Source organism: Microbacterium sp. MYb45, assembly GCF_002979655.1.
Lineage (GTDB): Bacteria > Actinomycetota > Actinomycetes > Actinomycetales > Microbacteriaceae > Microbacterium.
Genome location: NZ_PCPG01000003.1, coordinates 113613 through 227981, shown reverse-complemented (window position 1 = coordinate 227981; position 114369 = coordinate 113613). Strand labels below are relative to the sequence as shown.

General features: G+C 69.1%; 102 protein-coding genes (2 of these 102 running past the window's edge). 35 read left to right on the top strand and 67 right to left on the bottom strand.

Features of this window, described 5'->3' with window-relative positions; genetic code table 11:
* Positions 1–193: the end of a carbohydrate ABC transporter permease gene (locus tag CQ034_RS08910; protein WP_105710754.1), read on the top strand. 728 nt of this gene lie to the left of the window's left edge; the window shows 193 of its 921 coding nt (coding positions 729–921); its start codon lies beyond the left edge, outside the window; its stop codon occupies positions 191–193.
* A gap of 399 nt (positions 194–592) precedes the next feature.
* Here CQ034_RS08910 and CQ034_RS08905 read toward each other — a convergent pair whose 3' ends face one another.
* Positions 593–5776 carry an endo-alpha-N-acetylgalactosaminidase family protein gene (locus CQ034_RS08905; RefSeq protein WP_105710824.1) on the bottom strand — a complete coding sequence of 1728 codons (5184 nt, stop codon included), beginning with the start codon at positions 5774–5776 and terminating at the stop codon, positions 593–595.
* A gap of 305 nt (positions 5777–6081) precedes the next feature.
* Positions 6082–7902: a beta-galactosidase family protein gene (locus tag CQ034_RS08900; protein ID WP_105710753.1), complete on the bottom strand. Its 1821-nt coding sequence runs from the start codon at positions 7900–7902 to the stop codon at positions 6082–6084.
* A 94-nt stretch (positions 7903–7996) separates the two neighbouring features.
* Between CQ034_RS08900 and CQ034_RS08895 the strand changes: the two genes are divergently transcribed.
* The 3 genes from CQ034_RS08895 to CQ034_RS08885 all read left to right on the top strand — a co-directional run bounded on the left by CQ034_RS08895 (position 7997) and on the right by CQ034_RS08885 (position 10169).
* Positions 7997–9031 carry a LacI family DNA-binding transcriptional regulator gene (locus CQ034_RS08895; RefSeq protein WP_105710752.1) on the top strand — a complete coding sequence of 345 codons (1035 nt, stop codon included), beginning with the start codon at positions 7997–7999 and terminating at the stop codon, positions 9029–9031.
* Between the two features lie 191 nt (positions 9032–9222).
* Positions 9223–9870 carry a hypothetical protein gene (locus tag CQ034_RS08890; RefSeq protein WP_105710751.1) on the top strand — a complete coding sequence of 216 codons (648 nt, stop codon included), beginning with the start codon at positions 9223–9225 and terminating at the stop codon, positions 9868–9870.
* 113 nt (positions 9871–9983) lie between these two features.
* Positions 9984–10169: a hypothetical protein gene (locus CQ034_RS08885; protein WP_146114823.1), complete on the top strand. Its 186-nt coding sequence runs from the start codon at positions 9984–9986 to the stop codon at positions 10167–10169.
* 24 nt (positions 10170–10193) lie between these two features.
* Here CQ034_RS08885 and CQ034_RS08880 read toward each other — a convergent pair whose 3' ends face one another.
* From CQ034_RS08880 to purM, 3 genes are read right to left on the bottom strand one after another with little or no spacing between them, the layout of a single operon-like run.
* Positions 10194–11507 carry a CynX/NimT family MFS transporter gene (locus tag CQ034_RS08880; protein ID WP_105710749.1) on the bottom strand — a complete coding sequence of 438 codons (1314 nt, stop codon included), beginning with the start codon at positions 11505–11507 and terminating at the stop codon, positions 10194–10196.
* Positions 11504–12976, bottom strand: a complete 1473-nt coding sequence (gene purF, locus CQ034_RS08875) for an amidophosphoribosyltransferase (RefSeq protein ID WP_029263719.1) — start codon at positions 12974–12976, stop codon at positions 11504–11506. Before purF ends, CQ034_RS08880 begins: the two co-directional genes overlap by 4 nt.
* Positions 12977–12982: 6 nt before the next feature.
* A complete protein-coding gene (gene purM, locus CQ034_RS08870; protein WP_029263720.1) occupies positions 12983–14098 on the bottom strand; it encodes a phosphoribosylformylglycinamidine cyclo-ligase in 1116 nt (371 codons plus the stop codon).
* Between the two features lie 86 nt (positions 14099–14184).
* Here purM and CQ034_RS08865 point away from each other — a divergent pair, with 86 nt between their 5' ends.
* Positions 14185–14790 carry a zinc-binding alcohol dehydrogenase gene (locus CQ034_RS08865; RefSeq protein WP_105710748.1) on the top strand — a complete coding sequence of 202 codons (606 nt, stop codon included), beginning with the start codon at positions 14185–14187 and terminating at the stop codon, positions 14788–14790.
* A 3-nt stretch (positions 14791–14793) separates the two neighbouring features.
* Here CQ034_RS08865 and CQ034_RS08860 read toward each other — a convergent pair whose 3' ends face one another.
* Entirely contained in the window at positions 14794–15105 is a 312-nt protein-coding gene (locus CQ034_RS08860) for a hypothetical protein (protein ID WP_029263722.1), read from the bottom strand.
* A 173-nt stretch (positions 15106–15278) separates the two neighbouring features.
* Positions 15279–19529, bottom strand: a complete 4251-nt coding sequence (locus CQ034_RS08855; RefSeq protein WP_146114822.1) for an HtaA domain-containing protein — start codon at positions 19527–19529, stop codon at positions 15279–15281.
* A gap of 163 nt (positions 19530–19692) precedes the next feature.
* Between CQ034_RS08855 and CQ034_RS08850 the strand changes: the two genes are divergently transcribed.
* The 3 genes from CQ034_RS08850 to CQ034_RS08840 are packed head-to-tail and all read left to right on the top strand — an operon-like array spanning position 19693 to position 22639.
* On the top strand, positions 19693–20799 hold the full coding sequence (locus tag CQ034_RS08850) for a hemin ABC transporter substrate-binding protein (RefSeq protein ID WP_105710746.1): 1107 nt from the start codon (positions 19693–19695) through the stop codon (positions 20797–20799).
* Complete coding sequence (locus CQ034_RS08845) at positions 20796–21869, top strand: iron ABC transporter permease (protein ID WP_105710745.1); 1074 nt, start codon at positions 20796–20798, stop codon at positions 21867–21869. The genes CQ034_RS08850 and CQ034_RS08845 overlap by 4 nt, the downstream gene beginning before the upstream one ends.
* The gene (locus CQ034_RS08840; RefSeq protein WP_105710744.1) at positions 21866–22639 is read left to right on the top strand and encodes a heme ABC transporter ATP-binding protein; all 774 of its coding nucleotides are present in this window, start codon (positions 21866–21868) and stop codon (positions 22637–22639) included. The genes CQ034_RS08845 and CQ034_RS08840 overlap by 4 nt, the downstream gene beginning before the upstream one ends.
* 7 nt (positions 22640–22646) lie before the next feature.
* Here the strand turns inward: CQ034_RS08840 and CQ034_RS08835 are convergent, their stop codons facing one another.
* Positions 22647–23015 (bottom strand): sterol carrier family protein, encoded by a 369-nt coding sequence (locus tag CQ034_RS08835; RefSeq protein ID WP_105710743.1) that lies wholly within the window; start codon positions 23013–23015, stop codon positions 22647–22649.
* A 3-nt stretch (positions 23016–23018) separates the two neighbouring features.
* The gene (locus CQ034_RS08830; protein WP_105710742.1) at positions 23019–23483 is read right to left on the bottom strand and encodes a hypothetical protein; all 465 of its coding nucleotides are present in this window, start codon (positions 23481–23483) and stop codon (positions 23019–23021) included.
* Positions 23484–23661: 178 nt separating this feature from the next.
* On the opposite strand from CQ034_RS08830, the gene CQ034_RS08825 reads away from it, so the two are divergent.
* Complete coding sequence (locus tag CQ034_RS08825) at positions 23662–24336, top strand: CoA pyrophosphatase (RefSeq protein ID WP_105710741.1); 675 nt, start codon at positions 23662–23664, stop codon at positions 24334–24336.
* Between the two features lie 69 nt (positions 24337–24405).
* Positions 24406–25683 carry a phosphoribosylamine--glycine ligase gene (gene purD / locus CQ034_RS08820; protein ID WP_105710740.1) on the top strand — a complete coding sequence of 426 codons (1278 nt, stop codon included), beginning with the start codon at positions 24406–24408 and terminating at the stop codon, positions 25681–25683.
* 24 nt (positions 25684–25707) lie between these two features.
* Here the strand turns inward: purD and CQ034_RS08815 are convergent, their stop codons facing one another.
* From CQ034_RS08815 to CQ034_RS08775, 9 genes are all read right to left on the bottom strand, one after another.
* A complete protein-coding gene (locus tag CQ034_RS08815) occupies positions 25708–26568 on the bottom strand; it encodes an anti-sigma factor (protein ID WP_105710739.1) in 861 nt (286 codons plus the stop codon).
* Positions 26549–27118, bottom strand: a complete 570-nt coding sequence (locus CQ034_RS08810) for an RNA polymerase sigma factor (protein ID WP_258134151.1) — start codon at positions 27116–27118, stop codon at positions 26549–26551. Before CQ034_RS08810 ends, CQ034_RS08815 begins: the two co-directional genes overlap by 20 nt.
* Positions 27119–27172: 54 nt before the next feature.
* Complete coding sequence (locus CQ034_RS08805) at positions 27173–27835, bottom strand: class F sortase (protein WP_258134150.1); 663 nt, start codon at positions 27833–27835, stop codon at positions 27173–27175.
* The gene (locus tag CQ034_RS08800) at positions 27835–28674 is read right to left on the bottom strand and encodes a DUF4397 domain-containing protein (protein ID WP_105710737.1); all 840 of its coding nucleotides are present in this window, start codon (positions 28672–28674) and stop codon (positions 27835–27837) included. Before CQ034_RS08800 ends, CQ034_RS08805 begins: the two co-directional genes overlap by 1 nt.
* Positions 28675–28789: 115 nt before the next feature.
* Entirely contained in the window at positions 28790–29518 is a 729-nt protein-coding gene (locus CQ034_RS08795; RefSeq protein ID WP_029263084.1) for an amino acid ABC transporter ATP-binding protein, read from the bottom strand.
* The gene (locus CQ034_RS08790; RefSeq protein ID WP_105710736.1) at positions 29515–30993 is read right to left on the bottom strand and encodes an amino acid ABC transporter substrate-binding protein/permease; all 1479 of its coding nucleotides are present in this window, start codon (positions 30991–30993) and stop codon (positions 29515–29517) included. The genes CQ034_RS08795 and CQ034_RS08790 overlap by 4 nt, the downstream gene beginning before the upstream one ends.
* Positions 30994–31118: 125 nt before the next feature.
* Positions 31119–31658, bottom strand: a complete 540-nt coding sequence (locus CQ034_RS08785; RefSeq protein ID WP_029263082.1) for a GNAT family N-acetyltransferase — start codon at positions 31656–31658, stop codon at positions 31119–31121.
* Positions 31659–31724: 66 nt separating this feature from the next.
* Positions 31725–33296: an MFS transporter gene (locus tag CQ034_RS08780; protein WP_258134149.1), complete on the bottom strand. Its 1572-nt coding sequence runs from the start codon at positions 33294–33296 to the stop codon at positions 31725–31727.
* A complete protein-coding gene (locus tag CQ034_RS08775; RefSeq protein ID WP_105710735.1) occupies positions 33293–33904 on the bottom strand; it encodes a PadR family transcriptional regulator in 612 nt (203 codons plus the stop codon). The genes CQ034_RS08780 and CQ034_RS08775 overlap by 4 nt, the downstream gene beginning before the upstream one ends.
* A 146-nt stretch (positions 33905–34050) precedes the next feature.
* Between CQ034_RS08775 and CQ034_RS08770 the strand changes: the two genes are divergently transcribed.
* Positions 34051–34929 (top strand): phosphoribosylaminoimidazolesuccinocarboxamide synthase, encoded by an 879-nt coding sequence (locus CQ034_RS08770; protein ID WP_105710734.1) that lies wholly within the window; start codon positions 34051–34053, stop codon positions 34927–34929.
* A gap of 4 nt (positions 34930–34933) precedes the next feature.
* On the opposite strand, the gene CQ034_RS08765 is transcribed toward CQ034_RS08770, so the two are convergent.
* Both CQ034_RS08765 and CQ034_RS08760 read right to left on the bottom strand, forming a co-directional pair.
* Entirely contained in the window at positions 34934–35329 is a 396-nt protein-coding gene (locus tag CQ034_RS08765; protein ID WP_105710733.1) for a type II toxin-antitoxin system VapC family toxin, read from the bottom strand.
* Positions 35326–35589, bottom strand: coding sequence for a type II toxin-antitoxin system VapB family antitoxin (locus CQ034_RS08760; protein ID WP_105710732.1), 264 nt, complete (start codon positions 35587–35589; stop codon positions 35326–35328). The genes CQ034_RS08765 and CQ034_RS08760 overlap by 4 nt, the downstream gene beginning before the upstream one ends.
* A gap of 111 nt (positions 35590–35700) precedes the next feature.
* Here CQ034_RS08760 and CQ034_RS08755 point away from each other — a divergent pair, with 111 nt between their 5' ends.
* Entirely contained in the window at positions 35701–37029 is a 1329-nt protein-coding gene (locus CQ034_RS08755; RefSeq protein ID WP_105710731.1) for a uracil-xanthine permease family protein, read from the top strand.
* 117 nt (positions 37030–37146) lie between these two features.
* Here the strand turns inward: CQ034_RS08755 and CQ034_RS08750 are convergent, their stop codons facing one another.
* From CQ034_RS08750 to CQ034_RS08715, 8 genes are all read right to left on the bottom strand, one after another.
* Entirely contained in the window at positions 37147–38757 is a 1611-nt protein-coding gene (locus tag CQ034_RS08750) for an urea amidolyase family protein (protein WP_105710730.1), read from the bottom strand.
* Between the two features lie 22 nt (positions 38758–38779).
* Positions 38780–39547, bottom strand: coding sequence for a LamB/YcsF family protein (locus CQ034_RS08745; protein ID WP_105710729.1), 768 nt, complete (start codon positions 39545–39547; stop codon positions 38780–38782).
* 4 nt (positions 39548–39551) lie between these two features.
* Positions 39552–40223 (bottom strand): TetR/AcrR family transcriptional regulator, encoded by a 672-nt coding sequence (locus CQ034_RS08740; protein ID WP_258134148.1) that lies wholly within the window; start codon positions 40221–40223, stop codon positions 39552–39554.
* A gap of 291 nt (positions 40224–40514) precedes the next feature.
* A complete protein-coding gene (locus tag CQ034_RS08735) occupies positions 40515–41510 on the bottom strand; it encodes a LacI family DNA-binding transcriptional regulator (RefSeq protein WP_029263072.1) in 996 nt (331 codons plus the stop codon).
* Between the two features lie 115 nt (positions 41511–41625).
* Positions 41626–43056 carry a GH1 family beta-glucosidase gene (locus tag CQ034_RS08730; protein ID WP_181156261.1) on the bottom strand — a complete coding sequence of 477 codons (1431 nt, stop codon included), beginning with the start codon at positions 43054–43056 and terminating at the stop codon, positions 41626–41628.
* 5 nt (positions 43057–43061) lie between these two features.
* Positions 43062–43949 (bottom strand): carbohydrate ABC transporter permease, encoded by an 888-nt coding sequence (locus CQ034_RS08725; protein WP_091032633.1) that lies wholly within the window; start codon positions 43947–43949, stop codon positions 43062–43064.
* The gene (locus tag CQ034_RS08720; RefSeq protein ID WP_105710727.1) at positions 43946–45037 is read right to left on the bottom strand and encodes a carbohydrate ABC transporter permease; all 1092 of its coding nucleotides are present in this window, start codon (positions 45035–45037) and stop codon (positions 43946–43948) included. The genes CQ034_RS08725 and CQ034_RS08720 overlap by 4 nt, the downstream gene beginning before the upstream one ends.
* 121 nt (positions 45038–45158) lie before the next feature.
* Positions 45159–46469 carry an ABC transporter substrate-binding protein gene (locus CQ034_RS08715; protein WP_105710726.1) on the bottom strand — a complete coding sequence of 437 codons (1311 nt, stop codon included), beginning with the start codon at positions 46467–46469 and terminating at the stop codon, positions 45159–45161.
* A 272-nt stretch (positions 46470–46741) separates the two neighbouring features.
* Here CQ034_RS08715 and CQ034_RS08710 point away from each other — a divergent pair, with 272 nt between their 5' ends.
* The 3 genes from CQ034_RS08710 (at position 46742) to purQ (ending at position 48420) form a co-directional block, all read left to right on the top strand.
* Entirely contained in the window at positions 46742–47275 is a 534-nt protein-coding gene (locus CQ034_RS08710; protein ID WP_029263067.1) for an adenine phosphoribosyltransferase, read from the top strand.
* Positions 47276–47467: 192 nt separating this feature from the next.
* Entirely contained in the window at positions 47468–47716 is a 249-nt protein-coding gene (gene purS, locus CQ034_RS08705; protein ID WP_017204254.1) for a phosphoribosylformylglycinamidine synthase subunit PurS, read from the top strand.
* Complete coding sequence (purQ, locus tag CQ034_RS08700) at positions 47713–48420, top strand: phosphoribosylformylglycinamidine synthase subunit PurQ (protein ID WP_105710725.1); 708 nt, start codon at positions 47713–47715, stop codon at positions 48418–48420. Before purS ends, purQ begins: the two co-directional genes overlap by 4 nt.
* 64 nt (positions 48421–48484) lie before the next feature.
* Here the strand turns inward: purQ and CQ034_RS08695 are convergent, their stop codons facing one another.
* The gene (locus tag CQ034_RS08695; protein WP_258134147.1) at positions 48485–49732 is read right to left on the bottom strand and encodes a hypothetical protein; all 1248 of its coding nucleotides are present in this window, start codon (positions 49730–49732) and stop codon (positions 48485–48487) included.
* A 324-nt stretch (positions 49733–50056) separates the two neighbouring features.
* Between CQ034_RS08695 and CQ034_RS08690 the strand changes: the two genes are divergently transcribed.
* Complete coding sequence (locus tag CQ034_RS08690; protein WP_105710821.1) at positions 50057–50953, top strand: SDR family oxidoreductase; 897 nt, start codon at positions 50057–50059, stop codon at positions 50951–50953.
* 46 nt (positions 50954–50999) lie between these two features.
* Here the strand turns inward: CQ034_RS08690 and CQ034_RS08685 are convergent, their stop codons facing one another.
* The 8 genes from CQ034_RS08685 to CQ034_RS08650 form a co-directional block, all read right to left on the bottom strand.
* Complete coding sequence (locus CQ034_RS08685; RefSeq protein WP_029263063.1) at positions 51000–51428, bottom strand: DUF1761 domain-containing protein; 429 nt, start codon at positions 51426–51428, stop codon at positions 51000–51002.
* Between the two features lie 81 nt (positions 51429–51509).
* Positions 51510–52430, bottom strand: a complete 921-nt coding sequence (locus CQ034_RS08680; RefSeq protein ID WP_105710723.1) for a ribokinase — start codon at positions 52428–52430, stop codon at positions 51510–51512.
* Positions 52427–53563, bottom strand: coding sequence for a Gfo/Idh/MocA family protein (locus CQ034_RS08675; RefSeq protein WP_374956814.1), 1137 nt, complete (start codon positions 53561–53563; stop codon positions 52427–52429). The genes CQ034_RS08680 and CQ034_RS08675 overlap by 4 nt, the downstream gene beginning before the upstream one ends.
* Before the next feature lie 35 nt (positions 53564–53598).
* Positions 53599–54594 (bottom strand): nucleoside hydrolase, encoded by a 996-nt coding sequence (locus CQ034_RS08670; RefSeq protein WP_219860780.1) that lies wholly within the window; start codon positions 54592–54594, stop codon positions 53599–53601.
* Positions 54587–57793, bottom strand: a complete 3207-nt coding sequence (locus CQ034_RS08665) for a hypothetical protein (protein WP_105710720.1) — start codon at positions 57791–57793, stop codon at positions 54587–54589. Before CQ034_RS08665 ends, CQ034_RS08670 begins: the two co-directional genes overlap by 8 nt.
* Positions 57794–57819: 26 nt before the next feature.
* Entirely contained in the window at positions 57820–58671 is an 852-nt protein-coding gene (locus CQ034_RS08660) for a carbohydrate ABC transporter permease (RefSeq protein ID WP_105710719.1), read from the bottom strand.
* Positions 58664–59602 (bottom strand): carbohydrate ABC transporter permease, encoded by a 939-nt coding sequence (locus tag CQ034_RS08655; protein WP_105710718.1) that lies wholly within the window; start codon positions 59600–59602, stop codon positions 58664–58666. Before CQ034_RS08655 ends, CQ034_RS08660 begins: the two co-directional genes overlap by 8 nt.
* Positions 59602–60858 carry a sugar ABC transporter substrate-binding protein gene (locus CQ034_RS08650; RefSeq protein WP_181156259.1) on the bottom strand — a complete coding sequence of 419 codons (1257 nt, stop codon included), beginning with the start codon at positions 60856–60858 and terminating at the stop codon, positions 59602–59604. The genes CQ034_RS08655 and CQ034_RS08650 overlap by 1 nt, the downstream gene beginning before the upstream one ends.
* Positions 60859–61121: 263 nt before the next feature.
* Here CQ034_RS08650 and CQ034_RS08645 point away from each other — a divergent pair, with 263 nt between their 5' ends.
* From CQ034_RS08645 to CQ034_RS08635, 3 genes are all read left to right on the top strand, one after another.
* The gene (locus CQ034_RS08645; RefSeq protein WP_105710716.1) at positions 61122–62297 is read left to right on the top strand and encodes an ROK family transcriptional regulator; all 1176 of its coding nucleotides are present in this window, start codon (positions 61122–61124) and stop codon (positions 62295–62297) included.
* A gap of 81 nt (positions 62298–62378) precedes the next feature.
* A complete protein-coding gene (locus CQ034_RS08640; RefSeq protein ID WP_105710715.1) occupies positions 62379–64040 on the top strand; it encodes a glycoside hydrolase family 13 protein in 1662 nt (553 codons plus the stop codon).
* A gap of 94 nt (positions 64041–64134) precedes the next feature.
* Positions 64135–65142, top strand: coding sequence for a LacI family DNA-binding transcriptional regulator (locus CQ034_RS08635; RefSeq protein WP_029263061.1), 1008 nt, complete (start codon positions 64135–64137; stop codon positions 65140–65142).
* On the opposite strand, the gene CQ034_RS08630 is transcribed toward CQ034_RS08635, so the two are convergent.
* Complete coding sequence (locus tag CQ034_RS08630) at positions 65139–66785, bottom strand: FAD-dependent oxidoreductase (protein WP_105710714.1); 1647 nt, start codon at positions 66783–66785, stop codon at positions 65139–65141. The two genes, CQ034_RS08635 and CQ034_RS08630, sit on opposite strands and share 4 nt — an antisense overlap.
* A 260-nt stretch (positions 66786–67045) precedes the next feature.
* On the opposite strand from CQ034_RS08630, the gene CQ034_RS08625 reads away from it, so the two are divergent.
* Positions 67046–67333 carry a metal-sensitive transcriptional regulator gene (locus CQ034_RS08625; protein ID WP_029263059.1) on the top strand — a complete coding sequence of 96 codons (288 nt, stop codon included), beginning with the start codon at positions 67046–67048 and terminating at the stop codon, positions 67331–67333.
* Between the two features lie 16 nt (positions 67334–67349).
* Here CQ034_RS08625 and CQ034_RS08620 read toward each other — a convergent pair whose 3' ends face one another.
* Genes CQ034_RS08620 through fdxA form a run of 4 tightly spaced genes read right to left on the bottom strand, consistent with a single transcriptional unit; the run spans position 67350 to position 70189 of the window.
* Entirely contained in the window at positions 67350–67979 is a 630-nt protein-coding gene (locus CQ034_RS08620) for a superoxide dismutase (protein WP_105710713.1), read from the bottom strand.
* 22 nt (positions 67980–68001) lie between these two features.
* The gene (locus tag CQ034_RS08615; protein WP_029263057.1) at positions 68002–68511 is read right to left on the bottom strand and encodes a flavin reductase family protein; all 510 of its coding nucleotides are present in this window, start codon (positions 68509–68511) and stop codon (positions 68002–68004) included.
* Positions 68508–69866, bottom strand: coding sequence for an FAD-dependent oxidoreductase (locus CQ034_RS08610; RefSeq protein WP_105710712.1), 1359 nt, complete (start codon positions 69864–69866; stop codon positions 68508–68510). The genes CQ034_RS08615 and CQ034_RS08610 overlap by 4 nt, the downstream gene beginning before the upstream one ends.
* Positions 69863–70189: a ferredoxin gene (gene fdxA, locus CQ034_RS08605; RefSeq protein ID WP_091032694.1), complete on the bottom strand. Its 327-nt coding sequence runs from the start codon at positions 70187–70189 to the stop codon at positions 69863–69865. The genes CQ034_RS08610 and fdxA overlap by 4 nt, the downstream gene beginning before the upstream one ends.
* A 120-nt stretch (positions 70190–70309) precedes the next feature.
* On the opposite strand from fdxA, the gene soxR reads away from it, so the two are divergent.
* The gene (gene soxR / locus CQ034_RS08600; protein WP_029261477.1) at positions 70310–70759 is read left to right on the top strand and encodes a redox-sensitive transcriptional activator SoxR; all 450 of its coding nucleotides are present in this window, start codon (positions 70310–70312) and stop codon (positions 70757–70759) included.
* A gap of 191 nt (positions 70760–70950) precedes the next feature.
* On the opposite strand, the gene CQ034_RS19420 is transcribed toward soxR, so the two are convergent.
* From CQ034_RS19420 to CQ034_RS08560, 8 genes are all read right to left on the bottom strand, one after another.
* Positions 70951–71532: a hypothetical protein gene (locus CQ034_RS19420; RefSeq protein WP_146114821.1), complete on the bottom strand. Its 582-nt coding sequence runs from the start codon at positions 71530–71532 to the stop codon at positions 70951–70953.
* Positions 71533–71538: 6 nt separating this feature from the next.
* Positions 71539–72573 carry a pentapeptide repeat-containing protein gene (locus CQ034_RS08590; protein WP_105710710.1) on the bottom strand — a complete coding sequence of 345 codons (1035 nt, stop codon included), beginning with the start codon at positions 72571–72573 and terminating at the stop codon, positions 71539–71541.
* A gap of 377 nt (positions 72574–72950) precedes the next feature.
* A complete protein-coding gene (locus tag CQ034_RS08585) occupies positions 72951–75197 on the bottom strand; it encodes a glycoside hydrolase family 3 N-terminal domain-containing protein (RefSeq protein WP_181156258.1) in 2247 nt (748 codons plus the stop codon).
* Entirely contained in the window at positions 75197–76324 is a 1128-nt protein-coding gene (locus CQ034_RS08580; RefSeq protein ID WP_105710709.1) for an ABC transporter permease, read from the bottom strand. The genes CQ034_RS08585 and CQ034_RS08580 overlap by 1 nt, the downstream gene beginning before the upstream one ends.
* 1 nt (position 76325) lies before the next feature.
* On the bottom strand, positions 76326–77414 hold the full coding sequence (locus tag CQ034_RS08575; protein WP_105710708.1) for an ABC transporter permease: 1089 nt from the start codon (positions 77412–77414) through the stop codon (positions 76326–76328).
* Entirely contained in the window at positions 77411–78217 is an 807-nt protein-coding gene (locus CQ034_RS08570; RefSeq protein ID WP_105710707.1) for an ABC transporter ATP-binding protein, read from the bottom strand. The genes CQ034_RS08575 and CQ034_RS08570 overlap by 4 nt, the downstream gene beginning before the upstream one ends.
* On the bottom strand, positions 78214–79038 hold the full coding sequence (locus CQ034_RS08565; protein WP_029261471.1) for an ABC transporter ATP-binding protein: 825 nt from the start codon (positions 79036–79038) through the stop codon (positions 78214–78216). Before CQ034_RS08565 ends, CQ034_RS08570 begins: the two co-directional genes overlap by 4 nt.
* 131 nt (positions 79039–79169) lie before the next feature.
* Complete coding sequence (locus CQ034_RS08560; RefSeq protein ID WP_105710706.1) at positions 79170–80834, bottom strand: ABC transporter substrate-binding protein; 1665 nt, start codon at positions 80832–80834, stop codon at positions 79170–79172.
* Between the two features lie 156 nt (positions 80835–80990).
* Between CQ034_RS08560 and CQ034_RS08555 the strand changes: the two genes are divergently transcribed.
* The 3 genes from CQ034_RS08555 to CQ034_RS08545 all read left to right on the top strand — a co-directional run bounded on the left by CQ034_RS08555 (position 80991) and on the right by CQ034_RS08545 (position 84508).
* Entirely contained in the window at positions 80991–81635 is a 645-nt protein-coding gene (locus CQ034_RS08555) for a TetR/AcrR family transcriptional regulator (RefSeq protein ID WP_105710705.1), read from the top strand.
* Between the two features lie 31 nt (positions 81636–81666).
* Complete coding sequence (locus CQ034_RS08550) at positions 81667–82881, top strand: amidohydrolase (RefSeq protein WP_105710704.1); 1215 nt, start codon at positions 81667–81669, stop codon at positions 82879–82881.
* Positions 82882–83209: 328 nt separating this feature from the next.
* A complete protein-coding gene (locus CQ034_RS08545; protein WP_258134146.1) occupies positions 83210–84508 on the top strand; it encodes a D-alanyl-D-alanine carboxypeptidase family protein in 1299 nt (432 codons plus the stop codon).
* Between the two features lie 117 nt (positions 84509–84625).
* Here CQ034_RS08545 and CQ034_RS08540 read toward each other — a convergent pair whose 3' ends face one another.
* Entirely contained in the window at positions 84626–85126 is a 501-nt protein-coding gene (locus tag CQ034_RS08540) for a MarR family winged helix-turn-helix transcriptional regulator (RefSeq protein ID WP_105710702.1), read from the bottom strand.
* Positions 85127–85213: 87 nt separating this feature from the next.
* Here CQ034_RS08540 and CQ034_RS08535 point away from each other — a divergent pair, with 87 nt between their 5' ends.
* Positions 85214–86005, top strand: a complete 792-nt coding sequence (locus CQ034_RS08535) for an SDR family NAD(P)-dependent oxidoreductase (RefSeq protein WP_105710701.1) — start codon at positions 85214–85216, stop codon at positions 86003–86005.
* Between the two features lie 131 nt (positions 86006–86136).
* Here the strand turns inward: CQ034_RS08535 and CQ034_RS08530 are convergent, their stop codons facing one another.
* Both CQ034_RS08530 and CQ034_RS08525 read right to left on the bottom strand, forming a co-directional pair.
* Positions 86137–86871 (bottom strand): GTP pyrophosphokinase family protein, encoded by a 735-nt coding sequence (locus CQ034_RS08530; protein WP_105710700.1) that lies wholly within the window; start codon positions 86869–86871, stop codon positions 86137–86139.
* A 60-nt stretch (positions 86872–86931) separates the two neighbouring features.
* A complete protein-coding gene (locus tag CQ034_RS08525) occupies positions 86932–88017 on the bottom strand; it encodes a VanZ family protein (protein WP_258134145.1) in 1086 nt (361 codons plus the stop codon).
* Between the two features lie 83 nt (positions 88018–88100).
* Here CQ034_RS08525 and CQ034_RS08520 point away from each other — a divergent pair, with 83 nt between their 5' ends.
* Positions 88101–90206: an APC family permease gene (locus tag CQ034_RS08520; RefSeq protein ID WP_258134144.1), complete on the top strand. Its 2106-nt coding sequence runs from the start codon at positions 88101–88103 to the stop codon at positions 90204–90206.
* 15 nt (positions 90207–90221) lie between these two features.
* Here CQ034_RS08520 and CQ034_RS08515 read toward each other — a convergent pair whose 3' ends face one another.
* Positions 90222–91628, bottom strand: a complete 1407-nt coding sequence (locus CQ034_RS08515; RefSeq protein ID WP_105710698.1) for a PLP-dependent aminotransferase family protein — start codon at positions 91626–91628, stop codon at positions 90222–90224.
* Here CQ034_RS08515 and CQ034_RS08510 point away from each other — a divergent pair.
* Positions 91627–92580, top strand: a complete 954-nt coding sequence (locus CQ034_RS08510) for a DMT family transporter (RefSeq protein WP_105710697.1) — start codon at positions 91627–91629, stop codon at positions 92578–92580. The genes CQ034_RS08515 and CQ034_RS08510 overlap by 2 nt on opposite strands.
* Positions 92580–93188, top strand: a complete 609-nt coding sequence (locus CQ034_RS08505) for an FMN-binding negative transcriptional regulator (protein ID WP_105710696.1) — start codon at positions 92580–92582, stop codon at positions 93186–93188. The genes CQ034_RS08510 and CQ034_RS08505 overlap by 1 nt, the downstream gene beginning before the upstream one ends.
* A gap of 7 nt (positions 93189–93195) precedes the next feature.
* On the opposite strand, the gene CQ034_RS08500 is transcribed toward CQ034_RS08505, so the two are convergent.
* The 3 genes from CQ034_RS08500 to CQ034_RS08490 form a co-directional block, all read right to left on the bottom strand.
* Positions 93196–93645, bottom strand: coding sequence for a hypothetical protein (locus CQ034_RS08500; RefSeq protein ID WP_105710695.1), 450 nt, complete (start codon positions 93643–93645; stop codon positions 93196–93198).
* Positions 93646–93998: 353 nt separating this feature from the next.
* On the bottom strand, positions 93999–94748 hold the full coding sequence (locus tag CQ034_RS08495) for a hypothetical protein (protein WP_146114820.1): 750 nt from the start codon (positions 94746–94748) through the stop codon (positions 93999–94001).
* Positions 94745–95074 carry a PadR family transcriptional regulator gene (locus CQ034_RS08490; RefSeq protein WP_181156257.1) on the bottom strand — a complete coding sequence of 110 codons (330 nt, stop codon included), beginning with the start codon at positions 95072–95074 and terminating at the stop codon, positions 94745–94747. Before CQ034_RS08490 ends, CQ034_RS08495 begins: the two co-directional genes overlap by 4 nt.
* A gap of 280 nt (positions 95075–95354) precedes the next feature.
* On the opposite strand from CQ034_RS08490, the gene CQ034_RS08485 reads away from it, so the two are divergent.
* Genes CQ034_RS08485 through CQ034_RS08460 form a run of 6 tightly spaced genes read left to right on the top strand, consistent with a single transcriptional unit; the run spans position 95355 to position 103133 of the window.
* A complete protein-coding gene (locus tag CQ034_RS08485) occupies positions 95355–95444 on the top strand; it encodes a potassium-transporting ATPase subunit F (protein ID WP_036303189.1) in 90 nt (29 codons plus the stop codon).
* Entirely contained in the window at positions 95444–97123 is a 1680-nt protein-coding gene (gene kdpA, locus CQ034_RS08480) for a potassium-transporting ATPase subunit KdpA (RefSeq protein WP_105710692.1), read from the top strand. The genes CQ034_RS08485 and kdpA overlap by 1 nt, the downstream gene beginning before the upstream one ends.
* A gap of 2 nt (positions 97124–97125) precedes the next feature.
* Positions 97126–99279, top strand: coding sequence for a potassium-transporting ATPase subunit KdpB (gene kdpB, locus CQ034_RS08475; RefSeq protein WP_105710691.1), 2154 nt, complete (start codon positions 97126–97128; stop codon positions 99277–99279).
* A 25-nt stretch (positions 99280–99304) separates the two neighbouring features.
* A complete protein-coding gene (kdpC, locus tag CQ034_RS08470) occupies positions 99305–99907 on the top strand; it encodes a potassium-transporting ATPase subunit KdpC (RefSeq protein ID WP_105710690.1) in 603 nt (200 codons plus the stop codon).
* Positions 99904–102465, top strand: a complete 2562-nt coding sequence (locus tag CQ034_RS08465; protein WP_105710689.1) for an ATP-binding protein — start codon at positions 99904–99906, stop codon at positions 102463–102465. Before kdpC ends, CQ034_RS08465 begins: the two co-directional genes overlap by 4 nt.
* On the top strand, positions 102462–103133 hold the full coding sequence (locus tag CQ034_RS08460; protein ID WP_105710688.1) for a response regulator: 672 nt from the start codon (positions 102462–102464) through the stop codon (positions 103131–103133). Before CQ034_RS08465 ends, CQ034_RS08460 begins: the two co-directional genes overlap by 4 nt.
* Here the strand turns inward: CQ034_RS08460 and CQ034_RS08455 are convergent.
* Positions 103115–103918: a TspO/MBR family protein gene (locus tag CQ034_RS08455; RefSeq protein ID WP_105710818.1), complete on the bottom strand. Its 804-nt coding sequence runs from the start codon at positions 103916–103918 to the stop codon at positions 103115–103117. The genes CQ034_RS08460 and CQ034_RS08455 overlap by 19 nt on opposite strands.
* Positions 103919–104157: 239 nt before the next feature.
* Positions 104158–104724, bottom strand: coding sequence for a TetR/AcrR family transcriptional regulator (locus CQ034_RS08450; RefSeq protein ID WP_105710687.1), 567 nt, complete (start codon positions 104722–104724; stop codon positions 104158–104160).
* Positions 104725–104820: 96 nt separating this feature from the next.
* Here CQ034_RS08450 and CQ034_RS08445 point away from each other — a divergent pair, with 96 nt between their 5' ends.
* Positions 104821–105663 (top strand): alpha/beta fold hydrolase, encoded by an 843-nt coding sequence (locus tag CQ034_RS08445; protein ID WP_105710686.1) that lies wholly within the window; start codon positions 104821–104823, stop codon positions 105661–105663.
* Positions 105664–105744: 81 nt separating this feature from the next.
* On the opposite strand, the gene CQ034_RS08440 is transcribed toward CQ034_RS08445, so the two are convergent.
* The 8 genes in view from CQ034_RS08440 to CQ034_RS08405 are tightly spaced (at most 33 nt apart) and all read right to left on the bottom strand, a layout consistent with a single transcriptional unit that may run on beyond the window.
* Positions 105745–107835 (bottom strand): iron ABC transporter permease, encoded by a 2091-nt coding sequence (locus tag CQ034_RS08440; protein WP_105710685.1) that lies wholly within the window; start codon positions 107833–107835, stop codon positions 105745–105747.
* Complete coding sequence (locus tag CQ034_RS08435) at positions 107832–108863, bottom strand: iron-siderophore ABC transporter substrate-binding protein (RefSeq protein WP_105710684.1); 1032 nt, start codon at positions 108861–108863, stop codon at positions 107832–107834. Before CQ034_RS08435 ends, CQ034_RS08440 begins: the two co-directional genes overlap by 4 nt.
* A gap of 31 nt (positions 108864–108894) precedes the next feature.
* A complete protein-coding gene (locus tag CQ034_RS08430; protein WP_105710683.1) occupies positions 108895–109728 on the bottom strand; it encodes an ABC transporter ATP-binding protein in 834 nt (277 codons plus the stop codon).
* 1 nt (position 109729) lies between these two features.
* Entirely contained in the window at positions 109730–110692 is a 963-nt protein-coding gene (locus CQ034_RS08425) for a siderophore-interacting protein (RefSeq protein WP_105710682.1), read from the bottom strand.
* The gene (locus tag CQ034_RS08420; RefSeq protein ID WP_029261439.1) at positions 110682–111482 is read right to left on the bottom strand and encodes an ABC transporter ATP-binding protein; all 801 of its coding nucleotides are present in this window, start codon (positions 111480–111482) and stop codon (positions 110682–110684) included. Before CQ034_RS08420 ends, CQ034_RS08425 begins: the two co-directional genes overlap by 11 nt.
* Positions 111479–112561 (bottom strand): iron chelate uptake ABC transporter family permease subunit, encoded by a 1083-nt coding sequence (locus CQ034_RS08415; protein WP_105710681.1) that lies wholly within the window; start codon positions 112559–112561, stop codon positions 111479–111481. The genes CQ034_RS08420 and CQ034_RS08415 overlap by 4 nt, the downstream gene beginning before the upstream one ends.
* The gene (locus CQ034_RS08410) at positions 112558–113607 is read right to left on the bottom strand and encodes an iron ABC transporter permease (protein WP_105710680.1); all 1050 of its coding nucleotides are present in this window, start codon (positions 113605–113607) and stop codon (positions 112558–112560) included. Before CQ034_RS08410 ends, CQ034_RS08415 begins: the two co-directional genes overlap by 4 nt.
* Positions 113608–113640: 33 nt before the next feature.
* Positions 113641–114369: the 3' portion of an iron-siderophore ABC transporter substrate-binding protein gene (locus CQ034_RS08405; RefSeq protein WP_105710679.1), read on the bottom strand. Its footprint extends 300 nt past the window's final position; only the last 729 of its 1029 coding nucleotides appear in the window; its start codon lies beyond the right edge, outside the window; its stop codon occupies positions 113641–113643.

Sequence of the window (114369 nt, the reverse complement as noted above, 5' to 3'; positions counted from 1 at the left end):
GCTCATGATGATCTCGAGCCAGGATCTGAAGCCGGTGACACTCGGCCTCTACGGGATGGTCAGCTACTTCGCGCCCGACAAGGGAGCGGTCATGCTCGGTGCTCTGCTCGGCGTGATCCCGCTCATCCTGCTGTTCTTCTCCCTGCAGAAGTACTGGCGCTCCGGCCTCGCCGCCGGCGCTGTGAAGGGCTGATCCGCCCCCTCTCTCGTTCGCTCTCCTTCCCGCCTCCCGTCCGCCCTCAGCCCCCCCTGCTGAGGGCGGACTTCTGCGTGTGCACCCGCGGAAGCCTCGCGAGTGCACGGGTTGCTGCCGAGCGCGCGGGCTGCTCACGCGCCTAGGCCGTGCACTCGAGGGCAAGCCGTGCACTCGGCGAGATGACCCGCGGTGCGGTGTCTCTGGCGTCGCGGGTGCGGGTGCAGGGGCGGTTCGCGAGTGCACGGGCGGTTCGCGAGTGCACGGGATCTTCGCGCGTCTACCCCGTGCGCTCGAGCGCACGCCGTGCACTCGAGCGGCACAGGGCGCGGGTGCGGCGCAGGAGCACAGCACGACGGCCCGGAGGAGACTCCTCCGGGCCGTCGTGCGTCAGCGAGGTCAGCTCAGGCGGCGCCTCCGCAGCCAGAGGACCAGGCCGAGAGCGATCGCGGCCAGACCGACCGCAGCCGCCCCGGCCCAGAGGGCTCCGTCGGCGCCGGTCGTCGCGAGGTTTCCCCCACTGCCGGCCGCACCGGCCGTGACCGCGAGGTCCGCCCGCGCCAGCTCGACGCCCTGGGCATCGGTCGCGACGAGAGCGTGCGCCCCCGCCGGTGTCGCCGCGGGAATCGTCACCGTGGCCACGGCGTCGCCCGCAGCCGACGTCGTCACCTCGCCGATGCGCACCGGCTCGGAGTGCAGCCAGAGCTGGACGAGCGCGTCGGGGTCGAAGCCGGTCAGCTGCACGGTCACGCTCGCTCCGGCCGCGACCGAGCCGATGGATGCCGTGATGCGCGCATCCTTCCCCGGCTTGGCCTTCTTGACCTTCAGCGCAGCGCTCGCGAGTTCCGCGCCGGCCGCATCCTGCACGATCACCCGGTGCTTCCCCACCGCGGCATCGGCCGGAATCAGCAGTCGGGTCGTCAAGGCGCCCTCCGCATCGACCTCGGCATCCGTCAGCTTCACGTCATCGAGCCAGACCGAGACCGTCGACCGCGGCGCGAAGCCCGTGAGTGCCATGCCGACCGTCTCGCCGGCCCGCACCGAGTCGGCGTCGAGTCCGAGCTTCGGATCCGTCACCGGGTTGCACTCGCTCAGATCGTCCGTCGGCCGCGTCTCGGGGGTGTGCCCCTCCTGCGCGGCCGAGGTGCCGTACACGGCCATCTCGGCGACGGCGGCGAACTGCGTGCCCGAGATCGACGAGGTGGCGGTGACGCGGATGTAGCGGGCCGTGGTCTCCGCGAAGTCCACGTCCTGCCACTCGGCGACGTTCTTCCACTCCCCGGTCGCGACCGGAGTGTACGCCTGGCCGTCGGTCGACACCGCGACCTCGTAGCCCTTGATCGGACCGTTCTGGTTGGCCCCACGGCGCAGGTACGAGATGCCGTCGACCAGCTCCGCGTCACCGAGGTCGAACGTCAGCACGTGCGGGTACGACGTCGCGGCCGAACTCCACCGGCTGTGCCAGAACGAGCCGGCGTCGCCGTCGAGCATGTTCGCGGCCGCGCCGTCTTCCCCGGATGTCTCCTCGGAGTTCGCCGACGCGGTGATCTGCGCGTTGGGGATACGGGCCCGCGAGGACACCGACACCTCCTGGGTCGTGCTGACCGTGCGCACATCGCAGTCCGCGAGGTACGTCGCGGCGATCCCGATGCCGACGGCCGAACCGGCAGCATCCGCCGGCGCGGTCACGAGCCAGGTGGTCTGCACGCTGTCGCCGGCTGCGACCTCGTCGAACAGGTTCGTCGAGTCATCGGCGACCTCGACCACGTAGCCCTCCGGCACCTCGAGCTGCACGCCGATGTTCTCGACCGCGATGGGCTCGCTGTTGGTGAAGGTGGTGGTGAACGCGGTCTGGGCACCGGGGCTCAGGACGCCGGCTTCGCCGGACACGGTCGCGCAGGGAGTGCCGCCGGTCGTGGGGCCGAGGTCGGTGACCGTGAAGTCGTCGAGCACGAAGTCCACGTCCGGTCCGCCGACGCGCTCGAGTCCCACCCAGGTGTAGTCGCCGCATCCGACGATCACGTCCTGCGAGAACTCGGCCGTCTCCAGCGCCTGCGTGATCCCGGTGCGGCTGAGCGTGGTCGAGGTGATCTTGCCCCCGGCCACGGCATCCGTTCCGGTGAGCCAGCGGTACGCCCCGCTCGCGCCGACCTGGTAGTCGAAGCCGATGCGGTAGGAGTGCCCCGCCTGCAGCGGCACGAGGGTCGGGTCGGTGCGGTAGACGACCCCGTTGTTCTCGGAGTGCGACATGAGCGAGTGGTCGCCGGTGAGCGTCGTGTCCACCGCGAGCCCGGCGAGGGGCCCCGCGTCGAACGGCTTGGCGGTGTTGCGCCAGTCGCTGCTCGCATACGGGTCATGGCGGCGGGAGATGCTCGTGCGCGGATCGTCGATGCCGTTGGCATCGCCCTTCACGAACGGGCCCCATCCGGCTTCGTTGCCCTCGAAGTCGTTCGAGTACACCGTGCCGGCCGCGAACGGCGCCGTGGTGTCGGCCGAGACGCGGGCGTTGTCGATGCGAACCTTCGCGTCACCCGCGACGGCACCGATCGAGACCGTGACCTCACCGGATGCCGGAGCCAGGAACGACGTCGAGCCGCGCTGATAGTACTGGCCTGCCTTGGAATCCGCGCGCATGTAGTTGTAGGTGGGCGAGAGGCTCCAGGAGCGGGTCACCGCACCGGATCCCGTGTCGACCGAGACGCTCACGTCACGGGTCGCGGTCGGGTCGATCTGCACCTGCGCGGAGAACGCGTACCGCTGTCCGGGGGTGAGCCCGGTCACGGTCTGCGAGATCGACGATGCGGATGCTCCGAGCACGGCGATGTTGTCGCCACGGGACTCGTTCTTCGCGTTGCCGAGGTCGGTGCGCTCGATCGTCACATCACCCTGAGGGTTCCAGACGTCGAGCGAACCGGAGTTGAACCCCGGGTCGTCGAGGCCGGCATCGTGATACTCGACGGCCGCCCGCTGCGCACCGCCCTGCGGCACCACGACGTAGGCCGTGCCCTTGTCGCCGCTGAGAGTGAGCTCGCCACCCGTCGCATTGACGGTGCCGACCTTGACGCGTCCCCGGTCGCCGAGCTCGAACACGTCGAAGGCGGTGTTGCCGCGGAAGGCCTCGGTGAGCCCGAACGTCTTGTCTCCCCCGGAGGCCGAGTAGAAGTACATCTTGTCGGCATCGACCGGCGAGCCGGCATCCTCGTTCGACTCCAGCGACTGCCATGGCAGCAGGTACGAGTCGCCGCGCAGCACCGTGGCACCGTCCATGGTGATGACCCTGGTGGTTCCGTCCATGCGCACCGTGACGTCATCCGTGAGGGTCGCCTCGGCGCCCGCGTCGTAGGTGAGCAGGTCGAAGTGCTGCAGGAACTTGGTCGGCAGGCTCTGCTTCCAGATGTTGTCGACGAAGCCGTCCCAGTTGCGGTTGCCGACCCAGCCCTCGGCGTCGATCAGTCGCTGCTGGCCGAGCAGGGCGTCGTCGTTCCAGACGTCGGCCTGACCGTTCTGGATGAAGCGCACCATGGTGGAGTTGATGCCCTTGTTGTCCTTGCCGCCGTACGCGAGGTCGTTCGGCCAGTGTGACCAGACCGTGCTGTCGACGAACTTGTCGCCCCACTCGGTCGCGACCTCGAGGTCCATGCCGTTCAGCTCGTCTGCGAGCTCTTCGGCAACCCAGCCGTTGGAGTAGTACACGTCGATGTAGACGCCGCTGAGGCCGGGGACCTCGTCGCGCAGCTGCTGGAAGCGGTCGAGCACCCGTCCGGTGCCCAGGTCGGTCTGCTGGTTGATGTAGTACGACTGGTCGAGCCAGTTCCAGCCCGGCTTATAGGGAGCGGCGCCGTCGAGGATCGCGGAGTCGAAGGCGTTCGCCTGCGGATAGATCTCGGTGGCGTTCACGTGCACGCTCATGTCGGCGTTGAGCTTCGCGCCTTCATCGACGAGGTTGTTCAGGTCGGAGAGACCACCGGCACGCTCGTTGTAGTTCCCGCCGTAGTCGGTGTTCGCCGAGTCGTGGCCCTCGCTGCCGTAGCCCTTGTTGAGCACCCACTGGCCGAGGCCGTCGGTCTGGTTCGCGATGCGCTTGGTGTTGTCGAGCACCAGGTCGAAGTAGTTCGTCGCGCTGGAGGCGAAGTTGAACGGGATGCGGCTGACGACGCGTTCGGCGACGCGGTCGGCTCCGAGTCGCGGGGTGTCGACCTCGCGGTAGCGGATCGCGGCGTCCTGCCAGTCGACCGCGGAGTCGTCGTTGCGGTCAGCGGTGAAGAGCACGGTCACCCGGGGCAGCGCGAACGTCGTGACCCGATCGTCGACCGCGGTGGTCGGGTAGATCAGCCAGGCGCTGGAGCCGACCTCGGCCGTGCGCCCTGCCGCCTCGGTCACGCGTGTGGTGAGGCGGGTGTTCCAGGAGGCGGTTCCTCCGGAGGCCTGGGTGGTCGCGTTGGTGATCACGCTGCCGACGAGAGCGCCGTTGCCGAGGAACGCGAAGGCCGCGCCCTTCTGGCCGGTCGGCGTCGAGCCGTTCACCGCGATGTGCTCGTCGGCTTTCTTCGTGCTGTCGGGGCTGATCACGGTGCGGTCGAGGACCGATCCGGCATCCGACGCGCTGGCGGAGAGGAAGGCGTTGTCCGGCAGGCCCAGAGTGTTCACAGCGGCCGATCCTTCGACGCCGGTGACCTCGAACTCGACCGTTCCCGCATCGGTGACGCGGATCGTGCTGCGGATCGTGACGTCGATCCCGTCGAGCACCGACACATAGTCGACCCCGGATGCCGTCGCGGTGGCAGTGGTCACTGCGGCGTAGGCGGTGCCGTTGACCGCCCACTTCTCGGATGACGTGCGCTGTCCACCGAACGTCGCGCTGCCGACGCGGTAGCCGGTGATCTGCGGGAAGGCCTTCGCCACGGTCGCGGTCGTCCCGCCCCGGGTGATCTCGACCGTTTCGCCCGCCGAGGGGTTCTCGGGTTCGGTGACGATCGGCGGAAGCTCCTCGTCCGAGAGGATCTCGATCTCGCCCGCACCCCCGCCCGTGGTTCCCTGTGCGTCGATCACGAGCAGGGCCACGTAGCGGCCGTCCTTCGCGGCATCGAGCGCGATGCGCTGCTTCTCGTCGTTCGCGGTCGGGGCGTGCAGGGTCGCGGTTGCGGCGGCAGACCCCCACCCGCCCTCCGCCGGCGAGGTCAGCGCGACGGCGGCATCGTCCGTCACGTAGACCTCGACCGTCTTCGCGGCGACGCTCTGCCCCCGCTTCACCGAGTAGTCGAGCGCCTTCACCGAGAGCGAACGCTGCAGGTCGACGGAGATCCAGTGCGGGAACGGCGCGTTGACGGAGTACCGGGACGTCCACTGCGTGCCGAAGTCACCGTCGAACGCGCCGAGCGCGGTGCCGTCGAGTGACGGCGGCGCCGGATACGGATCGGATTCGCTCGACACCGCGTGCAGGCGATAGTCGGACTTGGGCACGGGGATGAGGTCGGCGGCCTGTGCGGAGGGCGCCTGGGCGAACACACCGCCGAATGCGAGCGCCGTCGCCAGCAGCGAGCTGACGGCAACGGCGGTGCGGGGCGGTCGGGAAGGTTTCGACACGTCTTGCCTCTCGAGCGGAGCGACACTCGGGAGAACAGACGCCCCGATGCGTCGCAGATGGATGCCATCGATTCGCATCGATGTTTGCGCTATCACTCTAGAGGCGTGAATCCCGCCGAATCAAGCATTAGGCGTGAGCGAGCGCAAACATTGGCCGAAAGTCACCCACGCTCCCACTCCCGCCCCCACTCCCGACTTACCCGCGAGTGCACGGGTTGCTCGCGAGCGCACGGGTTACGCGCGGCAACAAGCCGTGCACTCGACAACAAGCCGTGCACTCGGCACTACGAGCGCGCGAGCGAGGCTCAGGAGCCGATGAACTCCTCGGTCTCGCCGAAGGAGGGCTCCTCGCGGATCTCGACCGTCGCACCGAGGCCGTCGGTGTCGAGCACCACGATCTCGTTGCGTCCGACGCGCCACAGGGGCGCGGGCGCATAGAGCGTCTCCTGCGGACCCACCTTCCAATACCGGCCGAGGAGGAATCCGTTCACCCAGACCATCCCCTTCGATCCGCCGGGGAAGGCCAGCCACGCGTCGAGAGGCTCGGCGATGTCGAAGGAGGCCACGGCCACACCGTCGGACGCACCGGCATCCGTCTGCGCGACAGAGGCCGGAGCCTCCTGCGGGACGAGGCGATGAGTCCAGCCGTTGACCAGGCGGCGACCGATCATCACGCCGCGCATGATGCCCTTGCCCTCGCCGGTGTACGGCCCGTAGTTGATGCGTCCGAGACTCTCGACGACGATCGTCAGGCTTCCCGACCCCCCGACGCCGGGAAGCGCCAGCGTCGTCTCGCCGTCACGCTCGAGGACCCCGAGCGGTCGACGGTCGAGGAAGACCACGGCACGGTCGTGGAGCCCGTCGATCGTGAGCGTCGCATCGGCGGGGTACGACACTTCGGCCTCGTAGGCGACGAGACCGTCCTCGGCGCCGAGCTCCTCGAACGTGCGCGGTCGCGGCGCGACGCCCCCGGTCGCCGGAAGGCTCGCGACGAGGTCGAGCAGCGACGCACGCGGATGCAGGGCGGCAGACGCCGCAGCCTGTCGACGCGGCGGCGCGGGAATCGGAGGCAGCTCGCCCGCATGGAACGGCGCGAACAGGGCGCGCAGGGCGTGGAACTTCTCGTTGAGAGTGCCGTCCTCGCCGATCGGCGCATCCGAGTCGTAGCTCGTCACGGTCGGCTGCAGCACCCGGTCGTGATTCGCACCGTTCCAGAGCCCGAAGTTCGTGCCGCCGTGAGCCATGTAGAGACTGACCGATCCGCCGGCGGCCAGGAGCTCGTCGACGGTCCCACCGGCGCTGGCGGCGGATCGCACATGGTGCCGCTCGCCCCAGTGGTCGAACCATCCGCCCCACAGCTCGCTGCACATGAGCGCGTCGCCACCGCGTCGCAGCTCCACGGCCGTGGCGACACCCGTGCCGAAGGTGAAGGTCGCCATCGCTCCCGGCACGCTGCCGTGCTCGATCATGTCGCCCGTGATGCCGTCGGCCGTCGTGAGCATCTCGATCAGTCCGCGACGGCGGAGCCCGTCACGCAGGTGGGCGAGGTAGGCGGCATCGCTACCGAAGGACCCGTACTCGTTCTCGACCTGGATGGCGACGATCGGTCCGCCCTGTGAGGCCTGGAGGGGGACGAGCCGCGGGATGAGCTCGTCGTACCAGGCGTCGACCGCGGCGAGGAACTCGGGGTCGCTGGTGCGCAACGCCGCGACGCGCCCCGACAGCCAGAACGGGATGCCGCCGTTGGACCACTCCGCACAGATGTATGGGCTGGGCCGCAGGAACACGTCGAGACCGACCTCGCCCGCGAGGCGGATGAAGCGCTCGATGTCCCGCCAGCCGTCGAAGCGGATGTCGCCCTCTGCACGCTCGTGGAAGTTCCAGGCGACGTACGTGTCGACGGTGTTCGCGCCCATCGCCGCCAGTCGCCGGAGCCGGTCCTCCCACTGGTCCGGATGCACGCGGAAGTAGTGGATCGAACCGGCGAGGATGCGGTGCGAGACGCCCGCGCGGAGAATCTCCCCGTCTCGCCAGGTCAGGGTGGGCGCGTCGATCGGCGACGCGGCGTCCGGGGCGTCGACGGCAGCGGAAGAGCCGTCGAGAGCCGAGGCGAGAAGGTCAGGCATAGCGCTCCAAGCACGAGTGTTTGCGTTCACATTATCGCATCACCACGGCCACCGCCTCCTGATATTCCGCCGATTGATCGCTACCATTGGTCACATGTCACCACGCCGCCCCAAAGACGACCGCGCGCCCAGCCAGGTCGATGTCGCCCAGCTGGCCGGCGTCTCGACGCAGACCGTCTCGCGCGTCATGTCCGGACAGGACACCGTCCGCCCCGACACCGCCCGGCGAGTGATGGCCGCGGTCGAAGAGCTCGGATACCGTGTGCACGCCGCCGCCGCTTCCCTCGCCTCCGGCCGCACACGCGTGCTCGGCGTGATCGTCGTCTCGACCGACCGCTACTCGTCCGCAGCTCTCGGTGTCGGCATCCAGCAGGCGGCCGCGGCGAACGGATACACCGTGACCACGGCGGCGGTCGCCGATCATGCCTCTGCCGAGTCCTTCCTGGAGGCCTTCGATCGGCTCGAACGTCAGGGCGCCGAAGGCATCATCCTCGGCGTGCCGGTCGAACTCGACAGCCCCGCGATGCGGGCCCGCACCGAGCGCACCCCCGCCACCCGCAGTGAGCGCACCTCACTCGACGAGGATGCCCCGCTCGCCGTGGACCAGCGCGCGATCGCCCGTCTCGCCGTGGAGCATCTCCTCGACCTCGGACACTCGACCGTCTGGCACGTGTCGGGCGACGACTACTGGACCGAGACTCAGCAGCGCAGCGAGGCCTGGGAGCAGACACTGCGCGATCGCGGCATCGCACCACCCCCCGTCATCCCCGCCGACTGGACGCCCGAGTCCGGCTACCGCGCCGGCCGCACGATCGCGGCGATCCCCGAGGTCACCGCGGTGTTCGTCAGCAGCGACGAGATGGCATTCGGTCTGATCCGCGCTTTACACGAGGCCGGCCGCAGCGTGCCCGACGACGTCTCCGTGGTGAGCGTCGACGACATCGCCTTGGCGGCGTACGCCTCGCCCGCGCTCACGACCGTCCGCCAGCCGTTCGAGGCGATGGGGCGGGCGGCCGCTCTCCGGGTCATCGCCCAGATCGAGGGGCACGAGGCGGTCGGCGAGGTTCCGTCCACCGATCCTCAGCTCATCGTGCGCTCGTCCACCGCACCTCCGCGCTCGGCGCCGTAGGGCGAACAACCAGGCTGTCGACGACCGCGGCCGCTTGAAGCGCACAGTCAGCCTCGGGGATCGCCCCCACGCTACGGAACTTCATTCCTGCACTCGAAGCGTTCGCGCCGAGAGCCACCACGAACCGTCCTAGAGCCAGTAACATGTTACATTTATTGTGACGCGGGTTTCGTTCACAAATGGAGGTAACGATGCTTTCTCGAAAGAACCTTGGTATCTGGTCGGCTGCTGCAGCTGCTCTGCTGGGGCTGCTCGGGGCTGCTACGCCCGCGCAGGCGGATGAGCTGCCAAAGGATTCGTTCGCCGATTTCACGGAGTCTTTGGGCGTCTCTACCGCCACGGCACTTGCCCTCGAAGCGAAGTTCGACTCTCTAGGCGCGGTTGATCAGCACGCGCTTCTTTCCTCACTGGCGACTGAGCCAGACTCAGTCTTCGATCTGCGTGCGGAATCTGAGGCCATCACAGCGGTTCCTGCGACCCCTGCCGTCAAGGGGGACGCGCTGACGGCTACTACGACGAGGGGCTACATGGCCAAAGACTCTCAGACCGCGTACATGCTCGGGATTCCGGTCCAGACGTTTACTAATGAGTTCAAGTACGAAGCGACGTCGACCAGCGTGACGCGGGTTCTGAGCTGCGACGGGTGGCATTCTGGGGTCGGTGTCTCCGACTCGGTCAACCGCTCGAGCTACATCAGTAGCGGTCGGGGAACGTGCAGCGTGATCCATCACATGAGCTTTGTCGTCAAGGGCTCACCGATCACCTTCAACAAGCAGCACCTCATCACGACCAACGGCGGCAAGCCCTCGGCTTATGTCGCAACCGTTCGAACGGTATGAGAGTCGAGCGCACGACATCTGCTCAACTTGGGCAAGGCTCCTCCCGATGGTGGATCCTCACCCTCGCCGTGTGCGGAGGCGTTCTCGCACTGTTCACCCCGTGGGCGTTTCTCGTGGAAGCCGCTCTGCTCGCCTTCGTGATCTTCCGGTTGACGCGACGGCCGCCCCGCACGGAAGCGATCGTCCTCGTGGTGTCCATGGTTATCCTCACGGTCGTGCTCGTGGCGCTCGTCGCGGCAGGCATCGCAGTTGTCAACCTTGAAGGCACTTACGACGGGAACTCCATCCCGCTCCCCTGAGCTTCGGCGGGATAGGGCGGCAGGTCACCAGCGTCCGTGGCGGCGCTCCCACTCGTCCTCGACCGTGCGGCGCCGCCCGGCGACGATGCCCGCGGGGATCGCGACGATCAGCACACCGGCGATCACGAGCAACGGGATCTGCCAGCCGGCGGTCGTCTCGTGGAGCAGCCCGATCAGCAGCGGGAAGGTGGCGGCGATCGCGTAGCCGATGCTCTGCACGAAACCGCTCAGCGCGACGGCACTCTCCGAGGTGCGGGCACGGATGCTCAGCAGCACGAGGCTCAGCGGGAACATGATGGCCGTGAGCCCGAAGATGCTCACCCACAGCGGCAGCGCGACCGTCGGGAACAGCAGGAGACCGGTGAGCCCCACCAGACCGCCGATGACGGCGACGAAGAAGAGTGGGCGCGTGGCCTGGAAGCGGACGACGAGGATCGGCACCAGCAGGGAGCAGGGCAGGCCGATCAGCGCGAACAGGGACAGCAGGAACCCGGCGGTCGCCGGGGTCACCCCGCCGATGTCGACCAGCATGGTCGGCATCCAGGCGAACGAGACATAGGCCATGGTCGACGAGGCGCCGAAGACGACCGCGAGCGCCCAGGCGAGCGGCAGTCGCCACAGGCGAGCGAAGTGACGCCGGTTCGCCGGCTGGGAGGAGATCGGGCCGGTCGCGGTCGCCACCGCATCCTGGAAGTCGTCGACTCCGTCGGTGGGGTCGGGGACGAGAAGCTCGGTCTTCACCGGCTCGTCGCGGCGCGACCCGTTCTTGAGCAGCAGCGCGACCCACGGCACGAGCGCGATCCCCGCGACGATGCCCCACATCCCCAGCGACACCCGCCAGCCGAGGGTGTCGGCAACCGGAACGGCCGCCAGCGGGGGCAGGAACGTCGACACCGCCAACGTGGTCGAGTAGATCGTCATCACAATCCCGAGCCGATCCGGGAAGTACTTCTTCACCAGCGGCGGCAGGAGCACATTGCCCGAACCGACGCCCGCGAACACGACCACCGTCGCTGCGAGCAGGCTCGTCGAATCCACCGCGAACCCGCGCAGCAGCATGCCCAGCGCCATCAGCGTGATCGCGGCGACCGCCATCCGCTCCAGACCGAATCGCCGCTCGAGCAGCGGGGTCAGCAGCCCGAAGAGCGCGAAGCACACGGGCGGGGCGGCGCCGATCAGACCGACGACCGCAGTCGGCACCGGGAAGTCGGCGGCGACATGATCGATCACCGGCGACAGGGAGGCGACCGCCGACCGCAGCGAGAACGCCACGAGGACGATCCCCACCAGAGCGAGAGCCCGACCGTGCCACAACGGTCGTGCACTCGGCATCGTCATGAGGTCTGTGACCCCTCCACCCACGCGAGGTATTCGTCCGAGACCGTGCCCGTCACATAGCGGCCGTCGAAGCAGCTCATGTCGAGGTCGGTGAGGACGGAGCCCTCGATGATCGCGGCCTTGAGGTCTTCGACCTCCTGGTAGACGAGGTGATCGCAGCCGAGTTCGGTGGCGATCTCGGGGATCGTGCGCCCGTGGGCGATGAGCTCGTGACGCGAGGGCATGTTGATGCCGTAGACATGCGGATGCCGCACCGGCGGAGCCGCGGAGGCGAAGGTCACCGAGGCGGCGCCGGCATCCCGCGCCATCTGGATGATCTCCTTGGAGGTCGTCCCCCGCACGATCGAGTCGTCGATCAGCAGCACGTTCTTGCCCTGGAACTCGGTCGACATCGCGTTGAGCTTCTGGCGCACGCTCTTCTTGCGCACCGCCTGCCCCGGCATGATGAAGGTGCGACCGACGTAGCGGTTCTTGTAGAAGCCCTCGCGGTACTCGATGCCGAGCTTGCGCGCGACCTCCATCGCGGCGGGCCGCGAGGAGTCGGGGATCGGCATGACGACGTCGATCTTGTCCATCGGCACGTGCTTGGCGATCGTGTCGGCGAGACGGTCGCCCATGCGCAGACGCGACTCGTACACCGAGATGCCGTTCATGACCGAGTCGGGACGCGCGAGGTAGACGTACTCGAAGGCGCAGGGCGCGAGCGTCGCGGCCGTGGCGCACTGCTGGGAGAACAGCTCGCCGTCGTTGGTGATGAAGACAGCCTCGCCGGGCTCGACCTCGCGGACGACCTCGTAGTCGCCGTTCTCGAGCACGAGCGACTCGCTGGCGACGACCCACTCGTCCTTGCCCTCCGCACCGGGGACCGTCGAGGGACGACGCCCCAGGATCAGCGGACGGATGCCGAACGGGTCACGGAATGCGAGCAGCCCGTATCCGGCGATCACGGCGATCACGGCGTAGGCGCCTTCGATGCGCTCGTGCGTGCGGGCGACGGCCTCGAACACCCGCTCGGCGTCGAGGTCGACCGTCGACGTCGTGTTCTGCAGCTCGCCGGCGAGCACGTTGAGCAACAGCTCGGTGTCGCTCGACGAGTTGAGGTGACGGCGGTCGCGCTTGGCCATGTCGGCCGTGAGCTCACGCGTGTTCGTGAGGTTGCCGTTGTGGATGAGGATGATGCCGTACGGCGCGTTCACGTAGAACGGCTGCATCTCCTCTTCGTTCGATGCCGTGCCCTTGGTCGCGTAGCGCACGTGGCCGAGGCCGACGTTGCCGAGCAGCGCCCGCATGTCACGGGTGCGGAACGCCTCGCGGACCATGCCCTGCGCCTTGGCGTTGTGCATCACGCCGTTCGCCTCGGCGGTGGCGATGCCCGTCGCATCCTGGCCGCGGTGCTGCAGCAGCAGGAGTGCGTCGTAGATGTCCTGATTGACCGGGGCAGAGCCCACCATTCCGACGATGCCGCACATGGGCTCTTACTTCGCTCCGTCCGCGTAGGCGCCGACCAGGCGCACTGCTCCACCGTCGACGCCCTTGGCGCCCTGCTCGAATTCGCCGGCCGGACGCGGGCCGAAGCCGACGGTCCCGACCTGCCACGAGGGCATGCCCTCGGCGTTCAGCGCCGCGATCGCGGCATCTTTCTTGTCTGCGGCCACCACGGCGAGGAAGCCGATGCCGAGGTTCCAGGTGCCCTCCGCGGACTCGAGCGTGGAGCCGGCGATGTCGCTGAGCACCCGGAAGACGGGGCTCGGTGACCAGCTACTGCGGTCGACCTCGGCCCAGCTGCCCTGCGGGAGCACGCGCGCGAGGTTCGCCGCGATGCCGCCGCCGGTGACGTGACTGAGCGAGTGCACACCGCCACCGAGCTGCTCGATGAGACGCAGCAGGGGAAGAGTGTAGAGGCGGGTCGGCTCGAGGAGGGCCTCCCCCCAGGTGGTGCCGAAGTCGGCGGCGTTGTCGCCGTAGCCGATGCCGGCACGCGTGACGATGTGGCGGACGAGCGAGTAGCCGTTGGAGTGCAGTCCGCTGGAGGCGACCGCGATCACGGCGTCACCGTCCTGCACACGATCCGCGCCGAGGATGGCATCCGCCTCGACCACGCCGGTGGCCGCACCCGCGACGTCGTAGTCGCGCGGGCCGAGCAGTCCGGGGTGCTCCGCGGTCTCGCCGCCGACCAGCGCGGTGCCGGTGGCCGAGCACGCTTCGGCGATGCCGCGCACGATGTCGGCGATGCGCTCGGGAACGACCTTGCCGCAGGCGATGTAGTCGGTCATGAAGAGCGGCTTCGCGCCCACCACGACGATGTCGTCGACCACCATGCCGACCAGGTCTTGCCCGATCGTGTCGTGCTTGTCGATGGCCTGCGCGATCGCGACCTTCGTGCCGACGCCGTCGGTGCTGGTCGCGAGCAGCGGGCGACGGAAGTCGCGCAGCGCGCTGGCGTCGAACAGGCCGGCGAACCCGCCGACACCGCCGAGCACTTCGGGGCCGTGCGTCGCGCGCACGGAAGACTTCATCAGCTCGACGGCGAGATCACCTGCAGCGGTGTCGACGCCGGCTTCGGAATAGGGATTGGTGGGGGAGGCAGCCACGCCCCCAGCCTACCGCCCACAGGCAGTCCGACTCTCCGCGAGAGACGACCTCGGATCCGGACGCTCTCCCCGCCTACGATGGGGCCATGGCCGACAAGCCGCAGTGGCTCATCCGCGAAGACGCGAGCGTTCCGGTGCTCGTCGCGCTCGCGCTGCGCCAACAGCTCGGGATCCGGGCGCCGGAGGACCTTCCCGCCCTCCGCGATCTCGCCGTGCGCGCGCCGGACGCGACCGATGCCTCGCCCGCGGTGGAGGAGCAGTGGCGGCGCTACTGGGACATGACGGTCGAACCACGCGCACATCCCTCGGACGTGCCGCTCGAACTCATCGACGGGTTCGACACCCTCGTGGCCCTGCCCGCCACCGGCGCGGAGGAGCTCGCCACGGCCATCGCCCCGCAGGCGACATCCGCTCTCCTCTACGCGCACGCCGCGCACGACCGGTATGTGAGCTCGATGAAGAGCCACACCGGGGGCGACGCCTACCGCGCCTATGCGAGCGCGATCGCGGAGTTCGAGCGCGAGGTCGGCCGTCGCGCGCACTCGTTCGAGCTGAACGTGCAGGTGCTGCCGCTGTCGCAGCGCGGCATCTGGTGGATCGGAGACCTCACGGTCGCGGTGACCGACGGTCTGCGCCGCGACGTGGTGGCCTTCGACACCGCCATCCGCCCCGTGATCGCCGAGCTGGCGTAGCTCTCAGTCCTCGACGACGGTCTCGCGGTCGACCTGCACGACGCGGTCGTGCCGACGGGCGATGCGCTCCATCACGAGGCCCGTGACGCCACCCAGAGCGATGCCGATCGGCACGGTCCACAGCAGCAGGAAGCCGAAGACCTGCCCCGGCGGGTAGACGATGTCGAGGGCCTGCGACTCATCGAAGCTGCCCGTCCAGGTGAGGATGCCGGCGGCGATGATGCCCAGCACGACGCCGATGCCCATGAGCACGCCGTACCGCGGCACACGGCGCACGGTCGCTTCGACGGTCTGGTGGGAGTCGGTGGGGGCCATACGTCCATTGTCCCACCGTCGGCGGATGGCGGGAACCGGTTCAGCGGGCGTCGCGCCGGTCCCGGCCCTGCGAGGCGAGCATTTGTCGGGAGGAAGTACGGATGCCGGAGCGATCAGGCCGATTGCTCCCTGCATCCGTACTTCCTCCCGACATCCGTACCGGGGCTCTCGACTCAGACCTCGGTCGTCGTCTCGGCCGTCTCGTCCTTGCGGTTGCGCCGGGCGATCAGCACACCGCCGGTCGCCGCGAGCGCCACGACCACCAGGCCGCCGACGATCCACGGCCACACCGGGGCGCCGTCTTCGTCTGCGGGCTCGGTCACGGCGGTGACGGCGGTGGTGGCTTCGGAGTCGACCTCGGCCTCCTCCTCCACCGCGACGCCGCACTCGGCGTCGACCGGGATGACCGCGGTCACCGGGTCGAGCGCCTCGCCGGCGGCGTAGGTGCCGAACGCGGCCGCCCCCGCCTCGGTGAGTGTCGTCGGGATGGCGTCGAACGAGAGCTTCCCGTCGACGACCGCGGCATCACCGAGGGCGAACTCTGCGAGGCGGACGGCCTTCTGGTCGACGCTCTCGCCACCCTGCGTGGTGCCGCTCACGTCGAAGACGAGGTAGCCCTTGTCGCCGGCGAGTTCGAGCCGCGCGTTCGCGAGCGTCGTGTTCAGCGCGCCGTCGTGGCCGGTGAAGGTGATGCTGCCGCCATAGGTGATGACACCGGCGAGCGTCTTGTCGTCGAACGACCCGGTGCCGCTCTCCCACACGTAGTCCGGGTAGCGGTACTCGACGTCGGTCAGGGTCCAGCCGCCCTTGGCGATGCCCTCGATGTACGTGCGGAACGACTCCTTGTAGCCCCACTGAAGCGTGGCGCCCTCGACCGTGCACGCACCGATCACCGTCTTCGCGCGGGTGAGCGTGAATGCCAGACCACGGTCGACCGAGCCCTGCAGGGTGAGCGTGTGCGCGCCGTCTTCGAGGCTGGCGGGCAGCGTGCCCGACCAAGTCGCGACGCCCGCGGCATCCGCGGTCACCGTGTCGAGAAGCACCGGGGTCGAGTACACGACCACCTTGATGCCCTCTTCGTTCGGCTGGAATCCGGATGCGGTGATCGTGGCCGACTGCCCGGACTCGAGCGCAGCGAGGTTCTCCGCGTCGACGTCGATGCCGTCCGATGCCGGCGGCGCCGCGGGCAGGGTCGTCTTCGCCTTCACGGCGGCCGCAGCCACGGTGCCCGTGTTCCCGGCAGGCGCCGCGGCGACGGAGCCGATCGTGAACGTGACCGGGTTCAGGTCGGTCGAGTACCCCGACAGCACCCGATCGCGTCCGGCCGCGGTGAGCGATGCCGGAGCCGCGGTGTAGGTGACGGCACCGTTCGCCGAGACGCGCGCGGCCCGCGAGAGGTCGAGCGTCGCGAACGGCACCTGGGCACCGCCACTCGTCACGGACAGTGTCGCCGCGCCCGCCGAGGTGATGCGGATCTGCGGGTTCGACACGGTCACGTCGAGCACACCGTGGTGTCCCGTGAAGCGCACCGATCCCCGGTAGACGACGCTGCCGAGCCCGGTCTTCACGTCGAAGTCTCCCCCGACGGTCTGCCCGAACTGGAACTGGCTGCCCGAGCGCGTCGCGCCGTCGGAGACCGAGATCGCCCCCTGCGCGATGCCGCCCGTGACGTACTTGGCGAAGTCCGAGGAGATCGCCCACCGGAGCGATCCACCGGGCACGCTGGCCGGCGGAGTCGTCGGCGTCGTCGGCGGCTTCGGGTCGGTGGGCTTCTCGCCGAACAGCGTGCGCCACTGGGCTTCCGTGATCGTCACATCGCCACGCACGTAGATCGTGTCGGCGGTCGGCATCGTGTGCTGCTTCCACACGATCACCTCGTACGACTTCGTGCGGTCGAGGTTCTTCGCCGCCGTCGTGAGATCGACCGCGAACGCGCCGAACGTGATCTTCGTCACGTACTGCATCGCGAGGAATCCGCCGCCGGCCGTCACATCCGCCTCGGTGCCCTTCTCGATCAGCGCGGCATACGCGCCGGCAATGTCGCCCAGCTTCGAGGCCGCGGCCGTGACGGTCAGGCCGTCCTTCGCCGTCGCCGTCTTCACGGTCGCGCCGAGGGCGGGGCCCTCCGGGAAGATCGCGTTCCACTGCTCATCACTGACCGGCGCGGTGGCACGGGCGTAGATGGTGTCGGCGTTCGGCATCGTGTGCTGTTTCCAGACGATGACCTCGTAGGACTTGGTGCGGTCCAGCGTGTCGGCGGCCGCCGTCAGATCGACGCTGAACGCGCCGCCGATGATGCCCCGCACGTACTGCATCGCGAGGAATCCGCCGCCGGCCGTCACATCCGCCTCGGTGCCCTTCTCGATCAGCGCGACATATGCACCCGTGATGTCACCGAGCTTCGAGGCCGCCGCCGTGACGGTCAGGCCGTCCTTCGCCGTCGCCGCCTTCACCGTGGCGGTGAGGCCCGCAGTGTCGCCGTAGTTGAGCGCGACGCTCTGCTCCTGGTCGGCGTTGACCACGCCACCCGCTGCGTACGTGTAGATGCCGTACGCACCCGGGGTCGCTGCCGCGTCCTTCAGAGTCAGGGTCGCCTCGAACGTGCCGTCATCCGCGATGTCGACCCACTGTGCGCGGATCGCCCCCTGATACTGCGAAGGAACCTGGTTCAGCACACCCTCGGAGAGCGCCCAGACCTGCGCTCCGACCGAGCGCGTCGACGACGCTGCACCGGTGGACGGCTGCCACGCGGAAGCGAAGTTGCCGAACACCACGTAGGTACCCTGCGGCAGGTCCTTCGGAATCGGGACCCCGCGACCGCCGACATTGGCCGCCGGGTCGTAGCCGGAGCCCTTCACCACGACCTTGTCGCCCGCCTTGAGAGCAGCGGTGCCGGCCGGCGTGGTGCCATCGGCCAGGAACACCTCGATCGCCGGGGAGAAGGTGGGGTCGACGAGCGCGTCCCACTCGGCATCGCTGATCGTGACGGCGCCGCGCGCATAGATGGTGTCGGCGTTCGGCATCGTGTGCTGTTTCCAGACGATGACCTCGTAGGACTTGGTGCGGTCCAGCGTGTCGGCGGCCGCCGTCAGATCGACGGTGAACGCGCCGCCCGTGATTCCCCGCACGTACTGCATCGCAAGGAACCCGCCGCCCGAGGTGACCTCCGCCTCAGTTCCGGCCTCGATCAGTGCGGCGTACGCACCGGTGATCGCGCCCAGCTTCGAACCGGATGCGGTGACGGTCAGCCCGTCCTTCGCGGTCGCGGTCTTCACGGTCGCGGAAGCGACAGCGGTCTCGGAGTAGGTCAGGGCGATGCTCTGCTCCTGTGCGGCGTTGGTAACTCCGCCGGCACCGTAGGTGTAGACGCCGTACGAGCCGGGGGTCGCTGCCGCGTCCTTCAGCGTCAGGGTCGCCTGGAACGTGCCGTCATCCGCGATGTCGACCCACTGTGCGCGGATCGCACCCTGATACTGCTGCGGCACCTGGTTCAGCACACCCTCCGACAGCGCCCAGGCCTGCGCTCCGACCGAGCGCGTCGACGATGCTGCGCCGGTGGACGGCTGCCACGCCGAGGCGAAGTTGCCGAACACGACGTACGTGCCCTGCGGCAGGTCCTTCGGGATCGGAACCCCGCGCCCGCCGACGTTCGCCGCCGGGTCGTAACCCGAGCCCTTCACGACGACCTTGTCGCCGGCCTTGAGGACCGTGCCGGTCGCCGGGGTCGCGCCGTCGGCGAGGAACACCTCGATCGCCGGGGAGAACGGTGTCTCACCCGGATCGGTACCCGGATCGGTACCGGGATCGGTGCCCGGGTCAGTCCCGGGATCGGTGCCCGGGTCAGTCCCGGGATCGGTGCCCGGATCGGTACCGGGATCGGTGCCCGGGTCAGTACCGGGATCGGTTCCCGGGTCGGTTCCGGGGTCCGTCCCCGGATCGGTACCGGGATCGGTGGGCACGGGACCGAACACGGCGTCCCACTGCCCCGCGGAGATCGCGACGTCGCCGCGGCCGTAGATCGTCGTCTCGTTCGGGTTCGAGTGCTTCTGCCACACGAGCACCTCGTAGGACTTCGTCCGATCGAGCGAGCCGGCCGGCGCATCGAGCGTGAACGTGCTCGCCCCTCCGGCGACGGTCGGCATCACAAACGCCGCGTATCCGCCACCGCCGCTGAGGCCGGATTCCGTGCCCTTGACGATGAGGGCCGCGTAGGCGCCTTCGACCTCGGGCAGGCCGCTCGCCTGCACTTGCACGCTCACGCCGGACGTGGCCGCGGAGGCGACCGTCGCCGTGACCGTGGCGCCGGCAGCATGCGCGGGCGGGACGATCACCGCACCGGCCGCGACGAGGAGGAAGGAGACGAAAGCGGCGAGCAGCACGCGTATGCGGGTGCTCGCTGAGGATGCTGTGGCTGTGGCGTTCACGGTTCTCCACGGCTCCGGGCACGCAGAAGAGCGCGCGCCGGCGGTGCCGCAATGCAGTCGGGACGAAGGGTCGAATGTTGGTTAGGCTTGGCTAAGCAAGCCGCCGTTCCTGAGCGTAGAGGTGTGAATCAGCGCGCGTCAAGTTTTAGGATAGCCTTGCCTAATGCGTCGCGTCTTTGCCGTCTTCCTCGTCGCCGCTCTCGCCATGGGTCTCACCGCGTGCGCCGAGCCCGGAGCGACCGCCGCACCACCCGCCACCGCCGAAGACACCTGCCCGCAGGCATCCGTCCCGCTCTCCTCGCTCGACGTGATCGACGACGTGCGCGGACATGAGGGCCCTTCCACCGCGTGCCTCTCCAGCCGCGCGATCGAGGCCGTCGACGACGACACCGCGCCGAAGCTCCCGGTCACGGTGACCGACAGCGAAGGCCGCGAGATCGAGATCACCGACGTCGACCGCATCCTCCCGATCGACATCTCGGGCACGATCGCGTCGACCGTCTTCGCCCTCGGACTCGGCGATCAGGTCGTCGGCCGCGACGCATCCACCGTCTTCGCCGGCACGGAAGACCTCCCGGTCGTCACGAAGACCGGACACACACTGAACGCCGAGGCGATCCTCGAGCTCGCGCCGACCGTCGTCCTCACCGACACCACGATCGGTCCCAAGGAGGTCCGTCAACAGCTGCGCGACGCGGGCATCGCGGTCGTGGTGATCTCCAGCGATCGGCGACTCGACACCACCGACGAGCTGGTCACCGAGATCGCCACCGCCCTCGGGGTGCCCAGCCGGGGAGAGGCGCTCATCGCGCGGCTCGACGCCTCGGTCGACGAGACACTCGCCGAGATCGCCGAGGTCGTGCCCGCCGACGAGTCCGATCGCGCGCGCATGCTCTTCCTCTATGTGCGCGGCAGCGCGAACGTGTACTACATCTTCGGGGAGGACTCCGGCGCCGACTCCCTCATCGACGCGGTGGGCGGGGTCGACGTCGCGGCCGAGATCGGCTGGGAGGGCATGAAGCCGATGACCGCCGAGGCCCTCGTCGCCGCGCAGCCCGACGTGCTGGTGATGATGACCGACGGACTCGAATCGGTCGGCGGCATCGACGGGCTCATCGAGCGGATCCCGGCCGTCGCCGAGACACCGGCCGGAGCGCACCGTCGGGTGATCGACATGGCCGACAGCGAGATCCTCAGCTTCGGCCCGCGCACCGCCGATGTGATCGGCGCCCTGGCCCGCGCCCTGTACGCCCCCGAGCCCGCGAAGTGACCGGCGAGGTCGTCACTCCGACGCCGACCAGGCACCGGGGGCTCCGGTTCGCCCTGGTGACGGTCGGCCTGGTCGTCGCACTCGCGATCACCTGCGTCGTCTCGATCACGAGCGGGCAGTACGACCTGTCCCCCACCTCGCTGGTCGGCGTGCTGCTGCGCGGCATCGGCATCGACACCGCTTGGGCCCCCTCGGCATCCACCGACTACGGCGTGATCTTCAACCTGCGGATGCCGCGCATCGTGCTCGGGCTCCTCGTCGGCGCCGCGCTCGCCGTCTCGGGCGTGCTCATGCAGGCGATCTTCGGCAACCCCCTCGCGGATGCCGGTGTCGTCGGTGTCTCCTCGGGCGCGGCGCTCGGAGCGGCGGCGAGCATCACGTTCGGACTCGCGACGTTCGGCATGTGGACCACGCCCGCCTTCGCGTTCCTCGGCGGACTGATCGCGGTGTTCTCGGTGTACTTCATCAGTCGCTCCGGAGGCCGCACCGAGGTCGTGACGCTGCTGCTCACCGGCATCGCGATCAACGCCATCGCGGGCGCCGGCATGGCCTTCTTCACCTTCCTCGGCACCACGTCGACCCGCGAGCAGATCGTGTTCTGGCAGCTGGGTTCGCTGAACGGCGCCCTGTGGTCGAACATCCAGCTGGTGGCCCCACTCGTGCTGATCGGCGTGGTCGTCGCACTGATCGTGGCACCCAGCCTCGATCTCTTCGCCCTCGGCGAGCGCACCGCGCGTCACCTCGGTGTCAACGTCGAGCTGCTGCGGATCGTGGTCATCGTGACGGTCGCCCTGTTGGTGTGCGCGGCCGTCGCCTTCGCCGGGATCATCGGCTTCGCCGGGCTCGTCGTACCGCACCTGATGCGCATGCTGATCGGCCCCGCCCACCTGCCGCTCGTGATCGCCTCGGCGCTCGGCGGCGCACTGCTCATCGCCGTCGCCGACCTCGTCGCTCGCACCGCCGTGCCGCTCGCCGACCTGCCGATCGGCATGATCACTTCGCTCGTGGGCGGCCCGTTCTTCCTGTGGCTGCTCGTGCGCACGCGCCGCCGTTCGGGAGGCTGGGCATGACCGCGCGGCTCCGCGGTGCGGGGCTGACGGTGCGTGTCGGCGAGGGGCGGACGATCCTCGACGATGCCTCCATCGAGATCCACAGCGGCGAGATCCATGCGCTCGTCGGGCCCAACGGCGCCGGCAAGTCCACCCTGTTCGGAGTGCTCGCCGGCGATGTCACCGCGCAGGCCGGCACGGTCGAGATCGACGATCAGCCCATCGAGCAGATCAAGCCGCGCCTGCTCGCCCGCGAACGCGCCGTGCTGCTGCAGGAGAACACGGTCACCTTCCCGTTCAGCGCCGAGCAGGTCGTGCGCATGGGTCGAGCGCCGTGGGCACGCACGCCGGCCGCGGACGACGACGACAAGCGGGTGGCGGCCGCCATGGCGCAGACCGAGGTGACGGCACTCAAGGCTCGCGCGGTGCCCTCGCTCTCCGGCGGCGAGCACGCACGCGTCGCTCTCGCCCGGGTGATCGCTCAGAGCACCGGCATCCTGTTGCTCGACGAGCCGACCGCCGCCCTCGACCTCAAGCATCATGAGGATGTCATGCGGCTGATCCGCGAGCGGGCGGATGACGGCATCGCCGTGGCGATCGTGCTGCACGACCTCAATGCCGCACTCGCCCACGCCGACCGCGTCACGCTGCTCTCCGACGGCCGGGTCTCGGCGACGGGCACGGCCGCCGAGGTGCTGACGGCCGCGCGGATCGAGCAGGTCTACGGCCAGGCGGTCGACGTGTTCCCGCATCCGGCCACCGGGGTGCCTTTGGTGGTCGCTCAGCGCTGAGCGGGAGCTACGGACGAACCGGAAGCACGTCGCTGAGATCCGCACGCGTGCCGGAGGCATGGATGCGGCCGCCGGCCGCGGCATCCGTCCACGCCTCCGTGCCCGTGGCCACCGCGATCCAGGTCGCGGCATCCATCTCGACGACGTTCGGCGGTGTGCCGCGCGTGTGGCGGGGGCCCTGGATCACCTGCACCGCGCCGAACGGAGGCACTCGGACCTCGACGCTGTTGCCCGGGGCCTTCTCGTCGAGCAGCTGCAGGAGGTAGCGCACGGCGGTGGCGAGGTCGGTCCGCTGCGGCTTCGCGCCGGCGGCATCCGCGTCGCGAACGGCATCCAGTGCCGAACGTCCGTCGATGATGTCGATCTTCCTGGCCATCGCTCAGCTCTCCCCCACGACGACGACCGACCAGGCCCCGACCGCGTCCCGACCCAGCCCGTTCGCCGTGACCTCGGTCGCGGCATCCAAGCCCATATCGATCCGCTGCGGCTCGCCGTCGCAGACCAGATCGTCGGTGCGGATCGTCTGCGACGTCACGGAGCCGCCGGCATCCGATCCGCTGAGGGCGATGTCGGCACTCATCGTCTCGGGGCCGAAGCACGCGAACAGCACCGAGACGATCGCCGTCGGCTCATCGAACGCGGCCGTGACCCCGCCTTCGCCGACGACATCGGAGAGCGGGGACGCCAACCCGGCAAGCGTCGCGAGAGACCCGGTGACCTCACGGGAGTCCTGCGTCGCCATCCAGTCCTGCACGGCGTCGGGGTCGACCTCGGGCGTCGCGGAACACCCGGTGAGCACCGCCATCAGCACCGCGCCCAGCGCGAGTCCCCGCCATCGCCTCATCCCGCGAGCCTACCTCCGGCGCGGGTCCGCGTCGGCGACGCGGACCCCACCCGCCCCCGCTTCGTCACTGTCGCTCACGATGGCGTGAACCACGCCGCTCGGCGGCATCGCTCGCGCACGCTCCGCGGCGCCAGGACACGCCGGCCACGGGCACCGGACGCGTTCTAAGCTCGGACGCATGAGCATGCATCCGCAGGGCGCCCGCGCCGAGCTGCTCGCCGCCGTCGCCGACCACTCGTGGGGCGTGCGGATCCCGCCGCTCGCCGACCCGCACAACGCGCACGACGCCGCAGTGCTCATCCTGTTCGGGGTGTTGGACCGTGTGCCCGCGCCGACGGCCGACGCTGCCGTCGCGCGCGACCTCGACGTGCTGCTGCAGCGGCGAGCGCCCACCCTTTCCTCCCACCCCGGACAGGTCTCGTTCCCCGGCGGCCGCGTGGAGCCCGATGACGCCGATCTGGTCGCCACCGCGCTGCGTGAAGCCGAAGAGGAGACCGGTCTCGATCCGGACGGAGTCGAGATCCTCGCCACGCTGCCCGTGATCCCGCTCGCCGCGAGCAATCACCTCGTCACGCCGGTGCTCGCCTGGTGGCAGTCGCCGTCGAGGGTCGTGGCCGTCGACCATGCCGAGACGGTCGAGGTGTTCCGGGTGCCCGTCGCTCAGCTGCTCGACCCTGCGTCCCGGTTCACCTCGACGCTCACGCGGATGGGTCACACCTTCCGCGGACCGGCGTTCGACGTCGACGGGACGATCGTGTGGGGTTTCACCGCGATGGTGCTCGACGCCCTCTTCGATGCCACCGGCTGGACGGTGCCCTGGGACGCCTCCGTCGAACGGACCGTCGAGGTCTGAGCCATCTGAGGAGCCGGGTTCTGCCCGCGACGCCGAAACCCGACGCGCGAGCCTCGGTAGTCTGGACGGGTGAAGATTCTCGTCCTCGGTTCCGGTGCCCGTGAGCACGCGATCATCCTCGCCCTGCGGGCCGAGCAGACGGAGCACGAGATCTTCGTCGCTCCCGGCAACGCCGGCATCGCGCAGGATGCGACCCCCGTCTCGGTCGACCCTCTCGACGGCGGAGCGGTCACCGCGTTCGCCCACGAGCACGCGATCGACCTGGTCGTCGTCGGGCCGGAGGCCCCGCTCGTCGCCGGAGTCGCCGACGCCCTGCGCGTCCGTGGGATCCCGGTGTTCGGACCGGGCAAGGCTGCGGCCCAGCTCGAGGGCTCGAAGTCGTTCGCGAAGCGGGTGATGGATGCCGCCGGAGTGCCCACCGGACGTGCCGTCCGTGCCGCCAGCACCACCGAGGTCGAGGCCGCGTTCGACGATCTCGGCGCTCCGTACGTGGTCAAGGCCGACGGCCTCGCAGCAGGCAAGGGCGTCATCGTCACGTCCGACCGCGCCGAGGCTCTCGCCCACGCCCAGCAGTACCTCCCTGCAGGCCCGGTGCTCATCGAGGAGTTCCTCTCCGGCCCCGAGGTCTCCCTGTTCTTCCTGAGCGACGGCGACACCGTGCGTGCGCTCAGCCCCGCGCAGGACTTCAAGCGCGCACTCGACGGCGACGCCGGACCCAACACGGGCGGCATGGGTGCGTACTCCCCGCTGCCGTGGCTCGCCGAGCAGTTCGGCAGCGAGCAGGCCTTCGTCGAAGAGGTCACGCGTGACGTGGCCCTTCCCGTGGTGCGGCAGCTCGATGCGGAGGGCACGCCCTTCATCGGGCTTCTCTACGCGGGTCTCATCCTGACCCCGGCGGGTGTGCGCGTGATCGAGTTCAATGCGCGCTTCGGCGACCCCGAGACGCAGATCGTGCTGCCCCGACTGGTCACTCCCCTGTCGCAGCTGCTGTTCGCCGCGGCATCCGGCACCCTCGAGGACCAGCCGGAGCCCGAGTTCAGCGACGACGTGGCGATCACGGTCGTGCTGGCGAGCGAAGGCTACCCCGAGGCACCGCAGACCGGACGCCCGATCGAGGGCCTCGCGGATGCCGCGGCCGTCGAGGGCGTGCGCCTCGTGCACGCCGCGACCGCGAGCCCGGATGCTCCCGGCGGATCGCTGATCGCGACCGGCGGCCGAGTGCTGAACGTGGTGGCCGTGGCCTCCGACTTCCGCACCGCGCGCGACCGTGCGTACGAGGCCATCGCCCGTATCCGTCTCGACGGCTCGCACTACCGCACCGACATCGCCGCCCGCGTCGCGGACTAGCCGGCGGGACGGCCGTTCCGCCGGTCAACTTCTCTCGAGCTGACCGCGGACGATCGAGTCGCCGGAGTGCGCGGGGTCGCCGTCCACCGGCTCGAACGAGATGTCGACGAGGTCGTACTCCGCGAGGTCGACGCCGGCCGGGATCGCGAACGTGCCCGACGACGACTCGAGCACACCCAGGCTGATCAGTGCGGCTCCGTCGTTGCGGATGAGCCACACCTCGCGATACTCGTCCGCGCGCGCTTCTCCGTCGAGCGTCACCGTGAGCGCACGCCCGCCCTCGTCGTCCTCGCTGACCTCTGCCGAGCCGGCCGCACCGGGATGATCGGGGAAGGGGTCGAGCTCGGCCGTGGCCACCGGCACGGGCGTGAGGTTCGAGGAGACGAGGGCCCACGTGACGGACCCGCCAGCCACCACGAGCGCGAGCGACGCCGCGAGGATCCAGAGCCGGGCCGATGAACGGCGTCGGCGCACCCGGGATGATGCGGGGACGCGACCGGCCGCGCTGACGTCACGCGCCTCAGGAGCCGGGGCCGGGTCCTCGGGGACAGCGAAGACAGCTGCCGGAGCAGTGTCCGGGCCGGCGGTGGACGAATCGGTGTAGACGGCGGTGGTGTCCGCCCGATCCTGAGAAGCGGCGAGCGGGTCGGCCGCGACGGCTGCGCTCAGCGAGAGCTCGTCGTGGATACGATCCCAGACGTCGGCTCCGGGCTGCTCGAGCTCGCCCTCGGCCATGGTGGTCCTGGCCACCATCGCGGCGTGGGCCATCTGCTCCAGTTCGGCCGCGCACGCCGCACAGGCGGCGATGTGGGCGCTTTCCTCCGCCGACGCGACCGGCTCGCCGAGCGCGAGAAGGGCAAGCTGCTCAGGGTCGAGGTGCGACATGGCTGACCTCCAATCGGTCGCGCAAACGAGTGAGGCTTCGGCGGATGTGGCTCTTCACCGTACCGAGCGGCATGTCGAGTCTCTGGGAGATCTCCTCGTGCGTCAGATCGTCGTAGAACGCGAGGCGCATCACATTCCGCGCATCCGGCTGGAGCTGTTGCATCTCGTTGGCCAGCAGCAGCGTCTCGGAGAGGTCGACCGGGGCGCTCACCATGTCGTCCGGCGAGGTCAGGCGCTTCATCTCCTCGTGCAGTCGCCTGATCCGTGCGCGCGATTCGTGCATGTCGGCGATCCGTCGGCGGGCGATCACGACCAGCCATGTCGATAGTTTCGCCTTCGCCGAGTCGTAGCTCGCCCGCGAGGTCCACGCGGAGACGAACGTGCGCTGAGTGACGTCCTCCGCATCGCGGCGGTCGCCGAGCGAACGGAGCGCGAGCGTGAAGATCACGGGAGACCACCGGCGGTAGATCTCGGCCAGCGCGGCTTCGTCCCCCGCGACGAATCGGACGCCCCACTGCGCGTCGGCGTCGGCATCCGCGTCATGCTCCACGGTCGCCTCCTTCCTCACGCAGCACCCACCGCGTTCGTGGATGCTCCGAGGGTCTCATGCCGGCCTCGCGACCGCGACGACATTGTCGCGATAGTGACCGGAAGCGGCATCGAACGGACCGCCGCAGGTGATGATCACGAGCGCCGGTGCCCCCTCTCGCGCAAAGAGTTCGGCAGTCGGGAGGGCGGCTTTCTCGTAGAACGTCAGCGATTCGACGACGTAGGTCCTGGTCGAGCCGTCTGCGGCCTGCACCTCGACGGTCTCGCCGCCCGCGAGGCTGCGCAGCTGGGCGAGGGGGCCGATCGGGTAGCCGACGGCATCGACGTGCGCAGCGAGCATCACGTTGCCCTGCGTGCTGTCGGCGTCGGGGCCGTAGCGGTACCAGCCCGCGGTGGCGGGGTCGACCGGCAGTTCCATCTGACCGGAGGGTTCGATGCCGACATCCGTCACGGTCATGTCGACGCCGAGCGCCGGAATGCGCAGCCTTTGGGGCGCCAGGGCCGGCGCCGCCGTGGGGAGGGCGCCGGACCTGACCTCGGGGCGGAGGGTGGACGTGGGAGCGGGAGACGGTCGCTCGGACGCGACGAAGGGAGACGGCGCCGAGGAGGGGCCTCCCGCCCCCACCGGAGCGCAGGCGACGAGGCACGCCATCCCCACCAGGAAGGCGAGCGCGGGGGCCGCCCACCGTCCGGTGCGGGATGACGTGCCCCGACCCATCAGCGGCGCACCTCCTGCGAGACCCGACGGCGACGTGCCGACAGGCCGATGCCGATCGCGAAGAGGATGGCGAGGCCGCCCACCGCCGCGATTCCGGTCGTCGTCGCCGCGGTGTCGCTCGCAGCGAGGTATCCGGCGGTGCCGGACGGAACGCCGCCCGGGTTCGAGTGCAGTCCTTCGATCGTCTGCGCGGCGATCGCGAGGTTGCCGTCTTCGGCGCTGCCCCACGCGTACAGGATCGTCAGCACGCCGTCCTGCACGGCCACGTCTGTCGGTCCGATGACCGGGTCGGTGGTCCCGGCCAGCGCGACCGATGCCGAGACAGTGCCGGCCGCGAGGTCGAGGGACGCCTCGTCCGGGTTGCTCAGACCATCGATCACCGGCGATCCGCCCGCGAGCACATCGACTGCCGGTGCCGCGGCGACGTGGCGAACGGTCAACCGACCCTGACCCGCGGCCGTGGGCGACGTGTCGTTCTCGAACAGGTTGAGTCCGGGCTCTCCCGCCTCGGTGAGGTGCGCGACCGCGGTGTAGTTCATCCCGGCCGCGAGGGTGAGGGTGGCCGGTCCGAGCACGGGGGCGCTGGCATCGGCCGCGTCCGTGGCGGTGAGCGCGACCTCGTAGTCGCCCGCGGGGAGCGAGAGCGGGCCGGCGAGATCGCCGGGCTGGAAGTCATCGAGCGTGAGCTCGCCGTTCACATAGACGTCCACCGGCGTATCGGGGATGCCGTGGAGAACCGAGAGCTGAGCGGAGTCGTCGGTGGCCGCTCCGGCGGGCATCGCCATCCCGAGGGCGGCGATCATTCCGACGGCGAGGCCGGCGGCTGCTGTCTTGCGCACTGTATTCCTCCTTGAACGGGGGTGGCCCTGTGCCACCCTTCAGGGAGTGATTCCGTGCGAGACGCCGTTTCGGATGCAGCAGCGCGAGAATTTCTCTCCGCGACGACGATGCAGGTCAGAGCACCTTCGAGAGGAAGTCCTTCAGTCGCTCGTTCTTCGGGGCGCCGAACAACTCGGCGGGCGCGGCCTCTTCGACCACGACGCCGCCGTCCATGAAGACCGTGCGGCCGGAGACCTCGCGGGCGAAGCCCATCTCGTGCGTCACCAGCACCATGGTCATGCCGCCCGAGGCCAGGTCGCGGATCACCTGGAGCACCTCACCGACCATCTCGGGGTCGAGGGCGCTCGTCGCCTCGTCGAACAGCATGATCTCGGGGTCCATCGCGAGCGCGCGGGCGATCGCCACGCGCTGCTTCTGCCCACCGGAGAGGGATGCCGGCTTCGCGTCGGCCTTCTCCGACAGGCCGACCCGCTCCAGAAGAGCCAGCGCCCGCTCACGCGCCTGAGCCTTCGTCATCTTGCCGCACTCGACCGGCGCGAGGGTGATGTTCTCGAGCACGGTCATGTGGGGGAACAGGTTGAAGTGCTGGAACACCATGCCGATGCGCTGACGCACCTCATCGAGCTTCACACTCTTGTCCGTCAGGTCGACGCCGTCGATGATGACGTGTCCCGAGGTCGGCTCCTCGAGCTTGTTGAGGCAGCGCAGCAGGGTGGACTTGCCCGAACCCGACGGGCCGATGACGGCGACGACCTCGCCGTCTTCCACCGCCAGGTTGATGCCCTTGAGCACCTCGTTGTCGCCGAACGACTTGTGCAGGTCCTGCACCACGATCTTGCTCATGCGTTGAACGTCCTCTCCAGGCGGTTCGCGAGCAACGTCAGCAGCGTGATCACGATGAAGTAGATGATGGCGACGATCGTCAGCACCTGCGCTGACAGGTACGTCGACGCGATGATCTGGCGGGACACGAACGTCAGCTCCGCGAGGCCGATGACGCTGATCAGCGACGTGTCCTTGAGGGTGATGATGCCCTGGTTCACGAACGACGGGATCATGATGCGGAACGCCTGCGGGAGCACGACCTTCTGCATCGTCTTCCAGTGGCTGAGCCCCAACGAACGTGAGGCCTCGTTCTGACCGGGATCGACCGCCTGGATGCCGCCGCGGATGATCTCGGTCATGTACGCGCCCGTGTTGAGCGAGAGCGTGATCGCACCGGCGACGAAGGGATCGAACTTCAGATCGGGGATCAGCTGCGGGATCGCGAAGAACACGAAGAACGCCTGGATGAGGATCGGGGTGCCACGGAAGACGTAGACGTACGCGGTGGAGATCCACCGCAGGGGAGCGAACTTCGCGAGACGTCCGAAGCCGAAGATGATGCCGAGGATGAAGGCGGCCACGACCGCGACGAGAGTCGCGAGGATGGTGAGCCAGAGCCCCTGCATGAGCGCAGGCCAATATTCGACGGCCACCGAGATGATGTCCGTCGGCTGCGCGGACTCCTCACCACCGGAGAGGTAGGTGTCGACGATCTCGTCGTACTCGCCCGAGGACTGGAGGTTCGCGAGTCCCGCGTTGAACATCTCGATCAGTTCGGGGTTCTCGCCCTTGTTGACCGCGAAGCCGTACTCGCCGCCCAGCTCGGGCTTGCCGATCAGACGGAAGCCGGACCCCTGCTGGATGCCGTAGGCCAGCACCGGGAAGTCCTCGAAGTAGCCGACCGCCTGGCCGGCCTTCACGGCATCCACCATGTCGGTCGTGTCCTGGTACGGGGTGACCGTGAAGCCGTACTCATCCTTGTTCTCGTCGGCGAAGGTCTGACCCTGCGTACCGGTCTTGACGGCGACGGCCTTGCCGTCGAGGTCGTCGAGCGACTGGATGTCACTCGCCTCGAGTACGCCGAGCTGGATGCCGCTGGTGAAGTACGGCTCGCTGAAGTCGAACGTCTCCTGGCGCGCCTCGGTGATCGACATGCCGGCCATGACGGCGTCGACCTGGTTCGACTGCAGCGCCTGCACGGCGGCGTCGAATCCGAGCTGGCGGATCTCGACCTCGAAGCCCTGGTCTTTCGCGATCGCACGGAGCAGGTCCATGTCGATGCCGACGAGGTCGCCGTCCGCGTTCGTGAACTCGAACGGCGCGAACGTCGTGTCGGTTCCGATGACGTACTTCTCACCGTCGTCCGCGGCGGTGGCGGGGGCGGCTCCGGCCAGGAGGGCTCCGACGGCGACGAAGGCGACGAGCGCTGCCGCGCCGACAGTGCGAACGGACCGGCGCAGTCGCGCGATCGCGGGGGTGGAATTTCGGACCACGACGGGTGCTCCTCGGGATCGGATGAGGCGAGCGGACGGCCGCCGAGGATCCACCTTAGCCGCCGCCTCGGCGTACCCCCGCCTCGACCGGTCTGCTCGAACCGTGAGGAAGGGCTGATCCGCGCTCAGGACGGCGACAGCTCGATCCAGTACCGCCGCACGCGCGGCTGTCCCGGCTCCGAAGCATCGACCACGTCTTCGAGCTCTCCACCGGCGCCCTCGATCGTGCGGATGGAGCCGACGTTGTCGTCGTCACAGGTGAGCATCACGCGGTCATATCCGTCGGACTTCGCGAAGCGGAGCACGAGCCGGAGGGCCTCGCGGACGATTCCCTCCCGGCGCCGGGAGGGAACGGTCGCGTAGCCGATGTGGCCGCCGAAGCGACGCAGCCAGTCGTTGAGCTCACGACGGAACGCGATGAACCCCACGACGCGGTCACCCTCGGTGATCCAGAAGAAGTCGCACGGCACGAGCCCCGCAGGAAGCACTGCACCCGGGGTGGCGTACAGCTCGGCCTTCGCGACGAACGCCTCGCACGCCGCCCGGTCGGGCACGATCCCCTGCTCGTAACCGCCTCCGTCGATGTGTCCGCCGTCGAACTCGGCCACAGCAGCGGCCCAGGAGTCGAAGAGGTCGATGGTCGGTCGAACGAGAGCGATCGTCATCGCCCGATGCCATCACAAAGGCGCCGTATCCGCAAACTGCCGGACACGGCACCCTCCCGACCTCGACTACTCGGGACGCGCGGCTGCGGGAGCCGCGGCATCCGCCTTGTCGTAGCGACCGAGGAACAGCGAGGCGACGAGCGCGATCACCATGACGCACGCCGGCAGCAGGATCGCCTGCGACATGCCCGCGGCGAACCCGTCGGCCACCTGCGACGGCAGCGTTCCCCCGGTCGAGATGCCGGCCGGCGCATCGGCGAGACCGGGCAGGTTCGCCTCGAGGCGGGACTGCATGAACGCAGCGATGGATGCCGAGCCGATGACCGACCCGATGGTCCGGGTGGTGTTGTAGATGCCGGCGCCGGCACCCGCCTGGCGCGGCGGCAGCTTGCGCGTCGCGGTTGTGGCGAGAGGGCCCCACATGCCCGCGTTGCCGATGCCCATCAGCGCCGACGGGAGCAGGAACATCCAGATCGGGGTGTCCATGTTGATCAGGGCCGAATACCAGATGAGCGCGCCGGCGACGCAGAGCAGACCCGGGATGAGGATGATGCGCGGATCCACCCGGTCGAGCAGCTTGCCCGCCGCCGGGGCGAGCGCACCCGAGAGCACCGCCATCGGGATCAGCAGCAGCGCCGCCTCCGTGGGGGTGAGCCCGCGCGCGGTCTGCAGGAAGAACATCATCGGCAGCGACATGCTCGTCACCGTGAAGCCGACAGCGGCGATGGCGACGTTCGCTCCCGAGAAGTTGCGGTCGCGGAACAGCTCGAGCGGTACCAGCGGTTCGCTGCGTGTCTTGGCCTGCTGCAGGATGAACAGCCCGAGAACGATGAGTCCGACGATGATCAGACCCCACACCGAGATGGGACCCCAGATCACACCCCAGTCGAACTTCTCGCCCTCCTGGAGGCCGAAGACGATGAGGAAGAGCGCCACGGCGCTCAACACGACGCCGACGATGTCGAAACGGTGGGGATGGGTCGCGAGCTTCGGCACCAGGCGCCAGGCGAGCACGAACGCGACGATGCCGACCGGGATGTTCACGAAGAAGATCCACTCCCAGCCGAAACCGTCGACGAGCAGGCCGCCGACGAGCGGACCGACGAGCGTCGCGACACCGGCCGTCGCACCCCAGAGGCCCATGGCGGCACCGCGGCGCTCCGGCGGGAAGGTGCGCGTGATCACGGCCATGGTCTGCGGCGTCATGAACGCCGCGCCCAGCCCCTGCACGGCACGCGCGACGATCAGGCCCTCGAGCGAGTTCGACAGTCCGCACCACAGCGAGGCGAGGGTGAAGATCGCGAGGCCGATCAGATAGATGTTCTTCGGCCCGAAGCGGTCGCCGAGGCGTCCGGTGATCAGCAGCGGCACCGCATAGGCGAGCAGGTACGCGCTCGTGACCCACACGACGTTGTCGAGGTTGTTCGTGTTCGGGTCGAGCGCCGCCTTGATCGCCGGGTTCGCGACCGACACGATCGTGGTGTCGACGAGGATCATGAAGAAGCCGATGACCAGTGCCCAGAGGGCGGGCCAGGGGCTGGTGGGCTTGTGCCCCACGGAGTACGTTCCGGTCGAGGGACCGGAGGTGGAGGGCACGGACACCGGCGGGCGGTCTCCGTCGCGGGGAGTGTCTGTCATTGCTGTGCAGCCTTTCGCTGAGCGCGGTAGCGTTCTGAGTTCGGGAATGCCGCGGGTCCCCACGGCAGGTCTTCGGCTTCGAGGCGGGCGATCAGGGCATCGAGCCAGCGCAACTCGGCCTCGAGCAGCGCCTCCTGCCGTTCGTATTCCACGAGCACCTGCTCGGGCACGCCATCGCGTCTCGCGTCGATCAGTCCATCGCGATACGCGATGTGCTCTTCGTCGAGGGCGACGCGACGCGAGCGCAGGCTCTGGAGCACATCTCCGCGTTCGAGGTTGTGGGCCTCGGCGAGCGCGATCCGGAACTCGGCGGGACGATCGATCGTCGACAGCTCGCGCCGCAGCCAGGCGATGAGGATGTCTCGACCGGCGTCCGTCAGGGAGTACGTCGTGCGCTCGGGGCGGTTCCCCTCGCGGTCGCTGCCGACCTCGTCGATGAGCCCGGCCCGCTGGAGCCGGGCGACCGTGTGATAGAGCGTGCCGTTCGTGAGGGTCAGCAGCCGATCGTCGCGGCGAACCCGCATGAGACGCACCATCTCGTAGGGGTGCATGTCGCCCTCGCGCAGCAGGGAGAGGATCATCGCCCCCATCGGGGTCAGTCGTTGCATGGCCCCTCCCCGGGTGTCGCGCTCAAATAGTCCATGTGGACTATACGCCGGACCGCCGACAGCGACAAGACCGGTGACCGGGGCGGATCAGCCGAGTGCGGCCGCGAGCTGCGGTCGCGGTCGGACGGAACCGGGATAATGGGCGGGTGAGCACTCCTTCAGAAGGCACGGCACAGAGCATCCCCGGCTGGCGGCACATCTACTCGGGCAAGGTCCGCGACCTCTACGCCTCCGAGGATCCGGCAGACACGCGCATCCTCGTCGTGGCCTCCGACCGCGTGAGCGCCTTCGACTTCGTTCTCTCCCCCGGCGTCACCGACAAGGGCGCTCTGCTGACGCGACTGAGCCGCTGGTGGTTCGCTCAGCTCTCCGACTTCCCCAACCACATCGCCGAGGGCGAGCTGCCCGAGGAAGTCGCCGACCGCGCCATGCTCGCGCAGTCGCTGGAGATGCTGCCGATCGAGTGCGTCGTGCGCGGCTACATCACCGGTTCCGGCTGGGCCGAGTACCAGGAGAGCGGCACCGTGTGCGGCATCCCGCTGCCCGCCGGCCTGCAGAACGGCGACCGGCTGCCGGAGCCCCTGTTCACCCCGGCCTACAAGGCGCCGATGGGCGAGCACGACGAGAACATCACGTTCGAGCGCACCGTCGAACTGGTCGGGACGGAGCGCGCGGCCGAGCTGCGCGACACCTCGCTCGCGATCTACGCCCGTGCCGCCGAGATCGCCGAGGCGAAGGGCCTGATCCTCGCCGACACCAAGTTCGAGTTCGGGACGGATGCCGACGGCACCCTGCGCCTGGCCGACGAGGTGCTCACGAGCGACTCCTCGCGCTATTGGGACGCCGAGGCCTGGCGCACCGGCAGCACCCCGAGCGCACGCATGGCGAGCTTCGACAAGCAGATCGTGCGCGACTGGATGGCCGCGAATTGGGACAAGCAGGGCGAGCCGCCGGCGCTTCCCGCCGATGTCGTCGAGCGCACCGCCGACCGCTACCGCGAGCTGATCGACCGCCTCGGCGCCTGACCCGTCAGACCGGTTCGACGAGCCGCACGTCTGTGTGGACGAAGTCGTCTCCCTTGAAGAGCAGCGGCTCGTCGCGGGTGATCGCGAGCGCATAGGAGAAGCAGTCGCCGTAGTTGAGGCGAGCGCGGCTCCCTGACCCTCGGCCGTAGCGGGCGTGTGCCCTGCTCGCCAGGCGCGCCTGCACCTCATCGACGGGAACGACCTCCGATCGCGTCACCTCCAGAAGCTCGTCGAGCGCAAGCGCCTTCGCTTCGCCGCCCCTGCTGCGGAGGACGATCGTGCACTCCGTGAGCGTGGCCGCGGACAAGGCGAAGGGCCGCGACTCCAACAGGTCGCTCATCTCTTCGGCTTCCGGCTCAGCCATCAGCACCGCGACCAACGCCGAGGAGTCGACGATCATCGCGGCATCCCCGTCTCGTCGTAGAGCTCATCCATGATCTCCTCGGTCGTGCGCCCGGTGGAGGGAAGCTGCTGCGCCCGGCGGATCACCGCACGGATGCGGCGACGACGCTCCTCTTCGTCGGCCGATTGCTGCTGCTCCAACTCGGCGAGACGGCGCCGCACCGCATCCTCGACGGCACTCGTCTGACTCTGACCGGTCAACGCCGCGAGCCGACGCACGAGCTCATGCGTGGTCTCATTCTTGATATTGAGGCTCATGTCTACCATTCTACCTCTGCGTCTACCATGGTAGAAGCGCTCAGGGAAAACTCAGGAATCGATAGTGTTGCTCCGGCACTCCAGCCATCCCCCGAACCTTGAGGAGCCCGCATGGCCCTGTGGAAGCTGCACGGAAACGGCCGCACGGTCGAGCCCGGCGCCGTCGTCCGTCCCGACGAGCGCCTGAACTGGCCTGCGACGATCGCGATCGGACTCCAGCACGTCGTCGCGATGTTCGGCGCGACGTTCCTCGTGCCGATCATCACCGGCTTCCCGGTCGCGACGACCCTGCTGTTCAGCGGCGTCGGCACGATCCTGTTCCTGCTGGTCACGCGCAACAAGCTGCCCAGCTACCTGGGCTCGTCGTTCGCGTTCATCGCGCCGGTCACGGCGGCCACCGCCTCCGCGAACATGGGCACCGCCCTGGCCGGCATCGTCGCCGTCGGCGTGCTGCTCGCGATCATCGGCGTCGTGGTGCACACGGTCGGCGTCAAGTGGGTCGACCGCTTCCTGCCGCCGGTGCTCGCCGGAACGATCGTCGCCCTCATCGGATTCAACCTCGCCGGCGCCGCTCACAACAATTACGCTGCAGCACCCGTGACCGCGACGTTCACGCTCGCCATCACGATCCTCTTCGCCGTCGTGTTCCGCGGATTCCTCGGCCGCATCTCGATCTTCCTCGGCGTCATCGCGGGCTACATCTTCGCGGCGTTCCGCGGCGAGCTCGACTTCTCGGCCGTGGAGAAGGCCGACTGGGTCGGCCTCCCCACCTTCACCTTCCCGAACTTCACCGAGCCCGGCACCCTCACCGCCCTCGCCATGTTCCTCCCGGTCGTGCTCGTGCTGATCGCCGAGAACGTCGGACACGTGCGCGGCGTCGCGACCATGACGGGCGACGCGAGCGTGAACCAGCAGACCGGCAAGGCGCTGATCGCCGACGGCGTCTCGACCACCCTCGCCGGCTTCTTCGGCGGTTCGGGCACCACGACCTACGGCGAGAACATCGGCGTGATGGCCTCCACCCGCGTGTACTCCACGGCCGCCTACTGGGTCGCCGGCATCGCCGCGATCCTGCTCAGCCTCTCGCCCAAGTTCGGCGAGGTCATCAACTCGGTGCCCGCCGGAGTGCTCGGCGGCGTGACCACGGCGCTGTACGGCCTCATCGGCGTCATCGGCATCAAGATCTGGGTCGACAACCGCGTCGACTTCTCGCGCCCGGTCAACCAGTACACGGCAGCCGTCGCCCTGATCATGGCCGTCGGCGGGTTCATGATCAAGGACGAGGGATCCGGCTTCGAACTCGGCGGCATCGTCATCGCCACGGTCGCGGCGATCCTCATCTACCACCTGGGCAACCTGATCGCCCGTCTGCGCAAGACCGGCGCCGACGACCCGAAGCCGCTCGAGGCGGTCGGCCCGCTCGGCGGCGACCCCGCCTAGCGGGACGCGCATCGCGTTCACAACTCCTCAGAAACCCGGCCCGAACACCTCCGTACGGCCGTACCACTCCGGATCGACACAGTTTCTGCGGAGTTGTGAACCGATCGGCGGCGGCACTCAGCCGGCCGAGCGCGGCTGCAGGACGAATCGAAGGCGCGCGCCCGGCGGCAGTTGACCCGCGAGGTCGAGGCTGCGGTCTGTGAGGGCCCCGATGATCGGGTACCCGCCGGTGAGCGGGTGGTCGGGGAGGAAGAGCACCGGCTGCCCGTCGGGCGGCACCTGGATCGCGCCGGTGACCGCTCCCTCGCTGGGAAGCTCGCCGCCGACGGAACGCTCCAGCGCCACCTCGCCCCGAAGACGGATGCCGACGCGGTCGGAGCGCGGCGTGACCGTCCACTCCTGGGTCGTGAGCACCTGGAGTGCCTCCGCCGTGAACCAGTCGTCACGAGGCCCGAGCGTGATCTCGAGCTCGACGAGGTCACCGGAGGCCGGGAGGTCGCGCGGCACGGCACCAGGCTCGACGGGGTGCGACGCGGCATCACCGATCGGGAGCACGACTCCGGCCGAGAGCGGCTCCGGGCCGAGTCCTGCGAGGGTGTCGGTCGCACGGCTGCCCAGTGCGGGTGCTGCATCGAATCCGCCGCGGACCCCGATGACGTAGCGCAGACCGCGGTCCGGATACCCGAGGGGGAGCTCGTCGCCGTCGAACGTGGCGAAGGGCTCACCGTGGAGAATCGGGCGGGCGATGCCCTCGGCTCCGGTCAGGGCGAGCGCGCCGATCGCACCCGTGACGACCGCGACACCCGCCCCGTGGAACCGGAGCACCGCTCCCCCGACGCTCTCGAGCACCGCGGCTGCGGCGGCGTTCCCCACGGCGCGGTTCGCATCCCGCATCGCGCGCCGGTCGGCGGCCCCGGATGCCGACACCCCGAGTGCCGCGAAGCCCGGGCGCCCAGCATCCTGCACCAGCAGCTGCAGCGAGGGCCGGACGACCTCGACCGCGGATGCCGTGCCGAAACCCGGAGCATCCGCGTCCGCTGGGGCGTGTTGTTCCGCGACGCGCCGGGCGCGGGCCGGACCGTCTCCGTCTCGGCCCACGTGAGCCGCGCCCAGTCGAGCCGCGTCCCGCACCCGTTCGAACCGCACCAGGGTCCCCGGAGCCAGCAGGGCTGGCGGATCGCGGTCGATGTCCCACATCACGGCATCCGTGCGGCCGATCAGCTGCCAGCCACCGGGGCTCTCTCGTGGATAGACGCCGGTGAACGCTCCGGCGAGTGCGACCGAACCGGCGGGCACACGTGTGCGCGGAGACGAGCGGCGCGGCACGTCGAAGAGCGGATCGCTGCTCACGACGTATCCGAATCCGGGAGCGAACCCCGAGAACGCGACCCGCCAGTCCGCGGCGAGGTGCCGGTTCACGAGCTCCTCCGCCGAGACGCCGAGCGCGGATGCCGCTTCGTCGAGGTCTTCACCGTCGTACTGCACGGGGATCGTGACCTCCCCGGTGCCGGACGGATGCGCAGCGTCGACCTCCGTCGCCGCCAGCGTGCGCGCGAGCTCAGCGGCCGAAACACGCAGGGGGTCGAAGCGGACGAGTACGGTCCGGGCACCGGGGATGCGCTCGACGACGCCGGGCAGCCCCTCCCACACGAGGTTCAGGCGCATCGCCTCATCGAGGTCGGCCGCCTCGACGAGCAGAGCCCGATCGGATGCCGTGAGGATGCGCATCAGCCGACCTGCGCCGGTCGCCTCATCGGGAGCCCGCGAACGGTGCGATCGTGATGCCCGCGTCCTGCAGCATCCGCTTGGTCTCGGTGGCCATCGCCACTGAGCCGGGGCTGTCGCCGTGCACGCAGATCGAATGCGCCACCACGGGCACGTCCGTGCCGTCGATCGCCCGGATCACACCGTCGGCGGCGAGGCGAACCATCCGCTCCGCCACCGCGGCCGGGTCGTGCAGCACGGCACCCGCCTCGGTGCGCGACACGAGCTGCCCGTCAGGCTGATAGGCCCGATCGGCGAAGGCCTCGGCGGCGACGGCGAGCCCGGCCCGCTCGGCGACGTCGAGCACGACACCCCCGGAGAGTCCCAGCAGCACCAGGCTCGGGTCGATCGCGCGGATCGCCGCCACCACATCCTTCGACTGCCTCTCGTCGCGGGCGATGGCGTTGTAGAGCGCGCCATGCGGCTTGACGTAGGAGACCGTCCCGCCCACCGCGGCGGCGAGCCCCATGAGAGCTCCGAGCTGGTACTCGACGTGCGCCTGGAGCGTGGCCGAGTCGAGGTCGAGGCGGGTGCGACCGAAGTTCTCGTAGTCGCGATAGCCGGGATGCGCCCCGATCACGACGCCGCCCTCCACGGCGGCGGCGAGCGTCTGTCGGATGCCCTCCGGGCTACCGGCATGGAACCCGCACGACACGTTCGCGCTCGTGACGAGGCGGAGCATGCTCGCGTCATCGCTGACGATCCGGTCGGCGACGTTCTCGCCGAGGTCCGAGTTCAGGTCGATCGACGTCATGCGATCACCCCTGCGGCTCCGCCCGCAGAGCCGCCGTCGCACGCGGGCGTGGTTCGCCGTCGCGAAGCGGAACCGGCGCAGCGATGGGCGTCGCCGGCTCGGGCAGCCCGTAGCGGCGGTGCACCCAGCGCCGGGCATCCTCGAGCGGGTAGGTGTCGCCGAACACGGCGAACTTCACGAAGACACCCTCGAGGGTGCTGCGGAGCATGACCTCTTCGAGTGCGGGATCCTCGGCGCCGCGCGCGCGGAACAGCTGTCGCACGGCATCCTCCGCCGCGGTTGCGCGCACTTCGTGCCGAGCCTCGGACTCAGCGAACAGTCGATGCGTGGCCGGCTGCTGCTGCATCGCCAGCACCGCTCGCTGCAGAGGGATCGCGTAGGCGGTGGCCGTGAGGGCGCCGTCGATCACGGCGGCGAGCATCTCGTCCGGGGTGCCCTCCACGCGGGCGAAGCCGAGCACCGTCTCGAACCATCGGTCGATGACGGCGGCGACGAGCTGCTCCTTGCCGCCGAAGTGGTAGTTCACGAGGCCCTGGGCGACCCCCGCCCGCGTCGTGATCGCGGCGATGCTCGCGCCCGCGACGCCTCGTTCACTGAAGACCTCGATGGCGGCCTCCAGGATGGCCTCCCTGGCGCGTTCTCGGGCCAGCCGGTTCTGCTCGTCGGAGCGTGCCACGCGGCATCCACCTCCTGAGTTCAGCCGGCCTGTTTTTCCCGAATGCTCCCCCTGCCGTATAGATTAATCACTGAATGTCCGTTCAACCTATGAATGGATTCGATCTTCGGCTGGCTCGCTCAGCCGAGCACGACTTCGGAGATCCGAGGCGCCACGCCGCGGCATCCATCCTTCGGGGGGCGATTCGCCGCCGATCACGACGTCGTGCAACACAAACGCACGGGTGCGTCCCTGGCCAGGAGGGGGCGTCAGGGGCGCGCCCGTGTCTCACCGGATGGCCGAAGACCGACCTCAGGCCGAGGCGCGGACCACGAGCTCGGTCGGCAGGATCGTCGTCTGCGGCGGATCCTGCCCGGCGAGACGGGACAGCAGCACGCGGGCCATGGTCTCGCCCTGCGCGTACATCGGCTGACGCATCGTCGTGAGCTGCGGATCGGTCGTGATCGCGACGGACGAGTCGTCGAACCCGACCAGGGCGATGTCCTCGGGGACGCGCACACCGGCGGCGCGCAGCACCGTCAGCGCGCCGCGCGCCATCAGATCGCTGGCGACGAAGATCGCGTCCGGTCGACCTGTTTCGAGGATGCGCCGTGCGGCATCGGCGCCGCTGGCCTCGCTGTAGTCGCCCTGCTCCTCGGCGAACGGCGTCAGCCCGGCCTCGGCGAGGGCGGCCCGGAAACCCTGGATGCGGTCGCCGGAGGAGACCATGGTCAGCGGGCCCGAGATCGTCGCGATCCGCGTGCGTCCGATGTCGATCAGTCGACGGGTCGCGGTGCGGGCACCCGCGACGTTGTCGACGTCGACGACGTAGTCGCCCTCGAGCCGGCGCACGGGCCGACCGCCGTAGACGACAGGCACGGCGTCCGCGACCCGGTCGATGAACGCGTCGCTGGTGTGATGCGAGACGATCAGTGCGCCGTCGACGCCGCCGTTGCGCACGAAGCCGGTCATCTTGTCGCCCGGGTCGTCACTCGCGATGAGCAGGTTGAGCAGGTAGTCGGATCCGCCGAGGGCACCCGTGATGCCGGCGACGATCGCGGCGAAGAACGGGTCGCCGAAGAAGCGGTTCGTGTCTTCCGGCACGATCAGGGCGATCGCGTGCGTCTGCCGCGAGGCGAGGGAGCGCGCCGCGCGGTTGGGCACGTAGTTCAGCTCGTCGATCGCGGCGCGCACCGCGGCCAGCGCCTCCGGGCTCACCGCCGTCGACCCGTTCACGACCCGCGACACGGTCGACCGGGAGACACCGGCTGCCGCGGCCACCTCTTCGATGGTCGCTCGTGGCGACATCAACGTACGCACTCTTCCATCGCCCTATTCTCACCGACGTTCGCGCTTCGAATCGCGCACACGGTCCCATCCGGGCCCCGGATGGGACCATTCACCCGATCCGAACGCCCTGCGGCTAGAGCGAGCGGGCCGCGATGATGCGCGCGTACTCCCGGCCGGAGTCCTTGAGGCTCCGCTCCTGGGTGTCGTAATCGACGCGCACGATGCCGAAGCGCTTGTCGTAACCCCAGGCCCATTCGTAGTTGTCGAACATCGACCAGTAGAAGTAGCCCCGCACGTCGACACCCGACTCCGCGGCATCGAGCACCGCACCCAGGTGCAGGCGCAGGAACTCCGTGCGGTCGGCATCGTGCACGCGCGTCTCGCCGTCTTCGACCACCACGACGTCGTCGTAGGCGGCGCCGTTCTCGGTCATGTACAGCACGGTGCCCGCGGGCTCGGCGTATTCACTCCAGACCCGCTGCAGCACCCGGGTGAGGCCCTCGGGCTGCACCTCCCAGTTCTGCGCCGTGCGCGGCAGCCCGCGCTCGACCGAGTGGATGCCGTCGCTCGACGGGTAGGGGCTGCGGCCGGCGCGCTCGGTGGCGGGCCCTCCGGAGACCGGCGCCTGAGCCGGAGCCGTGCCCGACAGGAAGTCGCCGTGGTAGTAGTTCACACCCTGCGTGTCGATGGGCTGGGAGATGGTGTCGAGGTCGCCGTCGTGGACCGCGGCCTCGAACTGCGCGACGGCGTCGGCATCCACCGCGCGGATGTCCTCGACGATGTCGGCCGGATAGCTGCCGCGGTAGATCGGGTCGAGGAACCAGCGGTTGAACTGCCCGTCCACGCGGCGGGCGGCATCGACGTCCGCGGGGTTCTGCGGATCGGCGGGATCGGCGACCGTGTGGTTCAGGGTGATGCCGAGGTTGAGCGAGGCGTCGCGTCCCCGCAGCTCCTGCACGGTCTTGCCGTGCGCGAGCAGCAGGTGATGCGAGGCGAGCAGCCCCTCGGCGACGCTGGTGTGCCCCGGAGCGTGCTCCCCTCCGGTGTAAGAGAGGAAGGACGAGCACCAGGGCTCGTTGAGCGTCGTCCACACGTTCACCCGATCGCCGAGCGCGTCGTGCATGGTGCCGGCGTACTCGAGGAACCGGTCGACCGTGTCGCGGTTCGTCCAGCCACCGGCATCCTGCAGCGCCTGCGGCATGTCCCAGTGGTACAGCGTCAGCCAGGGCAGGATGTCGGCGGCGAGCAGCTCATCGACCAGGCGCTCGTAGAAGTCGACGCCCGCCGGGTTCACGGCACCGCCGTCCGGCCGCACCCGTGACCACGACGTCGAGAAGCGGTAGGTCTGCAGCCCGAGCTCGGTCATGAGGGCGACGTCGTCGCGGTAGCGGTGATAGTGGTCGCAGGCCACGTCGCCGTTGTCGCCGCCGATCACGGCGCCGGGCACGCGGGCGAACGCGTCCCAGATCGATGCCGTGCGCCCATCCTCGAACGCCGCCCCTTCGATCTGGTACGCCGCGGTCGCAGCGCCGAAGAGGAAGTTCTCGGGGAAGGAGCGGGTCATACGGGTCATCCTTTCACCGCGCCCGCCATGATGCCACTGACCAGCTGCCGACCCGCGACCACGAAGAGCACGAGCAGCGGGAGGGTCGCGAGCACCGCACCGGCGAGCACGATCGAATAGTCGATGTAGTAGCCCGACTGCAGCTGGCTGAGCGCCGTCTGCAGGGTCGGGTTCTGCGGGGAGAGCACGATCAGCGGCCACAGGTAGTCGGTCCACGCCGTCATGAAGGTGAAGAGTCCGAGGATCGCCATCGCCGGTCGGGCCGCGGGGAGTCCGACCGTCAGGAACGTGCGGAACTGGTTCGCGCCGTCCATGCGGGCGGCTTCGATCAGCTCGTCCGGGATGACGTCCACGAGGTACTGCCGCATGAAGAAGACGCCGAACGCGGTGACGAGGGTCGGGACGATGACCGCGCCGATCGAGCCGGTCCACCCGAGCTCCCGCATGAGCATGAACAGCGGGATGATCCCCAGCTGCGTCGGGATCGCCATCGTGGCGATCACGAAGATCATCATCCCGTCGCGGCCCTTGAACTTCAGCTTCGCGAAGGCGTAGCCGGCGAGGGTGGAGAACGTGACGACCGAGATCGTGATGATGCCCGAGATCAGGAACGAGTTGCCCAGCGCGAGCCAGAACGGGATCGCATCGAAGACCTTGGCGGCGTTCGCCAGGAAGTTCCCGCCGGGGATCAGCGGCAGGGTCTCGCCGCGGGTGGCGTTCGTGCCACTGGCGACCACGACCGACCACCACAGCGGGTAGACGCTGCCGATGATGAACGCGGCGAGGAGCCCGTAGGTCAGGAATCCGGGGCGGCTGCCGATGCCGGCGTTTCCTCCGACGGCACGACGCCGGCGGATCTTCTCGGGGACGCTCAGCGCCTGGGTGGCGGTCATCGCGCGTTCTCCTCGGTGGTGGTGGCGATCGTCGTGGACGCGGCTGCGGTGGCCGCCGCCGCAGCGGCAGTGCGGGCTCGGCGTCGGGCCGCACGGTTCTTCGGCCCGTCCCCCGTGGAGATGCGCCGGGAGATGAGGAAGTTGATCACTCCGATGCCGACGATCAGCAGGAACAGCAGGATGGCGACGGCAGACGCCTCGCCGAGGTCGCGGCGGAAGAACGCCAGCTCCCAGAGGAAGAGCACCGTGGTCTGGAACTGCCGGTCGCTGCCGCCGATGCCGCCCGCGGTCGAGACGTCGAACAGGCGGGGCTCGGCGAAGATCTGCAGGCCGCCGATCGTCGCGGTGATGATCACGAAGATCAGGGTCGGACGGATAGTGGGGATCGTGATCGAGAAGAAGCGGCGGGCGGCGCCTGCACCGTCGAGGGCGGCCGACTCGTACAGGTCGCGCGGCACCGCCTGCATGGCGGCGAGGAGGATCAGGGCGTTGTACCCGGTCCAGCGGAAGTTCACCATCACGGCGATCGCGATGTGCGACAGGGCGGTGTTGTGCTTCCACTCCTGGTCGGCGATGCCGATGAGGTTGAGCAGGTTGTTGGCCAGGCCGTCGGCTTCGTTGAAGATGCTCGAGAAGATGATGGCGACCGCGACCGGGGTGACGACGAACGGGATCAGCACGCTCATCCGCCAGAACGTCGGGGCGCGGAGTCCGCGGTCGAGGAGGTAGGCGATCACGAGCGCGACGGACAGCTGCGGGATCGCGGAGAGCAGGAAGATGCTCAGGGTGTTGCCGATCGAGTTCCAGAACATGGCGTCGCCGAGGATCTCGACGAAGTTGCCGACGCCGACGAAGTCGCCCTCACCCTTGAGCAGGTCCCACTCGTGCACGGCCACCCACACGGTGTAGAGCAGCGGGAACAGGCCGACCAGCCCGAACAGCAGGAAGAACGGCGAGATGTAGAAGTACGGGGAGGCGTTCTGGTCGAACCGCGAGACGCGGTGGCGCCAGGGGCGCTTCGGCGGATTGGTCGGTGCCGAACCGGATGCCGTGCGCTGCTGCTCCGCAGGCGGGGCGGTGAGAGTCATGGGGTGTCCTTTTGAGGTGCAGGGAGACGTTTCGTCTCGCTGCGCTCGCTCAACGACCGGATGAAGACTGGTCGTTGAGCGAGCACGGCGGAGCCGAGCGAGACGAAACGTCCGCTGGGTATCAGTCGACGAGCTCGTTCAGGAGCTTGATCGCCTGGTCCCAGGAACCCTGCGTGTCGGTCTCACCACGGTCGAGGCTGCTGAGGGCCGGGCCGAACACGTTCTCCTGGATCACCGAGTCATCGGCGCCCTTGAACTGGGCGACGACTCCCTTGGCGCGCTCCGCGAGGATGGCACCCGTCGGAGCATCGTTGAAGAACTCGTTCGGCGTCGCGTCGGCGGCGAGGGTCTCCTGCGCCTTGATCGTCGAGGGGAAGTTACCTGCGGCGGCGGACTGCTTCACCTGCTGCTCGGGCTGCGTCAGCCAGTCGGCGAGCTCAGCGGCCGCCTCCTTGTGCTGCGAGGACTCCGGGATCGACAGGAAGGCGCCACCCCAGTTGGCCGCACCGCCGGGGAACACGTCGGCGAAGTCCCAGCCGGTGGAGGCGTCGCCGCCGCCGGCCTCGACCTGACCCTGCACGACACCGAGCATCCAGCCCGGGCACACGAAGGTCGCGAAGGTGCCGTCGACGAACGACTTGCCGCCGTTCCAGTCCCAGGCCGTCTGTGCAGCCGACTGGCCGCCCTCGGTGGCCGCACCCAGCAGCTCGAAACGCTCCTTGAGTTCGGCGTTGTCCTCGACGTTCAGCTTGCCGTCGGTCGTGTAGTAGCCCTCGTCGAGCTGGTTGACCATGGCGTTCCAGACGAAGCCGGAGTGGTCGTACCAGGCCTTGCCGGTCTTGGCCGTGTAGTCGGCGCCGACCTTGAAGTAGTTCTCCCAGTCGCCGTTGAGCAGCTCGGCGACGGACTCGCGGTCGCTCGGCAGGCCGGCAGCCTCGAACGCGGCACCGTTGTAGCAGATGCCGCTCGGGCCGATGTCGGTGCCATAGCCGATGACGCGGCCTTCGGCATCCGTCGCCTGACCGTACTTCCAGTCGACCCAGTCGGCCTTGCGGTCTTCGATGTCGTAGTCGCGGAGGTCGACGAACGTGTCGGAGACGTCCATGATGGCGCCGAGCCAGCCCTCTTCGATCGCGACGACGTCGCTGAGGCCGGAGCCGGCGGCGATCTTGGTGAAGGCATCGGTGCGGGCGTTGCCGCCGGTGTCGATGTTGGTCGCCTCGATCTTCACGTTCGGGTGCGCCTTCTCGTACTCCTTGTAGAGGTCGTCGTAGCCGAAGGTGCCGAAGGTGGTGACGGTCAGCGTGACATCCTCGTCGGCGCTGCCTTCGGGGGCGCCGTCGGCGTTGCCGGCACAGCCGGCGAGGGCGAGGGCGGAGACGGATGCCACGGCGGCAATCGCGAGGATCCGGTGGCGGGCACGTGTGTTCACGGTTCACTCCTTTGTGGTGGGGGTCGTGCGGTCTTGCTGCTTTCGGGACGCCGTGGGAGCGCTCCCACGAACTGAGCAGTCACTCTATGGGAGCGCTCCCACGGTGTCAAGCCGCGCCTGTGGCCGGGGAGGTTCGCCAGACCGGCCGACGATCCGCCGAGGCTCTGACGATTCCCCGAGGTTCGACCGTCGAGAGGTCGGCGGAACGCCGTCGCGTCCGTGAATCGTCGAGTGAATCGTCAAGCCGAGGTCGAGAGGCGTAACCTTGCTCGGTGCCCGAAGCCGCCCTGTCTCCTGCCCTCGTCCGCGCCGAAACCCTGATCCGCAACGTGCCGGACTACCCGCAGCCGGGCATCATATTCCGCGACATCACGCCGCTCCTCGCCGATGCCGAGGCGCTGCGGGTCACGACCGAGGCGATCATCGAGCCCTTCGCCGGCCAGTTCGACGTGATCGCCGGCATCGAGGCGCGCGGCTTCATCCTCGCCAGCGCCGCCGCGATCGCCGCGGGTGTCGGCCTCATCCCGATCCGCAAGGCCGGCAAGCTGCCTCGCCCCGCGGCATCCGTCGACTACGCCCTCGAGTACGGCACCGCAACGATCGAGATGCACGACGACCTGCCCGCCGGTTCCCGGGTGCTGCTCATCGATGATGTGCTGGCCACGGGCGGCACCCTCGCCGCCGGACGGGAACTCGTCGAGCGCCTCGGCAGCCACGTCGTCGGCATCTCGGTGCTGTTCGAGATCGACGGCCTCGGCGGTCGCGAGGCCGTCGGTGACCTGCACACCGTCTTCCACTCCGCGTAGGCAGCTCCCCCGCTCCGCCTACTCCGCCTACTCCGCCCCATCGCCGAGTGCACGGCTTCTCGCCGAGCGCACGGCCTCCTCACGCGAACAAGCCGCGCACTCGGCAGCAAGCCGTGCACTCGGCGGAGGAGAGTCGACGGGCGGGGACGGTAGACTGGGTGCGCCCGTCCGCCCGCGACTCTTGGAGCCGTCATGCCCACCATCGTCGTCGACGTCATGCCCAAGCCCGAACTGCTCGACCCGCAGGGCAAGGCCGTCTCCGGCGCCTTCGCCCGTCTCGGCGTCGAGGGCTTCACCGACGTCCGCATCGGCAAGCGCTTCGAGCTCACCGTCGAGGGCGAGGTCACCGACGAGGTCCTCGCCGAGGCCCGTCGGATCGCCGACGAGGTGCTCTCCAACTCCGTGATCGAAGACGTCGTCGGTATCGAGGTCGCCGAGTGACCATCCGCATCGGGGTCATCACCTTCCCCGGCTCGCTCGACGACCGCGACGCGCAGCGCGCCGTCCGCATCGCCGGCGCCGAGCCCGTCGCCCTGTGGCACGGTTCGCACGACCTCGAGGGCGTCGACGCGCTCGTCCTCCCCGGCGGCTTCAGCTACGGCGACTACCTGCGCGCCGGCGCGATCGCCGCGCTCTCGCCGATCATGTCCGAAGTGAAGGATGCCGCCGCCAAGGGCATGCCCGTGCTCGGCATCTGCAACGGCTTCCAGATGCTCGTCGAGGCGCACCTGCTGCCCGGCGGACTGATCCGCAACAACCACCAGCACTTCGTGCGCCGCGACCAGCGCCTCACGGTCGAGAACTCCGACACCGCCTGGACGAACGCGTTCCGCAACGGCCAGGAGATCGTGATCCCGCTCAAGAACGCCGACGGCGGCTACATCGCCGACGAGCAGACCCTCGACCGCATCGAGGGTGAGGGTCTCGTGGCGTTCCGCTACGCCGGCGTGAACCCGAACGGGTCGCTGCGCGACATCGCCGGTGTCACGAACGAAGCGGGCAACGTGGTCGGCCTCATGCCGCACCCCGAGCACGCCACCGAAGCCGGCTTCGGCCCCGACACCGCAGCCGCCATGCGCAGCGGAGTCGACGGACTCGACTTCTTCACCAGCGCCATCGCCGCCGTCGCCCGCGTCGCCGCGTAACCCGACCCACCCCCTTCGGTTCGAACCAGCCCCTTGCGTCTGCACGCACGGGGGCGGCTCGTCCTCAAGAGGCCGGGTCGACCGGCAGCACGAACGGGTTGTCCTCCGCCGACGCGAGCAGATACCACGCCGTCGCGCCGGTGTGCAGGCTCGAATAGTAGAGGTCGCCGAAGCCCGAATCGAGGCCGTCGTTCGAGGTCGCGACGATCCCCTTGCCGTCGCCGTTCGGGGCATCGCGCTGGGCCAGACGGATGCTGTGCAGCAGCTTCTCCGCAGTCTCGGCATCACCCGCACCGTCCCGCAGCCGGAGTGCCAGCGCCAGGTGTCCGCTGCCCTCGAACCACGCCTTCGACACGTCGACCTCGCTGATCGACGGCCCGGTGTACGGGCCGTCGGTGGCGATCAGGTTCTCCAGGGTCCAATCCAGTGCTGACCCGTAACGCGGGTCGCCGGTGGCGAGCGAACTCCAGGTCTGCGCGTCGAGAGGGATGGGCCGGGTGTTGATCGTCGAGCCGTCGAGGCCGGTGCCGGTGTTCACGTGGCCGTCGGCGCTCTGCATCGCCGCGACGAATCCCGCGGCGACGGCCGCCCGATCCGCCCACACCGCATCGCCGGTCAGCTGCGCCAGTTGAGTGAAGAACCCGGCCACATCGCTGTTGTGCTCCGTCGACTTCCAGGTCAGTGACGTGCCGTCCTCGAGCTGCCCGCCGGTGTAGCCGTGCGGTGCCCGGGCCATGTCGGCCGTGTTGTCCTGAATCCATTGACCGACACGCAGCGCCCCCTCGAGGTACCGCGGGTCCCCGGTCGCGTGCGCGAGCCGCGTGAACGCCATCCCGACCCAGGCCTGGTTGCCGGTGAAGCTTCCTGGACCGGTGATCTCCACTCGCCCCTGCCGGATGCCGTGCGGCTCGTACGATGCGCGGGTGCGCCCGTCACCGATCGGGTCGTTCTGCTGCACGAAGAGGAGGGCGTCGCCGATCGTCCGCGCTCGGCGGATGTCGTCCGGCAGGCCGCGGGCGGTGTAAGCCATGATCACCACGGCGTCGTCATAGACGAACGACGGCGTGAAGTCCCAGCTCGGCGTGGTGAAGAACCCGCCCTCATAGCTGCGCGGCAGGCACCGGCCTGCGCCGTCGCAGAACTGATCCACGCGCGCGTCGAGGAACTCGTAGGCCAGGGCGACCGAGCGCGAAGGGTCGGGCGCGCCGTCCCCCGACGTGGAGCCGTCGGCAGCGGCGAAGGCCCCCGAGACGGCGGGCACGGCGGCCGCGAGAACCGCGGCGACGAGCGCGGCGGTGAGGACCGACGGCATCCTTCGACGCGACGAACCGGGCATCGGAACCCCTCTGGCAGGAACACGGTCCGCGCGCGGTCCGTGGGCGGCCGGACGGCCACGATAGGAACATTCGCACATCGAACATCCCCGCAGAAGTGGCGAAGGTCTAGTTCTCCGCCCGGCGGAGACGCCTCGCGACGGCGGCCGCATAGCAACCGGGGCCGAGGTGCGCAAGGCTTTTGCCCCGAGGGGGAGGTCGCCCGCACTCTGGGAGTCCACGCGCCGCCCGGACCCGTGCCCGCGTCGCACACGCAGCTCACGGGTGGCGGAGACGATCAGCCGCTGTCGAAAGGACGCATCATGCCCCGCGACCAGTACACCTTCACCAACCCTGCCGAGCTCTACGCGGACATCGAACCCGAGAAGCAGCACATGCCGGAGCCCGGCCTCGACGCCGACCTGGCCCCGAAGGCCGACCTCGGCGAGGAGAGCTACCGCGGCACCGGACGGCTCACCGGCCGCAAGGCGCTGATCACCGGCGGCGACTCGGGCATCGGCGCGGCCACGGCCATCGCGTTCGCGCGGGAGGGCGCCGACGTCGCCCTCTCGTACCTGCCCGAAGAGGAGGAGGATGCGAGCCGCATCGCCGGGATCCTCCGCGAGGCCGGGGTGAAGGTCGCCGCTCTGCCGGGCGACCTCCGCGACCCCGAGTACTGCCGGACACTCGTCGCCGATGCGGTGGCCGCCCTGGGCGGGCTCGACATCCTCGTCAACAACGGCGGGAAGCAGGTCTACCAGGAGTCGCTGATCGACATCACGGACGAGCAGTTCGACGACACGTTCAAGACCAACGTGTACGCGATGTTCTGGATCACGAAGGCGGCGCTGCCGCACCTCCCCGCCGGTTCGACGATCATCAACACCACGTCGATCCAGGCGTACTCGCCCTCCGGCATCCTCGTCGACTACGCCTCGACCAAGGCGACCATCAACGCGTTCACGAAGGGGCTTGCCGAGCAGCTCGCCCCGAAGGGCATCCGTGTGAACGCGGTGGCCCCCGGCCCGATCTGGACGCCGCTGCAGCCGAGCGACGGTCAGCCGCAGGAGAAGCTGGACAGCTTCGGCGAGGACACCCCGCTCGGCCGGATGGGACAGCCCGCCGAGCTCGCCCCGGCATACGTGTTCCTGGCGTCGGCGGAGTCGAGCTATGTCGCCGGCGAGACGCTGAACGTCAACGGCGGCATGCCGACGCCGTGACCGCGCGGGGTCGTCGACGGGCTCCCCGCCGACGCCCCCGTACGACCTAGCCGAGTGCCGGCGGCCAGACGCCGATGATCACGGCCATCACCACGACCGTGACCAGCTCGTGCGCGATGTTCAGCGTGGTCAGCCTCGTCGAGCGGCCCTCGAACGCATCGTGGGTGATGAAACGTGCGGCCGTGAAGCCGGCCCACAGCGTGACCGCCGTGACGATGGTGCCCCAGAAGAACGCGCCGCCGTAGAAATGCCAGGCGATGGCGGATGCCCCGGCGAGCACCCATGCCGTGATGAAGCTGACGATGACCGTGGTGATGATGGGCCACATCGCCGTGGCCGCCGGACGATCCATGTCGACGTTCGCCAGCTTCGACCAGCGGGTGCCGAACACCTTCGGGGCGTACCAGATCGAGCCGACGATCATGCTCGACGCGGTGGCCAGCAGCACCGCCCAGTAGTTGATCTCGGGAACCATGACAGCCTCCACTCATCGGATGCCGTCAGGCTACTCCTGCGGTGCGGCAGCGCGGGGAGGAGGTCGACTCGACTTCCCGCGTCACGACTGTGCGAGCAGCTCCTCCACCTGCGACCGCGTCGGGATCGAGGCGACCGCTCCCCGTCGCCCGACGGAGAGCGCCGCCGCGGCCGACGCGTATCGGCAGGCCTCTTCCAGGGCGCTGCCGCGGGCGACCTCGGCCGCGAGCGCGCCGCAGAACGTGTCGCCGGCCCCCGTCGTGTCGACGACCTCGACCCGATGCGCGGGCACGGCGATGACCTCGTCGCCCCGGCCGAGCATGAGCCCAGCGGCTCCCCTCGTCACCACGACCGCCGGCACCCGCTCCGCGAGGGCGCGGACCTGACCTTCGATGCTCCCGCCCGCAGCGGCCTGGCCGAGATCGCGGAGGATCGTCGCGGCCTCGCCTTCGTTGACGATGAGCACATCGACAAGCGCCAGCAGCTTCTCGGGCAGACCCTGAGCGGGAGCCGCATTGAGGATCACGGTGCGGCCGGCAGCCCGCGCCGCCTCGGCCGCGTCGAACGCGGATCCGGCCGGGCACTCCCGCTGCAGCGCCACGACGTCCGCCCCGGCGATCGCGTGACGTTCGAGCTCGCTCACGCCACGAAGCGTCGAGTTCGCCCCGCCGTCGATCACGATGCTGTTCTCACCCCGAGAGTCGACGACGACGTACGCGCTGCCCGTCCGCTCCGCGACGACGCGCACTCCGCGGGCGTCGACACCCGCCTCCTCGGCCTCGGCGCGGAGGAACCGCCCGTGCTCGTCGTCCCCGACCGCCGCGAGGAGTCTCGTCCGTGCCCCGGAGCGCGCCGCCGCGACCGCCTGGTTCAACCCCTTCCCCCCGGCGTGCACCTCCGAGCCACGCGCGCTGACGGTCTCGCCCGGGACCGGGATGGCATCGACGCGGAGCACCAGGTCGACGTTCGCCGCTCCGAGCACGACCACAGATCCCGTGCTCATCGACGCGCCTCGCGGGCGCTCACCTGTCCGCCGTCGAAGTACGCCTTCACCTGCGGATCGAGCTCCGGAACCCGCTGCGGCATCGCCCCCGCGCGCAACGACGCGGTTGCCGCGATGCCCGCGGCGACGCTGTCCCTGGCCTCGGAGGGAGACGTCTCGAGCTGGCGCTCTCCACGGAGGAACCCCAGGAACTCCTCGACGATCGCGACATCCGCCCCACCATGGGTGCCCTCGCCGAGAGGGATCTCGTAGTCCCTGTCCCCGGCGCCGTTGTATTCGGATCGCCTGTTCCACAACCGCACCACGCCGCCGTCGGAGTCGCCGAGGTTCTCCAGGCGTCCCTCCGTGCCGATCACCGTGTAGTTGCGCCAGTAGTCGGGCGAGAACGCGCACTGCTCGTAGCTGGCGAGTACCCCGTTGCCGAGACGCATCGTCATGATCGACACGTCCTCGATGTCGATCACCGGGTTGAGCTCGGTCTGCGCGAGCGGCGGCCAGTTGTCGAGGCTCGCGAGGGTGCCCATCATCCGGTCGGAGTTGTCGCGCCGATCCTCGACGTCGCCGTAGACCATGAGGTCGCCCATCGCGACCACGTCACGGCTCGGGGCTCCCGCCAGCCAGTGGATCACGTCGATGTCGTGCGCGCCCTTCTGCAGCAGCAGCCCGGTCGTCTTCGCCCGCTCGGCGTGCCAGTCCTTGAAGTAGAAGTCACCGCCGTGGCCGACGAAGTGCCGGCACCACACGGTCTTCACCTCGCCGATCGTCCCCTCGTCGATCAGCCGCTTCAACAGTCGCACCATCGGCATGTGGCGCATGTTGTGACCGACGGCGAGGCGAGTGCGCGTGCGGAAGGCGGTCTCGAGGATGCGATCGGCATCGTCGAGCCGCGTCGCGATCGGCTTCTCGAGGTACACGGCGATTCCGGCCTGGAGAAGATCGACGGCGACCTCGGCGTGCGTATGGTCGGGAGTCAGCACGAAGACGGCATCGAGGTCGAGGTCGAGGAGCGCCCGATGGTCATCGACGACCAGGACGTCGTGCCCGAACAGCGAGCCCGCGCGTTCCCGGCCTCGCGCGGCAGGGTCGGCGACCGCCACGATCTCCGCTCCGAACCGGGGAAGGAAGGTGGCCAATTCCGCGCGGGATCCTGCGCCCGCGACTGCGATCCTCAGCGCCATACGTCGAGCTCCGTTTCCTGTCTGATGGATCCCCAGGCACCCGCGAGGGGCGGGCGTCCCAAGTGGTCGTCGATGAGTCCGGACAGTTCCTCCGGACCGACGACGGTGACCGCGTACCGGTGGCGTCCGCTCGCAGAGGGGGCCCACAGGGTGCCCGCCGCTTCGTCGAGCGACACGGTGCCGGGTCCGCTCAAGGCGACGCGTCCGTCGAGCTCACCGGCGGCGAGCATCACCGCGAGCAGGTCCCAGCTCGGGCGTCCGTTCCCCTTGCCGCTGTGCAGGGAGTACGCGATCGCCACCGGGCTGTCGTCACCCTGGGTGGCCGAGAGCGTACGACCGGTGATGACGTCGGCCGCGGTCTCCCATCCCACGAAGTCCACCGGGCTCGGCCACTCCGCGAGGAACCGTGCGGTGTGTCCCGGTTCGTGCGCGAAGTTGGTCTCCGCGAGCGGCTCCGCACCGAGATGGGGCCGGGCGCGCGTACCGAAGACACCGCCCATCACGACGGCACGCGCGACCTTCGTGGCCACGAGCTCCCGCCCGCTCAGAGCACTGAGAGCATCGGCGGGGGTGTCCAGCAGCGCGACCAGGTTTCCGAAGTAGCCGATCGAGACGACCGTGACCGTGCCGTCATCGGCTCCGGCGAGGGCTTCCCTGAGCACCGCGACCGCGTCCGGCATCACGTCCGGTGTCGCGGCATGCGGATGCATCCTGCTGATCGCCCGCGCGTAGTCCTCCGGCCCGATCCCGTCGGTGATCGGATGCCGGATCCCGACGGGGATCTCGGCCCTGCCGTAGTAGTCGTTGAGCACGCGGGCGGCACTGTGGCTCCAGTGACCGGAGGTGTTGATCCCGATGCCGAGGATCTCGACGAGCCCGCGGTCGGCGAGGGCGTGCGCGACCGCGATCGCCCCGGCATCGTCCACGTCGTCGCAGAGATCGGTCTCGATAAGGATCGGCATCGGACGATGCCCGCGGTCAGTCATTGCGTGAGATGAGGATGTCATCGACAGAGAGCGCCCCTCCGTTGTGCAGGCCCCAGATGAGGCGGTAGTCGGTGTGGTTGCCGGTCGTGAACGTGACGGATCTCTTGTGCACGGTCGCGACCGGATCGGTCCAGCTCGTCACGCCCCGGTCGCTCGGCGCTCCTGCCGCCTGCGATCGCGCGAGGAAGTAGAAGTGACCGCCGCTCCCGGGGAGCGTGCCGGTCTTGGTGACGAACTCCACGGTGTACGAGGTATCCGGGCTGAGCGCGATCGTCGCGGGATTCGAGTAGAGGAACTCGTACCAGTCGGTCGTTGCAGGCGCCGCCCCGTAGGCGGAGTGGCTGCCCGAGACGACCTGCGACGGGGTGCTGGTGATGGTGCCGTACGATCCGCCGAACCCTCCCGTGAAGTGGCTGGTGGCGAAGGACCCCGTCTCGAAGCCGAAGACGACTCCACCGGTGACCAGCGGGTTGCTCCGGGTGAGGAGCACCGTGTCACCCTTCGCCATCGTGAAGGTTGCCGTGGACGTGGACAGACCGAGGAGCGTTTCGCTCCCCGTGTCGTAGAGCGGGCCCGGGGTCGGGAGAGTGACGGTCTTCGTCCCCGCGGTCTTCGCATGCAGGCTGATCCAGGCGGCGTTGGCCTCGAGGTTGTCGTCGCCTCCGGTGTACACGTGCACCCCCGCGTCGCTGTACAGCTTGCGCAGCACGGGAGACGGGATCGGCGGAGTGCTGGCGAGCACCGAGGTCCACCCGGTCAGCGTCTTCCTCGCGATCACGGGCCGCGGTGTGCTCTCGGTCGAGCGGGCGAGCGTGGTGAATCCGCTTCCGCTCGGGAGGAACAGCGGTTCGAGGGCGATCTCGCCTCCGAAGGTCTCCGTGACGCCGGGGAACGCGGCCGAGTCCAGGTGGTAGCTCATCGGGGGAAGCCCCGCGTTCTTGACCTTCGTGATCGTGATGTCGTCGACGGTGATCGCGCCCCCGTCGTGGATGCCCCAGATCAGGTAGTAGTCGCTGTAGTTCTTGAGCGTGAACTCGAACTCCTTCGTGTAGACCGACCCGGGAGCATCGCTCCACTGATTCGAACCGACATCCTGCGGCACGCCGCCGGTGCCGGTGCGGGCGACGAAATAGAAGTATGCGCCGGCACCCGGGGCAGTGATCGTGCGACCTCGGAACTTCACCCGATAGGTCGCGTTGGCTTCGAGCGGGATCGACGCGGCCTTCGTGTAGAGGTACTCGTGCCAGTCGGTGCTGGCCGGTGCGCTGCCTTTGACCGATCGCGTCCCGCCGATCACCTCGCCCGCCGTCGCGATGATCGTCCCCGCCGCCCCGCCCGCCCCGGCCGAGTACCCCGTGCCCGCGAAGCTGCCGGACTCGAAGTCCTCGCTGTCCAGCGGTGTGCTCGGGTCGGGTGGTGACGACGTAGGAGCGTTGACCTGCGTGAGGCTGAACCCGGTGAGCGCCTCGACGTCGGCCTTCGAGAGGCCGGAGTCTCCCGCGTACCCGGGTGCCCAGCCCCAGACGAGCGTGCGGCCACCGGACTTGAGCGCGGTGATCGCTACCCGCTGGGCGGCGTTCAGGCGGAAGGCGTCGGGGAACACGTAGACCTTGTAGTGCGTGGGGACCAGCCCGTCGACCAGGTCGTCGATCGTGAAGCGGTCGAAGGGCGCTCCCGCGCGGCTCAGCTCGCCGATGCCCTGGCGGCTGCCGAGAGACGGCCCTTCGTAGAGCTTGGCCGTCGTGTCGGTCTCGCCGCCGAGCACGAGCTCGGCGGTCGGCACGCTGATCACGGCGACCTCCGAGGACCGGGCGCGCGAGACGTTCATCGAGTAGTCGCCCCAGTGCTTGAGCTTCGCGAACTCCGCACCGAATGCAGGATCGGCGTACCAGAGTCCCGAGGAGTGATCCATGTACCACATGCCCGTAGCGTGGGTCACAGCCTGACCGAAAGCCCGACGGATGATGCCGAGGGATTCGGCCATGGTGGTCGCGTAGATGAACAGGATGGGGCTCGTCGCGAGGTGCGTGCGGTCGTCTGCCTCGTCGATGAAGAGCTTGCCGTGCAGCGCGAGGCTCTCGGTATAGGTGCGGTAGGCGCCGTCGTCACCGGGAGCACGCCGATAGTAGGAGTGCGGCGAGGTGACCAGATCGACGGAGTCGAGCCGGTGCAGTGCGGCCACGGCGCGGTGGTGCTGCTCCTGCGGCATGTACCCCTGGTCCGGGGTGTAGCCGTAGAGGACGGACGTGAGAAGCGTGCCGTCGCTCTCGTCCTTGACGATCGAGGCGAAGTGATCGATAGCCTCCACGACGACACGGTGATGACTCTCGTAGTAGTCCAGCACGCGGCGCGACGCGGCAGGATCGCGGAACAGCCCGTTCGCCGTCTCCCGCCGCTCCCCTGTGCCCGGGATCACCACGGTGTGAAAGGTGACGGCCGGGTCACCCCACGCGGCACGGAGCTGCGCGACGCTGTTCGCGTACTTCGTCTTGAGATGCCCTATCCAGGCGGTGCGCATGGCCTCGCTCGTGTCGGGCAGGTACTCCGCGTTGTAGCAGAGCCACTCGCCGTAGAGTCCGCCGGCGAGCGTGATGCCCATGGTCCGGTCGCCTTGCGGTCCGTCCAGGATGTGCCGCACCATCGTGCGGAGCTTGGCACCCGCCTCCGTGCGCCAGGTCGCAGAGGCGAAGGAGGCGTCGCGGGGGATGTCGGCCGTTCCGGGGTCGATCGCATAGTCGACCAGGTCGTCGGGGTGGGCGTCGAGCCACCAGTCAGGCGCCCACAGGTGCACCCGCGGCATGGCATAGCCGGTCGGCACATGATCCTCGAACGTCTGCATGACGCGATCTATCACCGAGAAGTCCTGCCAGCTCGCGCCCTTCCATCCGAGATCGAGGTAAGAGTCCTTCTCGATGAAGGAGTAGAACTCCACGCCGGCGTCGCTGAAGGTCTGCCCGTCGGCGACGGACACCTCCTGCTCGAACAGATACATCGGGAAGCGCGGGGCGTCGTCGACGAAGAGGCAGGGAGCGCCGCGATGGGTCCCCACCCGGAACGTCGACCGCCCCGCCGTCGTCGTGAGCGGATGCGCCGACGCGGCCCCGGTGCCCGCGAAGGCGGATGCCGGACGGGAAGTGCCGTCCACGAGGGCGATCAGCATGGGTGCGGCCATGACGCCGAGGAACGTACGTCTCTTCATCGAGCTGTCCTTTCGGAAGGTCGGTCTCAGCCTTTGAGACCGGAGAAGGCGATGCCCTCGATGACGCGGCGCTGCATCACGAGGAACAGGATCATGATCGGCAGCATCGCCATGAGCGCCGCGGCGAGCATCGACGGGTACTCGGAGCCGTGCTCTCCCGTGAACGATGCGAGCCCGACGGCGAGCGGCATCATGTCCTGGCTGTTCACGATGACGAGCGGCCAGAGCAGGGAGGACCAGGATGCGAGGGCGGTGAGGATCGCGAGCGCGCTCAGGCCCGGCTTCGCCAGCGGGAGCATGACCTGCCAGAACACCTGGCCGGGGTTCGCGCCGTCGAGTCGCGCCGCCTCTTCGAGCTCCTTGGGCAGTCCGAGGAAGAACTGTCTCATCATGAAGATCCCGAAGGCGTTCACCAATCCGGGGACGACGATGCCCGCGAAGGAGTTGAGCCAGCCGAAGCTCTGCACGGTCTGATACTGCGGAATGAGCAGAAGCGTTCCGGGCACCATCAGCATGGAGAGCACGATCGCGAACAGCGGGCCCTTGGCGAAGAACCGCATCCGCGCGAACGCGTATCCCCCGAGCGCACAGAGGATGAGCGTCGCGACCGTGGTCAGCACGGTGATGATGATGGTGTTCAGCATCTGGCGGAGGAAGGGGACCTGAGCGAAGACACCGACGTAGTTGTCGAGATTCCACTGCGTCGGCCAGAGCGTCGGCGGCACCGACGTGATCTGCCCGTTCGTCATGAAGGTCGCCAGCACCTGATAGATGAACGGCGAGACCATGACCACGCCGCCGATCAGGAGCACGGCATGTGCACCGAGCTGTCGACCGGAACGCCGACCCTTGCGGCTCTGCGCGAGACGGTCACTCATAGTGCACCCACTTCTTCTGCAGACGGAACTGGATGGCGGTGAGGATCGCGATCATGACGATGATCACGACGCCGATCGCGGTGGCGTACCCCTTGTCGTTCTGCAGGAAGCCCTCGTTGTAGAAGAAGTACACGAGGGTCTGCGATCGGGCGGCGTTGGGACCGGTGCCCAGCATCACGAAGATCAGATCGAAGACCTGGAAGCCGCCGATCAGGGTCAGCACACTGATGAAGAAGATCGTCGGGGTGAGCAGTGGCAGAGTGATGCTGCGGAACTGCCGCGCGGGACTCGCCCCGTCGATCGAGGCGGCCTCGTACAGGTCCGGAGGGATGCTGGACAACCCGGCGCTGAAGACGATGATGTTGAACCCGAGCGAGAGCCAGATGCCGACGATGGCGACCGCGACGAGGGAGAGCCCCGGCGTCGAGAGCCAGTACGGCCCCTGGATTCCGAAGAGTCCGAGGAAGGCGTTGATGAGGCCGAAGTCCCCGCTGTAGAGCATCCGCCAGACGATGGCGACCGCGACCGGCATCGTGACCACCGGCAGGAAGTACAGCGTGCGGTAGAGACCTTTGAACCGCAGACCCGGCCGGTTGATGAGCGCTGCGAGGTACACGGCGATCGGCACGTTGAGCATCACGATCGCGGTGTAGATGGCGGTGTTGCCGAGCGCGAGCGCGAAGTCGGGATCGTTGAACAGCCGGACGTAGTTGTCGATTCCCGCCCAGCTGACGTCGCCGAAGAAGCCCCAGGTCGTGAAGCTGTAGTAGAACGTCCGCAGCAGCGGCCAGATGAAGAAGATGGCCAACGGCACGAGGATCGGCACGAGGAAGATCCACGGCCAGACGCCGTCGTACTTCGGGGAGCGCCGCACGGGGCGGGTGGCGGCCGGAGCCGCCACCCGCCCGCGACTCACCGTGGTGGTGGTCATCACTTCCGCTCAGCGGCGAGCACGTCGTTCATCGCCGCCGCCAGCTGTGTGCACGCTTCCTCGACGGTGAGCTCGCCACTCCACGCCTTGGTGAGGTACTCGTTCTCGAGCGTGTTCCACGCCGCGGTGTTCAGCGACACCGGGTACGGGGCGGCGTGCGCGGCCTGGTCGCTGAACAGCGAGAGGTCCCACTGCGGGAACGCGTCGGTGAAGCTCGAGGCGACACCGTTGAAGGCGGGGATGCCGAGGCCCGCGGCACCGTAGAGCTCCTGGGCCTCCTTCGAGCCGAGGAACGCCTGGAAGGTCTGCGCGGCCTCCTTGTTCTCCGAGTAGGCCGACACGGCGTCGGCGCCGCCCTGGATCGTGGTGACGAGGTCGGACTCTCCGGTCGGGAGCGGAGCTACCGCCACGGTGTCTGCGATCTCGCTGTCCTTCAGGGAGTTCGCGTTCCACGGGCCGGACCACATCATGGCCAGCTTGCCCGAGGTGAAGTACTGCGGGATGGGAGTGTCAGTGATCTGGGCGACGGACGGGGAGACTCCCGCCTGAGCGAGGTCGACCCAGAGCTTGACGCCCGCGATCGTGCCGGGGTCGTCGTAGCCCGAGGTGGTGCCGTCTTCGGAGATGACTTCACCTCCGGACTGGTAGATGGTGTTGTACGAGGTCTCCTGACCGGTCCACGGGGCGGCGGCAGCACCGAACACGCCTTCGGAACCGAGCGCGGTGCTGATGGCCGTCGCTGCGGCGACGAAGTCCTCCTGCGTCCACCCGTCGGCCGGGTATGCGACGCCCGCCTGATCGAAGAGAGCGGTGTTGTACCAGACGCCCATCGTCGCGTAGCCGGTCGGAGCGGCGTATAGCTCGCCGTCGAAGGTGTAACTCTGGATCGACGCGTCAGGGAAGTTCGCGGGGTCGATCCCGTTTGCGGTGTCGACGGCGGCGAGTGCGCCGTTGGTGGCGTACAGGCCGGCGTTGGGCTCGTTGATCCAGAAGACGTCCGGCAGCGTCTTGCTCGAGGCCTGGGTCTGCAGCTTGGTCCAGTACTGGTCCCAGGGGAGGGCCTGGATGTTGACCGTGATCTCGGGGTGCTCTTCATTGAAGGCGGCGATCACGTCCTTGTACGGCTCGAGGGCGTTGGCATCCCAGATCACATAGTCGATGCTCGCCTCACCGCCGTCAGCGGGTCCTGCGCCGGATGCGCATGCGGTGAGGCTGAGGGAGAGAACGGCGACGGCGGCGACGGCGCTCGCGGTCATTCGCTGACGATTCATTGTCTGCTTGGTCCTTTGCTCGGGTGCGAGGGGGTGGAGCATCGTGCTCGAGCGGTGACGGCCTCGGCACTCCTGGATCACGACTTCCATATAATAATCCAAGTTGGCATTAAAATTAGAGGATGCCGATCACGCCTGTCAAGAGCCGGGTTCACCTCGGTCGCGCCGATCCGATCCTGCGGCTCGCAGCGCGCTACGATGACTAACCAAACTTGACGTGAGAATCCGCTCCTCGAGTACGGGAGACCATGACGACGACACCACGCTCCGGCGACCGCTCGCTGCTGAGACGCATGAACACCCATGCGGCACTCCTCGGCGTCCGCGACGGACAGCACACCGTGACCGGCCTCGCCGACCAGCTGGGCATCTCACGCACGGCGGCCGAAGACGTGGTCCGCGACCTCGTCGAGCTCGGCTGGGTGACCCCCGCCGACGCCCCGGCCAGCGCTCGCCCCGGTCGCCCCGCACGCAGCTACCGCTTCGCCGCCGAAGCGGGACACGTCGTCGGATTGGACATCGGCGTGCACAAGATCCTCGGCATCGTCGCCGACCTCGAAGGCCGGCCGCGCGCCTCGCACAAAGTGTCGATCGACGAGGATGCCAGCGCCGCCGACCGGCTCGCGCTCGCCACGACCGTCGTGGAGGCCTGCCTCGCCGAAGCCGGTCTCGACACGGAGGCGGTCTGGTGCGCCGGCGTGGGCTCGCCCGGCGTCATCGACGCCTCGGGCACCGTCACCCGGTACGGAGGCAACGGCCTGCCCGGCTGGCTCGGCCTCGACCTCGCCGACACGCTCTCGACGCGCTGGGGCGTGCCCGTGCGGGTCGAGAGCGACAACAACCTCGGCACGATCGCCGAGCACTGGCGTGGCAGCGCACAGGACGCGCGCGACGTCGTCTACGTCCTCTCCGGGAACCGGACCAGTGCGGGGATCCTCATCGGCGGATCCCTCTACCGCGGTCACAGCGGCGGATCCGGCCTGGTCGGCGCCCTGCCCCAGCTCGGGTGGGCGGAAGCACCGCGACACGTCGACTCGCTCGCGGGCACCGGAGTCGCACCGACCCGGGAAGCCATGTTCCTCGCCGCGCGCGACGGCATCCCGCACGCACTCGCAGCGCTGGACGGATTCGCCGCCAGCATCGCGACCGGGGTCGTGGCGATGTCACTGGCCGTCGACCCGGAGCTGATCGTGCTCGGCGGCGGCATCTCCCGCGGCGGCGAGATCATCCTCGACGCGATCCGCTCGCACATCGACGAGCTCCAGCCGCACGCCCCGCGGGTCGCGCTCTCCACGCTGGGCGACGAGTCGGTGGCGATGGGTGCCGTCCGGATCGCGCTCGACGCCATCGACGCCCAGCTCCTCGCCTCGGTGCAGGCCGAGGCCCGCTTCCCCTCCCCGTCGCGCGGGATCCTCACCCTTTGAGTCGGGGCGGCACACCCCCGGATCGAACCGATTCGATACCCGCTCTGGCACGACTGTAAGCGTTTGCAGTAGCCTGTTCGCATGGCACAGCTTGAGCAGATCGCAGCCCCCGGTTCCGAGTGGTGGCGCAGCGCCGTCATCTACCAGATCTATCCCCGATCCTTCGCGGACGCCTCCGGCGACGGCATCGGCGACCTCCCGGGCATCACCAGCCGCCTCGACTCGCTGCAGGAACTCGGCGTCGACGCGATCTGGCTCAGCCCCTTCATGACCAGCCCGCAGCGCGATGCCGGCTACGACGTGGCGGACTACCGCGACGTCGACCCCCTGTTCGGTACGCTCGCCGACTTCGACGAGATGCTCACCCAGGCCCATGACCGCGGCATCCGTGTGATCGTCGACCTGGTCCCGAACCACTCGTCCGACCAGCACGTGTGGTTCCAGGAAGCACTCAAGGCGGCGCCGGGCAGCCCGGAGCGCGCGCGGTACATCTTCCGCGACGGCAAGGGCGAGAACGGCGAGCTCCCGCCGAACAACTGGGAGTCGGTGTTCGGCGGCGGCATGTGGCAGCGCGTGACCGAGGCCGACGGCACCCCCGGCCAGTGGTACCTGCACATCTTCGACGCCACGCAGCCCGACTTCGACTGGAACAACGAAGAGGTGCAAGAGGAGTTCCGCTCCATCCTCCGCTTCTGGCTCGACCGCGGGGTCGACGGCTTCCGGGTGGACGTCGCCCACGGCATGATCAAGACCGAGGGCCTCCCCGACTACACGCCGCCGAGCGACGCCGACTCCATGGGCGGCGGCGAATCGAACGTGCCGTACTGGGGCCAGGACGGCGTGCACGAGATCTACCGCGACTGGCACAAGGTGCTCGCCGAGTACGACGGCGACCGCGCGCTGTGCGGCGAGGCCTGGATGCCGACGCTCAAGCAGACGGCTCTCTGGGTGCGTCCGGACGAGATGCACCAGACCTTCAACTTCCCGTACCTCATGACGCCGTGGGACGCGAAGTCGTTGGGGGATGTCATCCGCGAGTCGCTCGACGAGTTCGGCGGCGTCGGAGCGCCCAGCACCTGGGTGCTCTCGAACCACGACGTCGTGCGGCACGCGTCGCGCCTCGCGCTCACGGCCGACAACCCCCAGGGTGAGGGCATCGGACCGAACACCCCGAACAAGCCCGACACCGCGATCGGCCTGGCTCGCGCCCGCGCGGCGACCACCCTCATGCTCGCGCTCCCCGGCTCGGCCTACCTGTACCAGGGCGAAGAGCTCGGGCTCCCCGAGGCGATGGAGATCCCCGACGAGTTCCGTCAGGACCCGACCTGGTTCCGCACCGAGGGCAAGCGCTACGGACGCGACGGATGCCGCGTGCCGCTGCCCTGGGAGGCGGAGGCTCCGGCCTTCGGCTTCAACGAGACCGGACTGTCGTGGCTCCCGCAACCGACCGAGTGGGCGACGTACGCCCGCGACGTCGAAGAGGTCGACCCCGGCTCGACGCTCGCCCTGTACAAGCGTCTGCTCGCGGCTCGTCGCGAGCACGGCTTCGGCGCCGGTTCCCTGGTCTGGGAGGATGCCGGCGCTGACACGGTGGCCTTCCGCCGCGGCGACGTGCACGTGGTCGCGAACCTCGGCACCGCGCCGATCGAGCTGCCGGCCGACGCGAGCGTGATGCTGAAGAGCCAGCCGTTCGACGGCTCGTCGATCCCGGTCGACACCGCCGTCTGGTACACCACGGTCTGACCCGCCCCACACCCCGTTCCGGTCGCGGATCCCGTCGCTCGCCACGTCGTGAGAAAACGGGAGCCGCGACCGGAACGATTTCTCAGAGGAACACATGGCCAGCATCGATGAGGTCGCCCGGCTCGCCGGGGTCTCCACCGCGACCGTCTCGCGCGCGCTCAGCGGCCGCGGCCACGTGTCCGAGTCCGCCAGGGAGCGGGTGCAGGCCGCGGCGCAGTCGCTCGGCTACGTCGTCTCCTCGCGCGCATCGAGCCTCGCATCGGGGCGCACCCGCAACATCGGGGTGGTCGTCCCGTTCCTCGACCGGTGGTTCTTCAGCACGGTGCTGTCGGGCGTCTCGGCCGCGCTGATGCGCGCCGGCTACGACATCACGCTCTACAACATCACCGCCGACAAGGACGTACGTCGGCACGTGTTCGACACGTTCCTGCGGCGGCAGCGTGTGGATGCCGTGATCGCGGTGTCGATCGAACTCGACGCCGACGAGACACAGCATCTGCTCGACCTCGGCCTGCCGGTCATCGCGATCGGCGGCCCGAACCCGAAGCTCGACACCCTCACGGTCGACGACGTGGCGGTCGCCCAGCTCGCCACCGAGCACCTGATCGGCCTCGGCCACACCGACATCGCGCACATCGGCGCCAACCCCGAGTTCGACATCGACTTCCACATCCCCACCAACCGACGCCTCGGGTTCGAGAAGGCCCTGGCGAAGGCCGGGATCCCTCTGAACCACGCCTTCCTCGAGCCGGCGGACTTCACGGTCGAGGGCGGCTACCGCGCGGCGAAGCAGCTGCTCGGACGGCCGGGCCCCCGACCGACCGCGGTGTTCGCGGCATCCGATGAGATGGCGATCGGGGCGCTGCTCGCGGCCCGCGACCTGGGTTTCAGCGTGCCGGATGAACTCTCGATCGTCGGCATCGACGGACATGAGCTCGGCGAGTTCTTCCGCCTGACCACCGTCGACCAGTTCCCGCTCGGGCAGGGTGAGCGCGCCGCGGATGCGGTGCTGGCGAAGCTCACCACGCCCGACGAGGTGCACATCCCGTCGGCACTGCCGTACGAGCTGAACGTGCGCGGGACGACCGCCCGCCTGGTCTAGTCGCGACCCTGCACAGCATCGCTCCAGGTCCGGTAACCTCCATCGAGGTTGCGCGCGTCGACCCCGCGCTGCCGGAGCAGTCTGGTGGCGATGTGCCCGCGCAGGCCCACCTGGCAGTGGACCACGATCGGACCGCCGGGGAGTTCGCCGAGCCGGTCACGGATCTCATCCAGCGGCATGTTGATCGCACCGGGGATCGCGCCGGCAGCGAACTCCGACGGCGCGCGGACATCGATCAGCGTCGCTCCCGCCCTCCGCGCGGCTTCGAGTTCATGCCATTGGACCGTCGGAGTCGTTCCGGTGCGAGTGTTCTCCGCGACGTAGCCGAGGATGTTCACCGCATCCTTCGCCGAGCCGAACTGCGGCGCGTAGGCGAGTTCGAGATGCGCGAGCTCGGCGGCCGGTATGCCGGCCTGCATGGCGGTCGCCACCACGTCGATGCGCTTGTCGACACCGTCGCGTCCCACGATCTGCACACCGAGGATGGCATCGGAGTCCGGGTCGGCGAGCATCTTCATCGACAGGGTCTCGGCTCCGGGGTAGTAGCCGGCGTGGGATCCCGGGTGCACGTGCACGACGTAGAACTCGCGTCCCGCCGATCGAAGCTGCCGTTCGCTCCACCCCGTCTTCGCTGCGACGATCCCGAACACGCGGACGATCCCGGTGCCGAGTGCGGGTCGCGCCGACTCCGCGCGCCCCGCGATGAGGTCTGCCACCATTCGCCCGTGCCGGTTCGCGAGACCGGCCATGGTGATCAGTGCCGCGTCCCCGCCGACGAGGTCGAACTTCTCGACTCCGTCTCCCACGGCGTAGACGTCGGGAGCGCTGGTGCGGCAGGAAGCATCGACCCGGATACCTCCGGTCTCGCCGAGCAGGATTCCGGCGTCGGCCGCGAGCGAGGTCTCCGGCACCACCCCGGAGGCGTCGACGACGAGCTCTGCGGGGACGATGGCGCCGTCGCTCAGCGTGACACTTCCGGAACCGGCTCGAACGACCTCCACGCCGAGACGCACGTCGACGCCGTGCGCACGGATCTCGGCCGCGATGGGGGCGGCCATCTCCGTGTCGAGAGGGGCGAGCAGCTGAGGGCCGCGCTGCACGAGGGTCACGGATGCGCCCCGCGCGACGAGGTTCTCGACCGCCTCGAGGCCCGTGTATCCGCCGCCGACGACCACGACGGGAACGCCCGCGCGGGAGAGCGCGGCGTCGATCGCATCCGCGTCCTCGACCGTCCGCAGGCTGCGTGTCGGGATGTCCGAGGCGGGCTCGTCCCGCCGGGGCCTCGCCCCGGTGGCGAGGACCAATGCGTCGTAGCGCTGCACGAGGTGGTGTCCCGTCTCGAGATCGACCACCTCGACGAGCTTCTGCGCGGTGTCGATCCGCACGACATCATGCCGCACGCGCACATCGAGTCCGAACCGGCTGCGCAGGGATGCGGGTGTCTGCAGCAGCAGCGATTCGCGATCGGCGATCACACCTCCGACGTAGTAGGGCAGGCCGCAGTTCGCGTACGAGACCTCGGGCCCACGTTCGAAGATCACGATCTGCGCGTGCTCGTCGAGCCGGCGCAGGCGTGCGGCGGCGGACATCCCCCCGGCGACCCCGCCGACGATGACGACGGTACGCGGTTCGGGCGACGTCATCGCTGGAACATCCTCGAGAAGAATCCGCCCTGCGCCGGCCCCTTCGGGTGCCCGGAACACCACTGCGCCGCGGGAACCGTGCGGCGCACGGCGCCGACGTGCTGACCGCACCCCGCCCAGGTCGTCTTGCCACAGGTCTTGCAACGGACTGCTCGACACATCGTTTCTCGGCTCCTCACCGATACCCCCATGGGTATACGAGAGATCACTATACCCCGGGGGGTATAGTGATCAGTTCAGTCGACACTCAGGGAGCGAACATGTCATCCGCAGACGCCGAGACCCAGCGCAAGATCGCCAACCGCCTCAAGCGCGCGCAAGGTCAGCTCGGGGCTGTGATCGCGGCGGTCGAGAACGGAGGTGACTGTCGAGCCGTCGTCACGCAGCTCGCCGCCGTCACCTCGGCGCTCGACAAAGCCGGATTCCAGATCATCGCCTCGGCCATGAAGGACTGCCTGACGGACCCCGGGTCGGAGACCGAGACGGCCACCGACACGGACGGTGTGTCGATGGCCGAACTCGAGAAACTCTTCCTCACTCTCGCGTGAACCGCGCCGTCGCCGGTCAGCCGGCGACGATGAGCCCCTTCGTCGCGGTGCGCGCTGCCTCGAAGCGGCGCTGCACGTCGGGCCAGTTCACGAGGTTCCAGAACGCCTTGACGTAGTCGGCGCGCACGTTGAGGTAGTCGAGGTAGTAGGCGTGCTCCCAGACGTCGAGCTGCAGCAGCGGCGTGACACCGAGGGGTGCGTTGCCCTGCTGGTCGAACAGCTGGAAGATGACGGGGCGAGCGCCCACGCTGTCCCAGGCGAGCACGGCCCAGCCCGACCCCTGCACACCGAGTGCCGTCGCGGTGAAGTGCGCGCGGAAGGCGTCGATCGATCCGAACGCGTCGACGAGCGCGGCCTCGAGCTCACCCTCGGGAGCGCCGCCACCCTCGGGCGAGAGGTTCTGCCAGAACACCGAGTGGTTGATGTGGCCGCCGAGGTTGAACGCGAGGTCCTTCTCGAGCTTGTTGACGTTCGCGAGGTCGCCCGCGCTGCGCGCCGTGGCGAGCTGCTCGAGTGCGGTGTTCGCGCCGGTCACATAGGCCTGGTGGTGCTTGGAGTGGTGCAGCTCCATGATCTTGCCGGAGATGTGCGGCTCGAGGGCCGAGTAGTCGTAGGGCAGCTCGGGGAGTGTGTAGAGAGTGGACATGGCGTCTTCCTTTCGATGATGGTCAGTGGTGGGGGTCGTGCGGGAGGGCGTGGAAGCGGCGGTCGAGGTAGACGAGCGGACGGCCCTGCGGCCCGGCGAGCACCTCGAGGACCTCGGCGATCACGACCGTCGACGAACCGACGGCCACGGTCTGCAGGGTGCGGCAGCGCAGCGCGGCCCGTGCCGCGGCGAGGTGCGGCTCACCGGTCTCGAGCGCCGACCAGCCCTGCTCAGGCGTGAAGCGCTCGGAGCCGCTGACGGCGAAGCTCTGCGCCAGGTCGGAGTGCTCATCGTCGATGAGGTGGACGACGAACGTGTCAGCGCCCAGGATCGCACCGGCCGAGCCGGTGGCCCTCGTGACCGAGAACACGATCGCGGCGGGGTCGACCGCCACGGACGCCACGCTCGACGCCGTGAGCCCGACCGGACCCTCCGGAGTGGATGCCGTGATGATCGCGACGCCGGCCGGGTGCGTGCGGAACGCGGCCTTGAGCCCTTCGCCGACCGGGGTGGGTACGGGTGTCGCGGTCATCGGACGGCCTCCGTCATCTGCTCCAGTTTCGCGTGCGCGAGCATCTCCGCGCGGTCGACGAGCTTCGTCCGCTCCCGTCCGCGTTCCGCACCGGCACCGCGCTCGGCGGCATCGATGCGCAGCCAGCCGTCCAGGTCGACGGCGTGGTCCACGTGGGCGAGCGGGTCCGCCCCGGATGCCGTCGGCTCGGCGTCGGCGAGGTCGTCGACGAGGTGACGCACGGTCTGCGCCGCATCCGACTTGGTCGAGCCGATGAGCCCGACCGGCCCGCGCTTGATCCAGCCGGTCGCGTACAGCCGCGGGATCGGTGCGCCCGCCGCATCCACGACGCGTCCCTCGGCGTGCGGAACCACTCCGAGATCGGCGTCGAACGGCATCCCGGGAACGGGCGTCGAACGATAGCCCACGGCCCGGTACACGGCTCCGACGTCGTAGCGCAGCAGCTCACCGGTACCGACCATCCGGCCCAGCTCGTCGGATGCGGTGCGCTCCATCTCGATACCGGTCACGCGATCCGTGCCGAGGAGGCGCACGGGACGCTGCCGCAGGTGCAGGTGGATGCGGCGTGAAGCCGTGCGGCTTGCCGGGTCGAGCGCAGCCCACTCGGTCATGGTGCGCACGATGATGCGGCGCTGGGAGAACTGCGCGACCATCCGCTCAGCGTGCTCGTCCAGGGCGAGCCCATCCGGGTCGACGATCACGTCGACGTCGTCCTGCTCAGCCAGCTCGCGCAGCTCCATCGCCGAGAACCGCACGTCAGCAGGACCGCGCCGGGCGAACAGGTGCACGTCGCGCAGCGGGCTGGCGGCGAGCTGATCGAGCACGGTGTCCGGAGTGTCGGTGTGGGTCAGCGCGGAGGCGTGCTTCGCGAGGATGCGCGTCACGTCGAGGGCGACGTTGCCCGCTCCGAGGACGGCGACCGACTCCGCCTCCAGGGGCCAGGTGCGCGGAGCATCCGGATGCCCGTCGTACCAGAACACGAAATCGGCCGCGCCGAAGGAGCCGGGCAGGTGGATGCCGGGAATGTCGAGGTGCACATCGAGGTCGGCGCCCGTCGCCACGATCACCCCGTCGTAGGCCGCGCGGAGGTCTTCGATCTCGACGTCGACGCCGATCTCGATGTTGCACAGCAGCCGGATGCGCGGGTTCACGAGCACGTCGTGCAGGGCATCGGTGATCTTGCGGATGCGCGGATGATCCGGGGCGACGCCGTAACGGACCAGACCGTAGGGCGCGGGAAGCTTCTCGAACAGGTCGATCGACGCGGTCGGTGCGAGTCCGAGGAGGATGTCGGCGGCGTAGATGCCGGCCGGCCCTGCTCCGACGATGGCGATGCGCGGTTCGGCGACGGTCATGCGTGTTCCCCCTGGGGTGCGAGCGCGGCGATGATCGGGTGGTCGAAGGCGAGCATCCCCGTCTTGGCGGCACCTCCGGGCGAGCCGATCTCGTCGAAGAACTCGACGTTCGCCTTGTAGTAGTCCTGCCACTCATCGGGCAGGTCGTCTTCGTAGTAGATGGCCTCGACCGGGCACACCGGTTCGCAGGCGCCGCAGTCCACGCACTCGTCGGGGTGGATGTACAACGACCGTTCCCCCTCGTAGATGCAGTCGACGGGGCACTCGTCGATGCAGGCCTTGTCCTTCACATCGACGCACGGCAGAGCGATCACATAGGTCATCGCGGGGTCTTCGTTCGGGTCACGCTGTCCTCGTTCGGGTAGATCGGCCCATTTCGGGGCCACAGGACAACCGTAAAACCTCAAGTACACTTGAGGTCAAATCGAGGAAGAGGTCTCCGGATGAGCCCGCACGCACCCGACGAGCCGCTGACGATCGGCGAGATGACCCGACGCACCGGGGTCGCCGCCTCCGCCCTGCACTTCTACGAGTCGCTCGGCCTCATCGCCTCGACGCGCACGCCCGGCAATCAGCGCCGCTACGCCCGGCACATGCTGCGGCGGGTCTCGCTCATCACGGTCGCCAAGCGCCTCGGCATCCCGCTGTCCGACGTGCAGACGGCCTTCGCCGACGTGCCGCTCACCGAGACCCCGAGCCACGCCGACTGGCAACGGGCCTCACGACGCTGGAAGCGCGAACTCGAGAAGCGCCGCGAGGGCATCGAGCGCCTCGAACGCGAACTCACCGGATGCATCGGCTGCGGCTGCCTGTCGATGAAGGCGTGCGGACTGCTCAACCCCGACGACGCCCTCGCGACGCAGGGCGTGGGCCCGCAGCGACTGCAGGACTGACCCGGCCGCCACCGGGTCAGCGCACCTCGCGCTCACCGATCCCCCGCACTCCTCGAGTGAACAGGATTGGCGGAATCGAGGAGCACTACCTCTTTAAAGGACGTAGAATGGTTCCAGCCCGCCCCCGCTGGGGGTAGGGAAGTAGAAGCCGGGACCCCCGCCCCTTTGGACGGGACCCGGCTTTCGCGTATCTAGAGCTGGATCTGTTCGATGGTCGCCGACGAGCTCACTGCATCGAACCAGTCGCTCCGGCCGCCGGACATCTTCTCCCCCAACGCTCCAAGTACCTGATCGGCAATCCAAACCATCGGTTCCTCGCTGGGCTGCGCGTGATCGATTCGAAGCCCAGCGGGGAGAGCATGCTTGCCACGCAGCGCGTCGATCGTCCTGAAATCTCGTTGCATCAGCTGGAGTGGACGCGCTTCGAGAGTGAGCAATTGCACACCATGTCCGTCGAGTTGCCACGCGAGCCTCTCAAGGCAAAGTGCACGAGCGCGTTCTTGTCGGCGATAATCGACCGGCGCCGCAATGACGACGACGTGATACACGTCGAAATCCGTGATTGTAGCTATCGATGCATCCCTGGCCAGCCTGTCCTGTTCTCGCCAGTGGAGCTTCGGCCCGCGGCGCGGAAGACGCTGCAGCTCGGCGCGCATGTCTTCGCTGCGCGAGACATCTGCAACCGCGGCACCCAGGAGGTAGGAAGGCCGCTCCACGCCGGCTGTTCGGTAGGACTCGTCTCCCCAGGCATTCAGCACGAGTGAGTTAATCATTCAAGGTTAGATTTCGCTCGGGCCATTGATCGCTTCGCTTAGATCGGCACCCGAGAAGTCGACTCCCGGTCTGGCGACCTGCAGGAGATTCGCCTTCGAAAGATCCGCGCCGGTCAGGTCTGCACCAACGAGATTCGCGTCCGTCATCTCCGCCTCCGCCAGCACCGCGCCCTTGAGCTTCGCACCGCGCAACTGCGTTCCTATGAGACGCGCTCCGTCGAGCCTTGCATCCTCAAGGATTGCGTAGTCAAAGTACGCATCTTGCGCGAGGACACCGTACAGCTCGGCGCCCTCCAGATTGGCGTCGGTCAGGTTTACATCCGAGAGATTCGCTTTGGAGAGACGGGCCCCCCGGAGGTTGGCTCCCGTCATCGTCGCGTACAGCAGGACCGAATCATTCAGATTCGCGCCCTCGAGGTTTGCACCCGCGAGTTCGGCGTACCCCAAGTAGGTACTGGACAGATTCACGGGCCAAGTCGAACTGTGAAGTTGAGAGAGCCGTCCGATCACGGTCACAGCAGCCGCCAGATCCTGCCGTAACTTCACCTGCGGTGTCGTGCCGGCCGGCGACCCCTCGCGAACGTATGCGGCGAGGACTTCGAGAATGGTCGGGTGGTCCCGCGGGGAGTCAGTAGCGATTCGCTCAAGCGCGTAGATTCCTCCCAACCGGATTGACGGCTCTTCCGACCCCAGTTGCGCGATCGCTTCCGTGTAGCGCGTCGTGAAGTTTGCGTCTCGATCGAGCCTCGCCCCGAATCTGGCGATCTGGTCCCTGCGCCACGTGAAGATGAGGGTGATGATTGCGATGAGTCCACCGGCGGCCCAGAGCATATGCTGCCGCACGGCGGAGATCGCACCTAGACGTTCCGCTTCGGTAAGGGCCACAGCGCCCGGAGGTGCGGGCGAGGGGATGTCTGCGCTCACGATGATAGGTGGCAGCCACATGATGGCTGCCACAGCCGACGCGACCGCGACCGCCAACACGAGTATCAGTAGCGCGCCACCCCATGGTCGGATCGGTATCACGTCATTGGCCTCCATGCTGGAACGTTACCGGCTCTGGAGGACACTCAGTTCACACCCTGATCGAGCTTGACTGCGCGTTCTATGGTCGTCGCACAGCCGAAGGCAGTGATGCTCGGCCTTCCGTAGCGAGAGCGCCCAAAAAGGTGGGTTGAACGATGTGGCTGCTGGTGTCCTCACCGAGGCCGTCGTTCATCCGGCTCGTCGAGAGCCTCTCAAGCGCGAGGAGTGATGTGAGCTAGTCCCGTCGCAAGACCCCGGCTGCCTCCGACTGACTGTTGTAGTTGATGAGGGTTCATGTTCCGCCTTCTGCTCTTCGGCCCTCAGTATGCGGGCCTGCATAGTTCTTGAAGCCGTGCGCTTTCGAGCGAGTCCCGGCGAGGAGCGCCGCCGGGTCAGCGCACCTCGAAGTCGGCGGAGAGGAGCACCTCGTCGCGCGAGCTCGGACCCACCAGCAGCTCGAACGCGCCCTCCTCGACGATGCGGTTGCCGGCAGCGTCCACGATCGAGCAGTCGGCGACCGGAAGCTCCACGCGCACGCGGGCGGACTCCCCCGGAGCGATGTCGATCTGGCGGTAGGTCTTCAGCTCCTTGTCGGTCCAGCTGACACTCGTGACGGAGTCGCGCACGTACACCTGCAACGTCTCGCGCACCGGCCGCGTGCCGGTGTTCGACACCGTGACATGGCCGACGATCGTGTCGGACTCCCCCAGGGAGGTCGCCTCCAGCTCCAGGTCGGAGTACTCCACCGTGGTGTACGACAGCCCCTCGCCGAACGCCCAGGCGGGCGACTGCGTGAGATCGGCGTAGCGGTCGCCGTGCTGTCCGCGGATCTGGTTGTAGTACGTCGGCTGCTGGCCGACGTGCCGGGCGAACGAGATCGGCAGCCGGCCCGACGGCTCGACGGCCCCTGAGATGATCTCGGCGAGCGCACGGCCACCCTGCATGCCCGGGTTGGCCGCCCAGATCACGGCGGCAGCCCGGGACGCGGATGCCGGCAGCACGAGCGGCTTCGAGGCGAGCAGCACGATGACGACGGGCTTCCCGGTCGCGATGAGGGCGTCGATCAGCGCGTTCTGTCCGCCAATCAGCTCGAGCGTCGCGGTCGAGCGGCCTTCGCCGACGAGCTCGATCCGGTCACCCACGACCGCCACGACCACGTCGGAGACGGATGCCGCCGCCACGGCTTCCGCGATCAGCTCCGCATCCGGCTCGCAGGCCTTGACCACCGGCGGCCGCGGCTGCTTGTCGGGGAAGAACGGGCCCTTGGGGTCTTCCTCGAGCGTGAGGATGTCGGCACCGCGAGCGTGGGTGACGGTCCAGCCGTCGATCGCCTGCAGACCGTCGAGCACCGTCGCGATCATCTCCCGCGGCTGTCCGTCGAGCCACCCGGCCTGACCCGAGCCGCCGGCCCAGTCGCCGAGCTGCGTCTGCGCGTCGTCGGCGAGCGGCCCGGTGACCGCGACCTTCAGCGGCGCCACGGGGTCGAGCGGCAGCACCCCGTCGTTCTCGAGCAGCACGAGCGAGCGGCGAGCCGTCTCGAGGTTCAGCTCGGCATGCGCGGCGCTGCCCACCACGGCATCCAGCTCGGTCCCCGGCAACCGGGGGTTCTCGAAGAGTCCGAGCTCGAACTTGAGCGTGAGGATGCGGGCGGCTGCGGCGTCGAAGGCGTCCTCGGCGAGCATGCCCTTCGCGACGGCATCCAACGCTCCCTCAAAGAAGGCGGGCGTCGTCATGATCATGTCATTGCCCGCCCGCACAGCTGCCGCGGCCGCGTGCGTGATGTCGGGCTGGATCCGCTGCTCCCACACCATGCGTCCGACATTGTCCCAGTCGGTGATGAGCGTGCCGGTGTACCCCCACTCGCCACGCAGCACGTCGCTGAGCAGCCAGTCGTTCGTCGTGATCGGCACGCCGTCGGTGGTCTGGTAGCCGAGCATGAACGTGCGGCATCCCTCGCGGGCGACGCGCTCGAACGGCGGCAGGAACCACGAGCGCAGCTTGCGGCGCGAGATGTCGGCCTCGCTCGCATCGCGCCCGCCCTGGGTCTCGGAGTATCCGGCGAAGTGCTTGGCGGTCGCGAGGATCGCGGTGGGGTCGTCGAGGCCGTCGCCCTGGTAACCGCGCACCATCGCCGATGCCAGCTCGCCGATCAGGAACGGGTCTTCGCCGAAGGTCTCACTGATGCGACCCCAGCGCAGGTCGCGGGCGATGCACAGCACGGGCGAGAAGGTCCAGTGGATGCCGGTGATCGCCACCTCCTCGGCCGTCGCGCGGGCGACGCGCTCGAGCAGGTCGGCATCCCACGACGCGGCCATGCCCAGCTGGGTCGGGTAGATCGTGGCTCCCGGCCAGAACGAGTGCCCGTGAATGCAGTCCTCCGCCACGAGCAGCGGGATGCGGAGCCGGGTCTGCGCCGTCAGCTCGTTGGCCTGCAGGATGCGCTCGGGCGAGGTGTGCAGGATCGAGCCGGCGTGACGCCGGGCGATGTGGTCGTCGAGGTCGTCGCGCGCGTCGAGCTGCAGCATCTGCCCGACCTTCTCCTCGAGCGTCATCCGGCTGAGGAGGTCGGCCACGCGCTCGGGGATCGAGAGCGCGGGGTCCTGGTAGGGAAGAACGGTGGTCAGGGTCTGAGAGGTCATCACTTCGTGTTCTGGGTCGAGGTCTTCGAGGAGTCGGAGGTGTCGGGCGAGGCCGCCGACGTTACGGGATCGGCGCTCTTCTGCGGCAGGGGCACGCTGCGGACGGCCGTGACGGCGTCGTTCACGTTCAACCCCTTCTTCTTCATCGCCCTGGCGCGCTCTCCGGCCGAGCGCAGCCGCGGGTTGACGTACTCGTCGATGCCGAAGTTGATCAGCGAGAGCGCGACGCCGATGATGGCGATGCACAGCCCGGCGGGCACGTACCACCACCACAGCCGCGGGAACGCGCCGTTCTGCTGCGCCCAGAACAGGATGGTGCCCCAGTTGAGGTTGCTCACCGGGATCACGCCGATGAAGGCCAGGGTCGTGAGACCGAGGATGGCCGCCGTCACGGTGCCGACGAAGCTCGAGGCGATGAGCGCCATGAGGTTCGGCAGCATCTCGACGGTGATGATCCGGCGCAGCGGCTCTCCGTTGGCCCGGGCAGCTTGGATGAAGTCGCGGTTGCGCAGCGACATCGTCTGGGCACGCAGCACGCGCGCACCCCACGCCCACCCGGTGAGCCCGAGCACCGCGGCGATCACGATCAGCGGCGGGTTCTCGAACTGCGACGCGATGATGATGATGAGCGGGATGCCGGGGATCACCAGGAACACGTTGGTCAGCGCCGAGAGCGACTCGCTCTTCCATCCGCGCACGTAGCCGGCGATCACACCGATCGTGATGGCGATGATCGTGGCGATGAAGGCGGCGAGGAAGCCGACGACGATCACGCCGCGGGTGCCGTAGATGATCTGGCTCAGCACGTCCTCTCCCATGTGCGTCGTGCCCAGCCAGTGCTCCCAGGAGGGCGGCTGGCGGAGCGCCGTGCGGTCCTTCTGGGTCGGCCCGTAGGGGGCGATCCAGGGCGCGAGGATCGCGACGAGCACGAACACCCCGAGGATGATGAGCCCGGCGATCGACTTGGGATTGCGGAACATCGCGAACGCCTGGGCGAGCTGCGACCAGAACGTCTTGCGCGGCGGCGCATCGCTCGGCGGGGTGCGCAGAGTGGCGGTCTCGGGCATGCCGGAGACGACGGCCGATCCGTCGGGCGCGGTGCTCGCTGCGGTGGTGGGAACGGTCATGTCAGGACTCCATCTGGCGCGTGCGCGGGTCGAGGTAGGCGTAGACGACATCCGCGAGGATGTTGGCCACGAGCACCGACAGCGTGATCACGAGGAACACGCCCTGCATGAGGGCGAAGTCCTTGGCGTTGGTCGCATCGAGCAGCAGCTTGCCGACACCCGGATAGCTGAACACCATCTCCATCACGATCGTGCCGCCGACGATGAAGCCGATCGACAGCGCGAAGCTCTGGATCTGCGGCAGCACCGCGTTGCGGGCGGCATAACCCCAGAGCACCCGCTTGTTGGGCATGCCCTTCGCCTGCGCGACCGTGATGTAGTCGTCGTCGAGCACGGTCAGCATCATGTTGCGCATGCCGAGCACCCAGCCGCCGAGCGACGCGACCACGATGGTCAGCGCCGGCAGAGTGCCGTGCATGATCACCTGGCCGATGAAGTCGAAGCTCCACTCCGGGGACTGCCCCTTGTCGTAGGCGTGCGAGGAGGGGAACCACTTCAGGGTCGACGAGAAGATCGCGATCGCGATGAGCCCGAGCCAGAAGTACGGGATGGTGTTGAAGAACGTCGTGACGGGGATGATCGCGTCGAGCCTGCTGCCGCGCTTCCACCCCACGATCGCACCCGCGACCGTGCCGATCGTGAACGAGATGATCGTCGCGATGCCGACGAGTCCCAGCGTCCACGGCAGGGCCGCGGCGAGCACCTCGGCGACCGGGCGCAGGCCGTGCAGCGTCGAGATGCCGAGGTCGCCGCGCAGCAGCATCCCCCAGTACTCGATGTACTGCTGCCAGATCGACTTGTCGGTGTCGATGCCGAGCAGGATGCGCAGCGCTTCCTCGGCCTCGGGGCTCACGCTGCGGTTGCGCGCGAGGTAGGAGCTGACCGCGTCGCCCTTCATGAGGCGCGGCAGGAAGAAGTTGATCGTGATGGCCGCCCACAGGGTGAAGAGGTAGAAGCCCGCGCGTCCGGCGAAGAAGCGCCACGGGACCTTGCGGCTTCCGCGCTCGGCCGTGGTCGCGGTGGTGCCGACCTCGAGGGCGTCGCGCGCGACGAGGTCGCCGTCGTCGAGCTGGGGGAACGCGGTGCTCACAGTGCGCCTCCGGTCGATGCTGCCTGTGCGAAGAACTTGTCCGGGTCGGGGGAAGCCGATCGCAGTTCGCGCGTGTACGGGTCCTGCGGGTTGAGGATCACGTCGTCGGCGGCGCCGTACTCCACGACGCGGCCCTGGTTGAGGACCATGATCTCGTCGCTGAAGTGGCGGGCGGTCGCCAGGTCGTGCGTGATGTAGAGCACGCCGAGCCCCTCCTCGCGCTGCAGGTCGGCGAGCAGGTTCAGCACACCGAGCCGGATGGAGACGTCGAGCATCGAGACGGGCTCGTCGGCGACCAGGAGCGAGGGGCGCGAAGCGAGTGCGCGGGCGATCGCCACGCGCTGCCGCTGCCCGCCGGAGAGCTCGTGCGGGCGGCGGTCGATCACGGCATCCGCATCCAGCCGCACGCGGTCGAGGAGCCGGCGCACCTCGTTCTCGGTCTCCTTCTTCGGCACCACGTCGTCAAGCCGGATCGGGCGCTCCAGGTGATACCGGATCGAGTGGTACGGGTTGAGCGAGGCGAACGGGTCCTGGAACACCATGCGCAGCTGCTGCCGGTACTTCCGCAGCCCTTTGCCGCGACGGGGAATCGGCGTGCCGTCGAGCAGCACCTCGCCGCTGGTCGGGGTCTCGAGCTGGGTGAGGATCTTCGCGATCGTGGACTTGCCGCTGCCGGATTGCCCGACCAGGCCGATCGTCTGGCCCGAGGTGAGGGTGAAGCTCACGTCATCGAGCGCCTTGATCTGGCCGGCGCCGCGGACGTTGTACGCCTTGGTCACCTGTCGGAATTCGAGGGTGGTCATCGCACCAGCACCCCTCTCTCCCCGGTCAACCGGGGGAACGACGACAGCAGCGTCTTCGTGTACTCGTGCTCGGGCTGGGTCCAGATGCGCTCGGCGGTCGCGAGCTCGATGATCTCGCCCTCGCGCATGATCGCGATCCGGTCGCTGATCTCCAGGAGGAGCGGGAGGTCGTGGGTGATGAAGATCACCGAGAAGCCGAACTCGTGCCGCAGCTGCGAGATCTGCTTCAGTATCTCCCGCTGCACCAGCACGTCGAGCGCGGTGGTCGGCTCGTCCATCACCATGAGCTGGGGCCGCAGGGCGAGGGCCATCGCGATCATCACGCGCTGACGCATGCCGCCGGACAGCTCGTGGGGGAAGGAGCGGATGCGCTGGCGGCCGACCTTCACGATCTCGAGCAGCTCCTCGGCCTCGGCCCGGCGCTGCTTGCGGTTCATGTCGGGGCGGTGGATCTCGAACACGTCCTCCAGCTGCGAGCCGATGGTCGCGACCGGGTTCAGCGCGTTCATCGCCCCCTGGAACACCATCGACACCTTGTCCCAGCGGAACCGCTGCATGGCATCGACGTCGAGCGCATTGATGTCGATGTCGACGCCGGTCGCATCGTGGAAGGTGACGCTGCCGCTGGTGATGACGGCGGGCGCGCGCAGCAGGCGCTGCACTCCGTAGGCGAGCGTGGTCTTGCCGCATCCGCTCTCGCCGGCGAGTCCGAGGATCTCGCCGCGCTGCAGTTCGAGGGTGACGTTCTTCACTGCCTCGACGGGCGGATCGACGTCGTACACGACCGAGAAGTCGCGCACGCTGAGCAGGGGGTCTGGCATGGGGGGTGTCCTTCGGGTGGGGCGTCCCCGCGGCGCGTTTCGTCTCGTCGCTCCGCTCCTCGCTCAACGACCGATGGGGTGTCCGGTCGTTGAGCGAGCGAAGCGAGACGAAACGCGCCGCAGGATGGTGCTTACTCGGCGGGCTTGAGCTTCGTGAGGATCTGCACGATGTTCTGCTGCGTCGGGTCGGCAGAGGCGTAGGGGTCCTCCTCCGACGGCCAGCCCACGTAGTTGCGGGTGTTGAACTCGCCCAGCAGCGGGTGCGCGCCCAGCGGGATGGCCGGCACCTGCTCGGCGAAGATCGTCTGCAGCGTGTCGAGTGCCGCGGTGCGCTCCTCGTCGGACGAGGCGTTGGCGTACGAGTTCAGCGCGGCCGTCGCCTCGGGGTCGTCGAAGCGGCCGAAGTTGAAGCCGGCCTTGCCGTCCGAGATCCAGCGCGGGTCCATGGTCGAGGTGTAGAGGCCGTAGGCCGTGCCGCTGTCCTCGAGCCAGTGGATGATCGCGGAGAAGGTGCCGTTGTCGCGCGGGTCCGCCCAGCCGCCCCAGTCGGGCATGTCGATCTTGACCTCGGCGCCGATGGCATCGGTCACGTCTTCGGCGATGAGCTCCTGCGCGGTGTTCCAGTCGCTCCACCCCGAGGGGACCGAGAGCGTGAACGAGACGGGCGCACCGTCGGGGTCGATCAGCGCGTCGTCCTTCCAGGTGTAGCCGGCGGTCTCGAGCAGGTCGCGGGCCTTCTCGGCATCGACCGAGTAGTCCACATCCTTGAATTCGGGCTGGATCTCGTCTTCGAGGATCGACGACAGTCCGGTCACCGACCAGACGGCCTCGCTGGCACCCTCGCGGGCGATGTCGACGTAGGCGTCGCGGTCGATCACCCAGGCGAGCGCCTGGCGGAAGGCCGGGTCGTCGAACGGCTTCTGCTGCAGGTTCATGAACAGCGTCGCCGAGCCGGTGGTGGGAGCTGCCCAGAACTTGTTGTGCTCGGGGTCGACCGACAGGAACTGCTCCTCGATCTGTGGGATGAACGCCTGCGCCCAGTCGGCGTCACCGTTTGCGAGAGCGGTGGTCAGCGCGGTGTTGTCGCCGTACGAGACGTAGTGCAGCTGGGGCACCGAGAGGTCGCCGCCCCAGTAGTCGTCGCGGGCGTCGAGGGTGACCGACTCGGTCGACCAGTTCGACAGCACGTAGGGACCGGTGCCGACCAGGTCGTCGCCCTTGACGGGGTTCGTGGCCGGGTCGTCGAGGTTCTCCCAGATGTGCTTCGGGACGATCGGCACGTGCAGGGCGCGGGCCTGGTTGACGTACTTCGACGCGGCGAAGGTCAGCACGACGTTGTCACCCTCGACGACGGCGCTGTCGAGCTGGAGGCCGGCCGTGTCGAGCGCGGGCGTGGAGGCGAGCTCGTACGAGTAGACGATGTCGTCGGCGGTGAACGGCTCGCCGTCGCTCCAGGTGACATCCTTGCGCGGCACGACCGTGAGGACGGTGTAGTCGTCGTTCCACTCGATGCTCTCGGCGAGCCAGGGGGTGACTCCGCGGTCGCCGGTCTGGTTCACGAGGGCGAGGGTCTCGAAGATCACCTTGCCGTAGCCGTACTTCGAGGCGGACGAGTCGCCGACGAACGGGTTGTTGGATTCAGTGGTGATCGCGCCGTCGGGCTTCGCGATCGTGAGGGCGGCGCCGCCGGCAGCACTGCCGGAGTCGTCGTTCCCTCCGGCGGAGCATCCGGCGAGGGCCGAGATTCCGAGGGCGGTGATCGCGGTCGCCGCGATCAGAGACTTTCTGAGCTTCATTGCTTCTCCTTGGGCACGGTCGTTGTGCTGTGTCGCCGGTGGATGGGGGTCCGCCGGCCGTCGTGATTTGCTTACTGTCGAGAAAGTAAGCTTCCGTGAGGTTACCGAGGAGTAAGTTGGATCGCAAGCACGGCTTGCGAGAGAGAGGAGGCCGCGATGGCAGACAGTGACCAGACCGTCCGCGTGCGCCCGGCGACCCTCGCGAAACGCGAGCAGATCCTCAAGGCGGCGGTCGAGATCTTCGGCAACAAGGGCTCGACCAACGGCACCCTCGCCGACGTCGCCGACCAGGTCGGGATCACCCATGCCGGGGTGCTCCATCACTTCGGGTCGAAGCAGAAGCTGCTGCTCGAGGTGCTCTCGTACCGCGACCAGACAGACGTCGCCGAACTCGCCGAGAAGCACATCCCCGGCGGCCCCGAGCTCTTCCTGCACCTGGTGCGCACGGCGTATGCGAACGAGCGGCGCCCCGGCATCGTGCAGGCGTACACCGTGCTCTCGTCGGAATCCGTGACCGACGACCACCCCGGACGCGAGTACTTCGAGGACCGGTACACGACACTTCGGCGCGAGGTCACCGCCGCCTTCCACGAGCTGTGCGCTCAGGAGGGCGTGCGCGATCCCGACACGATCGCCGACGCGGCGGCCGCGATCCTCGCCGTGATGGACGGGCTGCAGCTGCAGTGGCTCCTCCACCCCGGGACCGTCGAGCTGGGCGGGGCGAGCGAGTTCGCGATCCGGGCGATCGTGAACGCGGTGCTGCATCCCGGGCCCGAGCTGTCGACGTACAGCCACCCCTGATCCCACCGGGCGCCACCGCTAGGCTCGGGCCATGACGATCGACCTCGAAGCGCTGTACATCGACCTGCATCAGCATCCGGAGCTCTCGTTCCAGGAGACGCGCACCGCCGGCATCGCCGCCCAGCACCTGCGCGATCTCGGTCTCGAGGTCGAAGAAGGTGTGGGCGTCACCGGCGTCATCGGCGTGCTGCGCAACGGCGACGGGCCAGTCGTGTGGGCGCGCGCCGACATGGACGCGCTGCCGGTCGAGGAGCAGACCGGGCTCGCGTACGCCAGCACCGCACACGGCGTCGACCCTGCGGGGACGACGGTTCCGGTCATGCACGCCTGTGGCCACGACATGCACGTCACCGCCATGATCGGCGCCGTCGAGAAGCTCGTCGCCGAACGCGACCAGTGGTCGGGCACCCTCGTCGTGGCGATCCAACCGGCCGAGGAGTACGGCGCTGGCGCGCGGGCGATGCTCGACGCCGGCATCCTCGACCGCTACCCGAAGCCCGACATCGTGCTCGGGCAGCACGTGACCCCGCTGCCCGCCGGCATCATCGGCGTGCGCAGCGGCACCCAGATGGCGGCATCCGACGGACTGACCGTGACACTGCACGGACGCGGCGGACACGGTTCCCGCCCGCACGCCACGATCGACCCGGTGGTCATGGCCGCGGCGACCGTCATGCGCCTGCAGACCATCACCTCGCGCGAGATCGACCCGCAGGGCGTAGCCGTCGTGACGGTCGGCTCGATCCACGCCGGGCTCAAGAACAACATCATCCCCGCGGAGGCGAAGCTCGAACTCAGTCTGCGCTACCCGAACGAGGAGGCGCGCGAGAAGGTGCTCGCGAGCGTCGAGCGCATCGTGCGCGCCGAAGCCGCGGCCTCCGGTGCCGAGCGCGAGCCCGAGATCCGCACCGACCACACCCTCCCCGCCACGATCAACGACGAGGATGCCACGGCGCGGGTCACCGCGGCTCTGCAGCGTGCCCTCGGCGAAGCATCCGTCATCGACCCCGGCATGTTCACCGGCAGCGAGGACGTCTCGTGGTTCGCGCGGGATGCCGGAGCGCCGCTGGTGTTCTGGTTCTGGGGCGGCATCGACCCGGTCCGTTTCGCGGAGGCGAGCGCGGTCGGGCGCCTGGAGAAGGACATCCCGACCAACCACTCCCCCTTCTTCGCCCCGGAGATCCACCCGACGATCGAGGTCGGCGTGACGGCGCTGTCGGCCGCAGCGCGGGAGTTCCTCGGCTAGACCGCGGGCTCGGCTCGGCTGCGGGGGTCGCGCTCCCGTCGGAGAAATGCGCTTCCGTCGCACTTTCGGGCGGGAAATGGCCGACGGCAGTGCGGATCTCCGTGGCCGGCGCGGCGCGCGTGAGCGGATGTCCCCCGAATGGCCGATGGCGGGGGTGTCGGATGTCGGCCATGATGACCTTATGGTTCCTCGGAAGGGCTCTGCCTCGAGGTCGGAGCGGACTTTCCTGGAGGTACCTCGTGCTCATGCCGTACGCCATCGGTGACGGGCCCTGTCGTTGACTGCGCCGAATCAACCCACGGACGATCTCTCCGACTTCGCAGATTTGATGACCCGCGAGCAGGAGTTCGCCTCCCCTCGTGATCTCGATCCGGAGGCCCACAGGCGACGCCGACGCCGGGGACTTCTCATCACCGCCGCCTGCGTGGTGCTGCTGCTGGCTGCGACCGGAGGGTACGTCGCGTGGGCTCTCACCGCGCCGGTGAACCCGCCGGCCGTGACCACACAGGTCCCGCCGGTCCCGGTCGGCGGCGCTGCGGCCCTCGCCGCGGTTCCCGCGTCCGCCTCGGCGATCAGCATCTCCGGCGCGGACGAATACCTGGGTGAGGGGGCGAGCGGAATCTGGTCGTCGAGCGGGACCGGCGATCCGCTTCCCATCGCGAGCATCACCAAACTCATCACCGCACTGGTGATCCTCGACGCCGTCCCACTCGCCTCCGCCGACGACCCCGGGCCCACGATCACCTTCAGCAAGGCCGACCACGACCTCTACGACAGGTACTACGTGCAGGGCGCGACCATCGCCCCCATGCCCACGGGCACGTCGATGTCGCTGCATGATGCCCTCGCGACCATGCTGATCCCGTCGGCGAGCAACTACGCCGAGGCACTGTCCTCCCGGATCTTCGGATCACAGAACGCGTTCCTCGGCGCGACTCGCGATTGGCTCTCCGCCCACGGCTTGACGGGCACCACGATCACCGAGCCCACCGGCATCAGCCCGCGCAATACGAGCACGACTGCCGACCTCCTGGCCATCGGGAAGCTGGCCGCGGCGAATCCGACCATCGCTCAGATCGTCGCGACCTCATCGATCTCCCTCCCCGGCGCCGGCCAGCTGCACAACACCAACGGCCTGCTCGGAACGAGCGGGATCACGGGGCTGAAGACGGGCACCCTGGGCCACGGCACGTACAGCCTGCTGTACACCGCGACTCTCGTCGTGGGCACCGCCGAACCGCTCGCGGTGACCGGCGTCATCCTCGGAGGACCGACGCGCGAGTCCGTGAACGGCAGCGTGCTCGCCACCCTGGACAGCATCCGTACCGGCTTCCATGAGGTGCCGGTCGCGACAACCGGACACGAGGTCGGCACGATCTCGACGCCTTGGGGCTCCACCGCGCAGCTGGTCATCGGCGAGGATGCGGCGATCTTCACCTGGTCGGACACCCCGATCATCGCGACGATGGACATCGAGACCCCGCCGACCTACCGCGACGGCTCGGTCGTCGGCAGCGTCACCTGGACCGCCGGACCGCACACCGTCACCGCCCCGGTCGCGATCAAGGGGAGTGTCGACGCACCGTCCGAGTGGTGGCGGCTCACCCACCCGTCCGAGCTCGGCTGAGCGGCGCACCCGGGCGTCGCGCTTCGGTCGGTGAATCGCGCTTCCCTCGGCCTTTCTGGGGCGAAACGGCCGCGGGAAGTGCGCCTGGCCGCGGCCAGCGCGCCGGGACCGCAGGCCTCAGGCCGCGTCGGGAGAGGGCGGGCGCCATCCACCCTCGTCTCGGAGGCCGCCGGCGATGCGGCGGGAGATCTCCTGTAGTTGCCGACGCTGAGCTGCTGTGAGCCGGTCGAGGACCAGATCGCGCACGAGCTCCGCGTGACCGGGCGCCGCCTCGTCGACCTTGGCGCGCCCACTGTCGGTGATGTGCGCGAGTGTGAATCGGCCGTCGCTCGGGTCGGGGGTGCGCCGCATCCATCCCTTACCCTCCAGACGCGTGGCCGCACGGGACAGCCGTGACAGCGTGCTGTTCGCGTACGAGGACAGCACGCTCATCCGCAGCCGGCCCTCCTCGGCATGGGCGAGTGCAAAGAGCACGCCGTACTCGAAATGCGTGACCTGCGCATCGCGCTGGAGCTGGGCGTCGAGCACCGCCGGTAGCCACTCGAGCACCGTCGCCACCGCCGACCAGGTCTCGAGTTCTTCGCCCGTCAGCGGCGGGATCGCGCCGTTCGTCGTCATCCTCACAGCGTATCGCTTCACGCGATTTGACTTGACCGGGAAAGTGATTTTGACTTGCTCAGGAAAGTCACTACACGGAGGAGACACATGGAACTCGAACTCACCGGCAAGCGCGCGTTCGTCAGCGGATCGACCGAGGGAATCGGATACGCGATCGCGGCCGGGCTCGTCCGCGCCGGCGCCGCCGTGGTCATCAACGGGCGGGATGAGCAGCGCCTGCGCACCGCAGTCGATGCCCTGCGCGCCCTTCTCCCCGGCGCGGACGTCACCGGGATCGCCGCAGACTTCGCCGACGCCGAGCAGGTGCGGCACCTCATCGGTCGGCTCGGCGAGATCGACATCCTCGTCAACAACGTCGGCATCTTCGACGTGCGGCCGTTCACCGACATCTCGGACGACGAATGGCAGCGGTACTTCGACGTGAACGTCATGAGCGGGGTCCGCCTCTCCCGTCACGTGCTCGACGGGATGCTCGCCCGCGGCTGGGGGCGGATCCTCTTCGTGTCGAGCGAGTCGGGGATCGACGTCCCCGCCGACATGACGCACTACGGCGCGACCAAGGCGGCCATGCTCGCCCTCGCGAACGGCCTGGCCAAGTCGACGCGCGGCACGAGCGTGACCGTCAACAGCATCGTCGGCGGCCCCACCTACTCGCAGGGTGTCGCGCGCGCCGTGGAGCAGATCGCCCGCGCACAGGGCATGGATCCGGCCGACCTCAAGCAGGCCATCGCCGCGCGCAACACCACGTCCCTGCTGGAGCGGTTCATCGAGCCGGAGGAGATCGCGCACCTGGCGTCGTACCTGGCGAGCCCACGCTCCTCGGCGACGAACGGGGCCGCGCTGCGCGCCGACGGCGGGACGCTCACGACGATCCTCTGAGTCGCCCGGCGCGGGTCCCACTCCCGTCGGTGAATCGCACTCCCGTCGGCCGTCGTGCCACGAAACGTACGAGGGAAGTGCGATTGGCCGCAGCAGACGCGAGCAGTGACGACGCGAGCCGGCGCCGTCGGCTAGACCCCGACGACCCGCGGGTCGATAGGCGCGGGCGGAGCAGAGCGCGGCGCCGGGGGCGGCGGCGGGGCGAGCTGGCGCTGAGGCACGCCGTGCGCCTCACGATGCAGGCGCTCCATGCGGCTGTCGAGCTCGGAGGCGGCATCCGCGGCGTCGGACAGGCTGTCGACGAGGTGCGAGGGCACCTGGTTCGAGAACTTGTAGTAGATCTTGTGCTCGAGGCTGGCCCAGAAGTCCATCGCGATCGTGCGGAACTGCACCTCGACCGGCACCGACAGCGCGCCGGTCGACAGGAACACGGGCACCTCGATGATCGCGTGCAGGCTCTTGTAGCCGTTGGCCTTCGGGTGCGCGATGTAGTCCTTGACGGTGCGCACCGTGACGTCGTCCTGCGCGGTGAGCAGGTCGAACAGGCGGTAGACGTCGGCGACGAAGCTGCAGGTCACGCGCACGCCGGCGATGTCGGTGATCTCGGCGCGGATGCGGTCGAAGTCGGGCTCGTCGATTCCCTTGCGGGCGATCTTCTCGACGATGCTGTCCGGCGACTTCAGTCGGCTCTTCACATGCTCGATCGGGTTGTACGCGTGGTCGTGCGTGAACTCGTCGCGGAGGATCGAGATCTTCGTCTCGACCTCGCGCATCCCGAACTCGTACTCGCGCAGGAACCGCTGCAGCTCGTCACGCAGCACGCGGGCCTGGTTGATCGTGTCCTCGGTGACGTGAACGGTCGACATGGCATCGACGTTACGCGTTCGTGATCGGAAACCGCTGTGGATGCGCGATGTCCTCACGACTCACATGCGGCGGGCTCCGGGGCGCGGGGCTGCGACGTCCGCCCGCGCATCGACCAGCTGTTGCCCGGAGAGGACGCCGGGCAGGCCGCGCCCGGAGCGGGTCGTGAACAGCAGGACGACCGCGACGAGGAACAGCACGGCCGCCGCGAATCCGAAGATCCCGCCGGGCAGCTGAAGAGCGCTGATCCCTCCGATGCCGCCCGCCCAGCGCAGGAGGCGCGCGAACGGTGCCGGCAGACGCGATCCCGTGTAGCGGAGCTGCACGGCGACGTCGCCGATCGAACGCCCGCCGATCAGGATCAGCACCAGGAACAGTGCGGACGGGACGATCGTGGCCGCCGCGGAAGAGAGAGTGCCGTCGAGCACCGCCGCACGGTCCTTCACGACGAACTCGAGCCAGACCTGCACGGTCACGCCGGCGCCCACGCTCAGGAATCCGTAGGCGAGGAAGTCGCACAGCATCGCGAGGGCGCGGCGACCGCGGGTGACAGGACGGGGAAGGTCGGCGTCAGGGCGCGCCTCCGCGCCGCGCAGCGACCGCGGGACGACGAGAGCGAGGGTGCAGCCGACGACTGCACCGAGGGTGTTCGTCATCAGATCACCCACGTCGAAGAAGCGATACGCGCAGGGGTAGACACCCCACACCCCGGTCAGCTGCGTCGTCTCGATCAGCAGCGACAGTCCGAATCCGGCGGCGAGCGCCACCAGGATGCCGCGACCGGCGAGGACCCGCACGAAGAAGCCGAGTGGGAGGAACAGCAGCACGTTGAACACCAGCTGCAGCAGGGCCGGCTGCCGCAGCGGGTTGCCCGGCGCCGCGAATGCCTTCTGCACGTCGCGCACGACCGACATCGGATCGGTGATCGCCCCGACGCAGCGGATCGTATCCGGGTCGGGCAGGGGAAGCAGGGTGTACGTCCAGATCGCCCAGAAGTAGATCAGGGCCGACAACCAGAGCAGCGTGCGCCCGAGGCCGAGCCGACCGCGCCGCCGGTAACTGATCGCCACGAACGGCACGAACAGGAGGATGCCGAAAGCCACTCCGATCGCGATGGCGATGAACCCGAGCAGCACCTGATCTTCCACAGCGTGCCAGTGTAGCTTCGCCCGTAAGGATTCCGTGAGGGACCCGCATCCGACCGTAGGGATTCCGTGAGGATCGCGTGAGGATGCCGTCAGCAGGCGTAGTGTCGCCGGACGTGTCCAACGAAAACAGGGAGAGCGCGGACGCGCCCCCGCGCGCGAAGCGCATCATCATCGGGGAACCGCTGACGAGCCAGCAGGTCGACGACCAGCTGCTCCCCAAGCGCATGGCACTGCCGATCTTCGCGTCGGACGCGCTGAGCTCCGTGGCCTACGCGCCGCAGGAACTCGTGATGATCCTGCTGATCGGCGGGCTCACCTTCCTCTCCTTCACGCCGCTCGTCGCGATCTCGGTCGTGGTGCTGCTCATCGTCGTCGTGCTCAGCTACCGGCAGCTCATCAAGGCCTACCCCTCGGGCGGCGGCGACTACGAGGTCGCGTCGAAGAACCTCGGCGAGATCCCCGGCGTGATCGTCGCCGCGGCGCTCCTGGTCGACTACGTGCTGACCGTGGCCGTGTCGGTCGCATCCGGCGTCGACAACATCATCTCGGCGGTGCCCGGCCTCGACCCGTTCCGCGTGGAACTCGCGGTCGGCTTCGTGATCCTCATCATCGTCGTGAACCTGCGCGGGGTTCGCGAGGCGTCTCTCGTCTTCGCGATCCCGACGTATGTCTTCATCGCCTCGGTCGGCATCATGATCGTCACCGGCCTGATCCGCACGTTCCTGGGCGACGCCCCCGTCGCCTCGAGTGCGGACTTCTCCGTGCAGGCCGAGAGTCTCGGCCAGGCGGCCGTGATCCTGCTGATCCTGCGCGCGTTCTCGAGCGGTTGCTCCGCCCTCACCGGCGTCGAGGCCGTGTCGAACGGGGTGCCCGCCTTCCGGGCGCCCAAGGTGCGCAACGCCCAGTCGACCCTCGTGCTGATGGGGTCGATCGCCGCCTGCTTGTTCGCCGGGCTCACCGCGCTCGCCCTCATCACCGGCGTGCACTACGCCGAGAACCCGTGCGACCTGATCGGGTTCGACTGCACGAACCCGCAGCCGAGCCTGATGGCGCAGATCGCCTCGGCGACGTTCGGCGGCGGCAGCATCGCCTTCTTCATCGTGCAGGCCGCGACCGCATGTGTGCTGCTGCTCGCCGCGAACACCGCCTTCAACGGATTCCCCCTGCTGGGCGCCGTGCTCGCCCGCGACGGCTACGCCCCGAAGTCGCTCAACACCCGCGGCGACCGCCTGGTGTTCTCGAACGGCATGATCCTGCTCGGCATCGCGGCGATCGCGGTGCTCGTGGTGTTCCAGGCGAAGCTGACCACCCTGATCCAGCTGTACATCATCGGTGTGTTCGTGTCGTTCTCACTCGGCCAGATCGGCATGGTGCGGCACTGGCGACGAGTGCTGCGCGGGCCGGTGGAGGACAAGGCAGGATCCGGTATCGACGGAGCATCGGCATCCGACCGCCGCTCGGCGAAGATCGGCCTCATCATCAACTCCGCCGGTGCTGTGATGACCGTGCTCGTGCTGCTCATCGTGACGATCACCAAGTTCACGCACGGCGCCTACCTGGTGTTCTTCGCGATCCCGATCCTCGCGTTCCTCATGCTGGGCGTGAAGAGGTACTACCGCGACGTCGAACACGAGATCGCGATCGACGACACCACCAAGTTCGGAGCGACCGGCGACCTCGCCATCGTGCTCGTCAACCGACTGCAGAAGCCCGTCGTGAAGGCCATCGACTATGCGATCGCGGCCAAGCACGGCAAGACGCTCGCGGTGCACGTGGCCGTCGCCTCCGACGACGCCGCCGCGCTGCAGCAGGAGTGGGCCGACCACCTCGTGCCCATCCCGCTCGTGATCGTCGAGTCGCCGTACCGCTCGTTCGCGCAGCCGGTCACCCAGTTCATCAAGCAGTACCGCGAGAAGCACGGCTCGTCCGTCGTGACCGTCTACCTGCCGCAGTACATCGTGGGGCACTGGTGGGAGTCGTTCCTGCACAACCGTCGCGCCCGCCGCCTCGCCAACCAGCTGATGCTCGTGCACGGGGTGTCGATCACCCTCGTGCCCTGGCTGCTCGACTCGTCGGAGCTCATCTACGGCCGCCGTTCCCGTCCGCTGCCGGGCCAGGAGCGCGCCGGGCGGCCCGTGGTCGTGAACGGACGCCGCGCGCACCGACCAGCCGGTCCGCCGCAGGAGTAGTCGCCGCGGCTTTCGTCACGCCCCGGCGAGCACCGAACCGAGGATGCCGGCGGCCTCGGCGAAGCGGCCGGGGTCGGCATTCGCGTAGTTGAGCCGCACGTACGAGCCCGAGGGCTCCGCCGGGAACCACTCGGACCCGGGGGCGATGATCACGCCCTGCACCTCGCAGTCGCGGACGACCTGCACGACATCCGTCCCCTCTGGGAGCCGCACCCACAGGTTCAGGCCGCCTGCCGGGATGCCCTCGACCTGCGCCGACGGGGCGTGCTCGGCCAGGCTCGAGACCAGCAGGTCGCGGCGCGCGCGCAGGTGCTCGCGGAACCCGCGCAGGTGCGTGCGCCAGGCGGGCTGCGTGACCACGTCGAGCGCGGCGGCCTGCAGCAGCCCGCTCACGTACATGGACTCCGCCGCGCGGTCGGCCAGGATCCGCTCTCGCGCAGGTCCCCGGGCGATCACGGCCGCGACGCGCAGGGCGGGCGAGGCGCTCTTGGTGAGGGAGCGCAGGTACACGACATGACCGTCATCGTCGGAGGCGGCGACCGGCCGCGGCTCGGCATCGATCCCCAGGTCGTGCGCCCAGTCGTCCTCGATCAGGAAGGCCCCATGCCGGCGAACGGTCTCGAGCACGGCATCCCCCGTCGCGGTCGGCCACTGCGCGCCGGTCGGGTTGGCGAACGTCGGCTGCGCGTAGAACGCTCGGGCCCCCGTCTGCGCGAACGCCCGTTCCACGTCATCCGGATCGGGGCCCTGGGGGCCGGAGGGGATCGGCACCAGCACGACACCCGCCTGCGCGGCGGCGAGCAGCGCGCCCCAGTAGGTGGGCGACTCGACGAGCAGCGGCTGCCCAGGGCCCACGACCGCACGGAAGATCGAGCTCAGCCCGCTCTGACTGCCCGAGATGACGAGAGCATCGCGCGCCGATGCGGGTGTGACGCCGGCGGGGGCGGTGGCGGCGAGCTCTCCGGCGAACCAGGCCTGCAGCTCCGGCAGCCCCGCGGCGGGCGAGCGGGTCAGCGCCGCATCGGTGCGTGCGGCACGCACGAGCGCCTGCCGTACGAGCCGCTCCGGCAGCAGCTCGACCGCGGGGTAGCCGGAGTGGAGCCCGATCGCCTCCGGGGACACTGTGCGCTGCGTGGACGACAGGCCCGCGAGTCCGGCGGGCGCGGTGCCGAGCGCTGCGGTCTGCCAGCCGTAGTCGGCTGAGCGGGCGGGGCGGATCGCGCGGACGAACGTGCCGGCGCCCGGACGCGACTCCACCAGCCCGAGCCGGACGAGCTGCTGCATCGCCTTCTGCACGGTCACCGGGCTCGCCCCGTACTCCGCCATGAGCGCCCGGTTCGACGGCACGCGCGCCCCCGGAGATGCCGAGGCGACCCATGCGCGGACACCGGCGACGATCCGGTCACTGCTATCCTGACTCATGAAATTAGAGAGTAGCGTTATCGCTCCGCGATCGACAGTGCTATCGACGCACGCCGGCCTCTGGTGGGGGCTACTCGGCGTCACCGCCTTCTCGTTCACCCTCCCGTTCACACGGATCGCCGTCGACGGCCTCTCCCCGCTGTTCATCGGCGCAGGGCGCGCGGTCGTCGCCGCCCTCCTCGCCGGAATCGCCCTGGCCGCGACACGGCAGCGCATCCCGACGCGAGTGCAGTGGTGGCGATTGGCCATCGTCGCCGGCGGAGTCGTGGCCGGATTCCCGCTGCTCACCTCCTTCGCGATGACCACGACCCCCGCCAGCCACGGCGCCGTCGTGGTCGGCCTGCTGCCCGCCGCGACTGCCGTCGCCGTGGTGGTCCGCACCGGCGAGCGCCCGAACCGCTCCTTCTGGGTCTTCGCGATCGTCGGCGCGGTCGCCGCCGTCGTGTTCGCCGCCCTGCAGAACGGCGGACTCGGCTCCCTCACCGCTGCCGACCTGCTGCTGTTCGGTGCCGTGCTGGCCGCAGCGATCGGCTATGCGGAGGGCGGTCTGCTCGCCCGCGAGCTCGGCTCCTGGCAGACGGTGTCATGGGCGCTCATCGTCGCCGCTCCCCTCATGGGGGTCCTGACCGTGGTGTCGACGATCCAGCAGCCGCCCGCAGCGAGCCCCGTGCAGTGGCTCGCATTCGGCTACCTCGCCGCCGTGAGCATGTTCCTCGGATTCTTCGCCTGGTACCGCGGACTCGCGATCGGACCGATGGCGCAGGTGAGCCAGATCCAGCTCGTCCAGCCCGTGATGAGCATCGCGTGGGCCGCCCTCCTGCTGCACGAGCCGATCGGCTGGGCCACCGCCGTCGGAGGTCTCGCCGTCATCGCCTGCGCCGCGCTCGCGGTGCGCACCCGCCTGAAAGACCGCCCCCGAACCGACCGGCCGCCCCGAGAAGAGGAGTCCTGATGCGCCACACACCCCGCTACCTGATGACCGACCCCGACGAGGTCAAGCGCCTCATCCGCGGCAACCCGTGGGCGACGTTCGTCTCCCCGGCGAGCACCGGACTCGTCGCCTCGCACTACCCTGCGCTGCTCATCGAGGACGAGGAGGGCATCGTGATCGCCAGCCACTTCGGACGGCCCGACGACCAGCTCCACGAACTCGGTCGGCACGAGGTGCTCGTCATCATCCAGGGTCCGCACGACTACGTCTCACCGAGCCTGTATGCGCCGGGCGACCTGTTGCCCACGTGGAACCACGTGACCGCGCACCTCTACGGCACCCCCGAGCTCCTCAGCGAGGAGGAGAACTACGCCATGCTCACGCAGTTGACCGACCACTTCGAGAACGGACGGGAGCACGGCCGGCATCTGTCGGAGGACGAGCCGGGCACTCGCCGAGCGGCGAAGGGCACGGTCGGCCTGCGGATGCGCGTCGCCCGCTTCGATGCGCGCGCCAAGCTCAGCCAGAACAAGCCGCCCGAGGTGCGCGAGAACATCACCGCGCGGTTCGCCGAGACGAACAGCGCGCTCGCGTCGGAGATGCGGCGGGTCGACGGGGGGCGACCGTGATCGGCCTCTAGATGCAGGCCCAGCAGTACATGTGGTGGCCGGATGCGGCGGCACGGCGCGCGAGAGCGGCGAGGTCGCGCGCGAACGCAGCCAACTGCGCCGGATCCGCACCCGCGAGCTCTTCGGTCTGCGACCACGGCTCGGCCACCTCGGCCAGGCGCGCGTCGTCGGCTGCGGCGAGCGCAGATGTCAGAGCATCCGTCACCGTGATGATGATCCGGTCGTAGTCTTCGCTCATCGCGAGGTTGTGTCCGGCACGCGGGTCTTCGGTCACGTCGTCGTACGGGGCGCCCGTGAGCAGCGCCTCGAGCGTGCCGAGCTGCACGACGGGATCGATACCGCCGAGCGTTCCGACGTCGAAACCGGAGTCCGTCGCGGTCGGCCCGCCCTCCACGTCGAGGACCTTCACGGCCTCTTCGTCGGATGCGGCGGAGAAGTAGTCGTAGATCACACTCATGCTCGACATCCTGCCAGTCCGTGCCGACGCCGACCTGCCGTGACCCGAGGTCTCCGGCTGGCGGGAGCTGCACGAGGCGCAGGCCGCGAGTGTCGACCGCGGCGAGGTCGTCGGGATCGAGGGCGGCCACTACCTCCACCACACGCAGTCGCCCGAGCTGGCGGCACAGACGCGCGCGTTCCTGGATTCGCTCGCGACCGACTAGCTCCGGTTTCAACTCGCGCGACCCCGGTCATCCGGGCCGACTCGCCACCCTCTCCCCGCTCACCACGGGGTCGCAATCCACCTATTGCCAAGCAGGTCTTGTCAGTAGGCGGCTAGGGGTCCACGCCCCGCGGGATAGGGACCGGGGGCTAGGGGCGCTGCCGTTCAGACGGTGCTGCGGGTGGGTTCAATGCGGTGCGTTGGCGGCCGGGCCGAATGGTCAGCACGATGACGACCGCAGTCAGGGCGATGATCGGCGCGGAGAACGGCAGGCTCAAGAATACGATCGTCGTGATCGCGCCGGAGGCGGCTACGAGAGCGGTGGCGATGACGGCCACGGTGCGTGAGGTCGCGCGGGCGAACGCGGGGAACAGGGAGATGGTGAGTGCGATCCCGATAAGCACGCACGCGGTGGCGGTGGTCGCGCCCCATATGGGAGGGAGGTTCGTCATGTCGGTGTCGACGCCCAGGTACCAGAGGACGTGTGCGCCCCCAGCGACGAGAATCCCGAGGCTGCCCAGTACAGCCGCCCCCCAGCGAGGATGAACCGTTGTGGGGCGGGATATCAGCCCCACAACGATCGCCCACAGACTGGCGAGAGGGGTGATGAAGAAACAAAGCACGTGGACGAGGGCTTCGTTCTGCTCGGTGAATGCGACGGCCACGATGGTCATAGCGACAGCAGCTGAGGCAACACTGATCGCCCCGAGCACCCAAGGCAGCACCTGTGTAATTCTCATTGCAAGCCCCTTTCGAGCAGCTGTTCGTGCTTCGAGGGGAACGAGTTCGGGGTGGGCGTCACGAGCCTCTTCGAGCATTCCGAAGAGCACGTGAGCGTTCACTTCTCTCCAGCGTCGCGGATAGGCTTTGAGGCTTCGTCGCAGGGGATCGGTGTTCATGCTTGTGCTCCCGCGGTCCGCACCTGCTGCAGTTTGAACTGTGCGCGTCGTGCCCGTTGGGCGAGCGCCTTCGCCTCGAGATCGAGAACGTGAAGCCCCGTCTCAGAGATCGCGTAGTACCGTCTCAACCTCCCGCCGACGATTTCATCCTGCGTCTGGGCGATCCACCCGAGTGCGAGGAGCTTCTCGAGTGCGGCGTACACGGTCGCGACACCTGGCCGTTGCCCCGTGAGCGTCGAGACTTCCTCGACGAGTGCGTATCCGTGGAGTGTGCGACCGGTGAGAGCAGTGAGAAGCGTGAACTGCAACGGTGACGGTGTCTTCATGACATCAACCCTAAAGAGTGGGCATATTCTGATCAACGAGAATATACCCACTCTCAGGAGGTCCTCAGTTGCATCCCGACGAGACCCACACGGCCAACCGCTGAGCCGGGTGTGAGCAACCCGCATGCATCCTCGGTGGCGGCGTAGGGGAACCGTGAGGATCGACGGATCCGCCCGCGCGCGGGAGTTGTATCGGATCCGTGCTCGACATCATCTACATCGCGCTGACTCTCGCGCTGTTCGCCCTCGTGTCCCTGGTCGCCAAGGCGGTGGACCGCGCATGATCGTCTTCGAGATCATCGCGGCCGTCCTCGCCGTCGCCGCCGTCGTCTACCTCGTCGTCGCGCTCGTCGCCCCGGAGCGGTTCTGATGGGTGCGGCGATCTGGTTCGGCATCCTGCAGCTCACGGCCGTCGTGGTCGTGCTCGTTCTGGTCTACCGCCCCCTCGGCGACTACATCGCCCGGGTGTACTCCTCGGCGAAGGACCTGCGCGTCGAGCGCGGCGTCTACCGGCTGATCGGCGTCGACTCGTCGTCCGAGCAGACCTGGCGCGCCTATGCCCGCAGCGTTCTCGCGTTCTCGGTCGTCGGGCTGCTGCTCGTCTACGGGCTGCAGCGCCTGCAGGCGTTCCTGCCGCAGTCGCTCGGTCTCCCGGCCGTGCCTGAAGGGCTCGCTTTCAACACCGCGGCATCCTTCGTCGCCAACACCAACTGGCAGTCGTACTCGCCCGAGCAGACCGTGGGCTACACCGTGCAGCTCGCCGGCCTCACGGTGCAGAACTTCGTCTCGGCGGCGGTCGGACTCGCCATCGCAATCGCGCTGATCCGCGGCCTCGCGCGCCGGGGCTCGGCGACCATCGGCAACTTCTGGGTCGACCTGATCCGCGGTCTCGGCCGCATCCTCCTCCCGATCGCCCTGATCGGTGCGGTGGCGCTCCTCGCCGGTGGCGTGATCCAGAACTTCGCCGGCTTCACCGACGTGACCACCGTGTCGGGCGGAACCCAGACCATTCCGGGCGGACCGGTCGCCTCGCAGGAGGCGATCAAGCTCCTCGGCACCAACGGCGGCGGCTTCTTCAACGCCAACTCCGCGCACCCGTTCGAGAACCCGACCGGGTTCACGAACCTGCTGGAGGTGCTGCTGATCCTCGTGATCCCGTTCTCCCTCCCCCGCACGTTCGGCCGCATAGTCGGCGACCACCGCCAGGGCTACGCCATCGCCGCGGTCATGGGCACGATCTTCCTGATCTCGACCTTCGCGCTCTCGGCGCTCGAACTGGCCGGCCGCGGCAGCGCACCCGAGCTCGCCGGCGCCGCGATGGAAGGCAAGGAGGTGCGCTTCGGCATCCTCGGATCCACGCTGTTCGGCAGCGCGAGCACGCTCACCTCGACCGGTGCGGTCAACTCGATGCACGACTCGTACACGGCGCTCGGCGGCATGATGCCGATGCTGAACATGATGCTCGGCGAGGTCGCCCCCGGCGGCGTCGGCTCGGGCCTCTACGGCATGCTCGTGCTCGCGATCATCGCCGTGTTCGTCGGCGGGCTGCTCGTCGGCCGCACCCCCGAATACCTCGGCAAGCGCATCGGTCCGCGGGAGATCAAGCTCGCGAGCCTGTACATCCTCGTGACGCCGACGCTTGTGCTGGTCGGCACCGCGCTGAGCTTCGCGATCCCCGGCATCCGGGAAGACGTGGAGTCGACCAGCATCCTGAACCCGGGCGTGCACGGCATGAGCGAGGTGCTCTACGCGTTCACCTCGGCGTCGAACAACAACGGCTCCGCCTTCGCCGGACTCACCGCGAACACCCCGTGGTTCAACACCGCACTCGGGATCGCGATGCTGCTCGGACGCTTCCTCCCCATCGTGCTCGTGCTCGCCCTCGCCGGCTCGTTCGCCGCGCAGGAGCGTGTGCCCGCCACCTCGGGAACGCTGCCCACCCACCGGCCGCAGTTCGTCGGCCTCCTCCTCACCGTGACGGTCGTCGTGACCGCCCTCACCTACTTCCCCGTGCTCGCACTGGGACCCCTCGCCGAAGGACTCGTCTGACCATGACTCTCATCACCACGCCTTCCGAATCCCCTTCTGAACAGCAGGATGCTGCGGCATCCGCCCCCGCGCAGCCGACGCGTTCCTTCGGCTGGTCACAGCTCGTCGAGGCCCTGCCCGGCGCCCTGCGCAAGCTGAACCCCGCAGCCCTCGTCCGCAACCCCGTGATGCTGCTGGTCTGGGTGGGCGCCGCGTTCGCGACCGTGCTGGCGATCGCCGAACCGTTCCTCGGCGGACCCGCCGACTCGGGCGGCACCCCGGTCCCCGCGCCGTTCACCTGGGGCATCGCGGTGTGGCTCTGGCTGACGGTGCTGTTCGCGAACGTCGCCGAGTCCGTCGCCGAAGGCCGTGGCAAGGCCCAGGCCGCGAGCCTGCGCAAGACGCGCACCAGCACGATGGCCCGCCGTGTGGTCGGTTATGACGCGGCTTCGGATGCCGCAGCAGAACGTGCCGAGACCCTGGAGGTCTCGTCCGCCGAACTGCAGCGCGACGACGTCGTGATCGTCACCGCCGGCGAACTGATCCCCGGCGACGGCGACATCATCGCGGGCATCGCGACCGTCGATGAGTCGGCCATCACGGGCGAGAGCGCCCCGGTGATCCGCGAGTCGGGCGGCGACCGCAGCGCCGTCACCGGCGGCACCCGCGTGCTGTCCGACCGGATCGTGGTGCGCATCACCTCGAAGCCGGGTGAGACGTTCGTCGACCGGATGATCGCCCTCGTCGAGGGCGCCAGCCGCCAGCGCACCCCGAACGAGATCGCGCTGAACATCCTGCTCGCCAGCCTGTCGATCATCTTCGTGGTCGTGGTGCTCGCCCTCAACCCGATCGCCTCGTACGCGGCATCGCCCGTCAGCATCCCGGTGCTCATCGCCCTGCTCGTCTGCCTGATCCCGACCACCATCGGGGCACTGCTCTCGGCCATCGGCATCGCCGGGATGGACCGGCTCGTGCAGCGCAACGTGCTCGCGATGTCGGGGCGCGCGGTCGAGGCCGCGGGTGACGTCACGACCCTGCTGCTCGACAAGACCGGCACCATCACCTACGGCAACCGCCGCGCGCACGAGGTCCTGCCCCTCCCGGGCGTCGACGCCGACGAGCTGCTGCGCGTCGCGGCCCTGTCGTCGCTCGCAGACCCCACCCCGGAGGGCGCCTCGATCGTCGAGCTCGCCGCCGCCCGCGGCATCCGCGTCACCGCTCCGGAGGATGCCGTCGTCGTGCCGTTCACCGCGCAGACCCGCATGTCGGGACTCGACCTCGCCGACGGCACGCAGATCCGCAAGGGCGCAGGTTCCGCGGTGCGGGCGTGGCTCGGGCTCGACGCCGAGGACGCGGAGCTCACCACCCGCACCGACACCGTCGCCGAAAGTGGAGGCACCCCCCTCGTCGTGGCGGTGACGACCCCCGGCGCGGAGGGCCGCGTCCTCGGCGTCGTGCACCTCAAGGACATCGTCAAGGACGGTCTGCGCGAGCGGTTCGACGAGCTGCGCAGCATGGGCATCCGCACGGTGATGATCACGGGCGACAACCCGCTGACCGCGAAGGCGATCGCTGCGGAGGCCGGGGTCGACGACTTCCTCGCCGAGGCGACGCCCGAGGACAAACTAGCCCTCATCCGCCGCGAGCAGGAGGGCGGACGCCTGGTCGCGATGACCGGCGACGGCACGAACGACGCCCCCGCGCTCGCGCAGGCCGACGTCGGCGTCGCGATGAACACCGGCACCTCGGCCGCGAAGGAGGCCGGCAACATGGTCGACCTCGACTCCGACCCGACCAAGCTGATCGACATCGTGCGCATCGGCAAGCAGCTGCTCATCACCCGGGGCGCCCTCACCACGTTCTCGCTCGCGAACGACGTGGCGAAGTACTTCGCGATCATCCCGGCGATGTTCATGGGCGTCTTCCCCGGACTCGCCGCGCTCAACATCATGCAGCTGCACTCGCCGGCATCCGCCGTGACCAGCGCGATCATCTTCAACGCGATCGTGATCGTGTTCCTGATCCCGCTCGCCCTGCGCGGAGTGAAGTACCGCCCGGCGAGCGCTTCGCAGATCCTGCAGCGCAACCTGCTCATCTACGGACTCGGCGGCGTGATCGCCCCGTTCATCGGCATCAAGCTCATCGACCTCGTCGTCAGCCTCATCCCGGGCTTCTGACCCGGCTCGGAAAAGGAACCCAGACATGTCCTCCACTCGCACCGCGGCCCGCACCACCGGGGTCGCCATCCGCGCGATGCTCGTCCTCACCCTCGTGCTCGGCGTCGGCTACACGCTCCTCGTCACGGGCATCGGGCAGCTCGCTCTCCCCTGGCAGGCGAACGGCTCACCCCTCCCCGACGACAAAGGCAGCTCACTGATCGGTCAGCCGTTCACGGATGCCGAGGGCGAAGCCCTGCCGGAGTACTTCCAGTCCCGCCCCTCGGCGGCCGGCGACGGCTATGACGGGGCAGGCTCCAGCGGCAGCAACCTCGGCCCGGAGAACCCCGACCTGGTCGCGGCCATCGCCGACCGCCAGGCCGCGATCGCGGAGCGCGAGGGTGTGAAGGCGTCCGAGGTGCCGGCCGACGCGGTCACGGCCTCGGGTTCGGGCCTCGACCCCCACATCAGCGTCGCCTACGCCCTGCTGCAGGTGCCGCGCGTGGCCGAGGCGCGCGGGCTCCCGGAACAGCAGGTCGAGGACCTCGTGGAGTCTAGGATTCAAGGGCGGGATCTGGGATTCCTCGGCGAGGAGCGCATCAACGTCGCCGAGCTCAACCTCGCGCTGGACGGCCAGGAGGGCGAATGAGCGCAGATCGGACGCATCGCCCGACGTCGGAGCAGTCTCGTCGTGGACGCCTCCGTGTCCTGCTGGGTGCCGCTCCCGGCGTGGGCAAGACGTTCGAGATGCTCGCCGAGGGGCGTCGGCTCCGCGAGGAGGGACACGACGTCGTCATCGCCATCGTCGAGACCCATGACCGCGCGGCCACGCTCGCGCAGACGGTCGGACTGCCCGAGGTGCCCCGTCGCGTCGAAGACCATCGCGGCGTCGCCCTGACCGAACTCGACCTCGACGCCGTGCTCGCCCGGGCTCCCGAGATCGCGCTCGTCGACGAGCTCGCCCACACGAACACCCCCGGTTCGCGGCATCCGAAGCGCTGGCAGGACGTGGACGAGCTGCTGGACGCCGGCATCGACGTCGTCACCACCGTCAACGTGCAGCACATCGAGTCGCTCAATGCCGTGGTCGAGAAGATCACCGGCATCGCGCAGCAGGAGACGATCCCGGATGCCGTGGTGCGCGCCGCGGACGAGATCGAGGTCGTCGACCTCGCGCCGCAGTCGCTGCGGGACCGGCTCTCCGCCGGGCTCGTGTACCCGGCCGAGCGCATCGATGCCGCCCTGTCGAACTACTTCCGCCTCGGCAACCTCACCGCGCTGCGCGAGCTCGCCCTGCTCTGGCTCGCCGACGAGGTCGACAGCGCCCTGCGCACCTACCGTGCGGAGCAGGGGATCGAAGGGAACTGGCAGGCCAGGGAACGGGTCGTCGTCGCCCTCACCGGCGGCCCCGAAGGCGAGACCCTGCTGCGTCGCGGTGCACGGATCGCCGCCCGCTCGGCCGGCGGAGAACTGCTCGCGGTGCACATCTCGGCCCAGGACGGGCTGCGCAACGAGACCCCGGGGGCGCTCGCCACGCAGCGCACCCTCGTCGAATCGCTCGGCGGCAGCTACCACCAGGTCGTCGGCGACGACATCCCGGCCACCCTGGTCGAGTTCGCGCAGGGGGTGGACGCCACGCAGCTCGTCATCGGGGTCAGCCGTCGCAGTCGACTCGCCGCCGCGCTCACCGGTCCCGGCATCGGATCGGAGGTGATCCGTCGCTCGGGCGACATCGATGTGCACATCGTCACCCACGCGGCGGCGGGCGGTCGACTCGCCCTGCCACGGATGACCGGCGGGGCACTCGGTTGGCGGCGGCAGCTGCTGGGCTTCGCGGTGGCCCTCGTGTTCGGACCCCTGCTGTCGTGGCTGATGTTCACCTTCCGCAGCCCCGAGTCGATCACCGCCGAGGTGCTCGCCTACCAGCTGCTCGTGGTGGTGGTCGCCCTCATCGGCGGCGTCCGTCCTGCCGTGTTCGCGGCCGTGCTCTCCGGCGTCACACTCGACTTCCTCTTCGTCGCACCGCTGTTCACCATCACGATCGCGCATCCGTTGCACGTGCTCGCCCTCGCCCTGTACGTGCTCATCGCGATCCTGGTGAGCATCATCGTCGACCAGGCCGCCCGCCGTGCCCGCACCGCGCAGCGCGCCACCGCCGAGGCCGAGCTGCTCGCCGCGGTCGCCGGCAACGTGCTGCGGGGCGACAACGCGGTACTGGCCCTCGCCAGCCGTACCCGGGAGGCGTTCGGGCTCAGCGGCGTGCGGGTGCTCTCCCCCGACGGCGAGGTGCTCGCCAGCGACGGGGAGCCGGTCGCCGACGGACGAGCCACGAGCATCCCGGTCGGCGTCCGCCCCGGTGGCGGCCCGCGCGCGATGCTGGAGCTGAACGGCGAACCGCTGGCGGGGCCGGAGCGTCGGCTGCTCGACGCGATCGTGGCGCAGCTGTCGGCCGCGATCGAGCACACCGACCTGCGGGCGACCGCGAGCGAGGCCGAGGCCCTGGCCGAGACCGACCAGGTGCGCAGCGCGCTGTTGTCGGCCGTGAGCCATGATCTGCGGCGCCCGCTGGCCTCGGCCGTCGCGGCGATCGGCGGACTCCGCGGCGCGCACGAGCTCTCGGCATCCGATCGCGCGGAGCTGCTCGCGACCGCCGACGAGAGCCTCGCCACCCTGTCGACCCTGGTCACCGACCTGCTCGACGTGAGCCGCGTGCAGGCCGGGGTGCTCGCGGTCTCCTCGTCGCGGATGGATGCCGCCGGCACGGTGCTCGCCGCCATCGACGAACTCGGACTGGGCCCGGCCGACGTCGAGCTCGCCCTCGACCCCGAGCTGCCGCCGGTGTTCGCCGACCCGGTGCTGCTGCAACGGGTGCTGGTGAACGTGCTCGCCAACGCGCATCGCCACGCTCCCGAGGGCAGCCGGGTGATCGTCTCGACCAGTGCCCTCGGCGATCGCGCCGAGATCCGCGTGATCGATCGCGGCGACGGGGTCTCACCCGAGCGACGGGACCGCATCTTCCAGCCGTTCCAGCGCTTCGGCGACACCGACAACACCACGGGGCTCGGGCTCGGGCTCGCCCTGTCGCGCGGGTTCGCCGAGGGCATGGGCGGTACCCTGACACCCGAGGACACCCCCGGCGGGGGCCTCACCATGGTCATCTCCCTGCCGCTCGGCGCAGGGCATCACGACACGGAGGAGACGGAGTGAAGCTCCTCATCGCCGACGACGACCCGCAGATGGTGCGGGCGCTGCGGATCACGCTCGCCGCCCATGGATACGAGGTCGTCGTGGCGGCCGACGGTGCCGCCGCGGTCGCTGCTGCCGCGCAGACGCATCCCGACCTCATCATGCTCGACCTGGGCATGCCCCGGCTCGACGGCATCGAGGTCATCCAGGCGCTGCGCGGATGGACGAACGTGCCGATCATCGTGGTCTCCGGCCGCACCGGGTCTGCCGACAAGGTCGAGGCTCTGGATGCCGGTGCCGACGACTTCGTGACGAAGCCCTTCCAGGTGGACGAGCTGCTCGCGCGGCTGCGGGCGCTGTCCCGCCGGTCGATGCCGGCGAACGGGGAGTCGACGGTGGCGTTCGGCGACGTCGTGGTCGACCTCGCGACCAAGACCGTGACCCGCGCCGGAACTCGCGTGCACCTGACGCCGACGGAGTGGCGGATGCTGGAGCACCTCGCACGGCATCCGGGTGCCCTGGTCACGCGACAGGATCTGCTGAAGGAGATCTGGGGCAGCGAGCAGGTGTCCGACTCGGGCTACCTGCGCCTGTACATGTCGCAGCTGCGCAAGAAGCTCGAGCAGGAGCCGGCCGTGCCGGTGCATCTGCTCACCGAGGCGGGGATGGGCTACCGGCTCGTGCTCTGAGCCGAGCGCGCACGGCGTCGCAGCACCGCGACGACCCCGGCGACGACGAGCAGCACGGCCACGATGATCGCGGCGACTGCTGTCGGGGTGCTCTCGGGCTCCCCGGTGAGACGGCCGACCGCGAGCCAGGCCAGACCCCAGGCCGTCGCGAGTGCGGGGGCGATGCGACCGGTCGCCCACGCGGCAGCGGCACCGATCACGAGCACGACCACCAGCACGGCGATCGCCCAGGCATCCGCGGCCTCCGCCCAACTCTCGGGTGCGATCTGCGTCAGCCACGCGGCCGTGTTCGCGACCGTCGCGATCGTCACCCAGCCGAAGTGCAGGCCGTTCGCGCCGTCGGTCAGGATGCGGTCGGCGAGGTTGCGCGCCGGGAAGCGCCCCAGCACCACGATCACCCGGGCGAGCACCGCCAGCAGCAGGGCGATCACCACGACTGTGAGCCACAGCGTCAGAAAGCGCGCGGTGACCAGCCACAGCCCGTTCAGCACCATCGACGCGGCGATCCATCCGCCCACGGCCTGCTGGCGAGCATCCTGCCGCTGTGCGGGAAGCGCCTGCCAGACGGTGTACGCGATGAGCCCGATGTAGATGAGGGACCAGATCGAGAAGGCGGGGCCGGCGGGCGCGAGGTACGAACCCTGCGCCGAGAGCGCGCCGTCCTGCAGGTCGTCGACGGATGCTCCGCCGAACGCTCCTGCGCCGATGGCGGCCGCGATCAGCATGAACGATGCCGCCGCGATGATCAGGCTCTGCCGGCCGATGCCCTTCGTACGTGAGTCCATGGTCGTGACCATACGGCGTGGAGCGCCCGGTGCGCATCGGGGTTGACACCCGGCCGCCGTTTCGCTAACCAGGTTAGCCAAACGGCCGGGCCGCCCGCCTCCTCTGCGCATCCGTCGGGAGAAAGTCCATCCGTCGGGAGACACGCCGTCGAATGCCCCGACACCCGCGAATCCTCCCGACATGCGTGCAGGCCAGGATGGATGCCGCGGAACGGGTGGGCGGATGACGGTGCCGGGACTCAGGGCCGGGCGAAGGCCGCGTCGATCAGGACCTCCGCGGCGCCGCGCGCCTGCACGGCCACGGAGGGGTCCTTCGAGATCGCGGCCGTGCTCTGCGCCCCCTCGGCGAGGATCGACAGCTGTGCGGCGAGCGCTGCGGGGGCACCCGTGTCGGCGACCAGGCCCGCCATGTACTCCTGGAACGACGCCTTGTGCGTGCGCACGATCTCGGCGACCTCGGGGTTCGTCCCGCCGAGCTCGCCGAACGCGTTGATGAAGGCGCAGCCGCGGAAGTCGTCGGCGCAGAACCAGTTCTCGAGGTATCCGTAGACCGCGAGCAGGCGGGTGCGCGGATCATCACCGGCATCCGTCACGGCCGCGGAGAGCCCGGACTCCCACTGGGCGTGCTTGCGGGCGAGGACAGCGGTGACGATGTCGGTCTTCGCGGGGAACAGCGCGTAGAGGCGACGCAGCGACACGCCGGCGGCCGAGCGCAGCTCGTCCATGCCGACGGCCGCGTACCCCTTGCGGTAGTAGAGCTCCTCCGCGGCGGACAGGATGCGCTCTCGGGCCTCGTCTTCGGTCATGTCCAGAAGTCTACTTGACACGAGAACGAACGTTCTCTAGATTGAACACATCGAACGAGAACGATCGTTCTCACCGCAACCGAAAGGACCAGGATCATGGGCTACATCACCGTCGGAAACGAGAACAGCACTCCGATCGAGCTCTACTACGAAGACCAGGGTTCGGGTCAGCCCGTCGTCCTGATCCACGGCTACCCGCTCGACGGCCACAGCTGGGAGCGTCAGACCCGCGAGCTCCTCGCCCAGGGCTACCGCGTCATCACTTACGACCGCCGCGGCTTCGGCGGATCTTCCAAGGTCAACGCCGGCTACGACTACGACACGTTCGCCGCCGACCTGAACACCGTGCTCGAGACCCTCGACCTGCGCGACGTCGTGCTCGTCGGCTTCTCGATGGGCACCGGAGAGCTCGCCCGCTACGTCGCGAAGTACGGACACGACCGCGTCGCGAAGCTCGCCTTCCTCGCCTCGCTCGAGCCCTTCCTGGTGCAGCGCGACGACAACCCCGAGGGCGTGCCGCAGGAGGTCTTCGACGGCATCGAGGCCGCGGCGAAGGGCGACCGCTTCGCGTGGTTCACCGACTTCTACCAGAACTTCTACAACCTCGACGAGAACCTCGGCTCGCGCATCAGCGAGCAGGCCGTGACCGGCAGCTGGAACGTCGCCATCGGCAGCGCACCCGTGGCCGCCTACGCGGTCGTCTCGGCCTGGATCGAGGACTTCCGTGGCGACGTCGAGGCCGTGCGCGCCGCGGCCAAGCCCACCCTGATCCTGCACGGCACGAAGGACAACATCCTCCCGATCGACGCGACCGCGCGCCGCTTCCACCAGGCGGTGCCGGATGCCGACTACGTCGAGGTCGAGGGCGCCCCGCACGGCCTGCTCTGGACCCACGCCGACGAGGTCAACGCCGCGCTGAAGGACTTCTTCGCCAAGTAACCCCGTACGAATCGCGCGAATGGTCCTATTTCTTCGGGAGATGGGACCATTTGCGCGATTCGCGAGCGACTCGACGCGGGGCTACGCGTCGCGCGAGCGCCAGAGCAGCCAGACGAAGTACGGGGCTCCGATCAGCGCGACCACGAGTCCGGCTGGCAGCTGGGCGGGGGCGATGACCGTACGCCCGATGGTGTCGGCGACACCGACGAGCAGACCGCCCAGCAGCACCGCGACCGGGATCACCCTGGCGTGCCTGGCACCGACGAGAGCCCGTGCCGCATGCGGAGCGACGAGCCCGACGAAGCCGATCACACCGATCGCCGTCACGCTGAGCGCCGCGAGCACCGCCGCCACGACCAGCAGCGTCAGCCGCACGGGCTCGAGGCGGATGCCGACGAGTCGCGGAGTGTCCTCGTCGAGCGACAGCACGTCGAGCTCGCGTCGGCTCATCACCACGAACGGCAGCGCGATGGCCAGGACGATCGCCAGCGGCAGCACCTGCTCCCACACGCGGCCGTACGTGGTGCCGGACAGCCACGTATAGATCTTCGGGGTGTCCCAGGGGTTCGACCTCAGCAGGAAGAAGGTCGTGAGCGACACCGTGAAGTACGAGACGCCGATGCCGATCAGCAGGAACCTGTCGGCGTTCAACCCGCCGCGCCACGACAGGAGGTACACGAGGGCGAAGGCCAACAGCGCCCCGGCGATGGCACCCGCGATCATGCCCGCGGTGGACGAAACGGCACTCGTGATCACCAGCACCGCGCCGAGGCCGCCGCCGCCCGTGACGCCGAGGATGCTCGGGTCGGCGAGCGGGTTCCGGCTGACCCCCTGGATGATAGCGCCGGACAGCGCGAGCGCCCCACCCGCCACGACCGCGGCCGCGATGCGCGGCGCCCGCTCGTCCAGCGCGAAGGCGATCGCGGGCGGAGCCTCACCCTGAAGCCACAGCACGATGTCGCCGGTCAGCAGCCAGGTGTGCCCGGCGAGCAGGCCGAGCAACAGCACCCCGATCACGCCCAGCACGACGACCACCATGGTGATGCGGAACCGGAGTCGGCTGCGCACGCCGAACCGCACCCGCGGAGGCTCTCGCGTCGGACCGGCATCGCGCAGGCGCCGCGCCATGAGCACGAGCACGATGGCTCCGAGGAGCGTGGTCGCGACGCCGGTCGGGATGAGGATCGCCGCCTCGGCCCCGATGATCGCCCGCAGCAGAGCATCCGAGAGGATCACGACGATCGCGCCGAGGAGGCCGGCCGCCGGGATCAGGAGCAGATGGCGGTTCAGACTCGGCACCACCCGCGTCAGCAGACGGGCGAGCACGGGCGCACACAGCCCGACGAAGCCCATCGGCCCCGCGAGCGTCACCGACACCGCGGTGAGCGTGACGGCGAGCAGGATTCCGATGGCCCGGGTCGAGCGGATCGGCACACCCAGGGAGGATGCCGTGTCGTCGCCGAGCGCCAGGATGTCGAACCGCCGCGCGAGCAGCAGGGCCGCCGCCGTCACCACGACCACGACGGGTGCCGCCTGCAGGAACGCGGTCAGCCCGAGCTGCGACAGGCTGCCGCTTCCCCACGCCAGCAGCCCCTTGGTCTCCTCGTCGAAGAGGATGAGCAGGGTCGAAGTGCCGGCCTGGAATGCGAGCGCGAGGGCCGTGCCCGCGAGGATCAGCCGCGTGGTCGACGACCCCGCACCACCGGCGAGGCCGAGCACGATCCCCGCGGCGATGAGGCCCCCGGCGAACGCGACAGCGCCCGACGCCCACACCGGCACCGCGATGCCGAACGCCGCGAGCGCCGTCACCGCGAGATAGGCACCGGCGGTCACGCCCAGCGTGTCCGGCGAGGCCAGAGCATTGCGGGCGAGCGACTGGAGGAGGATGCCGGCGACGCCGAGCGCCACCCCCACGGCGATGCCCGCGGCGAGGCGTGGCACCCGCGACCCCCACAGCACCTCGGTGTCGGCGAACACGGCACCGCTCGTGCCCTGCGTGAGATGCCAGCAGGCCACGGCGACGAGCACGATCGCAAGGGCGACGAGCACGCCGATGCCCGTCAGCAGGGCGCCCGGCCGGCGTCCCTCCGCCTCGTCGGGCGCGACGGCGGGAGCCGGGCGCGCCGGCTCCGTCGTTGCCGCCGCGTCGTCGAGGCGAAGGGCACCCGTCACCTCGAGAGCACCTCGACGTAGCCGTCGATGATCTGCTGGGTCGAGCGCGGTCCGCCGAACGTCCAGATCCCGGCGGGGAACGCGGTGAGGCGGTCATCGGCCACGGCGGGCAGCGAGGTCCAGGCCGGGTTGTCCTGCAGGGCGTCGATGAAGCTCTCCGACTCGGGGTCTTCGGTGCCGGTGTAGAACAGGCTGGCGTCGCCGACCGTGGTCATGCCCTCGACATCGGTCTGGCCGAGGCCGTACGTGGGGTCGACCTCGCCGGTCCAGGCGTTCTTCAGACCGAGCTTCTCGCCGATCTCCCCGACCAGCGAGCCCTGGCCGAACGGACGCAGCGCGACGTTGCCGCCGTCGACCCAGCCGTCGAAGAACACGAACTCCGTCGTGGGCAGGTCGAGATCCGCGAGCTCGGCCGATGCCGAGTCCAAGTGGGCCTGGAACTCGTCGGCGACGACCTCGGCGCGCTCCTCGCGGCCGGTCACCTGGGCGATGAGGTCGAGCGTGCCGAGCATCTTCGCGATGGGGTCGGCGGCATCCGCACCGATGGTCGCCAGCACCGGCACGTCGTAGGCCTCGAGCTGGGCGACGATGGGGTCGTCCGCGGCGCTGACCTCGACGATCACGAGGTCGGGCTCGGTGCCGAACAGCGTCTCGAGGTTCGGCTCCTGGCGGGTGCCGACGTCGGTCACACCCTCCGGGAGCTCCTCCGCGGTGACCCACGTGCTGTAGCCCTCGGCGTCGGCGACCGCGACCGGGGTGACGCACAGCGACAGCGCATCCTCGATCTGCTGCCACTCCAGCACCGCGATCCGCTCGGCGGGCTTGTCGAGTTCGACCGTGCGGCCGAGGTCATCCGTGACGGAGACGGCGCCCGTCGAGGTCGCGGTGGTGTCGTCGCCGCAGCCCGCGCTCGTCGAGGCCGAGGCGTCGGAGTCGGAGGCAGCGGGGGCCTGGGTGGTGCCGCAGCCGGCGAGGGCCATCACGAGCGCGCCACCCAGGGCGATCAGGGCGAGGGGCTTCTTCTTCATTCGGTTCTTCCTCCGGGAGGGGTGAGGGGGTTCAGGATGCTGCGCGGGCGCGGTGCCGGCCGTGGTGACGACCGCGCGGGAGCACCCGCACGAGGCCGGTCTCCTCGTCGATCTCGGTGTCGATCCGCAGGCCGTACACGTGCGAGAGGTTCTCGCCCGTGAGCACCTCGGCGGGGGTGCCCGCCGCGTGCACTCGACCGGCGTGCAGCAGCACCACGTCGTCCGCGACGGATGCCGCGTGGTCGAGGTCGTGCAGCACGACACCCAGGGCGGTGCCGTGGTCGTCGGCGAGCTCGCGCACCAGGTCGAGCGTCTCCACCTGGTAGCGCAGGTCGAGGTGGTTGGTCGGCTCGTCGAGCAGCAGCACGCCCGTCTCCTGCGCCAGCGCGGTCGCCAGCCACACGCGCTGCAGTTCGCCGCCCGAGAGCTGGTCGACGGGGCGCGAGGCCATCGTGCGGAGCCCGGTCAGTTCGAGCGCCCGCGCGACGGCGGCGCGGTCGGCGTCGCTGACGCCCGAGAAACGGCCCCGATGCGGGTGGCGGCCGTACGCCACGACGTCGGAGACCTCGATCCCGGACGGATGCGGCCGCGACTGCGAGAGCATCGCGACGGCCTTGGCGAACTCCTTCGCCGAGAGGGCCGCGGCATCGCGAGTCTCGTCGCCGCCGATGCGCACGCTCCCCGCCTCGATGCGGTGCAGGCGGGCGAGCGCGCGCAGGACGGTCGACTTGCCGCTGCCGTTCGGCCCGATGAGGGCGGTGACCCGTCCGGGTGCCAGGCGCAGCGAGACGTCGTGCACCACCCGGGCTCGGCCGTATCCGAGCACGAGGGATTCGCCGTGCAGGGCGTGGGACTCTGTCGTCATCTCAGCCCCGCATCGCGACGCCGCGGCGCCAGTAGCCCATGAACGCGACCTGCCCGCGGTCGACGCCGAGGTCCTTGACGAGGTGGCGGCGCAGGGTGGTGACCACGCCGCTCTCCCCCGCGATCCAGAAGTAGCGCTCCGCCGGGGCATCCGCCCGGTCGATCTCTTCCCCGAGGCCGGAGTAGTCCGGCGTCTCCCAGAGCAGGTCCTCGCCGTCGATGTCCTTCACACGGATCTCATCGGCGGCGTCGGCGTCTCCGAGGTAGCCGAGCACGGCGGGGATCAGGCGCAGGCCGTGCGGGTCACCGGCGTCGCGCGGCAGCCAGTGCACCTCGACGCCGGACGGCACGTCGATGCGCAGGATGTCGGCGGGAGAGGGCACCTCGATGAAGGCCACTCCGCGCAGGTCGCGGGGCGCGTCCTCCAGGATGCGGGCGATGGCGGGAGCCGCCGTCTCGTCGCCGGCGAGCACGACCGACGCCGCGGTGCCCGGCGCGAACTCGGCCCCACCGTGCGCATCCACGTCGACGCCGCGACGGGGCCCGACGAGGTAGAGCTCCTGGCCGACCGCCGCCTGGCTCGCCCACAGCGATGCGGGTCCGGTGAGCCCCGGCTCGAGGTGCAGCACGAAGTCGACGTCCACCTCGGTGCCCGCGGCGGGATCCACCCGCAGCTCGCGCACGGAGTAGGTGCGCATCGAGCCGCGCTCCTCCTCCGGCACCGCAAGGAAAGACTGCCACCAGTTGTCCGAGGCCCGATCGAGTTCGGGGAGGATGCCGGATGCCGGCGGGAAGACCAGCTTGATGCGGCTGTCGAACACCTCGCCGGGCGTGCCGAACTCACTCAGGTCGTCGCCGCCGAACGTCACGCGCACGAACGAGGGCGAGACGCGGGCGACGGCGCGCACCTCGGCGCGGGTGAGGATGTAGGTCGGACGCTCGGTGGTGGTCGTCTCAGCGGACATGGTGCCTCCCGATGGGTGTGACCATCGGCTTGCCAGAGACCGGGTCGATGGTGATCTGATTGGCGAGGCCGAAGACCTCTTCGACGAGCTGTGCGGTGACGATGTCCTGCGGGGCGCCCGTCGCGTGCACCCGCCCGTCTTTCATGGCGACCAGCTCGTCGGCGTAGCGTGCCGCGAGGTTGAGGTCGTGCAGCACCATGACGATGGTGGTGCCGCGCGAGACGCTCAGGTCGGTGAGCAGGTCGAGGACCTCGACCTGGTGCGCGACGTCGAGGAACGTGGTCGGCTCGTCGAGCAACAGGATGTCGGTCTCCTGCGCGAGGGCCATCGCGATCCAGACGCGCTGCCGCTGTCCGCCGGAGAGCTCATCGACGCTGCGGTCGGCCAGGTCGGTGATGCCGGTCGCGTCGAGGGCATCGGCCACCACCTCGTAGTCGTGGGTGCTCCACCGCGCGAGCATCTTCTGGTGCGGGTGCCGTCCCCGACCGACCAGATCCGCGACCGCGATGCCCTCGGGCGCGACCGGCGACTGCGGCAGCAGGCCGAGGATGCGGGCGACCTCTTTGGTGGGCCGGGCGTGCACGGACTTGCCGTCGAGCACGACCTGTCCCTCGGTGGGCGAGAGCAGGCGGGCGAGCGAGCGCAGCAGCGTCGACTTGCCGCATCCGTTGGCCCCGACGATCGTCGTGATGCGGCCGGGGGCGATCTGCAGGTCGAGGCCGTCGACGACGGTGCGGTCACCGTAGGCCAGACTCACGCCTTCGGCGGACAGGCTGTGCGAGACGGTCAAAGCGAACCCCCGGAACGGTTGGTGCGGATGAGCAGGTAGATCAGGTACGGCGCACCGACCACGCCGGTGATGACGCCGACCGGATAGCGGGTACCGAAGGCGAACTGGCCGATCAGATCGCCGCCGAGCACGAGCACGGCCCCGACGAACGCCGACGGCAGGAGCAGGTTGGCGCCCGGCCCGGTGATGCGGGCGGCGATGGGTCCGGCCATGAACGCGACGAACGCGATGGGACCGGTCGCCGCGGTCGCGAACGCGAGCAGCGCGACCGCCCCGAGGATGAGCAGCAGGCGCGTGGCGTCGACCCGGATCCCGAGGCCGGCCGCGGAGTCGTCGCCGAGCTGGAGGGCGCCGAGCGCACGCCCCTGCGACAGCATCAGCGGCACGATGATGAGCGCGGCGATGGCCATCGGCAGCACCCGCTCCCACGACGCATTGTTGAGGCTTCCGGTCAACCACTGCATCGCGGTCTGGATGTCCCAGTTCGCGGCGCGCGACAGCATGTACGAGATGACGCTCTGCAGCATCGCCGCGACACCGATGCCGATCAGGATCAGGCGGGTGCCGGCGAAGCCGCCCTTGATCGAGAGCAGGTAGATCGCGAAGGCCGTGACGACGGCGCCGCCGAGGGCGAGCAGCGACACGACCGGCCCGTTCACCGAGAGCACGACGATGCCGAAGACCGCGGCCGCCCCGGCGCCGTTCGAGATGCCGATGATGTCGGGCGAGGCGAGCGGATTGCGCAGCATCGTCTGGAAGCAGACTCCCGCCATGCCGAAGCCGATGCCGGTGAGGACGGCCAGGATCGCCCGCGGCAGCCGCAGGTCGCCGACGGTGAATGAGGCCCCGGGGACGGTCTCGCCGAGGATCACGCGGATGACCTCGTCGAGCGGGTAGAACGTGTTGCCGACCATGAGGGCGACCGTGAACAGCACGAGCAGCAGGATGCCGAGCACGATCGTGGCGATCGCGTGGCGGCGGTGGCGCGCGCGACGGCCCGCGACGATGCGCGCGATCCGGGCGGATGCCGGCTCGTCGACGCGGTCGAGGGTGTGTTCGGTGTGCTCGGTCGTGCTCACAGCTCACGCACCTTCTGCCGACGGACGATCCAGATGAAGAACGGGGCGCCGATGATGGCGGTGATGATGCCGACCTGGATCTCCTCCGCCGAGGGCGAGATCACGCGGCCGATGATGTCGCTCGCGGTCAGCAGCGCGGCACCGGCGATGGCCGAGAACGGCAGCAGCCAGCGGTGATCGGTGCCCACCAGCATCCGGCACATGTGCGGGACGATGAGGCCTACGAATCCGATGGGCCCGGCGATGGCCGTCGCCGCTCCCGCGAGGATCACCGCACCGAGCGCCGATATCAGGCGTGTGCGGAACACGTGCTCGCCGAGACCCTTGGCCATGTCGTCGCCGAGCGCGAGCGAGTTCATGCCGCGCGAGCACAGGAAGCAGATGAGGGCGCCGACCGCGAGGACGGGCGCGGTGAGCGCGATGCGCGGCCACTCCGCCCCGCCGACACCGCCGATCTGCCAGGACTGGAACGTCTGCAGCAGGTCGACGCGGGGCAGCATGACGGCACTGATCAGCGAGGCGAAGGCCGCCGAGGTGGCGGCACCCGCGAGCGCGAGCTTGAGGGGCGTCGCACCCCCGCGCCCGAGGGAGCCGACCGTGTAGACGAACACGGCGGCGATCCCGGCTCCGGCGATCGCGAACCCCATCTGCCCGTAGGGGTTGCTGAGGCCGAAGAAGGCGATGCCGCAGACGACCGCGAGCGAGGCGCCGTTCGAGACGCCGAGGATGCCGGGGTCGGCGATGGGGTTGCGCGTCACAGCCTGCATGGTCGCACCGGAGAGGGCGAGCGCGGCACCGACGAGGAGGGCGAGCACGGTGCGCGGGATGCGCTTGACGATCGCGGCCTGGGAGATCGTGTCGGTGTGGCCGCCGAGGGCCGCGACGATGTCGTCGAAGGAGACCGCGCGCACGCCGAACGAGATCGACAGGATGCTGAGGACGACGAGCACCACGACCCCGATGAGCAGCCAGAAGGTGCGCACCAGCGCCGGGTGCCGCAGGTCTGCGGCACCCGGCGCGGGGGCGATGACGGTTGCTGAGGTCACTGAGGATTCACTCCGCTGATGCGGATCGAACGGCTACTTCGCGAGCGGTGCAGCCAGCAGTGCGAGGTAGTCGCTGAGGCCCCACGGGATGGACAGCGGCGACGGGTTCGCGGATGCGGCGACCGGCGTCGCGTTGGGGAGGATCGCGATACGCCCCTCGGCGATGGCCGGGATCTTCGACAGCAGCGGGTCGGCCTGGAGCTGAGCGATGAGCGCGTCGTCGCCGTAGGTGACGAACAAGTCCACGTCGGCGAACTTCGCGACCTCTTCCGCGCTGACCGTCAGATCGAACTTCTCGGTGTCTGCGGTGTCTTCCACGATCGACGGGAACGGCAGGCCGAGGTTGTCGTGGAGGTATCCGGGACGCGTGTCGATCGCCGTGTAATAGCCGATCTGGCTCAGGTCGGCCGGGTCGAGGTACGCGAACAGGACCTTCTTGTCCTTCAGGATGCTGTTCGCCTCGAGAGCGGTCTCGGCGTCGGCGTGCAGCTCGTCGATCAGTGCTTCGCCCTCATCCTGGAGGCCGAGTGCCTTCGAGTTCATCTCGATCATGTCGTCGACCGAGGTGCCCCAGGCGACCTCGGGGAACGCGATGACCGGAGCGATCTTGGAGAGGGTGTCGTACTCCTCCTGCGTGAGGCCGGAGTATGCCGCGAGGATCACGTCGGGCTCGGTGTCGGCCACGGCCTCGTAATCGATGCCGTCGGTCTCATCGAACAGGACCGGGGTCTCGGCGTCCAGCTCGTCGAGCTTCTCCTCGAC

Bases quoted from the DNA above. Each gene is read 5' to 3' on its own strand.
- CQ034_RS08680 (WP_105710723.1), bottom strand. From the start codon at position 52,430: ATGAGCACGGGATCTGTGGTCGTGCTCGGAGCGGCGAACGTCGACCTG.
- CQ034_RS08430 (WP_105710683.1), bottom strand. From the start codon at position 109,728: ATGACGACAGAGTCCCACGCCCTGCACGGCGAATCCCTCGTGCTCGGA.
- CQ034_RS08590 (WP_105710710.1), bottom strand. From the start codon at position 72,573: ATGGAGGCCAATGACGTGATACCGATCCGACCATGGGGTGGCGCGCTA.
- CQ034_RS08785 (WP_029263082.1), bottom strand. From the start codon at position 31,658: ATGACGATCGCTCTCGTTCGACCGACCATCGACCTCTTCGACTCCTGG.
- CQ034_RS08625 (WP_029263059.1), top strand. From the start codon at position 67,046: ATGTCATCCGCAGACGCCGAGACCCAGCGCAAGATCGCCAACCGCCTC.
- CQ034_RS08840 (WP_105710744.1), top strand. From the start codon at position 21,866: ATGACCGCGCGGCTCCGCGGTGCGGGGCTGACGGTGCGTGTCGGCGAG.
- CQ034_RS08725 (WP_091032633.1), bottom strand. From the start codon at position 43,949: ATGACCGCCACCCAGGCGCTGAGCGTCCCCGAGAAGATCCGCCGGCGT.
- CQ034_RS08425 (WP_105710682.1), bottom strand. From the start codon at position 110,692: ATGTCCGCTGAGACGACCACCACCGAGCGTCCGACCTACATCCTCACC.
- CQ034_RS08880 (WP_105710749.1), bottom strand. From the start codon at position 11,507: ATGACGATGCCGAGTGCACGACCGTTGTGGCACGGTCGGGCTCTCGCT.
- fdxA (WP_091032694.1), bottom strand. From the start codon at position 70,189: ATGACCTATGTGATCGCTCTGCCGTGCGTCGATGTGAAGGACAAGGCC.
- CQ034_RS08895 (WP_105710752.1), top strand. From the start codon at position 7,997: ATGTCACCACGCCGCCCCAAAGACGACCGCGCGCCCAGCCAGGTCGAT.
- CQ034_RS08755 (WP_105710731.1), top strand. From the start codon at position 35,701: ATGGCCCTGTGGAAGCTGCACGGAAACGGCCGCACGGTCGAGCCCGGC.
- CQ034_RS08660 (WP_105710719.1), bottom strand. From the start codon at position 58,671: ATGAGTGACCGTCTCGCGCAGAGCCGCAAGGGTCGGCGTTCCGGTCGA.
- CQ034_RS08540 (WP_105710702.1), bottom strand. From the start codon at position 85,126: ATGACGACGAACGGCGCGATCCCGCCGCTGACGGGCGAAGAACTCGAG.
- CQ034_RS08815 (WP_105710739.1), bottom strand. From the start codon at position 26,568: ATGTCGCACCTCGACCCTGAGCAGCTTGCCCTTCTCGCGCTCGGCGAG.
- CQ034_RS08765 (WP_105710733.1), bottom strand. From the start codon at position 35,329: ATGATCGTCGACTCCTCGGCGTTGGTCGCGGTGCTGATGGCTGAGCCG.
- CQ034_RS08735 (WP_029263072.1), bottom strand. From the start codon at position 41,510: ATGTCGCCACGAGCGACCATCGAAGAGGTGGCCGCGGCAGCCGGTGTC.
- CQ034_RS08455 (WP_105710818.1), bottom strand. From the start codon at position 103,918: ATGGACTCACGTACGAAGGGCATCGGCCGGCAGAGCCTGATCATCGCG.
- CQ034_RS08645 (WP_105710716.1), top strand. From the start codon at position 61,122: ATGACGACGACACCACGCTCCGGCGACCGCTCGCTGCTGAGACGCATG.
- soxR (WP_029261477.1), top strand. From the start codon at position 70,310: ATGAGCCCGCACGCACCCGACGAGCCGCTGACGATCGGCGAGATGACC.
- CQ034_RS08720 (WP_105710727.1), bottom strand. From the start codon at position 45,037: ATGACTCTCACCGCCCCGCCTGCGGAGCAGCAGCGCACGGCATCCGGT.
- CQ034_RS08570 (WP_105710707.1), bottom strand. From the start codon at position 78,217: ATGACCACCCTCGAATTCCGACAGGTGACCAAGGCGTACAACGTCCGC.
- CQ034_RS08580 (WP_105710709.1), bottom strand. From the start codon at position 76,324: ATGACCGTTCCCACCACCGCAGCGAGCACCGCGCCCGACGGATCGGCC.
- CQ034_RS08615 (WP_029263057.1), bottom strand. From the start codon at position 68,511: ATGACCGCGACACCCGTACCCACCCCGGTCGGCGAAGGGCTCAAGGCC.
- CQ034_RS08865 (WP_105710748.1), top strand. From the start codon at position 14,185: ATGGCCGACAAGCCGCAGTGGCTCATCCGCGAAGACGCGAGCGTTCCG.
- CQ034_RS08805 (WP_258134150.1), bottom strand. From the start codon at position 27,835: ATGGGTCGGGGCACGTCATCCCGCACCGGACGGTGGGCGGCCCCCGCG.
- CQ034_RS08490 (WP_181156257.1), bottom strand. From the start codon at position 95,074: ATGAAGACACCGTCACCGTTGCAGTTCACGCTTCTCACTGCTCTCACC.
- CQ034_RS08500 (WP_105710695.1), bottom strand. From the start codon at position 93,645: ATGAGTGTGATCTACGACTACTTCTCCGCCGCATCCGACGAAGAGGCC.
- CQ034_RS08550 (WP_105710704.1), top strand. From the start codon at position 81,667: ATGACGATCGACCTCGAAGCGCTGTACATCGACCTGCATCAGCATCCG.
- CQ034_RS08750 (WP_105710730.1), bottom strand. From the start codon at position 38,757: ATGCGCATCCTCACGGCATCCGATCGGGCTCTGCTCGTCGAGGCGGCC.
- CQ034_RS08445 (WP_105710686.1), top strand. From the start codon at position 104,821: ATGGGCTACATCACCGTCGGAAACGAGAACAGCACTCCGATCGAGCTC.
- CQ034_RS08495 (WP_146114820.1), bottom strand. From the start codon at position 94,748: ATGAACACCGATCCCCTGCGACGAAGCCTCAAAGCCTATCCGCGACGC.
- CQ034_RS08505 (WP_105710696.1), top strand. From the start codon at position 92,580: ATGCGCCACACACCCCGCTACCTGATGACCGACCCCGACGAGGTCAAG.
- CQ034_RS08535 (WP_105710701.1), top strand. From the start codon at position 85,214: ATGGAACTCGAACTCACCGGCAAGCGCGCGTTCGTCAGCGGATCGACC.
- CQ034_RS08730 (WP_181156261.1), bottom strand. From the start codon at position 43,056: ATGACCCGCTCCTTCCCCGAGAACTTCCTCTTCGGCGCTGCGACCGCG.
- CQ034_RS08635 (WP_029263061.1), top strand. From the start codon at position 64,135: ATGGCCAGCATCGATGAGGTCGCCCGGCTCGCCGGGGTCTCCACCGCG.
- CQ034_RS08630 (WP_105710714.1), bottom strand. From the start codon at position 66,785: ATGACGTCGCCCGAACCGCGTACCGTCGTCATCGTCGGCGGGGTCGCC.
- CQ034_RS08545 (WP_258134146.1), top strand. From the start codon at position 83,210: ATGACCCGCGAGCAGGAGTTCGCCTCCCCTCGTGATCTCGATCCGGAG.
- CQ034_RS08860 (WP_029263722.1), bottom strand. From the start codon at position 15,105: ATGGCCCCCACCGACTCCCACCAGACCGTCGAAGCGACCGTGCGCCGT.
- CQ034_RS08670 (WP_219860780.1), bottom strand. From the start codon at position 54,594: ATGACTGACCGCGGGCATCGTCCGATGCCGATCCTTATCGAGACCGAT.
- CQ034_RS08825 (WP_105710741.1), top strand. From the start codon at position 23,662: ATGAGCATGCATCCGCAGGGCGCCCGCGCCGAGCTGCTCGCCGCCGTC.
- kdpB (WP_105710691.1), top strand. From the start codon at position 97,126: ATGACTCTCATCACCACGCCTTCCGAATCCCCTTCTGAACAGCAGGAT.
- purS (WP_017204254.1), top strand. From the start codon at position 47,468: ATGCCCACCATCGTCGTCGACGTCATGCCCAAGCCCGAACTGCTCGAC.
- CQ034_RS08695 (WP_258134147.1), bottom strand. From the start codon at position 49,732: ATGCCGTCGGTCCTCACCGCCGCGCTCGTCGCCGCGGTTCTCGCGGCC.
- CQ034_RS08515 (WP_105710698.1), bottom strand. From the start codon at position 91,628: ATGAGTCAGGATAGCAGTGACCGGATCGTCGCCGGTGTCCGCGCATGG.
- CQ034_RS08830 (WP_105710742.1), bottom strand. From the start codon at position 23,483: ATGAGGCGATGGCGGGGACTCGCGCTGGGCGCGGTGCTGATGGCGGTG.
- CQ034_RS08665 (WP_105710720.1), bottom strand. From the start codon at position 57,793: ATGAAGAGACGTACGTTCCTCGGCGTCATGGCCGCACCCATGCTGATC.
- kdpC (WP_105710690.1), top strand. From the start codon at position 99,305: ATGTCCTCCACTCGCACCGCGGCCCGCACCACCGGGGTCGCCATCCGC.
- CQ034_RS08685 (WP_029263063.1), bottom strand. From the start codon at position 51,428: ATGGTTCCCGAGATCAACTACTGGGCGGTGCTGCTGGCCACCGCGTCG.
- CQ034_RS08485 (WP_036303189.1), top strand. From the start codon at position 95,355: ATGATCGTCTTCGAGATCATCGCGGCCGTCCTCGCCGTCGCCGCCGTC.
- CQ034_RS08835 (WP_105710743.1), bottom strand. From the start codon at position 23,015: ATGGCCAGGAAGATCGACATCATCGACGGACGTTCGGCACTGGATGCC.
- CQ034_RS08890 (WP_105710751.1), top strand. From the start codon at position 9,223: ATGCTTTCTCGAAAGAACCTTGGTATCTGGTCGGCTGCTGCAGCTGCT.
- CQ034_RS19420 (WP_146114821.1), bottom strand. From the start codon at position 71,532: ATGATTAACTCACTCGTGCTGAATGCCTGGGGAGACGAGTCCTACCGA.
- CQ034_RS08620 (WP_105710713.1), bottom strand. From the start codon at position 67,979: ATGTCCACTCTCTACACACTCCCCGAGCTGCCCTACGACTACTCGGCC.
- CQ034_RS08655 (WP_105710718.1), bottom strand. From the start codon at position 59,602: ATGACCACCACCACGGTGAGTCGCGGGCGGGTGGCGGCTCCGGCCGCC.
- CQ034_RS08560 (WP_105710706.1), bottom strand. From the start codon at position 80,834: ATGAAGCTCAGAAAGTCTCTGATCGCGGCGACCGCGATCACCGCCCTC.
- CQ034_RS08640 (WP_105710715.1), top strand. From the start codon at position 62,379: ATGGCACAGCTTGAGCAGATCGCAGCCCCCGGTTCCGAGTGGTGGCGC.
- kdpA (WP_105710692.1), top strand. From the start codon at position 95,444: ATGGGTGCGGCGATCTGGTTCGGCATCCTGCAGCTCACGGCCGTCGTG.
- CQ034_RS08850 (WP_105710746.1), top strand. From the start codon at position 19,693: ATGCGTCGCGTCTTTGCCGTCTTCCTCGTCGCCGCTCTCGCCATGGGT.
- CQ034_RS08760 (WP_105710732.1), bottom strand. From the start codon at position 35,589: ATGAGCCTCAATATCAAGAATGAGACCACGCATGAGCTCGTGCGTCGG.
- CQ034_RS08435 (WP_105710684.1), bottom strand. From the start codon at position 108,863: ATGAAGAAGAAGCCCCTCGCCCTGATCGCCCTGGGTGGCGCGCTCGTG.
- CQ034_RS08530 (WP_105710700.1), bottom strand. From the start codon at position 86,871: ATGTCGACCGTTCACGTCACCGAGGACACGATCAACCAGGCCCGCGTG.
- CQ034_RS08465 (WP_105710689.1), top strand. From the start codon at position 99,904: ATGAGCGCAGATCGGACGCATCGCCCGACGTCGGAGCAGTCTCGTCGT.
- CQ034_RS08565 (WP_029261471.1), bottom strand. From the start codon at position 79,038: ATGCCAGACCCCCTGCTCAGCGTGCGCGACTTCTCGGTCGTGTACGAC.
- CQ034_RS08510 (WP_105710697.1), top strand. From the start codon at position 91,627: ATGAAATTAGAGAGTAGCGTTATCGCTCCGCGATCGACAGTGCTATCG.
- purF (WP_029263719.1), bottom strand. From the start codon at position 12,976: ATGTGCGGCATCGTCGGAATGGTGGGCTCTGCCCCGGTCAATCAGGAC.
- CQ034_RS08780 (WP_258134149.1), bottom strand. From the start codon at position 33,296: ATGACAGACACTCCCCGCGACGGAGACCGCCCGCCGGTGTCCGTGCCC.
- CQ034_RS08775 (WP_105710735.1), bottom strand. From the start codon at position 33,904: ATGCAACGACTGACCCCGATGGGGGCGATGATCCTCTCCCTGCTGCGC.
- CQ034_RS08520 (WP_258134144.1), top strand. From the start codon at position 88,101: ATGCCGTCAGCAGGCGTAGTGTCGCCGGACGTGTCCAACGAAAACAGG.
- CQ034_RS08900 (WP_105710753.1), bottom strand. From the start codon at position 7,902: ATGCCTGACCTTCTCGCCTCGGCTCTCGACGGCTCTTCCGCTGCCGTC.
- CQ034_RS08745 (WP_105710729.1), bottom strand. From the start codon at position 39,547: ATGACGTCGATCGACCTGAACTCGGACCTCGGCGAGAACGTCGCCGAC.
- CQ034_RS08650 (WP_181156259.1), bottom strand. From the start codon at position 60,858: ATGACCGCGAGCGCCGTCGCCGCCGTCGCCGTTCTCTCCCTCAGCCTC.
- CQ034_RS08450 (WP_105710687.1), bottom strand. From the start codon at position 104,724: ATGACCGAAGACGAGGCCCGAGAGCGCATCCTGTCCGCCGCGGAGGAG.
- CQ034_RS08690 (WP_105710821.1), top strand. From the start codon at position 50,057: ATGCCCCGCGACCAGTACACCTTCACCAACCCTGCCGAGCTCTACGCG.
- CQ034_RS08555 (WP_105710705.1), top strand. From the start codon at position 80,991: ATGGCAGACAGTGACCAGACCGTCCGCGTGCGCCCGGCGACCCTCGCG.
- CQ034_RS08795 (WP_029263084.1), bottom strand. From the start codon at position 29,518: ATGAGCAAGATCGTGGTGCAGGACCTGCACAAGTCGTTCGGCGACAAC.
- CQ034_RS08610 (WP_105710712.1), bottom strand. From the start codon at position 69,866: ATGACCGTCGCCGAACCGCGCATCGCCATCGTCGGAGCAGGGCCGGCC.
- CQ034_RS08585 (WP_181156258.1), bottom strand. From the start codon at position 75,197: ATGACCTCTCAGACCCTGACCACCGTTCTTCCCTACCAGGACCCCGCG.